The 111,545-nt window shown below is 74.1% G+C and carries 99 protein-coding genes, 2 tRNA genes and 4 pseudogenes; 51 read left to right on the top strand and 54 right to left on the bottom strand.

Annotated elements, in window-relative coordinates:
- Positions 1-197: 197 nt before the first annotated feature.
- Together ACIRBX_RS18150 and ACIRBX_RS18145 are read right to left on the bottom strand one after the other, a co-directional pair.
- Complete coding sequence (locus ACIRBX_RS18150; protein ID WP_402297799.1) at positions 198-3,017, bottom strand: BTAD domain-containing putative transcriptional regulator; 2,820 nt, start codon at positions 3,015-3,017, stop codon at positions 198-200.
- Positions 3,018-3,555: 538 nt separating this feature from the next.
- A complete protein-coding gene (locus tag ACIRBX_RS18145; protein ID WP_402297798.1) occupies positions 3,556-4,524 on the bottom strand; it encodes an AraC family transcriptional regulator in 969 nt (322 codons plus the stop codon).
- A gap of 126 nt (positions 4,525-4,650) precedes the next feature.
- Here ACIRBX_RS18145 and ACIRBX_RS18140 point away from each other — a divergent pair, with 126 nt between their 5' ends.
- Positions 4,651-5,151: a DUF1772 domain-containing protein gene (locus ACIRBX_RS18140; protein ID WP_402297796.1), complete on the top strand. Its 501-nt coding sequence runs from the start codon at positions 4,651-4,653 to the stop codon at positions 5,149-5,151.
- 21 nt (positions 5,152-5,172) lie between these two features.
- Here the strand turns inward: ACIRBX_RS18140 and ACIRBX_RS18135 are convergent, their stop codons facing one another.
- The 4 genes from ACIRBX_RS18135 to ACIRBX_RS18120 all read right to left on the bottom strand — a co-directional run bounded on the left by ACIRBX_RS18135 (position 5,173) and on the right by ACIRBX_RS18120 (position 8,804).
- A complete protein-coding gene (locus ACIRBX_RS18135; RefSeq protein WP_402297794.1) occupies positions 5,173-5,586 on the bottom strand; it encodes an SSI family serine proteinase inhibitor in 414 nt (137 codons plus the stop codon).
- Positions 5,587-5,706: 120 nt separating this feature from the next.
- Positions 5,707-6,153 (bottom strand): hypothetical protein, encoded by a 447-nt coding sequence (locus ACIRBX_RS18130; protein ID WP_402297792.1) that lies wholly within the window; start codon positions 6,151-6,153, stop codon positions 5,707-5,709.
- 96 nt (positions 6,154-6,249) lie between these two features.
- On the bottom strand, positions 6,250-7,044 hold the full coding sequence (locus ACIRBX_RS18125; protein WP_402297790.1) for a TIGR03084 family metal-binding protein: 795 nt from the start codon (positions 7,042-7,044) through the stop codon (positions 6,250-6,252).
- A gap of 143 nt (positions 7,045-7,187) precedes the next feature.
- Positions 7,188-8,804 (bottom strand): AMP-binding protein, encoded by a 1,617-nt coding sequence (locus ACIRBX_RS18120; RefSeq protein WP_402297789.1) that lies wholly within the window; start codon positions 8,802-8,804, stop codon positions 7,188-7,190.
- A gap of 281 nt (positions 8,805-9,085) precedes the next feature.
- On the opposite strand from ACIRBX_RS18120, the gene ACIRBX_RS18115 reads away from it, so the two are divergent.
- The 4 genes and pseudogenes from ACIRBX_RS18115 to ACIRBX_RS18100 all read left to right on the top strand — a co-directional run bounded on the left by ACIRBX_RS18115 (position 9,086) and on the right by ACIRBX_RS18100 (position 11,273).
- Positions 9,086-9,376, top strand: a complete 291-nt coding sequence (locus ACIRBX_RS18115) for a hypothetical protein (protein ID WP_402297787.1) — start codon at positions 9,086-9,088, stop codon at positions 9,374-9,376.
- A 15-nt stretch (positions 9,377-9,391) separates the two neighbouring features.
- Positions 9,392-9,493, top strand: a pseudogene (locus ACIRBX_RS18110) (hypothetical protein); the annotation flags it as partial.
- An 11-nt stretch (positions 9,494-9,504) separates the two neighbouring features.
- On the top strand, positions 9,505-10,671 hold the full coding sequence (locus ACIRBX_RS18105) for an ADP-ribosylglycohydrolase family protein (RefSeq protein WP_402297785.1): 1,167 nt from the start codon (positions 9,505-9,507) through the stop codon (positions 10,669-10,671).
- A gap of 215 nt (positions 10,672-10,886) precedes the next feature.
- A complete protein-coding gene (locus ACIRBX_RS18100) occupies positions 10,887-11,273 on the top strand; it encodes a hypothetical protein (protein WP_402297783.1) in 387 nt (128 codons plus the stop codon).
- Between the two features lie 107 nt (positions 11,274-11,380).
- Here the strand turns inward: ACIRBX_RS18100 and ACIRBX_RS18095 are convergent, their stop codons facing one another.
- Complete coding sequence (locus ACIRBX_RS18095) at positions 11,381-11,881, bottom strand: VOC family protein (RefSeq protein ID WP_402297782.1); 501 nt, start codon at positions 11,879-11,881, stop codon at positions 11,381-11,383.
- Between the two features lie 96 nt (positions 11,882-11,977).
- On the opposite strand from ACIRBX_RS18095, the gene ACIRBX_RS18090 reads away from it, so the two are divergent.
- Positions 11,978-12,442: a MarR family winged helix-turn-helix transcriptional regulator gene (locus ACIRBX_RS18090; RefSeq protein WP_402297780.1), complete on the top strand. Its 465-nt coding sequence runs from the start codon at positions 11,978-11,980 to the stop codon at positions 12,440-12,442.
- A 7-nt stretch (positions 12,443-12,449) separates the two neighbouring features.
- Here ACIRBX_RS18090 and ACIRBX_RS18085 read toward each other — a convergent pair whose 3' ends face one another.
- Together ACIRBX_RS18085 and ACIRBX_RS18080 are read right to left on the bottom strand one after the other, a co-directional pair.
- Entirely contained in the window at positions 12,450-12,980 is a 531-nt protein-coding gene (locus tag ACIRBX_RS18085) for a GNAT family N-acetyltransferase (RefSeq protein ID WP_402297778.1), read from the bottom strand.
- 110 nt (positions 12,981-13,090) lie between these two features.
- Positions 13,091-14,179, bottom strand: coding sequence for a WD40/YVTN/BNR-like repeat-containing protein (locus ACIRBX_RS18080; RefSeq protein ID WP_402297776.1), 1,089 nt, complete (start codon positions 14,177-14,179; stop codon positions 13,091-13,093).
- Positions 14,180-14,317: 138 nt separating this feature from the next.
- Here ACIRBX_RS18080 and ACIRBX_RS18075 point away from each other — a divergent pair, with 138 nt between their 5' ends.
- Positions 14,318-15,079, top strand: coding sequence for a pirin family protein (locus ACIRBX_RS18075; RefSeq protein ID WP_402297774.1), 762 nt, complete (start codon positions 14,318-14,320; stop codon positions 15,077-15,079).
- A 27-nt stretch (positions 15,080-15,106) separates the two neighbouring features.
- Here the strand turns inward: ACIRBX_RS18075 and ACIRBX_RS18070 are convergent, their stop codons facing one another.
- Both ACIRBX_RS18070 and ACIRBX_RS18065 read right to left on the bottom strand, forming a co-directional pair.
- Complete coding sequence (locus tag ACIRBX_RS18070) at positions 15,107-15,832, bottom strand: VanZ family protein (protein WP_402297772.1); 726 nt, start codon at positions 15,830-15,832, stop codon at positions 15,107-15,109.
- 255 nt (positions 15,833-16,087) lie between these two features.
- On the bottom strand, positions 16,088-17,521 hold the full coding sequence (locus tag ACIRBX_RS18065) for a dihydrolipoyl dehydrogenase family protein (RefSeq protein WP_402297771.1): 1,434 nt from the start codon (positions 17,519-17,521) through the stop codon (positions 16,088-16,090).
- A 371-nt stretch (positions 17,522-17,892) separates the two neighbouring features.
- Between ACIRBX_RS18065 and ACIRBX_RS18060 the strand changes: the two genes are divergently transcribed.
- Positions 17,893-19,785, top strand: coding sequence for an ABC transporter transmembrane domain-containing protein (locus tag ACIRBX_RS18060; protein WP_402297770.1), 1,893 nt, complete (start codon positions 17,893-17,895; stop codon positions 19,783-19,785).
- On the top strand, positions 19,782-21,524 hold the full coding sequence (locus tag ACIRBX_RS18055) for an ABC transporter ATP-binding protein (RefSeq protein WP_402297768.1): 1,743 nt from the start codon (positions 19,782-19,784) through the stop codon (positions 21,522-21,524). Before ACIRBX_RS18060 ends, ACIRBX_RS18055 begins: the two co-directional genes overlap by 4 nt.
- Before the next feature lie 122 nt (positions 21,525-21,646).
- Here ACIRBX_RS18055 and ACIRBX_RS18050 read toward each other — a convergent pair whose 3' ends face one another.
- Genes ACIRBX_RS18050 through ACIRBX_RS18040 form a run of 3 tightly spaced genes read right to left on the bottom strand, consistent with a single transcriptional unit; the run spans position 21,647 to position 24,111 of the window.
- Complete coding sequence (locus ACIRBX_RS18050) at positions 21,647-22,735, bottom strand: ABC transporter permease subunit (RefSeq protein ID WP_402297767.1); 1,089 nt, start codon at positions 22,733-22,735, stop codon at positions 21,647-21,649.
- Entirely contained in the window at positions 22,732-23,661 is a 930-nt protein-coding gene (locus ACIRBX_RS18045; protein ID WP_402297765.1) for an ATP-binding cassette domain-containing protein, read from the bottom strand. The genes ACIRBX_RS18050 and ACIRBX_RS18045 overlap by 4 nt, the downstream gene beginning before the upstream one ends.
- 57 nt (positions 23,662-23,718) lie before the next feature.
- The gene (locus ACIRBX_RS18040; protein WP_402297764.1) at positions 23,719-24,111 is read right to left on the bottom strand and encodes a GntR family transcriptional regulator; all 393 of its coding nucleotides are present in this window, start codon (positions 24,109-24,111) and stop codon (positions 23,719-23,721) included.
- Between the two features lie 136 nt (positions 24,112-24,247).
- Here ACIRBX_RS18040 and ACIRBX_RS18035 point away from each other — a divergent pair, with 136 nt between their 5' ends.
- Entirely contained in the window at positions 24,248-25,717 is a 1,470-nt protein-coding gene (locus ACIRBX_RS18035; protein WP_402297762.1) for a DUF2079 domain-containing protein, read from the top strand.
- On the opposite strand, the gene ACIRBX_RS18030 is transcribed toward ACIRBX_RS18035, so the two are convergent.
- The gene (locus tag ACIRBX_RS18030; RefSeq protein ID WP_402297761.1) at positions 25,695-27,197 is read right to left on the bottom strand and encodes an APC family permease; all 1,503 of its coding nucleotides are present in this window, start codon (positions 27,195-27,197) and stop codon (positions 25,695-25,697) included. The genes ACIRBX_RS18035 and ACIRBX_RS18030 overlap by 23 nt on opposite strands.
- Before the next feature lie 182 nt (positions 27,198-27,379).
- On the opposite strand from ACIRBX_RS18030, the gene ACIRBX_RS18025 reads away from it, so the two are divergent.
- Positions 27,380-27,997: a TetR/AcrR family transcriptional regulator C-terminal domain-containing protein gene (locus tag ACIRBX_RS18025; protein WP_402297759.1), complete on the top strand. Its 618-nt coding sequence runs from the start codon at positions 27,380-27,382 to the stop codon at positions 27,995-27,997.
- A 352-nt stretch (positions 27,998-28,349) separates the two neighbouring features.
- Here the strand turns inward: ACIRBX_RS18025 and trxA are convergent, their stop codons facing one another.
- Positions 28,350-28,760: a thioredoxin gene (gene trxA, locus ACIRBX_RS18020; protein WP_402297758.1), complete on the bottom strand. Its 411-nt coding sequence runs from the start codon at positions 28,758-28,760 to the stop codon at positions 28,350-28,352.
- 756 nt (positions 28,761-29,516) lie between these two features.
- Here trxA and ACIRBX_RS18015 point away from each other — a divergent pair.
- Both ACIRBX_RS18015 and ACIRBX_RS18010 read left to right on the top strand, forming a co-directional pair.
- Positions 29,517-30,797, top strand: coding sequence for a tetratricopeptide repeat protein (locus ACIRBX_RS18015; protein ID WP_402297756.1), 1,281 nt, complete (start codon positions 29,517-29,519; stop codon positions 30,795-30,797).
- A gap of 250 nt (positions 30,798-31,047) precedes the next feature.
- Positions 31,048-32,763 carry a nickel transporter gene (locus tag ACIRBX_RS18010; protein ID WP_402297755.1) on the top strand — a complete coding sequence of 572 codons (1,716 nt, stop codon included), beginning with the start codon at positions 31,048-31,050 and terminating at the stop codon, positions 32,761-32,763.
- A 94-nt stretch (positions 32,764-32,857) separates the two neighbouring features.
- Here ACIRBX_RS18010 and ACIRBX_RS18005 read toward each other — a convergent pair whose 3' ends face one another.
- From ACIRBX_RS18005 to ACIRBX_RS17995, 3 genes are all read right to left on the bottom strand, one after another.
- Complete coding sequence (locus ACIRBX_RS18005) at positions 32,858-33,916, bottom strand: DUF1990 family protein (protein ID WP_402297753.1); 1,059 nt, start codon at positions 33,914-33,916, stop codon at positions 32,858-32,860.
- A complete protein-coding gene (locus tag ACIRBX_RS18000; protein ID WP_402297751.1) occupies positions 33,913-34,854 on the bottom strand; it encodes a YndJ family protein in 942 nt (313 codons plus the stop codon). Before ACIRBX_RS18000 ends, ACIRBX_RS18005 begins: the two co-directional genes overlap by 4 nt.
- A 144-nt stretch (positions 34,855-34,998) precedes the next feature.
- On the bottom strand, positions 34,999-36,210 hold the full coding sequence (locus ACIRBX_RS17995) for an NAD(P)/FAD-dependent oxidoreductase (RefSeq protein ID WP_402297749.1): 1,212 nt from the start codon (positions 36,208-36,210) through the stop codon (positions 34,999-35,001).
- A 148-nt stretch (positions 36,211-36,358) separates the two neighbouring features.
- Here ACIRBX_RS17995 and ACIRBX_RS17990 point away from each other — a divergent pair, with 148 nt between their 5' ends.
- Complete coding sequence (locus tag ACIRBX_RS17990; RefSeq protein ID WP_402297746.1) at positions 36,359-37,135, top strand: VOC family protein; 777 nt, start codon at positions 36,359-36,361, stop codon at positions 37,133-37,135.
- Positions 37,136-37,199: 64 nt separating this feature from the next.
- On the opposite strand, the gene ACIRBX_RS17985 is transcribed toward ACIRBX_RS17990, so the two are convergent.
- On the bottom strand, positions 37,200-37,967 hold the full coding sequence (locus tag ACIRBX_RS17985; protein WP_402297745.1) for an alpha/beta fold hydrolase: 768 nt from the start codon (positions 37,965-37,967) through the stop codon (positions 37,200-37,202).
- Between the two features lie 116 nt (positions 37,968-38,083).
- Here ACIRBX_RS17985 and ACIRBX_RS17980 point away from each other — a divergent pair, with 116 nt between their 5' ends.
- Positions 38,084-38,626 (top strand): PadR family transcriptional regulator, encoded by a 543-nt coding sequence (locus ACIRBX_RS17980; RefSeq protein WP_402297743.1) that lies wholly within the window; start codon positions 38,084-38,086, stop codon positions 38,624-38,626.
- A gap of 184 nt (positions 38,627-38,810) precedes the next feature.
- Here ACIRBX_RS17980 and ACIRBX_RS17975 read toward each other — a convergent pair whose 3' ends face one another.
- The 3 genes from ACIRBX_RS17975 to ACIRBX_RS17965 form a co-directional block, all read right to left on the bottom strand.
- Positions 38,811-39,275: a PPOX class F420-dependent oxidoreductase gene (locus ACIRBX_RS17975; RefSeq protein ID WP_402297742.1), complete on the bottom strand. Its 465-nt coding sequence runs from the start codon at positions 39,273-39,275 to the stop codon at positions 38,811-38,813.
- Between the two features lie 65 nt (positions 39,276-39,340).
- On the bottom strand, positions 39,341-40,165 hold the full coding sequence (locus ACIRBX_RS17970) for a DUF2470 domain-containing protein (RefSeq protein ID WP_402297740.1): 825 nt from the start codon (positions 40,163-40,165) through the stop codon (positions 39,341-39,343).
- Positions 40,166-40,734: 569 nt separating this feature from the next.
- On the bottom strand, positions 40,735-41,358 hold the full coding sequence (locus ACIRBX_RS17965; RefSeq protein WP_402297739.1) for a TetR/AcrR family transcriptional regulator: 624 nt from the start codon (positions 41,356-41,358) through the stop codon (positions 40,735-40,737).
- Positions 41,359-41,497: 139 nt separating this feature from the next.
- Between ACIRBX_RS17965 and ACIRBX_RS17960 the strand changes: the two genes are divergently transcribed.
- The 3 genes from ACIRBX_RS17960 to ACIRBX_RS17950 are packed head-to-tail and all read left to right on the top strand — an operon-like array spanning position 41,498 to position 43,985.
- Positions 41,498-42,253 carry an SDR family oxidoreductase gene (locus ACIRBX_RS17960; protein ID WP_402297738.1) on the top strand — a complete coding sequence of 252 codons (756 nt, stop codon included), beginning with the start codon at positions 41,498-41,500 and terminating at the stop codon, positions 42,251-42,253.
- Positions 42,250-43,014, top strand: coding sequence for an SDR family oxidoreductase (locus tag ACIRBX_RS17955; protein ID WP_402297736.1), 765 nt, complete (start codon positions 42,250-42,252; stop codon positions 43,012-43,014). Before ACIRBX_RS17960 ends, ACIRBX_RS17955 begins: the two co-directional genes overlap by 4 nt.
- A gap of 5 nt (positions 43,015-43,019) precedes the next feature.
- Positions 43,020-43,985 carry an NADPH:quinone oxidoreductase family protein gene (locus ACIRBX_RS17950; RefSeq protein WP_402298418.1) on the top strand — a complete coding sequence of 322 codons (966 nt, stop codon included), beginning with the start codon at positions 43,020-43,022 and terminating at the stop codon, positions 43,983-43,985.
- Between the two features lie 63 nt (positions 43,986-44,048).
- Here the strand turns inward: ACIRBX_RS17950 and ACIRBX_RS17945 are convergent, their stop codons facing one another.
- Positions 44,049-44,633: an SMI1/KNR4 family protein gene (locus tag ACIRBX_RS17945; protein WP_402297735.1), complete on the bottom strand. Its 585-nt coding sequence runs from the start codon at positions 44,631-44,633 to the stop codon at positions 44,049-44,051.
- A gap of 119 nt (positions 44,634-44,752) precedes the next feature.
- Here ACIRBX_RS17945 and ACIRBX_RS17940 point away from each other — a divergent pair, with 119 nt between their 5' ends.
- Complete coding sequence (locus tag ACIRBX_RS17940; protein WP_402297733.1) at positions 44,753-46,042, top strand: phytase; 1,290 nt, start codon at positions 44,753-44,755, stop codon at positions 46,040-46,042.
- Positions 46,043-46,117: 75 nt separating this feature from the next.
- Here ACIRBX_RS17940 and ACIRBX_RS17935 read toward each other — a convergent pair whose 3' ends face one another.
- The 10 genes from ACIRBX_RS17935 to ACIRBX_RS17890 form a co-directional block, all read right to left on the bottom strand.
- Positions 46,118-47,188 carry an acyl-CoA dehydrogenase family protein gene (locus ACIRBX_RS17935; protein ID WP_402297731.1) on the bottom strand — a complete coding sequence of 357 codons (1,071 nt, stop codon included), beginning with the start codon at positions 47,186-47,188 and terminating at the stop codon, positions 46,118-46,120.
- Positions 47,185-48,366 (bottom strand): acyl-CoA dehydrogenase family protein, encoded by a 1,182-nt coding sequence (locus ACIRBX_RS17930; protein WP_402297729.1) that lies wholly within the window; start codon positions 48,364-48,366, stop codon positions 47,185-47,187. Before ACIRBX_RS17930 ends, ACIRBX_RS17935 begins: the two co-directional genes overlap by 4 nt.
- Before the next feature lie 4 nt (positions 48,367-48,370).
- Complete coding sequence (locus tag ACIRBX_RS17925; RefSeq protein WP_402297728.1) at positions 48,371-49,588, bottom strand: acyl-CoA dehydrogenase family protein; 1,218 nt, start codon at positions 49,586-49,588, stop codon at positions 48,371-48,373.
- Between the two features lie 2 nt (positions 49,589-49,590).
- A complete protein-coding gene (locus ACIRBX_RS17920) occupies positions 49,591-50,619 on the bottom strand; it encodes a phosphotransferase family protein (protein ID WP_402297726.1) in 1,029 nt (342 codons plus the stop codon).
- An 82-nt stretch (positions 50,620-50,701) separates the two neighbouring features.
- Positions 50,702-51,133, bottom strand: a complete 432-nt coding sequence (locus tag ACIRBX_RS17915) for an NUDIX domain-containing protein (protein WP_402297725.1) — start codon at positions 51,131-51,133, stop codon at positions 50,702-50,704.
- A 180-nt stretch (positions 51,134-51,313) separates the two neighbouring features.
- Positions 51,314-52,771, bottom strand: coding sequence for a catalase (locus ACIRBX_RS17910; protein ID WP_402297724.1), 1,458 nt, complete (start codon positions 52,769-52,771; stop codon positions 51,314-51,316).
- A gap of 105 nt (positions 52,772-52,876) precedes the next feature.
- Complete coding sequence (locus ACIRBX_RS17905; protein ID WP_402297723.1) at positions 52,877-53,104, bottom strand: hypothetical protein; 228 nt, start codon at positions 53,102-53,104, stop codon at positions 52,877-52,879.
- Between the two features lie 18 nt (positions 53,105-53,122).
- Complete coding sequence (locus ACIRBX_RS17900) at positions 53,123-53,647, bottom strand: DoxX family protein (RefSeq protein WP_402297722.1); 525 nt, start codon at positions 53,645-53,647, stop codon at positions 53,123-53,125.
- Positions 53,648-53,782: 135 nt separating this feature from the next.
- Positions 53,783-54,730, bottom strand: coding sequence for a non-homologous end-joining DNA ligase (gene ligD, locus ACIRBX_RS17895; RefSeq protein ID WP_402297721.1), 948 nt, complete (start codon positions 54,728-54,730; stop codon positions 53,783-53,785).
- 193 nt (positions 54,731-54,923) lie between these two features.
- A complete protein-coding gene (locus ACIRBX_RS17890) occupies positions 54,924-55,655 on the bottom strand; it encodes an SDR family oxidoreductase (protein ID WP_402297719.1) in 732 nt (243 codons plus the stop codon).
- A 104-nt stretch (positions 55,656-55,759) separates the two neighbouring features.
- Between ACIRBX_RS17890 and ACIRBX_RS17885 the strand changes: the two genes are divergently transcribed.
- Together ACIRBX_RS17885 and ACIRBX_RS17880 are read left to right on the top strand one after the other, a co-directional pair.
- The gene (locus ACIRBX_RS17885) at positions 55,760-56,668 is read left to right on the top strand and encodes a LysR substrate-binding domain-containing protein (RefSeq protein WP_402297717.1); all 909 of its coding nucleotides are present in this window, start codon (positions 55,760-55,762) and stop codon (positions 56,666-56,668) included.
- Between the two features lie 10 nt (positions 56,669-56,678).
- Positions 56,679-57,740 (top strand): Ku protein, encoded by a 1,062-nt coding sequence (locus ACIRBX_RS17880; protein ID WP_402297716.1) that lies wholly within the window; start codon positions 56,679-56,681, stop codon positions 57,738-57,740.
- Here ACIRBX_RS17880 and ACIRBX_RS17875 read toward each other — a convergent pair whose 3' ends face one another.
- Both ACIRBX_RS17875 and ACIRBX_RS17870 read right to left on the bottom strand, forming a co-directional pair.
- A complete protein-coding gene (locus ACIRBX_RS17875) occupies positions 57,741-59,135 on the bottom strand; it encodes an aldehyde dehydrogenase family protein (protein WP_402297714.1) in 1,395 nt (464 codons plus the stop codon).
- Between the two features lie 31 nt (positions 59,136-59,166).
- Entirely contained in the window at positions 59,167-59,454 is a 288-nt protein-coding gene (locus ACIRBX_RS17870) for a DUF6158 family protein (RefSeq protein WP_402297713.1), read from the bottom strand.
- A gap of 130 nt (positions 59,455-59,584) precedes the next feature.
- Here ACIRBX_RS17870 and ACIRBX_RS17865 point away from each other — a divergent pair, with 130 nt between their 5' ends.
- From ACIRBX_RS17865 to ACIRBX_RS17855, 3 genes are all read left to right on the top strand, one after another.
- The gene (locus tag ACIRBX_RS17865) at positions 59,585-60,604 is read left to right on the top strand and encodes a PHP domain-containing protein (RefSeq protein WP_402297712.1); all 1,020 of its coding nucleotides are present in this window, start codon (positions 59,585-59,587) and stop codon (positions 60,602-60,604) included.
- A complete protein-coding gene (gene ligD, locus ACIRBX_RS17860) occupies positions 60,597-61,490 on the top strand; it encodes a non-homologous end-joining DNA ligase (protein ID WP_402297710.1) in 894 nt (297 codons plus the stop codon). The genes ACIRBX_RS17865 and ligD (ACIRBX_RS17860) overlap by 8 nt, the downstream gene beginning before the upstream one ends.
- Positions 61,491-61,682: 192 nt before the next feature.
- Entirely contained in the window at positions 61,683-62,309 is a 627-nt protein-coding gene (locus ACIRBX_RS17855) for a YoaK family protein (protein ID WP_402297709.1), read from the top strand.
- 9 nt (positions 62,310-62,318) lie between these two features.
- Here the strand turns inward: ACIRBX_RS17855 and ACIRBX_RS17850 are convergent, their stop codons facing one another.
- From ACIRBX_RS17850 to ACIRBX_RS17835, 4 genes are all read right to left on the bottom strand, one after another.
- The gene (locus ACIRBX_RS17850; RefSeq protein WP_402297708.1) at positions 62,319-62,921 is read right to left on the bottom strand and encodes a hypothetical protein; all 603 of its coding nucleotides are present in this window, start codon (positions 62,919-62,921) and stop codon (positions 62,319-62,321) included.
- A 265-nt stretch (positions 62,922-63,186) separates the two neighbouring features.
- A complete protein-coding gene (locus tag ACIRBX_RS17845; RefSeq protein ID WP_402297706.1) occupies positions 63,187-63,795 on the bottom strand; it encodes a vitamin K epoxide reductase family protein in 609 nt (202 codons plus the stop codon).
- A complete protein-coding gene (locus ACIRBX_RS17840) occupies positions 63,792-64,583 on the bottom strand; it encodes a DsbA family protein (RefSeq protein ID WP_402297705.1) in 792 nt (263 codons plus the stop codon). The genes ACIRBX_RS17845 and ACIRBX_RS17840 overlap by 4 nt, the downstream gene beginning before the upstream one ends.
- A 103-nt stretch (positions 64,584-64,686) precedes the next feature.
- Positions 64,687-65,334: a hypothetical protein gene (locus ACIRBX_RS17835; protein WP_402297703.1), complete on the bottom strand. Its 648-nt coding sequence runs from the start codon at positions 65,332-65,334 to the stop codon at positions 64,687-64,689.
- 132 nt (positions 65,335-65,466) lie between these two features.
- Between ACIRBX_RS17835 and ACIRBX_RS17830 the strand changes: the two genes are divergently transcribed.
- Positions 65,467-66,501, top strand: coding sequence for an adenosine deaminase (locus tag ACIRBX_RS17830; protein WP_402297701.1), 1,035 nt, complete (start codon positions 65,467-65,469; stop codon positions 66,499-66,501).
- Between the two features lie 88 nt (positions 66,502-66,589).
- Positions 66,590-66,660 (top strand) — tRNA-Cys (locus ACIRBX_RS17825).
- Positions 66,661-66,715: 55 nt separating this feature from the next.
- Here ACIRBX_RS17825 and ACIRBX_RS17820 read toward each other — a convergent pair.
- Positions 66,716-66,952, bottom strand: a complete 237-nt coding sequence (locus ACIRBX_RS17820) for a hypothetical protein (RefSeq protein ID WP_402297699.1) — start codon at positions 66,950-66,952, stop codon at positions 66,716-66,718.
- Between the two features lie 553 nt (positions 66,953-67,505).
- On the opposite strand from ACIRBX_RS17820, the gene fusA reads away from it, so the two are divergent.
- Positions 67,506-69,566, top strand: coding sequence for an elongation factor G (gene fusA / locus ACIRBX_RS17815; RefSeq protein ID WP_402297697.1), 2,061 nt, complete (start codon positions 67,506-67,508; stop codon positions 69,564-69,566).
- Between the two features lie 47 nt (positions 69,567-69,613).
- Here fusA and ACIRBX_RS17810 read toward each other — a convergent pair whose 3' ends face one another.
- The gene (locus ACIRBX_RS17810) at positions 69,614-71,290 is read right to left on the bottom strand and encodes a carboxylesterase/lipase family protein (RefSeq protein WP_402297695.1); all 1,677 of its coding nucleotides are present in this window, start codon (positions 71,288-71,290) and stop codon (positions 69,614-69,616) included.
- Positions 71,291-71,594: 304 nt separating this feature from the next.
- On the opposite strand from ACIRBX_RS17810, the gene ACIRBX_RS17805 reads away from it, so the two are divergent.
- Positions 71,595-72,095: a DUF3995 domain-containing protein gene (locus tag ACIRBX_RS17805; RefSeq protein ID WP_402297693.1), complete on the top strand. Its 501-nt coding sequence runs from the start codon at positions 71,595-71,597 to the stop codon at positions 72,093-72,095.
- Here ACIRBX_RS17805 and ACIRBX_RS17800 read toward each other — a convergent pair.
- The 3 genes from ACIRBX_RS17800 to ACIRBX_RS17790 all read right to left on the bottom strand — a co-directional run bounded on the left by ACIRBX_RS17800 (position 72,073) and on the right by ACIRBX_RS17790 (position 74,208).
- Positions 72,073-72,882: a DUF4389 domain-containing protein gene (locus tag ACIRBX_RS17800; RefSeq protein WP_402297691.1), complete on the bottom strand. Its 810-nt coding sequence runs from the start codon at positions 72,880-72,882 to the stop codon at positions 72,073-72,075. The two genes, ACIRBX_RS17805 and ACIRBX_RS17800, sit on opposite strands and share 23 nt — an antisense overlap.
- A 124-nt stretch (positions 72,883-73,006) precedes the next feature.
- A complete protein-coding gene (locus ACIRBX_RS17795) occupies positions 73,007-73,525 on the bottom strand; it encodes a methylated-DNA--[protein]-cysteine S-methyltransferase (RefSeq protein ID WP_402297689.1) in 519 nt (172 codons plus the stop codon).
- Positions 73,526-73,626: 101 nt separating this feature from the next.
- Positions 73,627-74,208, bottom strand: a complete 582-nt coding sequence (locus tag ACIRBX_RS17790) for a histidine kinase (RefSeq protein WP_402297687.1) — start codon at positions 74,206-74,208, stop codon at positions 73,627-73,629.
- A 187-nt stretch (positions 74,209-74,395) separates the two neighbouring features.
- On the opposite strand from ACIRBX_RS17790, the gene ACIRBX_RS17785 reads away from it, so the two are divergent.
- Together ACIRBX_RS17785 and ACIRBX_RS17780 are read left to right on the top strand one after the other, a co-directional pair.
- Complete coding sequence (locus ACIRBX_RS17785) at positions 74,396-75,472, top strand: PP2C family protein-serine/threonine phosphatase (RefSeq protein WP_402297685.1); 1,077 nt, start codon at positions 74,396-74,398, stop codon at positions 75,470-75,472.
- 161 nt (positions 75,473-75,633) lie between these two features.
- A complete protein-coding gene (locus ACIRBX_RS17780; RefSeq protein ID WP_402297683.1) occupies positions 75,634-76,917 on the top strand; it encodes a glycosyltransferase family 39 protein in 1,284 nt (427 codons plus the stop codon).
- Between the two features lie 63 nt (positions 76,918-76,980).
- Here ACIRBX_RS17780 and ACIRBX_RS17775 read toward each other — a convergent pair whose 3' ends face one another.
- The gene (locus ACIRBX_RS17775; RefSeq protein WP_402297681.1) at positions 76,981-78,597 is read right to left on the bottom strand and encodes a CehA/McbA family metallohydrolase; all 1,617 of its coding nucleotides are present in this window, start codon (positions 78,595-78,597) and stop codon (positions 76,981-76,983) included.
- Between the two features lie 129 nt (positions 78,598-78,726).
- On the opposite strand from ACIRBX_RS17775, the gene ACIRBX_RS17770 reads away from it, so the two are divergent.
- Positions 78,727-80,028 (top strand): SLC13 family permease, encoded by a 1,302-nt coding sequence (locus tag ACIRBX_RS17770; RefSeq protein WP_402297680.1) that lies wholly within the window; start codon positions 78,727-78,729, stop codon positions 80,026-80,028.
- Positions 80,029-80,102: 74 nt separating this feature from the next.
- On the opposite strand, the gene ACIRBX_RS17765 is transcribed toward ACIRBX_RS17770, so the two are convergent.
- Entirely contained in the window at positions 80,103-80,771 is a 669-nt protein-coding gene (locus tag ACIRBX_RS17765) for a dienelactone hydrolase family protein (RefSeq protein WP_402297679.1), read from the bottom strand.
- Between the two features lie 329 nt (positions 80,772-81,100).
- On the opposite strand from ACIRBX_RS17765, the gene ACIRBX_RS17760 reads away from it, so the two are divergent.
- On the top strand, positions 81,101-82,885 hold the full coding sequence (locus tag ACIRBX_RS17760) for a serine/threonine-protein kinase (protein ID WP_402297677.1): 1,785 nt from the start codon (positions 81,101-81,103) through the stop codon (positions 82,883-82,885).
- Positions 82,886-82,913: 28 nt separating this feature from the next.
- Entirely contained in the window at positions 82,914-84,020 is a 1,107-nt protein-coding gene (locus tag ACIRBX_RS17755; protein WP_402297676.1) for a hypothetical protein, read from the top strand.
- Here ACIRBX_RS17755 and ACIRBX_RS17750 read toward each other — a convergent pair.
- From ACIRBX_RS17750 to ACIRBX_RS17725, 6 genes and pseudogenes are all read right to left on the bottom strand, one after another.
- Positions 84,005-84,292 carry a hypothetical protein gene (locus ACIRBX_RS17750; protein WP_402297675.1) on the bottom strand — a complete coding sequence of 96 codons (288 nt, stop codon included), beginning with the start codon at positions 84,290-84,292 and terminating at the stop codon, positions 84,005-84,007. The two genes, ACIRBX_RS17755 and ACIRBX_RS17750, sit on opposite strands and share 16 nt — an antisense overlap.
- A complete protein-coding gene (locus ACIRBX_RS17745; RefSeq protein ID WP_402297674.1) occupies positions 84,289-85,044 on the bottom strand; it encodes a hypothetical protein in 756 nt (251 codons plus the stop codon). Before ACIRBX_RS17745 ends, ACIRBX_RS17750 begins: the two co-directional genes overlap by 4 nt.
- A 25-nt stretch (positions 85,045-85,069) precedes the next feature.
- Complete coding sequence (locus tag ACIRBX_RS17740; protein WP_402297672.1) at positions 85,070-86,269, bottom strand: damage-control phosphatase ARMT1 family protein; 1,200 nt, start codon at positions 86,267-86,269, stop codon at positions 85,070-85,072.
- A 769-nt stretch (positions 86,270-87,038) separates the two neighbouring features.
- Positions 87,039-90,101 carry an AAA domain-containing protein gene (locus ACIRBX_RS17735; RefSeq protein ID WP_402297669.1) on the bottom strand — a complete coding sequence of 1,021 codons (3,063 nt, stop codon included), beginning with the start codon at positions 90,099-90,101 and terminating at the stop codon, positions 87,039-87,041.
- A 241-nt stretch (positions 90,102-90,342) separates the two neighbouring features.
- Positions 90,343-90,525: pseudogene (locus ACIRBX_RS17730) on the bottom strand (IS5/IS1182 family transposase); the annotation flags it as partial.
- 134 nt (positions 90,526-90,659) lie between these two features.
- Positions 90,660-90,747 (bottom strand) — tRNA-Leu (locus tag ACIRBX_RS17725).
- Between the two features lie 163 nt (positions 90,748-90,910).
- Here ACIRBX_RS17725 and ACIRBX_RS17720 point away from each other — a divergent pair.
- Both ACIRBX_RS17720 and ACIRBX_RS17715 read left to right on the top strand, forming a co-directional pair.
- The gene (locus tag ACIRBX_RS17720) at positions 90,911-91,627 is read left to right on the top strand and encodes an HdeD family acid-resistance protein (protein WP_402297668.1); all 717 of its coding nucleotides are present in this window, start codon (positions 90,911-90,913) and stop codon (positions 91,625-91,627) included.
- 268 nt (positions 91,628-91,895) lie between these two features.
- A pseudogene (locus ACIRBX_RS17715) lies at positions 91,896-92,351 on the top strand (ATP-binding protein); the annotation flags it as partial.
- Positions 92,352-92,700: 349 nt separating this feature from the next.
- On the opposite strand, the gene idi reads toward ACIRBX_RS17715, so the two are convergent.
- Entirely contained in the window at positions 92,701-93,294 is a 594-nt protein-coding gene (gene idi / locus ACIRBX_RS17710) for an isopentenyl-diphosphate Delta-isomerase (RefSeq protein WP_402297667.1), read from the bottom strand.
- Between the two features lie 475 nt (positions 93,295-93,769).
- Between idi and ACIRBX_RS17705 the strand changes: the two genes are divergently transcribed.
- The 16 genes and pseudogenes from ACIRBX_RS17705 to ACIRBX_RS17630 form a co-directional block, all read left to right on the top strand.
- Complete coding sequence (locus ACIRBX_RS17705) at positions 93,770-94,525, top strand: sugar phosphate nucleotidyltransferase (RefSeq protein ID WP_402297666.1); 756 nt, start codon at positions 93,770-93,772, stop codon at positions 94,523-94,525.
- A complete protein-coding gene (locus ACIRBX_RS17700) occupies positions 94,513-95,574 on the top strand; it encodes an iron-containing alcohol dehydrogenase family protein (protein WP_402297665.1) in 1,062 nt (353 codons plus the stop codon). Before ACIRBX_RS17705 ends, ACIRBX_RS17700 begins: the two co-directional genes overlap by 13 nt.
- Before the next feature lie 70 nt (positions 95,575-95,644).
- Positions 95,645-96,382 carry a CDP-alcohol phosphatidyltransferase family protein gene (locus ACIRBX_RS17695; protein WP_402298417.1) on the top strand — a complete coding sequence of 246 codons (738 nt, stop codon included), beginning with the start codon at positions 95,645-95,647 and terminating at the stop codon, positions 96,380-96,382.
- On the top strand, positions 96,379-97,278 hold the full coding sequence (locus ACIRBX_RS17690) for a glycosyltransferase family 2 protein (protein ID WP_402297664.1): 900 nt from the start codon (positions 96,379-96,381) through the stop codon (positions 97,276-97,278). The genes ACIRBX_RS17695 and ACIRBX_RS17690 overlap by 4 nt, the downstream gene beginning before the upstream one ends.
- Positions 97,279-97,411: 133 nt before the next feature.
- On the top strand, positions 97,412-98,329 hold the full coding sequence (locus tag ACIRBX_RS17685; protein ID WP_402297663.1) for an ABC transporter permease: 918 nt from the start codon (positions 97,412-97,414) through the stop codon (positions 98,327-98,329).
- A 31-nt stretch (positions 98,330-98,360) separates the two neighbouring features.
- Positions 98,361-99,131 (top strand): ABC transporter ATP-binding protein, encoded by a 771-nt coding sequence (locus ACIRBX_RS17680; protein WP_402298416.1) that lies wholly within the window; start codon positions 98,361-98,363, stop codon positions 99,129-99,131.
- 130 nt (positions 99,132-99,261) lie between these two features.
- Entirely contained in the window at positions 99,262-100,176 is a 915-nt protein-coding gene (hpnC, locus tag ACIRBX_RS17675; protein WP_402298415.1) for a squalene synthase HpnC, read from the top strand.
- 41 nt (positions 100,177-100,217) lie between these two features.
- Positions 100,218-101,075, top strand: coding sequence for a presqualene diphosphate synthase HpnD (hpnD, locus tag ACIRBX_RS17670; RefSeq protein ID WP_402298414.1), 858 nt, complete (start codon positions 100,218-100,220; stop codon positions 101,073-101,075).
- Between the two features lie 94 nt (positions 101,076-101,169).
- Positions 101,170-102,561 carry a hydroxysqualene dehydroxylase HpnE gene (gene hpnE / locus ACIRBX_RS17665; protein ID WP_402297661.1) on the top strand — a complete coding sequence of 464 codons (1,392 nt, stop codon included), beginning with the start codon at positions 101,170-101,172 and terminating at the stop codon, positions 102,559-102,561.
- A gap of 140 nt (positions 102,562-102,701) precedes the next feature.
- The gene (locus tag ACIRBX_RS17660) at positions 102,702-103,739 is read left to right on the top strand and encodes a polyprenyl synthetase family protein (protein ID WP_402298413.1); all 1,038 of its coding nucleotides are present in this window, start codon (positions 102,702-102,704) and stop codon (positions 103,737-103,739) included.
- 94 nt (positions 103,740-103,833) lie between these two features.
- Complete coding sequence (shc, locus tag ACIRBX_RS17655; protein WP_402298412.1) at positions 103,834-105,840, top strand: squalene--hopene cyclase; 2,007 nt, start codon at positions 103,834-103,836, stop codon at positions 105,838-105,840.
- A gap of 190 nt (positions 105,841-106,030) precedes the next feature.
- Positions 106,031-106,729 (top strand): 1-hydroxy-2-methyl-2-butenyl 4-diphosphate reductase, encoded by a 699-nt coding sequence (locus tag ACIRBX_RS17650; RefSeq protein ID WP_402297660.1) that lies wholly within the window; start codon positions 106,031-106,033, stop codon positions 106,727-106,729.
- A 2-nt stretch (positions 106,730-106,731) separates the two neighbouring features.
- Complete coding sequence (gene hpnH, locus ACIRBX_RS17645) at positions 106,732-107,748, top strand: adenosyl-hopene transferase HpnH (RefSeq protein ID WP_402297659.1); 1,017 nt, start codon at positions 106,732-106,734, stop codon at positions 107,746-107,748.
- Between the two features lie 128 nt (positions 107,749-107,876).
- Positions 107,877-109,826 (top strand): 1-deoxy-D-xylulose-5-phosphate synthase, encoded by a 1,950-nt coding sequence (dxs, locus tag ACIRBX_RS17640; RefSeq protein WP_402297658.1) that lies wholly within the window; start codon positions 107,877-107,879, stop codon positions 109,824-109,826.
- Positions 109,816-111,204 carry an aspartate aminotransferase family protein gene (locus ACIRBX_RS17635; RefSeq protein ID WP_402297656.1) on the top strand — a complete coding sequence of 463 codons (1,389 nt, stop codon included), beginning with the start codon at positions 109,816-109,818 and terminating at the stop codon, positions 111,202-111,204. Before dxs ends, ACIRBX_RS17635 begins: the two co-directional genes overlap by 11 nt.
- 129 nt (positions 111,205-111,333) lie before the next feature.
- Positions 111,334-111,545 (top strand): annotated as a pseudogene (locus ACIRBX_RS17630) (PE-PGRS family protein); the annotation flags it as partial.

Below are 111,545 nucleotides of genomic sequence, written 5' to 3'. Positions count from 1 at the left end.
GGCGGCGATCCCCGGATTCCGCCGCCCACCGTCCGGGGGCGTGGGGCCCCCGCCCACCGCGCCGTGGGGGAGGTCCACGGCGACGCCCTGCGTCACGCCCCCGGCACCCTCGGCCGGGTCGAGCCCGCCGCCGGACGGCTTGACGGAGGGTCAGGTACGGGGGAGGTCGGCCGGGGCCGTTGCCCCGCCCGCAGCCGTCAGTCGGACCGGGGCCCGGCCAGGGCGGCCAGTCCCTCCGTACTCATGCGGGCGTAGTTGTCGAGGCCGTGTCGCCGGGCGATGTCCAGGGTCTCCTCCCAGAGTCGTCGGGCCTCTTCCGTCTCCCCCCGTTCGAAGCTGGTGCGCGCCATCGTCTCCAGGCTGTCGGCGACGTCTCCGTGACTGTCCAGCTGCCGACGGATCGCCAAGGCCTCCGTCAGTGCCTCCAGGGCCTCGTCCGTGCGGCCCAGACCGCGCAGGGAGTCGCCGAGGTTGGACAGGGCGATGGCGAGGTGGAGCCGGGAGCCGACCACCCGCCACTTGGCCGCCGACGAGCGGAAGGCGGCTTCGGCCCCGGCCATGTCACCGGACTCGAAGAGCAGGCCGCCGATCACCAGCAGATCCGCCGGGGTGCGGTCGGGGCCGTCGATCTGCTCGGCCAGGGTGGCGGTCCGCTCGGCGTAGGCGTTGGCCTGCTCGAGGTCGCCGGCCTGCTGGTAGGCGTTGGTGAGGTTGGCCAGCACCGTCCGCTGTGCCGCGGTGTCGCCGAGTTCGGTGAAGGCGCTCAGTGCGCTCTGCAGGTGCCGCAGGCTGAGGTCGGTGCGCTCGGCCATGCCGTGGGCCACGCCCAGCCGGCTGTGGAGCCAGGCCTGGCCCAGCAGGTCACCGGCGGCGGTGGTGGTGGCGAGCGCTTCGGTCAGGCAATCGGTCCACTCGCCCGTCCACCAGTAGGTGAGGCCGTAGCCGAAGAGCGCGGCTGCCAGCCGCCAGGAGAGATCGGGGCGGGACATCCCGGCGGCGGTCCGGACCACGGCTCGGAGGGCGGGCAGCTCGTCGATGTACCAGTCGAGTGCGGCCTGCTCGTCGGGGTGGTCGGGGAGTTCGAAGTCGTCCGCGCCGACGACGGCCGGGATCGGCAGTGCTTGGGGCAGCACCGTGGCGTTCGCCCGGGCGGCAGCGGCGGTGTACCAGCTCAGCAGCCGCAGCAGCGCCTCCGAGCGGAGCTCGGCCGGCTCGTCGGCCGAGGCGCGCTCGGCCGCGAACTCGCCGAGCAGGTCGTGGAACCGGTACCGACCGGGGCTGCTGACGTCCAGGAGGTGGGTGTCGACCAGGGTGTCGAGCACGTCCAGGGCATGGTCGACCGAGGTGCCGAGCAGGGCGGCGACCGACTCGGCGGTGTGCTGGTGGGCCGGCCAGAGGCCCAGCAGGCGGAAGGCGCGGGCGGCCTCGGGCTCCACCGGCCGGTCACCGGCCCGGAGCGAGTCGTAGCTGAAGGAGAAGACGTCCCGCACCGCCAGGTGATCGACCGTCAGGGCGCCGAGCCGGTCGGTCCGGCTCAGGCGTCGAGCCAACTCGTCCAGCTGCCACGCGGGGCGGTGGGCCAGCCGGCTCCCGGCGATCCGCAGCGCCAGCGGCAGTCCGGAGCAGGCGGTCATGATCCGGCCGGCCGCAGCCGGGTCGGCGTCCACCCGGTCCGCCCCGCAGAGCTCCCGCAACAGGCTGCGCTGCTCGAAGGTGTTGAGCGGCCCCAGCGGGATCCGGGCGGAGGACTGCAGCGCGGGGAGCCGGTGACGGCTCGTCACCACCACGGCGGAGCGGCCGGTGCCGGGGATCAGCGGGGCGACCTGCCGGGTGTCGCGGGCGTTGTCGAGGACGATCAGCACGCGGCGCTCGGCCAGCAGCGTGCGGTACAGGGCCGCACGGTCGTCGGTGTGTCCGGGGAGGGAGGAGCCCGGCACCCCGAGGTCGGTGAGGAACCGGCCGAGCAGGTCGTGCGGTGTCCGTGCCTCGGCCGTGCCGAAGCCGTGCAGGTCGGCGTGGAGTTGGCCGTCGGGGTAGTCGCCCAGGACGGCGTGCGCGGCGCGCAGGACCAGGGAGGTCTTGCCGATGCCGCCCATGCCGGTGACCACCACGACCCGCCCGGGGGTGCCCGGCTCGCCGGGGCGGAGGTAGAGCGAGAGGGCGTCCAGCTCCTTCTGGCGGCCGGTGAAGTCGGCAGCGAAGGCGGGGAGTTGTGCCGGTACGGGAGACGGGGGCGCGGGTGGCGCCGGCGCGTCCGGGGAGGCCGGGGAGGCCGGCCCGTCGCAGGAGAGGATCTCCTGGTGGGTCCGCTGGACGGCCTCTCCCGGTTCGATGCCGAGCTCATCGACCAGGGTGCTGCGCAGCGACAGGTACGCGGCGAGGGCGTCGGCCCGGCGGCCGGTCCGGTGCAGGGCCAGCATCAGCTGGCGGTGGAAGGACTCCCGCAGCGGATGCTCGGCCACCAGGGGGGACAGCTCGGCGGCCAGTCCCTGGAGGCGGCCGAGTGCGAGCTCGGCGTCGAAGCGCCACTCGAGCCCGAGCAGTCGTAGCTCCGACAGGCAGGTGCTCTCGGGGGCCGAGGCCAGCTGGGGCAGATCGGCCAGGGGAGCACCGCGCCACAGGGCCAGGGCGGCCGTCACCTCGGCGGTGACCAGCGGCCAGTCACCGTCCGCGTGCGCCTTCCGGGCGATCCGGAGGTGCTCGGCGAAGACGGTGGAGTCGAGCTCACCGGCTCCGACGCGGAGCAGGTAGCCGGCCGGGGTGGACTCGAGCCTGTCCGCCAACCCCGGGCCGAGGGCCCGGCGGAGCCGGGTGACGTGGTTGTGGAGCGAGGCGGCGGCGGTGCGCGGTGGACGCCCGTCCCAGAGCGTGGCCAGCAGTGAGTCGGCGGGCACCGGACGGTCGGTGGCGAGGAGCAGGCGGGCGAGCAGAAGGCGGTGCTTCTGACTGTTGATCACACGCGGCTCGTGGTTGTCGTGCACGGTCAGGGGGCCGAGCACGCCGAACGGTATGGGCATGTACTTCCCAGTTCAGAGTGGCCTGTTGGTCGCATGTTAGTTCGTTGTGGCCGGTCGTCCGCAGGATGAGGCGTGCCGGGGCCGTTGCCGGCAGCCGCTCGCCGGCAACGGCCCCGGCCAAGATCCAGGTCCACTCATGGGAGCCGAGCCGTGTCGAACGACTTCGAAGGCGTTGATGCCGGATGTGCCGATACCAGTTGGTCCGGAGCCCGGCCCGCCGACGGTTCGTGAGCAGGGCAGCCGGGACCGAACGGTCGGGCCGCACGGCGACGGACGCCCCGGTCGGCAACGGAAGGGGCGTGGGGCGCCTGGCCCTCGACCTCGATGACGGGAGTCGGGTGGACGCTCGCGGCACTGCCGAGGAGACAGCCGATGCTGCGGATCAGGCGGAGGGCCGTGACTGACGGGGATGACCGGTGGCCGGCCGTGGCCGTCTGCGGCCGGCCACCCTGAGGGGCGCGTGTCCGTGCGCCGGGCCGGCCGAACCCAGCGGTGCCCGGGTGACGGTGCGTCAGGCAGCGTGCCAGGTGGTGGTGGGTCAGGTGGTGCGGTGAGCGGTGGGGCTGACGCCGTGGACCCGCTTGAAGGCCGCGCTGAGGGCGAACGGGGTGGAGTAGCCGACCTGGCGGGCGACGGTGGCGAGGGTGGTGGCCGGGTCGTGGAGCAGGTCGGCGGCCAGGGCGAGGCGGCGGGTGGTGAGGTAGGCCATCGGGGACTCGCCGACCAGGTCGGTGAAGCGGCGGGCCAGGGCGGCCCGGGAGACGCCGGTCGCGGAGGCCAGACCGGCCACCGTCCAGGGGCGGGCGAGGTCGGAGTGGAGCAGGCGGAGGGCCTGGCCCACGACCGGGTCGGTGTGCGCGCGGTACCAGGGTGGGGCGTCCGAGTCCGGGCGGTCGAACCAGGCCCGCAGGGTGCTGATCAGGAGGAGGTCCAGCAGCCGGTCCAGGACGGCGTCCTGGCCGGGACGGTCCCGGCCGACCTCCTCCCCGAGCAGGGTGGTCAGGGGTGAGTCGAGGGAGAGGGAGAGCAGCGGCGGCAGTGCGTCGAGCAGGCTCCGGCTGACCTCGCCGCGCAGTTGATAGGTGCCGCTCACCAGGACGGTGGGGCCGTCCGGGGTCTCTCCCCAGGTGCGGACGCCCTGGTCGCGCTCGGCGCAGAGCTCCTCCCCGTCGAGGGTGGTGGAGGTCTGGTCGGGGTGGATCACCACGCTGGGCGGGGTGTCGGGGGAATCGGCGACGGTGTACGGGGCCGGGCCGCGGGTCACGGCCACGTCGCCGGGGCGGAGCAGGACGGGAAGCCCGGGAGCGGGAGGCGGGACGGGGCCCGGGGCGGCGTCCGGGGAGGGGGATGGGTCGGGGACCACCCAGGCGGTGCCCGAGATCGGTATCAGCAGGGTGAGCGGGGCCCGGTCCTCGATCCGGATGGACCACGGCGGGGTGAGCACGGAGCGGAGGAGGAAGGCGCCCCGGGCACGGGGACCCGACAGCAGTCCGGCGAGTGCGTCCATGGACGCCGAGTGTAGACGCGCGCGTATGGCGGGGAGCGGTGCGGCCATGGTGCGGTCGGGGGGTCGAACGGTTGACTGGTCGCCAGAAGGACGTGGAAGACGGCGGACGACGTAGGGGGAGACGACATGGCTTGGTTCAGGTCTGCGGTACTGCTGGCAGCGACGCTGACGATGGGGTTGAGCGCGGGGCTGTTCTTCGGCTACGCCTGCTCGGTGATGCCGGGCCTGGCGAAGGCGGACGACCGGACCTTCGTGGAGACCATGCAGCGGATCAACGTGGCCATCCTGAACGGGTGGTTCCTGACGGTGTTCATGGGCGCGCTGGTGCTGGCGCTGCTGGCGGTCGGGCTGCATCTCGGGGCGGGGCAGCGGGGGCCGCTGCCGTGGTTGGTGGCGGCGGCTGTGCTCTACGTGGTGCTGGTGGTGGTCACCGCGGCGGTCAACGTGCCGCTCAACGACCAGCTGGCGGCGGCCGGTTCGCTCGACCGGATACCTGATCTGGGCGCGGTGCGGGAGCAGTTCGAGACGACCTGGGTGCGGTGGAACACCGTACGGGCGGTGGCCGGCACGGCCGGGTTCGGCTGCTTGGTGACGGCGTTGGTGCTGAGCGGACGCACCACGGGCTGAGGGGAGGGGAGGGGGAGCGGGCTAGAAGACGGGGGAGGTGGCGGCGCGGAGCTGGCAGCGATTGCCGAAGGTCCTGGACCACTTGACCGGGGACCCCTGCCAGACGCCCTCGGCGGTGGCGGCGACGGGGGAGTAGACGGCGGTGCAGAGCGTGCCGGCGGCTCCGCGCAGGCGGTCCGGGTCACCGTCGGCTGCGGCGAGGGCGGTGCAGGCGGCCTCGGGGGCCGCGTGGGTGCCGCTGGGGCGGCCCGAGCAGTTCAGCGTGGTGAGGTCGGGGGTGGGGGAGACGGTCTCACCCTCACTGACCGTCAGGACGAGGGTGGACTCGGCCGGTTGTGGAGCGAGCGGTCGAGCCTGGGCCGGGACGACGGCCGGTGCCGCGCAACAGGCGGCGGCCAGGCCCAGGACGACGGGGAGCAGACGGCGAAGGGTCATGGCGCCCAGCCTGACCACGGTCGCCCGCAGGCGCCAAACCGCTGTCCCCCACAGGGGTGAGGTCGGACTCGATCGGATGACGGTGCGGCGTGGGGCCCGGGCCGTGGGCGTGACGTGCCGTCAGGTGGCCCACCGGGGCGCGTCGTTGATGGCGGTGATCCGCAGGTCGGGCAGGCGGACGGTGAAGAGGACCTCGCGGGAGCCGCCCTCGTACCAGGTCTCGGTCACCGAGACCGTGTGCGCGCCGGGCGACGAGAGAGTGGCCGGCGCCTCGCGCAGGGACCAGCTGCGCGGGATGCTCCGCTCCCGGAAGACCGGATCGGCGCCGCCGTGGATGGCGGACCAGGCGTCCAACTCCGCGTTCAGCGGCGGGGAGAGCGTCCGGGCCCGGATCTCGGCCGGGTACTCCTCGATCTCGCCGAGTGCGGCGAGGCGGTACTCGGAGAAGAAGGAATCCACCTCGCCGAGCGGCGTCCGGGCTGCGGGCGCCGCCGCGGCGGGTGCACCGGCGGCGGTGATCGGGAGGAGGAGGGCTGCTGCGGTGACGAGCTTGACGTATTTCCTCATGGCAAAGACTTCACCATGAATTGGTAAAACATGAAATCGCTCGCCCGAGTGAATTCGGCCATCGGGGGAGGTGGGAGGGCAGGGGGTGACGGGGCGTCAGCCGGCCTGCGGGGAGGGCCGACCGGGGCCCGGGGTCCCGGCGAAGGCCTGGGCGATCGGCAGCCACGCCTCGGCCACCGGGCCCGAGACCCGCAGCGCCAGTTCGTCCCGGTGCCGCCGCTGGGTGACCAGCAGGCAGAAGTCGAGGGCGGGCCCGCGGACCGAGTCGGCCGCGTCCTCCGGTCCCCAGAGCCACGGCTCGCCCGAGGGCGCGGTCAGTTCCACCCGTACCGGCGCCTCGGGGGTCGGCAGCCCGTGCAGGGCGAACGCGAACCCCATGGTCCGCACCCCCAGGTGGGCCACGTGCCGCAGCCGGGCCGTCGGCTCCCGCAGCACACCGAGCGCGTCGGCGACGTCCTGGCCGTGCGCCCAGGTCTCCATCAGCCGGGCGGTGGCCATCGTGGGAGCCTTCATCGGCGGCCCGAACCACGGCAGTTGACGACCCGAGGCGGCGGCCTCGGCCAGTGCCTCGGCCAGCTCGGCGCGCCCGGTCCGCCAGCGGGCCAGCAGCTCGACGGGCGGCTCGCCGACGCCCTCGGCCGCGCCGGCCTCCACCGGGTCGTCGCCGACGGCCAGCAGTTCGGTGAAGCGGTCGCGGAACTCCTCGGGCTCCCGGCAGGCCAGCAGTGACCACCGGTCGGTCCAGGCGAGATGGGAGATCTGGTGCGCCACCGTCCACCCCTCGGCGGGGGTCGGGGCGGCGAACCCGGCGGCGTCCAGCGGGACGACGAGGGCGTCCAGCGACTCGGTCTCGGCGCGCAGGTCGTCCAGCAGGGCGGTGGCATCGGCCACGGGAAGCTCCTCGAGTCGGAGTCGGAGTCGGAGTCGGGGTCGGTGACGGAGGCGGGGAAGGTAGCGGTGACGGAGGAACGGGGGAGCGGGGCGGCCGACCGTGAGGGCGGACCGCCCCGCACCCGACCGCCCCGCGCCCCGGGTCAGTTGACCTGGCGGTCGCGGCCGGTCCAGTACGGCTCGCGCAGCTTGAACTTCTGCAGCTTGCCGGTGGTGGTCCGGGCCAGCTCGGTGCGGAACTCGACCGAGGTCGGCGCCTTGTAGCCGGCCAGCCGCTGCTTGCAGTGCGCGATCAGCTCGGCGGCCAGGGCCTCGTCCGCGCCCCCGGAACCACCTCCGGAACCCCCCTCGGAAGCGCCTCCGGCAGCATCAACGGGAACACCTCCGGCAGCGCCACCGGCGCCGTCCCGCAGGACCACCAGTGCCTTCACCGTCTCGCCCCACTTGGCGTCCGGCACTCCGATCACCGCCACCTCGGCCACCGCCGGGTGCCCGTAGAGGCAGTCCTCCACCTCGATCGAGGAGACGTTCTCGCCCCCGGTGATGATGACGTCCTTCTTCCGGTCCGAGACCGTCAGGTAACCATCCGTCAGGGTGCCGCCGTCACCGCTGTGGAACCAGCCGTCCCGGATCGCCTCCGCCGTCTCGACGGGCTGCTCCCAGTAGCCGGTCATCACGGTGTTGGAGCGGATCAGTACCTCGCCCTCCTCGTCCACCCGCAGCTCCGTGCCGATTGCGGGCGATCCCTGCCGCACCAGCCGCTCGGCGCGCTCCAGCGGCGGCAGGTCGTCCCACTCGGATCGGCCCCGGTTCACCGTGGCGATCGGCGAGGTCTCGGTCAGGCCGTAGATCTGCATGAACTCCCAGCCGAGCTCCTCCTCGACCCGCTGCACCACGGAGGTGGGCGGCGGCGCCCCGGCGACGATCATCCGCACCCGGTCCCGGCCGGGCACCGGCCCGTCCCACTCGGCTGCGGCCGCCAGCACCGAGGCCACCACGGCGGGGGCACCGCAGAGGAAGGTGACGCCGTGCCGCTCGATCCGCCGCAGGATCTCGGCGCCGTCCACCTTCCGCAGTACGACGTGCTGCGCGCCCAGGCCGGTGAGGGCGAACGGCATGCCCCAGCCGTTGGCGTGGAACATCGGCAGGGTGTGCAGGTAGACGTCCCGGTCGTTGGCGCCGAAGTGCAGGCCCATCAGCACCGCGTTCAGCCAGAGGTTGCGGTGGGTGAGCTGGACTCCCTTGGGGCGCGCGGTGGTTCCGCTGGTGAAGTTGATCGTCGCGGTGTCCGACTCGGCGATCTCGTACCGCACCGGCTCGTGGTCGTGGTCGTACAGCAGCGCGTCGCTCTCCGTGCCCAGCACGAAGCGGTGCTTGACCGCCACCCCGGCCAGTGCCTCGTCCAGCTCGGGGTCGACCAACAGGGCGGTGGCGCCGCTGTGTTCGACGATGTAGGCGACCTCCTCGGCGCGCAGCCGGAAGTTCACCGGCACCAGGATCCGGCCGTGGCCGCTCACCCCGTAGAGCGAGGTCATCAGCCGGGCCGAGTTGTGCGAGACGATCGCCACCCGCTCGCCGGGCCCGATGCCCAGCCGGTCCAGTCCGGCGGCCTGGGCCCTGGCCAGTGCGGCCATCCGCCGGTACGTCAGTTCGCCCCAGGACTCGGCGGGTTGGAGCGGCTCGTCGACGACTCCGACCCGGTCGCCGTAGACCGTCTCGGCCCGCCGTAGGAAGTCCATCACGGTCAGTGGAGTCTGCATGGGCACACTCTGCCGCGCCGACCGTCGGGCCGACAGGGGGCGTACCCCGTCCGGCTCACCTGCCCCGTGCGGCGCTCCCGTCGGGGCGGGCGTTCGGGGCCGACTCCGTCAGATCGCCGCACCGCGCCGACCGCGGCCCTGAGCCTCGCGCCCGGGGCAGGTCGGGGGGAGGGGGGAGGGGCGGACGCCACCAGGTCCCGGCCGACGGAGCAGTCGAGGCGCGCCGGACGGATGCCCGGCCGAACTCCCGGGTCAGCGCCCGGTGGTGACCGCTTCCCGAGGTGCTGCTCGGCGAACTGGACGCCGCCACCCAGTGGTTCGGGAGGGCCGTGCCCTCCGGCATCGTCACCCACACCGGGCCGTTGCTCTGGCCGATGGCCGACTCGGCCCGGCTGCTCCGCTTCCACCGGGACCGGAGTGCGGACGTACCGGACGAGCCGACCACCGCCGTGGTGCGCCGCGCCGCACCGCGCTGCGCCGCCGCCGCTGGGGCTCCCGGCGGAGCTGGTCGGGCAGCGAGTGGCGGTGGTGGTCTGCTGCTGAGTCGGCGACCCGGAGGGGGAGAGCGCTGAGTCCGGGAGGCGTACGGGGAGGCGAAGTACCGGCGACTGCGGGCGCTCAAGCGGGTCCGGGGCCCGGATAGCCTGTTCCGGCGCAATCAGAACATCAGACCGGATCCGCCAGACTGAGGAGCCATCAGGTGCAGCAAGCTTCCTGGGCCGAACTGACCGCCTACCGCTCCCGACTGCGGGGCTGCCTGCTCGGCGGTGCGATCGGGGACGCGCTGGGCAATCCGGTGGAGTTCCACTCGCTGGACCGGATCCGGGCCGAGCACGGCCCGGCCGGGGTCACCGGCCTGCTGCCCGACCACGAGGGGGTGGTCGGGCGGATCACCGACGACACCCAGATGACCCTGTTCAGCGCCGAGGGCCGGCTGAACGGCTACTGCCGCTCCCGGGACCGGGGCATCAGCGGAGCCGAGGGCGAGCTGGTGCTGGACGCCTACCTGCGCTGGCTGGACACCCAGGACTTCCCGGCCCCGCCGCCCGCCGAGGGCCTGCGGCACCGGGCCGGGGAGCTGCGGAACGAGCCCTGGCTCTACGCCCGCCGCGCCCCCGGCAACGCCTGCCTCTCCGGCCTGCGGGTCCGTCAGGTCCCGGCCCCGCACCCCTACGCGAAGATCACCGGTACTCCCGGCCCGATCAACCCGGACTCCAAGGGCTGCGGCACCGTGATGCGCTCGGCGCCGTTCGGCTTCACCCTGTCGGGGGCCGAGCACTCCTTCCAACTGGCGGCCAACTGCGCCCAGATGACCCACGGTCACCCCACCGGCTACTACGCGGCCGGGGCGTTCGCCGCGATCGTGAGCTTCCTGGTCGACGGCGAGTCGCTGCCCGGCTCGGTGCTGCGCACCCTGGAGCTGCTGGCTCGCTACCCGGGCCACCAGGAGACCTCCACCGCACTGCGCCGGGCGGTCGAGCTGGCGGAGGAGGGCGAGGGCAGCGCCGAGCAGGTGGAGCGCCTCGGCCAGGGCTGGGTGGCGGAGGAGGCACTGGCCATCGGGGTGTACGCGGTGCTGGCCCGGACCCGCCCGCAGGTCTACCGGTACGGACAGGGCCCCACGGTCTGCGAGCCCTCCCCGCCGCGCACCCCGATCGAGGCGGCCTTCCTGCTCTCGGTCAACCACTCCGGCGACAGCGACTCCACCGGCTCCATCGCGGGCAACCTGCTCGGCGCACTGCACGGCGACGTCCGCCTCCCGCAGCACTGGCTGTCGAAGGTCGAGGGCCGGGCGGTGATCGCCCGGGTCGCCGACGACTTCGCCGCCGAGGTGCTGCGGGGCGAGCCCCGGCCCTGGGAGCACTGACCGGCTGCTCAGCCGGCAGACCGGCAGACCGGCAGACCGGCAGACCGGGCCAGGCGGCCAGGCGGCCAGGGGGCCCGGCGGGGGCGCAGGCAGGTGCACTCCGAGGAGTGGACCTGGAGGCGATCACTCCGCCGGGCGGGTGACGGGGGCTCATGGGCCGTACCCGGACTGCCGATTCAGGTGGAGTCCCGTACCGACCTCGGAGGACTTCTCTCATGCGTACGACTCTTGCCAAGATCACCGCTGCCGCCGCCCTCTGCGGCTGTGCCCTCGTCATGGGCGCGGGTGTGGCCTCGGCCCATGACTGCCGTCACTCGCACGGCTCGCTGGCGGTCGGCGGCAACGCCGTGACCAAGGGCGACGGCTCCGCACTGGCGGTCGGCGGCGACGTCGACGCGGCCGGCAACGCGGGTGCGGTGGGCGGTGACGCCTCGGGCGGTGCCGGGGCCGGTGCGGTCGGCGGCGACGCCATGGGCGGCGAGTACGCCGGTGCCGTGGGCGGCGACGCCTGGGCCGAGGGCCCGGCGGCGGCCGTCGGCGGGGACGCCGAGTCGATCTGCGACGACGCCTTCGCCGTCGGCGGCGACGCGATGGGCTACTGAGCGACCGTCAGCTGAGCCAGTGACGCCCGAGGCCCGGCCGGTGATCCGGCCGGGCCTCGGTGCTGCGCCTCCCCCGCTCACGGGGGTGGAGCACGGGCGGGATTCCGTCAGGTCGCGGACCCGGCCGCCGCGCCGGTCCTGAGGTCGGCACCCCAGCGGGCCAGCTCCGCGTCCAGGTCGAGCGCGCGCATGCCCGCGCCGTCCTCCGGGGAGGGCCACTCCTCGCGCGGGACGCGCCACATCACCTCGAACTCGATGCCGTCCGGGTCCTTGGCGTAGAGCGACTTGGAGACCCCGTGGTCGGTGGCGCCGACGATCGAACCGGTGGCGCTCAGCTTGGTGGCCATCTCGGCCAGCTCGCCGAGGGTGCCGACCTCCCAGGCCAGGTGGTAGAGCCCGACGCTGCCCCGGGCGGGGGAGGGGGCCTGCTCGCCGACCGCGAAGAGGCCGAGGTCGTGGTCGTTCAGCGTCTCGGCGGCGCTCAGGAAGGCGGCCCGGCCGGGGATCTCGACGTCGACCTTGAAGCCGAAGGCGTCGGTGTAGAAGGCGACCGAGCGCGCCACGTCGCGGACGTAGAGCACGGCGTGGTTCAGGCGACGGACTGGCATGGGAGCTCCTCCTCCGGAAATCTGGTTCAAATTTGAACCTGACATACCCGAAGGTACACCTTGGTTCGAATTTGAACAACTGGGTAGGATGGCGGCATGGACGAGCCCCGGTGGTTGGACGATGAAGAGATGGCGGCCTGGCGGGGCTTCGTGGTCGCGAGCAATCTGATCGAGCGCCGCCTGGAGCAGCAGCTCAAGGAGAGCGCGGGCCTGTCCCACACCCAGTACGAGATCCTCGGCCAGCTCTCCGAGGCCCCCGGTCGCTCGCTGCGGATGACCGACCTGGCCGACCGCCTCGTCACCTCCAAGAGTGGCCTCACCTACCAGGTCACCCAGCTGGAGAAGGCCGGGCTGGTCAGCCGCCGCTCCTGCGCCAGCGACGTGCGCGGCGTCTTCGCCGAGCTCACCGAGTACGGCTGGCAGGTCCTGCGCGAGGTCGCTCCCGGCCACGTCGCCACCGTCCGCGAGGCCCTGATCGACGTCCTCACCCGCGAGCAGCTGGCCGTGCTGGCCGAGGGGCTGGGCGCCGTCAGCGAACGCCTCCGGGCGGCCGACCGCTGACGGCGGCTCAGCGGGTGGGCCGGATCATCACGGTCAGTTCGGGCGAGTGCGCGGTGGCCGCCTGGCGGTTGACGGCGCGGTAGCCCCAGTCCTCGTAGCGGCGCCGCACCCGCCCCTCACCGGCCAGCGGGTTCACCATCAGGACGGTGCGGCCCTCGGGGCGGGCGGCGAGCAGGGCGTCGTGGATCCGGCGGGCCGTCCCGGTGCCGCGCCAGGGGGTGCGGACGCCGATCTCCCGCAGGGCCAGGGCCGGCGCGGCGGTGAAGCCCTCGGGCAGCGGGTCGGCCAGCCGCTCCCAGAACGGGTCCCCCGGTCCCACCGAGGTGGCGTACGCGTACCCGACCGGCTCCCCGTCGTGCCGGCCGAGGACCAGGGTGAAGCCGGGCTCGGCGGCGTGTCGTTCGAGGCGTTCGGTGAAGGCGGTCACCGAGTAGTTCGGCAGGTGCAGCAGCGGGGAGCGGACGTCGGCGTACGCCGTCAGCAGGTCGCGACGGGCGGCGGGGGTCAGGGTGGAGTGCCGGTGCAGGGTGACGGTCATCCGCCGATTCTCCAACGGCCGTGCCGCTGCGGCGGGGTGACGGGTCGTGGTCTCCGCCGGCCAGGTGGTCGTGGCGGAGTGACGGGTCGTGGTCTCCGCCGGTCACGCGGTCAGGGCAGGGTGGCGGCCCGGACGCAGAGCACGTCGGGGAGGTGGGAGACGAGCTGCCGCCAGCTCTCGCCCTCGTCGGAGGAGCCGTACACCTCGCCGTTGCGGTTGCCGAAGTAGACGCCGGCCGGTGTGCCGTCGTCGGTGCACAGGGCGTCGCGCAGCACCACGCCGTAGTGGTCCTCGCCGGGCAGGCCGGTGGCCAGGGGCCGCCAGGTGGCGCCCGCGTCGGTGGTGCGGAAGACCCGGCAGCGGCGGTCGACCGGGAGGCGGGCGTAGTCGGCGTCCAGCGGGAAGAGGTAGGCGGTGCCGCCCCGGTGCGGGTGGGTGGCCAGGCCGAAACCGAAGGTGGCCGGGAGGTCGGCGCCGATGTCCTGCCAGCGGGCGCCCGCGTCGTCGCTGCGGTAGACGCCGCCGTGGTTCTGCAGGTAGAGCCGGTCCGGGTCGGCCGGGTCGGCGGCGATCTTGTGCACGCACTGGCCGAACTCCGGGTACTCGTCGGGCAGGAAGGAGGCCCGGATGCCGGTGTTGGCGGGCTGCCAGGTCTTGCCGCCGTCGGTGGTGCGGTAGACCCCGCCGGTGGAGACGGCGACGGTGAGCGCGTCCGGGCTCCGACGGTCCGTCAGGATGGTGTGCAGGCCCTGGCCCCCGAAGCCGGCCGCCCAGTCGGCCCGCTGCGGGTGGGACCAGAGGGCCTCGTCCAGGGTGAAGCTCTCGCCGCCGTCGGTGGAGCGGAAGAGGGCGGCGGGCTGGGTGCCCGCGTAGACCACCCCGGGGGCCTCTTCGCCCGCCGGGTGGAGCTGCCAGACGCGCTCCAGCGAGGTGCCGGTGTGCTCGGGGAAGCGGACGGCCGGCTGTGCGGGCTCCTGCCAGCTCGCGCCGAGGTCGTCCGACCACCAGACGGACGGGCCCCAGTGGCTGCTGTCCGCGCCGACCAGGATGCGCGGGCGCTCCGGGCGGTGGTCCACGGCCACCGAGTAGATCGCGTTCATGGCGAAGTGCGGTCCGGTGAAGCTCCAGCTCCGGCGATCCGGACTGCGACCCAGGAATAGGCCCTTCTGGGTCCCGACGGCGAGCAGCGTCTCGGTCATGGCGTACCACCCGGGGATGAGGTCGTTGGCGGCGCCAGTCTGCTCCGGGTGGGCGGCGGGTGCACGTCAGCGCGCCGGGAATGAGGGCGGGAGGGCAATGGTTTATGATTCAACAAGAACGCGAGAGGAGCAGTACCGATGGCCACCAAGACCGACGTCCGCCGTGCGGCCGACCGCTTCCACACCGAGGCGGGCTGGCTCGACTCCCGCCACTCCTTCTCCTTCTCCCGGCACTGGGACCCGGCCAACACCCACTTCGGGCTGCTGCTGGTCTCCAACGACGACGTGGTGGCCCCCGGAACCGGCTTCGACACCCACCCGCACCGGGACATGGAGATCGTCACCTGGGTGCTGGAGGGCGGTCTGGTGCACCAGGACTCCGAGGGGCACAACGGCGTCATCTACCCGGGCCTGGCCCAGCGGATGAGCGCCGGGGCCGGCATCCTGCACAGCGAGAAGAACGACTCCTGGACGCTCACCGGGCAGCCGGAGCACCGGGACCCGGTCCGCTTCATCCAGATGTGGGTCATCCCGGACACCGCCGGGATCGCCCCCGGTTACGAGCAGCTGGACATCAACGACCAGCTGGCCCAGGGCGGTTGGACCACCCTGGCGTCCGGGATGGGCAAGCACGCCAGTCAGCGGGCGATCGGCATCCGACAGAAGCACGCCGCGCTGCACGTGGCCCGGCTGCGGCCGGAGGAGACGGTCACGGCGGCCACCGCGCCGTTCGTCCACCTCTTCGTGGCCAAGGGCGAGGTCGCCCTGGAGGGCACCGGCCTGCTGCACGAGGGCGACGCCGCCCGGATCGGCGCCGCCGAGGGGCAGCGGATCACCGCCGGGGCGGCGGGGGCCGAGGTGCTGATGTGGGAGATGGACGCGGCGGTCAGCTTCTCCTGAGCCAGGGTCAGCCCGGGTCAGCCCGGGTCAGGCCGGTGCGTCGCCGGTCTCCGCCGGCCCGGGCCGGCTCCCGGGGCGACCCGGGAGCCGGCGGGGGCGGCGGCCGGACCGGACCACCCGGGTCAGCCGGCGGCCCAGCAGCAGGTAACCGAGGAGGGCGCCGGTGGTGTTGAGCAGCACGTCGTCCACGTCGAAGGCGCGGCCGGTGATCAGGGCGCCCTGGACCAGCTCGACCAGCAGCATCACCGCCGCCGTCCGCACCAGCACCCGGAACGCTCCGCGCGCCTTGGGCCAGAGCACCGGGAGCAGCAGGCCGAACGGCACGCCCAGCAGGACGTTCCCGCCCACCTGCCGGGCGGCGTCCAGCGTGGTCGCGCGGGTGAGGTAGTGGTGGAGCGAGTCACCGGGCCGCAGATTGCTGTGGACCTGGCCGACGGCACCGGGCACGGGCACCAGGGTGACCCGGGCCAGGGCCGCCGCGAAGGCGACCGAGGCGAGGAAGGCGGCGGTCAGCACCAGCCAGCGGGCGGCGACCGCCGTCCAGCTGCGCCGGTGCCCGGCCGGGTCGGCCGGGCCGGGCGGGCCGTCCAGGGGTGCAGTCGGGGGCATGATCGGGGTCGGTTCCGCAGTCGGGGGAGCGAGGTCGGGGGCGACCCGGGCCGGAGCGGTGGGCTGCTTCCCGGCACCTGTCCCCGGCCGGGAGCGGCGCAGCCCGCCCCACGCCCGCTGTGAGCTGCCGACCTGCTCCGTCATGGCCACCCCTCCGGTTCCTCCGTGCCGAGGGCAGCCGTCTACCCGGATCGCCGGGAATCACGCCGGCCGGCTCCGGTCCGCGCCGGTCGCCGGGGCCGCTCGGGGCCGGACGTCGTCAACGCCCCTGCCGGCGAAGGCCGGTGGTCCGACCCGGCGCGCGGGACCGCAGGGGGCCGGGGTGGAGGTCCGGCCCGGGCGCGCCCAACGCCCTTCCCGGAGAGGGATGGTGGCCCGGGGCGGACCTCCGACGCGTCGTCAGGCGGCGTCGCGGAGCGTCTCCAGCAGCCGCAGCCAGACCTCGCTGACCGTCGGGTACGCCGGGACGGCGTGCCAGAGGCGGGCGATCGGCACCTCGCCGACCACCGCGACGGTGGCCGAGTGCAGCAGCTCCGCCACCCCCGGGCCGACGAAGGTGGCGCCGACCAGGACGTTCCGGTCGAGGTCCAGCACCAGCCTCGCCCGGCCCCGGTAGTCGTCCACGTAGAGCGAGGCGCCCGCCACGTGGCCCAGCTCGTAGTCCACCGCGCGCACCCGCAGCCCGGCCCGCTCGGCCTCCGCCAGGCTCAGGCCGACGGCCGCCGCCTCCGGCTCGGTGAAGACCACCTGCGGCGCCCCGGCGGTGTCCGCGCTGGCGGCGTGCGCGCCCCAGCGCGCGGTGTCCAGCGGTGCGCCTGCGGCCCGGGCGGCGATCGCCGCGCCCGCGATCCGGGCCTGGTACTTGCCCTGATGGGTCAGCAGCGCCCGGTGGTTGACGTCCCCGGCCGCGTACAGCCAGCCGCCCGGCACCTCCGTGACCAGACACCTGTCGTCCACCGGCAGCCAACTCCCCGGCTCCAGACCGACGGTGGCCAGGCCGAGGTCGTCGGTGCGCGGCGCCCGGCCGGTGGCGTACAGCACCTCGTCGGCCGTCAGCTCCGTACCGTCGGCCAGGGCCAGCGTCACCTCCGCGCCCTGCCGGGACAGCCGCACCACGTCGGTCTCCAGCCGCACCTCCACCCCGGCCGCCCGCAGACCGTCCGCCACCAGCTCCCCGGCGAACGGCTCCATCCGGTCCAGCAGCCGGCCGCCGCGCACCAGCAGGGTGACCTGCGAGCCGAGCGCCCGCCAGGCGGTGGCCATCTCCACCGCCACCACCCCGCCGCCGACCACCGCGAGGCGGCCCGGCACCTTGGCCGCGCTGGTGGCGTCCCGGCTGGTCCAGGGACGGGCCTCGGCCAGCCCCGGCACCGGGGGCAGCGAGGCCTTGGAGCCGGTGCAGACCGCGACCGCGTGACGGGCCGTCAGGACGCGCGGTCCGTCCGGCGTCTCCACCTCCACCCGCCGCTCCCCGGCCAGCCGGCCGTGGCCCCGGACCAGGTCGATGCCGGTCTCGCGCAGCCAGGTCACCTGGCTGTCGTCGTGCCAGTGCCAGGTGAAGTCGTCCCGCCGGGCCAGCACCGCCGCCGCGTCCAGCTCCCCGGTGACCGCCTCCCGCGCACCCGGCAGGGCCCGGGCGTGGGCCAGTGCGTGGGCGGGGCGCAGCAGCGCCTTGCTCGGCATGCAGGCCCAGTACGAGCACTCACCCCCGATCAGCTGACTCTCCACCAGCACCACGCTCAGCCCGGCCGCCCGCACCCGGTCCGCGAGGTTCTCCCCGGTCGGGCCACCACCGAGGACCACCACGTCGTACTGCTCCGCCGCGCCGTCCATGCCTGCCCCGCTCTCCTCGGCCACTCGTACGGGGCCCATCCTGCGGGTGGCGGAGCAGGTGGGCCAGCGTGCCGGGCGGTGTGTCGTGGAGGTGGTGGGAGTACGGATGAGGAGCCGGCGGGCCGGGGCCGGGCGCGGTGCGCCGTGGAGGTGGCTGGATGCTCTACAACCCGGCGCGGGGCGCACGGAGCGGCGGCGGCGCGGTTCCGGCAGTTTCGGCAGGAGCCCGCGTCGGGCCGGTGGCGGATCGCCGCCGCGAGTGCCGGAGCCTCCTGCGGACCGGCGAGCCGGGAATGAGCGCAGGTCAGGCGTTGTGGTTTCGGTACGGAATTGGGAGGCGGGACGCGGCGGCGGGTCGCTAGGGTGCCGAGGTGAAGGACTCCAGATCTGGTCCGGGCGAGCCGGACATACGCAGTGCCGGGCGGTACCTGTGGTGGTTGGCAGCCAGTCAGCCGTGGCGGGTGGCGGCCGGTGCGCTCTACAGCTCGGTGTGGCTGGGGGCGTTGACGATGATGCCCTACATCCTGTCCCGGGCGGTGGACGACGGCCTCCGGCCGGGCGACACGGCGGCGCTGGTGTGGTGGGCGCTGGCCTTCCTGGTGGTCGGGGCGGTCAACGCGGTGCTCGGCGCCTACCGTCACCGCACCATGACCAAGGTCCGGATGGACGCCACCTTCCGCACCACCCGGGTGGTGGTCCGGCAGGCCGTCCGGCTCGGTGCCGAGCTGCCCCGGCAGACCGCCACCGGCGAGGTGGTCACCATCGGCGTCTCCGACGTGCAGCGGATGAGCCAGACCCTGACCTTCTCCGGCCCCGGCTTCGGGGCACTGGTGGCGTACCTGCTGGTGGCCGGTCAGCTGCTGCGGATCTCGCCGCTGCTGGCGGTGCTGGTGCTGCTCGGCGTGCCGGCCCTGGCCGGGCTGATCGGCCCGCTGCTCCAGCGGGTGCAGCGGGCCGAGGCCGGGTACCGGGAGCGGCAGGGCGAGGTGACGGCCCGGTTCGAGGACCTGAGCGGTGGTCTGCGGGTGCTGAACGGTCTCGGCGGCAAGGAGGAGTTCGCCGCCCGGTACCGCCGGGACTCCGCCCGCCTGATGGAGAGCGGCCTCCAGGTCGGCCGGTCGGCCAGCTGGATCGAGGCGCTCGGCAGCGGACTGCCGCTGCTCTTCCTGGGCGCGGTGACCTGGGTGGCGGCCCGGATGGCGGCCCAGGGGTCCATCACGGTCGGCGAGTTGGTGGCCGTCTACGGCTACACGGCGGCGCTCACGGTGCCGGTCTACTTCCTGATCGAGGGCGGCCGGGACCTCACCCGCGGCCTGGTCGCGGCCGGCCGGACGGTCGGCTTCCTCCGGCTGGAGCCCCGGCCAGCCGGCCCGGACACCCCGGCACCCGCGCCGGCCTCGCCCGCCCCGCTGCGTGACGAGGCGTCAGGCGTCGAGCTCACCCCCGGGCGGCTGACGGTGCTGGCCGCCGCCCGGCCCACCGAGGTGCTCGCGGTGGCCGACCGGCTGGCGCTGTTCGCCGCCCCGGACGAGCAGGGCGGCAGGTGGGACGGCCGGCCCCTGGAGGAGTACGCGCTGCGCGAGGTGCGCGGCCGGGTCCTGCTGGCGGAGAACGAGGCCGCGCTGTTCGCCGGCCCGCTGCGCGAGGTGCTGGCCGGGCGCCGCTCCGGGGCCGGGAGCGGCCCCGGAGCCGACCGCGGCACCGGCACGGCCGCCGGGCCTGCGGACGGTGAGCTGCTGGCCGCCTTGGAGGCGGCCTCCGCGCTGGACGTGCTGCGCGGGCTGCCCGGCGGCCTGGACGCCCCGATCCGCTCCGAGGGCCGCAATCTCTCCGGCGGCCAGCGCCAGCGGCTGCGGCTGGCCCGGGCCCTGCTGGCCGAGCCCGAGGTGCTGATCGCGGTCGAGCCCAGCTCGGCCGTGGACACCCACACCGAGGCCGCGATGGCGGCCGGCCTGCGGGCCTTCCGGGCCGGGCGCACCACGCTGGTGGTGAGCACCTCGCCGCTGCTGCTGGACCTGGCCGATACGGTTCTCCACCTGGTGGACGGTCAGGTGGCGGCCACCGGCACCCACCGCGAACTGCTGCGCACCGATCCGGGGTACCGGGCCCTGGTGGCCCGTGACGAGGAGGACGACACCCCGGCTTCGGCTCCGGCCCCGGCCCCGGTGCCCCATGCTCGTGAAGCCGAAGCCGAAGCCGAAGCCGAAGCCGAGCCCGAGGCCACCGCCCTGACCGCAGGCACCGCCGAGGAGGCCGCCCGATGAGCACCGAACACGCCCTCCCCGTCGCCACGCCCCGGCAGACCCGGCAGGCGGTCGGCGCGCTGCTGCGCCAGGACGGCCGGGCACTCGGCGGCGTGATCGCGCTGAACGGGCTGGCCGCCGTGGTCGGCCTGGCCGGGCCCTGGCTGCTCGGCCGGATCGTGGACGAGGTGGTCCACGGCCACGGCGTGGCCGCCGTCGACCGGCTGGCGCTGGCCGTGGTGGTCTGCGGCGTGGTCCAGCTGCTGTTGACCCGTCAGGCCGTCCACCGGGGCTACCAGGTGGCCGAGCGGGCCGCCGACCGGCTGCGGGTGCGGCTGGTGGACCGGGTGCTCGCGCTGCCGCCGACCGTGGTGGAGCGCGCCGGGACGGGCGATCTGACGACCCGTGGCACCACGGACACGGCCACCGTCGGCGCCACCCTGAAGGACAGCGTCCCGGAGATGTCGGTCGGGATCTTCCAGGGGCTGTTCATCCTGGTGGCGATCTTCGTGGTCGATCCGGTGCTCGGCGCGTGCAGCGTGGTCGCGCTCTCCGGCCTCTGGTTCACCGGCCGCTGGTACCTGGCCCGGGCCCGGGACGCCTACCTGGCCGAGGGCGCCGCCAACTCCGACGTCGCCGAGGTGCTCGGCACCACCGCCGCCGGTGCCCGCACCGTCGAGGCACTCGGCCTCCAGGAGCGCCGCCGCAGCACGATGGAGGGCGCGATCGCCACCTCCCGCACCGCCCGGCTGCGCACCCTGCGGCTGCGCAGCTTCCTCTTCCCGCTGGTCGACACCTTGTACGTGGCGCCGGTGACGGTGGTCCTGCTGGTCGGCGGCGCGATGCACGCCAACGGCTCGATCGGCCTCGGCGCGGTGGTCACCTGCACGCTCTACCTGCGCCGGCTGGTCGACCCACTGGACACCGTGATGCTGCGGCTGGAGCAACTCCAGTCCAGCGCCGCCTCGTTCGCCCGGGTGGAGGGCGTCGGCGCCGTGCCGACCGAGGAGGCCGGCACCGGGACGGACGCCCGCCCGGCCCACCGCCGGATCGAGGTGAGCGGAGTCCGGTACGCCTACGAGGGCGGCGCGGACGTGCTGCACGGGGTGGACCTGACGGTCCGTCCGGGGGAGCGGCTGGCCGTGGTCGGCCCGTCCGGCTCCGGCAAGACCACGCTCAGCCGGCTGCTGGCCGGGATGGACCGGCCGCGCACCGGCGTGGTCGAGGTCGGCGGCGTGCCGGTGGCGGAGCTGGACCCGGAGCTGCTGCGCCGGGAGGTGGTGCTGGTGACCCAGGAGCACCACGTCTTCCTCGGCACCCTGCGGGACAACCTGCGGATCGCCGCGCCCACCGCCGACGACGGCGAGCTGGCCGAGGCGCTGGCGGCGGTCGGCTGGACCCAGGACCTCCCCGACGGCCTGGACACCGAGCTGGGCCCGACCGGTCACTCGCTGGACGGGGCCCGGGCCCAGCAGCTGGCGCTGGCCCGGGTGGTGCTGGCCGACCCGCACACGGTGATCCTGGACGAGGCCACCGCCCTGCTCGACCCGACGGCGGCCCGGGCCACCGAACGGGCGCTGGCGGCGGTGCTCAAGGGCCGCACCGTGATCGCGGTGGCGCACCGGCTGCACACCGCGCACGACGCGGACCGGGTGGCGGTGATGGCCGACGGCCGGCTGACCGAGCTGGGCAGCCACCACGAGCTGGTCGCCCGGGACGGCGCGTACGCGGCGCTCTGGCGGTCCTGGCAGCAGGCGTGACGGCGGGAGGCCGGGGCCCGTCCGGGTCCCGGCCTCCTGACCTGCCGTCAGGGTCCCGGCCTCCCGACCTGCCGTCAGGTGCCCGGCCGGCCGGTCGGTGGCCGCCGCGCGCCGCCTGCGGCTCAGCGCATCCGGCGCACCCGGAGGAAGCAGAAGCCGATCAGCAGCGCGGCGAGGCCCAGGCAGAGCCCGGTCTGGGTCCACATCACGGCCCAGACGTCCGACGGCGGGTGGTAGAGCGCGTAGGCGTGGGTGATGTCCGGGTGGTCCAGGCAGCCCTGGGCCTGGCAGAGCAGCCGCCCGTCCGGCATGGTGCTGGGCGGCCAGGAGCCGAGCTCGGAGATGCGGTACCCGTCCGAGGAGCGGTAGCCGACCTCCAGCAGGTCGGACTCCAGCGGCGAGTGGGCGGGGAAGTCCGTCTGGAAGAGCCGGACGACCTGGTCGGACCTGGCGGGCAGGACGGTGACCTGGACCGGGGCCAGCGACTCCAGCGCCGGGGCGAAGAGGTAGCGCAGCTGGTCCACCGTCAGCCGCAGCAGTGCGGTGAGCACGGCGGTGACGGCGATCGCGGCCACCACCCGGCGCACCACCAGGCCGACGGTCAGTCCGAGGGTGAGGCCCAGCAGGCAGAAGCCGACCGAGGCGGTGCCGTGGGTGCTCCGGGCCATCCAGGTGAACCAGTGGTAGTACCCGGGCACGCCGAACCGCCCCTGCACCACCCCGGCGAACCAGGAGGAGACCACCGCGAGCAGCGAGGACCCGAGCAGGGTCAGCAGCAGTGGCGCGGCCAGTCGTCCGGCCAGCCAGCGGGTGCGGGAGACCGACTGGGTCCAGGCCAGGCGGTAGCTGCCGGACTCGAACTCCCGGGCCAGCAGGGGGGCTCCGACGAACAGCCCGAGCGCGACCGGGAGCAGGACCAGCACCCAGCCGGTGCCGACCACGGCCGGCGGCCACCACGGCGGGATGCTCACCTCCCGGTCGTAGCGGCCCGTGCACTCGGGCGGGAAGTAGACCTCGTTGCAGCCCTGGAGCCCGTTGGCGGTGATCCAGTGGTCGATCGCCAGCCCGAGGCCGAGCGCCCAGGCGCAGACCAGGAGCAGGACGCCGCCGCCGAGCAGCAGGGTGGTCCGCTCCTGACGCAGGCTCAGCCAGGCGGTGCCGCGCAGCGAGGGGCGGGGGAGATCGGCGGAGCGGAGCGCGGTGCTGCTCAACGGACCGTCACCTCCGCCGGGGTGGGCTGCGGGTCGGCGGTGCCGGGCGCGCGCAGGTAGCCGAGCAGGAGTTCCTCCAGGGTGGGTTCGCCCAGGTCCCAGTCCGGGTGCACCGGGCCGGTGGTGCGGATCAGCGCGGTGGCCTGACGACCCGTCCGGCGCAGCTCGACCACCTGGTGGGCGGCGAGGGCGGGCGGAGTGCCGACGCCCTCGTGGGCGCCGACCGCCTTGCGGTGCCCGGCGAGCAGGTCGTCGACTTCCCCGGCCAGCCGGATCCGGCCCTCGCGCAGCAGCAGCACGTGGTCGCAGACGCCGTCCAGCTCGGCCAGCACGTGGGAGGAGATCAGCACGGTGGTGCCGTGCTCCGCCGCCTGGGCCAGCAGCAGCCCGGTCAGCTCGTGCCGGGCCACCGGGTCGACGTCGGCCAGTGGCTCGTCCAGCAGCAGCAGGTCGGGCCGCTTGCCGAGGGCCAGCGCCAGCGCGACCCGGGTGCGCTGGCCGCCGGAGAGCCGGCCGACCCGGGTCCCCGGGTCGACGTCGGCTGCCGCCAGCACGCGTTCGGCGGCGGCCTGGTCCCAGGCCGGGTTCAGCTCCCGCCCCATCCGGAGGGTGTCGGTGATCGACAGTCGGGGGTAGAGCGGCCTGTCCTGGGCGAGCAGGGAGATCCGGCGGCGGCCCTCGGCGGAGGCGGGGGCGTGGCCGAGCACCTTGACGGTGCCCTCGGTCGGGGTCAGCAGCCCGGCGGCCAGTGCCATCAGGGTCGACTTGCCGGCGCCGTTCGGCCCGACCAGGGCGCAGATCCGGCCGACCGGCAGGCTCAGCTCGCAGTCCTTCAGGGCCCAGCGGTCGCGGTATCTGAGTCCGAGCCCGGTGGCCCTCAAAGCCGGTATGTCCTGCGGGAGTTGCTCTTCGGTGGGATGGTTCACCCGGGCTCCTCGGCCGTGCTGGTGCGTGGGGCGGCGCCCCGTGGCGCGCCGTGCTGCTCAGGTCCCGGGCGCGGCGAAGCCGCTGTCCAGCGCCGTGCTCACGATGGCCTCGACGTCCTCGCGGTCCAGCCCCGCCGCCCTGGCCTGCCGCACCCAGTCGGCCAACGACTCGTGCAGGGCGGAGTCCGCGACCGTCTCCGGCTTGGCGAGCGAACGCCGGACGAAGGTGCCGACCCCCCGGCGGCTGTCCACCAGACCCTCCCGCTCCAGCTCTCGGTACGCCTTGAGCACGGTGTTCGGGTTGATCGCGGTGGCCTCCACCACCTCACGGGCGGTGGGGAGTTGGTCTCCCGGGCGGAGTACGCCCAGTCTCAGGGCGCGCTTGGTCTGCTCCACGATCTGCAGATACGGGGAGAGTCCGCTGTGCCGGTCGATGAGGTACTCGACCAATCCCTGACCTTCATTCCACTAGTTACCTAGGGAAATCCTGCCCAGTCGCCGGGGTCGACGTCAAGTGCCGCCCTTGACAAGGCCGAACGCGCCGTGATCACCATTCCACTAGTTAACTAGTGGAATGGTGATCAGCATGAAGTCAGCCTTGCTCGACCGGCGGCCGGGCCGGACCGCCCCCGCGGGCTCCGCGCCGGCCGCCGGTCGCCGGTCGCCCGGGCCGGGCGGGACGGCGCTCGCCGTCACCGTGCTGTTCGCCGTGGTGTACGCGCTGCTCGCGGTCACCCGGCACCGCCGGATGCTGAGCGCCGCCTTCGACCTGGGGATCTTCGAGCAGGCCGTCCGCGCCTACGCCGAGGGCCGGGCCCCGGTGGTGGAGCTCAAGGGGCCCGGCTACAACCTGCTCGGCGACCACTTCCACCCCGTGCTGACCCTGCTCGCACCGCTCTACAGACTGGCCCCCGGCCCGGTCACCCTGCTGCTGGCCCAGTCCTGCCTGATGGCGCTGGCCTGTCTGCCGATCACCCGCTGGGCCTGTCGTGACCTCGGGGTGCGGGCCGGCCTGCTGATCGGCCTGGCCTTCGGCAGCTCCTGGGGGATGGTGGCGGCGGCCGGTTTCGACTTCCACGAGATCGCCTTCGCGGTGCCGCTGCTGGCGTTCTGCACGGAGGCGCTGGCGGCTCGCCGGTGGCGGGCGGCGGTGCTCTGGGCGCTGCCGCTGGTGCTGGTCAAGGAGGACCTCGGGCTGACCGTCGGCGCGGTCGGCGGCTACCTGCTCTGGCGGGGGGACCGTCGCGCCGTGCGCTGCTGCGGACTGGCGCTGCTGGTGCTCGGCCCGGTGGCCACTGCGGTGGAGACGCTGGTGCTCCTGCCGCTGGCCAACCCGCACGGGGTCTTCGACTACTGGAACCAGGTGCCGGGGGTGACCGGCGCCTCGGGCGCCTCGACGCTCTGCCCGCTCTGGCCGCCGATGAAGTGGCTCCTGCTGTTCATGCTGGCCGCTCCCGTCGCCTTCGTCGGGGTGCGCTCACCGCTGCTGCTGCTCTGCGTCCCCACGCTGGCCTGGCGCCTGCTCGGGGCCAACGAGAGCTACTGGCAGCCGTACTACCACTACAGCGCCGTGCTCATGCCGGTGCTGTTCGGCGCCCTGGTCGACCGCCTCGGGCGCCGGCAGCGGGAGGGCCGGGAGGGTTGGCGGCCGGGGGGCCGGTGGCGCCGCCTGGCGCTGGCCTGGGTGGCCGCCTTCGCGGCCGTCTGCGCGGTGGTCTACCCGCTGCGGGACCTGGCGCTGCCCGGCGGCTGGACGCCGAACGCGCACGTGCGGACCGCCCACCGGCTGCTGGCCCAGGTGCCCGACGGTGCCACCGTGGCGTCCAGCAACCGGCTCAGCCCGCTGCTGGTCTCCCGGACCACCGTCAGCCTGGTCTGCCAGGGCGGCCCGGGCAGCGGCCGGCTGCCGGAGTGGGTGGTGGCCGACCGGACCGACCCGACGGTGACGAGCCCCTGCCCCGAGGCCCGCACCCTGGAGCGGCTGGCCGCCTACCGGGCGGCCGGCTACCTGACGGTGGCCGAGGAGGACGGCATCATCGTGCTGCGGAGGCCGTGAACTCCGGCGCCGGAGCGGCGGGCTGAGCGGTCATCAGGCGCTGCGGCCGGCGCACCAGCAGGTAGCCGAGCCCGGCCAGGGTGACCAGGCCGACGCCCAGCAGGGCGGCCCAGACCTGGTACCAGGGGGCGCCCGGCGGGGCCAGCAGCGCGCGCGGCCAGCAGATGTTGGCCACCTCGAAGCCGGTCCACAGCACGGCGAGCAGATTGACCGGGGTGCCCCAGCGGCCCAGGGAGAACGCCCCGGCCGGCCGCCAGGTGCCGCGCAGCCGGGCGATCAGCGCGGTCAGGCAGAGCAGGAAGAACGGCAGGAAGGTGGCCGCGCTGCCGAAGGTGATCAGGCTGCCGATCGCGGTGGACTCCAGGCCGAGCGGCAGTGCGGCGGCACTCACCAGGGTGGCCGCGACCAGGCCGCCGATCGGCGCCTGACGCCGGTTCACCTTCCGGATCTGCCGGGAGAACGGGAACACCCCGTCCCGGGCCAGCGAGTACAGGCCGCGCGCCGCGCCGCCCTGGGAGGCCATCAGGCAGGCGGCGAAGCTGATCAGCACCACGACCACGAAGGGCTTGGCCGCCCAGCCGCCGAAGCCGGTCACCACCGCCGTGGTGACCGGGTCGAGGTCCTCGCCCGCCACCACCCGGGCCGGATCGGGGTGGGCCAGCGCCACCGCCACGGCGTTCAGGATCACCACCGCGCCCACGCTGAGCAGCGCCCAGCGCATCGCCCGCGGCACCTGGCGGGCCGCGTCCTTGGTCTCCTCGGCGGTGGAGACGCAGGCGTCGAAGCCGATGAAGGCCCAGCCGCCGACCGCCACCACGGCCAGCAGCCCGGCGAGCCCGCCGGTGCCGGTGACGGCGGAGGCACCCAGGTCGTCGGTGAGCAGGGCGAAGCCGTGCTCGCGGAAGAACAGCAGCAGGGCCAGCCCGACCAGCACCGAGGCCACCGTCTCAGCCGCGATCCCGGCACCGACGAACCAGCGCAGCAGGGTGATCCCGTAGGCGTTCACCAGCAGGCAGGCCACGGTGAACGCGGCGGCGGTGAGCACCAGTTGGGGCGGGGTGGGCACGGCGTCGAAGAGCGCGAAGAACCAGGGCGCGGCCAGGTAGGCGACGGTGGTGTTGGCGAACATCACCGCGAACTGCCAGAGCCACCCGCTCAGCCAGGCGAAGCCGGGCGGGGCCAGCCGCCGGGCCCACTGGTAGGCGCCCCCGGCCAACGGCCACTGCGAGGCCAGCTCCGAGTAGACGCCCACCACCAGCAACTGCCCGAGCAGACAGACCGGCAGCGCCCAGACCCAGGCCCCGCCGCGCACGCTCATGCCGACCTGGGCCACCGCGTACAGCCCCACCACGGGGGAGACCACCGCGAAGCCCATCGCGACGTTGCCCAGCACGCCGAGGCTGCGGCGCAGCTCCTGCCGGTAGCCGAGTGCGGCCAGCGTCCGGTCGTCCGCTCCGGTGTCCTGTGTGTTGTCGGTCATCCGCGAACCACCTCGCCGTCATAAAACTAACTTTGTTAGTCGGTGACCGTAGCGGGCTGCGGCGAGGGAGGGAAGGGGTGAGACCAGGCTGTAACGTGGCCGGTCGGAGGCGGTGGTGCCGGGCTTGGGCCGGTGGTGCCCGGCCTCGACCGGTGCAGGCGGGCGGAAGGGCGGGGTGGGGCGTGGGGCGACCGAGCAGGGCACTGCTGAGCCGGGAGGCGATCGCGGTTGCCGCGCTGGCGGTGGTGGACGAGGCCGGTCCGGACGGTCTCACCATGCGGGCGCTGGCCGAGCGGCTCGGGGTCAAGGCGGCCTCGCTGTACAACCACGTCGCCGGGAAGGATGAACTGGTCGACGCACTGGCCGAGTTGGTCAACGCCGAGATCGACCTCGGCCCGCTCGGCGGCGCCGACTGGCGGTACGGCGTGGCCGAGTACGCCCGGAGCTACCGGGCCGCCTTCCTGCGCCATCCGCACACCATCGCCCTGCTGGCCCGCCGCCGGGTCGGTGCGGAGCGCCAACTCCTCGGCTACGAGAGCCTGTTGGCCTGCCTGGGCCGGGCCGGGTTCCCGCCCGCGGATGCGGCCGAGGCCGCCGCCGCACTGGACTACCTGGTGCTCGGCTCCGCCCTGGAGACCTTCACGGCCGGCTTCGCCCGCCCGGCGGAGGACTACCGGCCCCGCTACCCCGCACTCGCCGGGGCGCTCACCGCCTCGGCGGCCCGGGGCGGCGGCCTGGACGAGCGCGGCTTCGAGCTGGCTCTGCGGCTCCTGCTGGACGGACTGGCCGCCCGGCTCTGAGCGGGATCCGGCTCACCCGGCCTACCCGGCTCACCCGGTTCTGAGCGGCGGTCCGGCTCTGCGGGGTGCCGGGCTCCGGGGGCGGCCTGGACTCGGGTGCGGAGCGGGTGCGGAGGGGTCTGTGGCGGTGGCTCCCGAGTGGTGGCCGAGCCGGTGCGGGGCCGAGCGTCGGTGGCGCGACGCGTCCGCGGCGCCTGCCGGTGAGGGCGGTGTGCCGCCTGCCACGCGCCGGACATGGAGGTGGGCGGGCCCGGTCTCGTCCCCGGGCCCGCCCATGCTCCCGCCCACCGGTCGGGACCGGTGCGCCCTCCGGCACTCGGGATCGAGGCCGGAAGCCGGTGTGGGTGGCCGGTCAGCCCTGCGGGGCGCCCTGCCCGGCCGACTGCGCCGCAGCCTGCTCGGCCGCCACCTTCGCGCGGACCTCGTCCATGTCCAGCTCGCGGGCCTTGCCGATCAGCTCCTCCAGGGCCGCCTCCGGCAGCGCCCCGGCCTGGGAGAAGATCATCACGCCCTCGCGGATGATCGCCAGGGTCGGGATCGACCGGATCTCGAAGGCCGCCGCCAGCTCCTGCTGGGCCTCGGTGTCGACCTTGGCGAAGACCAGGTCCGAGTGGCGCTCGGCGGCCTTCTCGAAGACCGGCGCGAAGCGGAGACACGGGCCGCACCAACCCGCCCAGAAGTCGATGAAGACGAACGCCTTCCCGTCCGGACCCTGCACCACCTCGTCGAAGTTCTCGGTGGTGAGTTCGACGGTGTTGCTCATGTCGGCTCCTGTCTGTCTCGTTGGTGGCCCCGCACCCGCCTCAACCAGGAGGCGTCCCGAGCTATTCCGACCGGCCCGCGCCGATCCGGTCGCGTGGCTCCGGTGGTGCGGCCGGTCTGGTCGCCCTGGTGGCGCGGTCCGGCTCGCTACCGTCCTCCGGGGCGGGGAGGTCGAGCCCGGCGTCCCGGTAGGCGGGCGGGCCGCATCACCGGTGGCCGGCGGCTGACGTACTGTCATACCGGATTCGGCAGTCCGGGCCGGTGCGGGGAATGCCCCAAGTCGCTTGTGGTGATCCGTGGATGACGGGCCCGGCAGCGCTGCGGCGGACCCGGGGGCGGCCCGACCCCGGAGGCGGTCCGGGTGTCCGGCCGATCCGTGTGCGGATGACCCTCCCGGGTTCCGGCCGGGGTGGAGATTGATCCGGCCGGGGGAATCCCGTGACCCTTTCGAGGGGTGACGGCTGCATGAAGATCCACCGGCCGCCTAGGTTGGCCGGGGCCGCCCGCCGGACCCGTCCGGCCGGGCCGTCCGCCGTGCCCAACGGAAGCCCAGCGTCGGGTGGTTGGGTCGGACCTCCTGTCCCCGGATCCCTGGAGCCCCCGTGCCCGAGCCCTCCGGCACCCGCTCACCGAGTCGTCCGCCGAACGGCCGCGCGAACGGCCGTGCGAACGGTCATGCGTGCTCCGGCGGCGCTGCCCGGCCGGGGCGGCCTCGACCGGCAGGGCGTGGGTAGTGAGGGCGGGGTCGAAGCGGTACGTGGCGGCCCGTCAGTGGCTCGGCGGCCTGCTGGTCGTGGTGGCCTGCGCGGTCGGGCTGGCGGCGCAGGGCGAGCCGGGGCGACCGGCCCACCCCGGGCGCCCCGTCGCCACCGTCGTGCAGGCCGTCCCGCCGCCCGACCGGCTGGCCATCGCCCGGGGAGCCGCCCGGCAGCGCCCGGACGACCCGGTGGCCTGGGCCGAGGTCGGCCGGGCCGCCGTCGAATCGGCCCGGATCACCCTCGATCCAGCCGAACTCGCCCTGGCCGAGCAGGCGTTGGCCCACTCATCGACGCTCCGACCGGTGGCCAACTACGAGGAGGCGGTCGGTGCCGGGATGCTCGCCAACGCCCGCCACGAGTACGCCGCCGCCCGGGACCACGGCCTGCGGGCCGTGGCGATGGCCCCGGACCGGGCGGCGGCCTACGCAGTCCTGGCCGAGGCCCGGACCGAGCTCGGCGACTACCCGGCCGCCACCGAGGCCGTCCGCCGCCTGCTGGACCTGGCGCCGAATGCCGCCGCTCTGGTACTCGCCGCCCGTGACCTGGAGACGCACGGACGCCGGGCCGAGGCGGTGTCGGCCCTGGAGCGCGCCCTGGAGGCGGCCGGCCCGGCCGGTGAACGCGCCAACTGCGCTCGGCGGCTGGGTGATCTGGCCTGGGAGGACGGCGAGTTCACCCGGGCCGAGGCGTCCTACCGGCAGGCGCTGGCCGCCCGGCCGGACGACCCGTACGCCGCCTTCGGCCTGGCCCGGACCGCCGCCGCCCAGGGCCGGCCGGACGAGGCCCTGCGCCGGTTGGCCGAGCTGACCGCCCGGACGCCGCAGCCGGAGTTCCTGCTGGAGCAGGCCGAGCTCCTGCTCGCCACCGGCCACCGGACCGAGGCCGGGACCCCGCTGGCCGCGCTGGCCGCCGAGGCCCGGCTCTCCGTCGGCCCGGTCGATCTGCACCTGGCCCGCTACCTCGCCGACCACGGCGACCCGGCCGAGGCCGTTCGGCTGCTCACCGAGGAGTGGGAGCGACGGCGCTCCGCCCCGGTGGCGGCGGGGCTGGCCTGGGCCCTCCACCGCGTCGGCGACGACCGGCAGGCCCTCCAACTCGCCGTCGCAGCAGCCGAACCGGGGGGAGAACCGGTGATGGCCGCCTACCACCGGGGCGTGATCGAGCACGCGCTCGGTCTGCCCGAGGCGGCTGCGACGTTGCGTGCGGTGTTGGGCCGCGATGCGGGGTTCTCGGTCTTTCATGCGGATGTGGCCCGTCGTCTGCTGGGTGAGGGGGAGTGATGGCCGGAGTGCACGGCCCTGCAGGTGGTGGGCCGGTTGGCTGCGGGGGTGTGGTCGGGTGCGTTCTCGGTCTGCCTGAGGCGGCTGCGACGTTGCGTGCGGTGTTGGGCCGCAATGGGGGGTTCTCGGTCTTTCATGTGGATGCGGCTCGCCGTCTGCTCGGTGAGGGGGAGTGATGGCCGGAGTGCACGGCCCCCCATCCGAAGCTCCCGCCGACCATCGGGGCCGTTCACGTGTCCTGCGGGGCGCGGTGGCCGGGATCGGCCTCGCGGCGCTGCTGCTGCCGGCCGCGGCCGAGGCCCACCCGCTGGGGAACTTCAGCGTCAACCGCTACGACGGCCTGCGCCTCAAGCCCGACCGGATCCACGACAGCCTGGTGCTCGACAGCGCGGAGATCCCCACCGCCCAGGACCGGGCCGCCGCCGACCGCGACCACGACGGCACCGTCGATCCGTCCGAGGCCGACGACCGGGCGGGGCAGCGCTGCGCCGAACTCGCGGGCGCCGTAAGGGCGAACGTCGGTGGCCGGGAGTCCGCCTGGCAGGTGGACGCCAGCAGCCTGGCCTACCTGCCGGGCGTGGCCGGGCTGCCCACCGCGCGGCTGAGCTGCGAACTCTCGGCCGCCGCCGACCTCACCCAGCCGGTCCGGGTCTCCTTCCGCTCCGGGGAGGATCACGCCCTCCCGGGCTGGAAGGAGATCACCGCCGTCGGCGAGGGGGTCGCCCTGCGCGAGGGCACGGTGCCCCGGAAGAGCAGCAGCGACGGCCTGCGCAGCTACCCGGCCGACTCGATCGAACGTCCGCTCGCCGTGGTCGCCGCCGAACTCGCGGCCGACGGTGCGTCAGGAGCCGCCGCACCGCCGTCAGGGGAGCCCGGCGGACGGCGCCAACTCCCGTCCGGCCGCCGCTCGGTGGAACGCCGGGCGGTCCCGGCCGGGGCGGTCGGCCTACCCCCGATGGGCCGGGTCGAACGTCACCTGGCCGCCCTCGCCACCGCCCGTGACCTGACCGTCCCGGTCGGCCTGGCGGCGATCGGCCTGGCCCTGCTGTTGGGAGCGGGGCACGCCGCCCTGCCCGGTCACGCCACCCTCGCCCTCGCGGCCTGCCTGGCCCGCGACGGGGGCCGGCGCCGCGGCGGCGGTGTCCGGTCCGCGCTGGCGGCCGGCGCCCGGGTGACGGCGGCCCGTACGGCGGGGGTGCTGGTGGTCGGCCTGCTGCTGACCACCTCGACGGCCCTGGCGGGCGAGCGGCTGCTGAGCGGGCTCGGACTGGCGGGCGGCGCCCTGGTCGCCCTGACCGGTGTCGTCCTGCTGGTGTCAGGGGTCCGCGCACTGCCCGGGTACCGAGTCCTGACGCGTGGTCAGCGGGCGCTCGCCGCGCAGGCCGGCCGGTGCGCGGCCCCGGCCGGGGACCACGACGACCTCCTGGGAGCCGAGGACGGTCAGGGGCACGGGCCCGCCCCTCGGCCCGGCCTCCCGGGCCGAGGCCGACCGGAACAGGAGGCCTCGGGAGCGCGGTGGACCGGCACGGGCCGATACCCGGAGGTGGACCACCGACGGGAGGAGCCGACGCCTCCCGCCGATGCCGATGCCGACGGCCTGGCTCCCGCTCGCGCACGCGTCCGGGCCCGCCGGCTCGGCCGGTTCCGGCCCACCGTGGTGCTCGGCTTCGGAACGGCGGGCGGCCCGGTGCCCGCCTCCTCCGTCCTGGTGGTGCTGCTCGCGGCGGTCGCGCTCGGCGGGACGGCCTTCGGCGTCCTGCTGGTGCTCGGCTACGGCTTCGGCATGGCACTGGCACTCACGGTGGCCGGGCTGCTGCTCCCGGGTGGTTCGACCCGACCGGCCGTACTCGCCGCCCGCTACGCCCCGGCGCTCGGACGCTGCCTACGGTTGGGCGGCCTGTTGACCGGACTGGTGGTGCTGGCGGTCGGCCTCGGCCTGGTGCTGCGTGGCGCCTCCGGCCTCTGACGGCCGCTCAAGGACGCCGGCGCACCCCCGAGCACCGGCGTCCTTGAGCGGCCGTCAGCCTGACGGTCCACCGGCTCGTCCGTCCACCGGCCCGTCAGGCCGTCGGGTCCACGCTGCGCCGGACCGCCTGCGCGTACCGCCGCGCCGCCACCCGCTGGAGCAGCGGCACCACCGGCCCGGCCAGCCGGGTGTACCAGCGGCCCGGGCGGCTGAACGCGGTGATGGTCAGCCAGACCGCGCCGTCCGGCCCGAGGGTCAGCACGAAGGACTCCTCGCCCGCCTCCGGATGACCCGTCAGCGTGCCGTAGGCGAAGCCGATCCGGTCCGGCTCGCGGACCGCCCAGAGCACCTCGGCCGGCGCGGTCACCCTCAGCGGACCGGCGCCGATCCGGCAGACCACCCGCACCCCGGCCTCGGCCGGGGGTGTCCCGGGATCGACCCGGATGCCCGCACCCCGGTGCATCCGCCAGCCGAGCACGGTCTCCCCGGCGGCCTCCAGCACGCTGCGCCCGTGGCCGATCAGGGCCCGGTGGCGGAGGTGGTGGTACCCGGCCGGGAGCCGGTCCGGTCTGGCGACGGCACCGACCTCGGGGTGGTTGAAGCCGGAGCCCGCCACCCGGCTCCCGTCGCCGTCCGGCCCGCCCGCCGCCCGCCGTACCACCCGCCCGCAGCCGCGTACGTAGAGTGCCTGGCAGATCCCGAGCAGCGGCCCGCCGAGCCGGCACCACCAGCGGTCCGGGCGGCTGAAGGAGGTGACGGTGAGCCAGACCGCCCGGTCGGCGCGCATCTCCACCACGAAGGACTCCTCCCCGGCGGCCGGATGGCCCGTCAGGGTGCCGTAGGCGAAGCCGATCCGGTCCGGCTCGCGGACCGACCAGATGACCTCGGCCGGAGCGGAGACGGTGAGCGGGCCGAGGCCCAGGCCGAGCGAGGCCCGGACTCCGGGGTCGGCCCGTTCGGCCTCGGCCCGGACCACGGTGCCCATGCCCCGGTGCATCCGCCAGGTGGTGACGGTCTCCCCGGCGGCCTCCAGCACCTCCCGGCCGTAGCCGATCAGCGTGCGGTGGCGCAGGTGCCGGTACCCGGCGGGCAGGTGCTCCGGGTGCCGGGTGGCGCCGACCTCGGGGTAGCTGAAGCGGGCGGGGCGGTTCATCGCACGGTCTCCTTCCAGGGTGCGGGTGCGGGTGCGGGTGCGGGCCCGGCGACCAGCACGGGCCCGGCGACCGGCACGGGCCCGGGGGCTGACGAGGGCACCGGTGCGGGAGCGGCCCAGGGCTCGCGGGTCAGCCGGCGCCAGGCCAGCAGGGCGCAGAGCGCGAAGCCCAGGGCGTTGCCCAGACCGTGGGTGGCGGCCATCCAGGTCAGGGTGGGGTGGACCAGCCCGGTCGCCTCGCCGAGGGCCCACCAGAGGGCGAGCAGCATGGTGACCACCAGGACGGCGGCCGAGCAGCGCAGCAACCGTCCGGTGAGCCGGTCGGGGGCGCGGCGGCTGACGTCCTGCCAGGTGAGCAGGCCGGTCAGCCACATGCCGAGGGTCAGCACCACGGCGCCGACCAGTTCGGCCCAGTCACCGACGAAGTAGCCGCCGAGCACCAGCAGGGTGCCGAGCGGCACGCTGAGCGCGGCGGCCGAGGCCGCCCCGGGGCGGGTGGTGACGGTCCGTCCGACCAGCCCGGCCACCAAGGCGGCGGTGAAGCCGGCGAAGTGGAAGTGCGGCACGGTGAGCGCCAGGATGTCCAGGTCGAAGCCGAACAGCTCGGTGCCCGACCGCTCCGCGACCAGCGCCAGCCCGGCCACCGAGGGGGCGGCCAGCGCGGTGAGCGCGGCCAGCTCGGCGGGGGCGAGCGAGCGCCGCCGGGCCAGCCGGACGGGCGCCAGCAGCGCCAGCGCCACCGTGGCGGCGGCGTAGACGGCGGCCAGCGCGGTCGCGGTGGTGCCGCGCGGCATCCAGAGTGCGACGGCGCCGGGCAGGGCGGCGAACGGCCAGAGCCGGGCCAGCCCGGCGGCGCCCGGGCCGCCGAGCAGACCGAGGCCCAGCGGTACGACGGCCAGCATGCCGAGCATCACGATCAGATCGACCAGGACGGTCACGGCAGCTCCCCCTCTCGTTGAACACGTTCAAAGCTGCTGTGGGAGTGACTCTACGGCAGCTCTGAACGCGTTCAACACCGCCCCCCCTCGGTCGGCGGGCGCGGCGGGCGCGGCGGGGGTGGCAGGAGCGCGGCGGCGCCCGGCTCAGCGGCCGACCTGGTCCAACGGGAGGCGCGGGTCGGCCAGCTGCTCCGGATCGACGGTGCGGCCGGAGCGGACCAGGTCGCGGATCGGGTCGGTGACGTCCCAGACGTTGACGTTCATGCCGGCCAGGACCCGGCCGCCGGAGAGCCAGAAGGCGATGAACTCCCGGGAGCGGCGGTCGCCCCGGAAGACCACCCGGTCGAAGCCGCCCGGCTCCACGTGGCCGGTGTACTCCATGCCCAGGTCGTACTGGTCGGTGAAGAAGTACGGCACCCGGTCGTGCACCGCCTCCTGGCCGAGCATCGACCGCGCCGCCACCCTCGGCTGGTGCAGCGCGTTGGCCCAGTGCTCGACCCGGACCGGCCGGTCGAAGAGCGGGTGGTAGGCGTTGGCCACGTCGCCCGCCGCGAAGATCTCCGGGGCGGAGGTGGTCAGGTGCTGGTCGGTGCGGATGCCGTTGTCCACGTGCAGGCCGGCCTGCTCGGCCAGCCGGGTGTTCGGCACGATGCCGATGCCGACCACCACCGCGTCGGCCGGGACGACCTCGCCGCCCTCCAGTCGCACCCCCTCGTCGGTGACCTCGGCCACCCGCGCGCCGAACCGCAGGTCCACCCCGTGCTCCCGGTGCAGGTCGGCGAAGACCTCGGCGGCCTCCGGGCCGAGCACCCGCAGCAGCGGCAGCTCGGCTGCCTCCAGCACCGTCACCTCGGCCCCCGCCTCCCGTGCGGCGGCGGCCGTCTCCAGCCCGATCCAACCCGCGCCGATCACCACGATGCGGGCCTTCGGCCGGATCGCCGCCTTGATCCGCTCGCTGTCCCCGACGGTGCGCAGGTAGTGCACCTGCTCGCCCTCGGCGCCCGGCACGGTCAGCCGCCGGGGCGAGGAGCCGGTGGTGAGCAGCAGCCGGGTGTACGGGACGAGGCCGCCGTCGTCCAGGCTGACGGTCCGTCCGCCCGGGTCGATCGCGGTGGCCGTCACCCCGAGCCGCAGGTCCACTCCCTGGTCGGCGTACCACTCCGCCGGATGGACGTAGATCTTCTCCCGGGAGGTCTTGCCCATCAGGTAGCCCTTGGAGAGCGGCGGCCGTTCGTACGGCCGCTCCGCCTCGCTGCCGATCAGCGTGACCGGCCCGTCGTAGCCCTCCGCCCGCAACGTCTCGACCGCCTTCGCCCCGGCCAGACTCGCACCCACCACGACGTAGCCCATCCGCATGACCCGCTCCTCTCCTCGGCTGCGCCCACCCCGCCATCACACCCCGGAGGACTGCCCGCCGCGCGCCGAACCACACCCGTCGCGCACGGCGCCGCCGCCCCGCTCGTCCTAGGCTGTGGAGCGCCACGACCGGAAGGAAGGGATCCGCATGAGCGGGCAGACCACCACCGTGCGCTGCGTCCCGGCCGCCCCGTGCCGGGTCGGCCTGATGGCGCGTGACCTGACGGCGGCCCAGGAGTTCTACGGGACGCTGCTCGGCTGGGCGTTCGAGGACGGGCGGCACGACCTGGGCCCCTACCTCCGGGCGGTGGTCGACGGCGTCGAGGTGGCCTGGCTCGGCAGCGCCGAGGGGGAGTGGCGGCCCCCGGTCGCCTGGACCACCTTCTTCGGCACCGAGAGCGCCGACGAGACCGCCTCTCGGATCCGCGAACGCGGCGGCACCGTCGCCGTCGGCCCGCTCCCCTTCGACGCCGGTCGGATGGTGCTCGCCGCCGACCTGGCCGGTGCCTCCTTCGGTCTCTGGGAGGGCGGCCTCGGCAGCTCCGAGGGCTTCAGTGCCCCCGGCGCACCGGTCTGGGTGGAGCTGCGCACCGGCGACCCCTTCCAGGAGGCGCTGTTCTACGGCGAGGTGTTCCGCTGGGACGAGCGCGACCCGGCCCGGTTGGAGGTCCGCTACGAGCACGAGCGGGTGGTGCTGCGCGCGGACGGCCACACCGTCGCGGCCCTGCGCCGGGGTGATCCGGCCGGCGCCCACTGGGAGGTCTACTTCGCGGTGCGCGGCACCGACGAGGCCACCGCCCGCGCCACCGCGCTCGGCGGTGCCGTGGTCGAGCCGCCCGCCGACACCCCGTACGGCCGGACCGCCCGGCTGCGGGACCCGGAGGGCGGGCTGTTCTCGGTGATCACCCCGGCCCCGGTGGGGTGAGCCGCCGTGTCCCGAGCGTTCGCCCTTCTCGGGCGGGAGGTCGGTGACCCCGGCGGACCTTCCGTCAACTCCCTTGCAGGGCTTCGGAGACGGCGAGCGCGAAGCCCTCGGGGTTGTCGAACATGACGTTGTGACCGCAGCCCGGGACGGCCCGGACGGCGGTGCCCGCGGCGGTCAGTCCGGCGGCATCGTCCGGGGTGCCGTCGGCCTCGGGATGCAGGTAGGTGCGGGGCACGGTGAGGGCGGCGAGCTGGTCGCGCAGCGGCGGGGTGGTGCCCCGGGCCCGGTGGACGGCGGTGCGGTACAGGGCCTCACGGCCGGCCAGCCGCATGGTGGCCCACCAGAGCGGGCCGACCCGCTCGGCGGTCCGCTCCCAGCCCACGGTGAGGAACTCCTCCTCGGTGTACTCGGTGATGCCGCTGGACCCCGGAGCCGGGCCGGACGGAGCCGGGTCGAGGACCGCGTCCACCAGGACCAGCCGGGAGACCAGCCGCGGGTGACGGGCCGCCAGCAGGACGGCGACCGCACCGCCCAGGCTGTGCGCGACCACCTCGGCGCCGCTCACCCCGGCGGCGGTGAGCGCCTCCGCCACGGCGTCGGCGTGCGACTCCAGGGTGTACGGGAAGTCGGCGGGCCGGTCGCTGATGCCGAATCCCAGCAGGTCGAGCAGCAGCGACCGACGGCCCGTCAGCAGGGGGTGCGCGGCGGCTGCGGCGAAGTAGACGGGCGAACTGGAACCCTGGCCGTGCAGGTAGAGCCGGGCCGGTTCGGCGCCGGGCAGTTCGATCCAGCGGATCAGGTCACCGTTCGGGGTCACGGGGGCGTGGCGCATCGCGGGCTCTCCTCGCGGGTGGCGGGTCGTGGGTGCGGATACGGCGAGGACCATACCTCGATGCCGAGGTACCACGGTAGCGATATAGCTGTGCCGTGGCATGGCAGCATGGGCGCATGCTGAAGCTCGCCATCCTCGGGTTCCTCCGCGACCGGCCGCTGCACGGTTACGAACTGCGCCGCCACCTGGCCGCGCTGACCGGGCACGTCCGGCCGATCAGCGACGGCACCCTCTACCCGGCGATCAAGCGCCTGGAGGCGGACGGCCTGCTGCGCCGCGAGACCGAGCCCGGGGTGGCGGCGGCGCCGCGCCACACCCTGCACCTCACCCCGGCCGGGCAGCGTGCCCTGGGCGAACTGCTGCGCGAGCCGGATGAGTTGGACATCAGCGACGAGAACCGCTGGTTCACCGTGCTGGCCTTCCTGCGCCATCTGGAGAGCCCGGCCGAGCAGGCGGCAGTGCTCCGCCGGCGGCTCGCCTTCCTCGGCGAGCCGGCCAGCTTCTTCTACGACGGCGCCCGCCCACTCCGGGCGGAGGAACTGACGGATCCGTTCCGGGCCGGCATCCTGCGGATCGCCCGCGCCACCTCCGAAGCCGAACTCGCCTGGTTGGAGGCGACCTTGGCGGACCTGGAGGCGGTGGGCGGGAGCACCACCTAGGGTTCGTCCGGCCCGCACCCCCGCCGTGCCGGACGCCTTCAGGGCCCGACTCCTCGGCCGGCGCGGGCAGTTGCCGCCGAGGAGTCCACCCGGTCTGCCCGTCAGCGGGCGGGCGGGGTTCTCCGGCGACGCCCGCCCGTGCGGCGGAGCCGTGCCGGCGTTACGGCCGACCCCGCCGAGGCGGTCACTGCCGGACGTCGAGCGCGGTCCCGTAGAGCCGGGTCACGTGCAGGCGGATGACCACCCGGCGCTCGGCGACCAGCTCGGCCAGGAAGGCTTCCTCCTCCTCCGGGCCGGGACGGGCGGCCTCCGGCACCAGGGCGAGCAGTTCGCGGCCGACCGCGTCACCCGGCACGGTGGTGGCCTCGGAGACCTCGGCCTCGCCCTCGGCCACCGCGAAGGACCAGACGTCGCCGTCCGGTACGTGCACGGCGGCCCGGGGGTCGCGCCGCAGGTGGGCGACCTTGGCCCGGTCGGCCGTGCTGGAGAACCGGGCGATCCGGGCCCGTGGGTCCCATCCGTAGACCATGGTGGTCAGGTGCGGGTGCCCACTGCGCTTCACGGTGGAGAGGGTGCCGAACTGCCGGCGGGAGAGCAGCTCGGAGAGCGCGTCGTCGGACAGCGGGCGGGGTTTCGGCTTCTCGGTCATGCCGTGGCCAACCGAGCTGACGGACCGGCAATTTCCGGTCCGGGCAGCGAAGTCGGACGCGGCGGTCAGGCGTCCGCGCGGCGCGAGTCGGCCGGGCGGAACAGGCGGTGCATGGCCTCGGGCAGCTGGTCGGCGCTGGTGACCGGGCGGTGGAACTCGAAGCGGGCGTCCAGGATCCGCTCGCCGTCGATCATCCGCACCCGCAGGCCGAAGCGGTCCAGCGCGACCGGCCGGACCTCCAGCCCGTGCGGGTGGTCCTGCCAGCCGGCCGGTCCCGTCGGCTGGTCCAGGGCGAGGCTGCCGAGGCGGGCGAGGTGGTCGGGGTGGGCGGCGGCCAGGTGCTGGAGCATGGCGGCCTCGTCCGCGGCCAGTGGGTCCGGCGCGGCCGGGCCGAGGTCGGTGAGCGGCACGCAGCACTCGGAGCCCCAGAGGTCCTCGACCGAGAGGTGGTCGGGGGTGAGGCGGAGCAGCGCGTACCCGACGCCGGTGGGGCGCTGCGGGAAGAGCCCGTCCAGCACCTCGGGCGCCGCGGCGGTGAGCACGTCCAGCTGCCCGTGCACGGTGGCCCGGCCCCGGATCCGGTGCGGCATGGCGACCGGTGCCACGTCCACCGCTTCCAGGACGGCGGCCAGGCCCTCGGTGCGGGAGCCCCGGGAGACCGAGACGATCCGGCAGAGCGGGGTGTCCTGCTCGACCAGGACGGCCAGTGAGCCGTCGGCCAGCACCGCACAGCGGGCCAGCGGGGGGATGCCGGGCCGGTGGGCCAGGTCCATCCCGGGCACGTCGACGACCACCGAGGAGGCGAACTCCAGCAGGGTGCGGGCCCGTTCGGCCGGGGTCGGCGCGAGGCTGTCGGGGCCGTGACTGGGCTGGGCAGGGCTGGCGGGCATCCGTCCTCCTGGGTAGGTAAGGTGAGCCTAACCTAAGTCATGGATGGGCGGAAGGATCGCGTCCGAGGGGATGTCAGATCGCCGACGCGGCGGCGGGGGACCGCCCGGATGGTGGTTCGAGTGGTGGGTGATGACCGCACGTCCTCCGCATCGCTTCACGGGGGCGGATGACGACGGGGCCGACGACTGCGCGGCACTCGCCCGGCTCCTGCCGACGGCCGGGTCCGGGGTGGGCAAGGGCGCCGAGCGGCGGGACGGGGTCGCCGCGCATCGCCTCGCGGGCGTGCTGAGCACCGGACGGGTCGGCACCGTCGACCAGGAGACCTGCCGGACCCCGCGTGTCATGGGCGGCGGGCGGATGACCTGCGCCCCGTGCGCCGGTGCCGGGGTCGGGTCGTCCGCTTCGAGCAGGGCTTCACCGTCGCCCCTCGGCGAAGCAGGGGCGGAACGTCGCGGTTCCGCAGGACGTCGGGGCCGACGTGCCGGTCCGTGTGCCGACGTGACCGCGGCGGCGGGCCCCGTCCGCCGTCCGCCGGGCGGGTGCTGACGGGAGGCCGGCCGACGGATCGTCAGACCGTCGCGCCGAGCATCCGCAGGACCAGGACGCCGTAGCGGCGGCCCAGCTCCTCCGGGCTCTCGCTGCTCCGCTCGCTGTACCAGCGCGAGACGTCGATGCCGAGCGAGGTCACCGCGCGGGCGGCGGTCCGGACGTCCGGGACCTGGAAGGAGCCCTCCGCCACCCCGGCCTCGATGATCCGCCGCACCGTCTCCTCAATCCGCCGCCGCAGCTCGGCGACCACCGCGAACTCGTCCTCCGGCAGCGCGTGCAGCTCGTGGTTGACGATCCGTCCGACCGTGTGGCCCCGGGCGTGCCAGCGGGTGAAGTCCTCGACCAGCTGCCGCATCTGCTCCACCGGCCCGGCGCCCTCGGCGGCTGCGCGTTCCACCAGGTCCAGGGTGGCCTGGTGGCCGGTGCGGCTGATCTCGGAGAGCAGGGCCGACTTGGACGGGTAGTGGATGTAGAGCGCGGCCGGGCTCATCCCGGCGGCGGTGGCGATGTCCCGGGTGGTGGTGGCGTGGTAGCCGCGCCGGGCGAAGGACTCGACCGCCGCGAGCAGCAGCCGGCGGGCGGCCTCGGTCCGCTCGCCCGGGGCGCCGGTGGGCCAGAGTTCGGCGGTCGCGTGGTCGTTCATGGTCGTCATCCTCGCAGACGGGTGCGGTCCGCCCCGGGGTCGGAGTGGTTGACAGTGTGACCGGTCGCCAACATGCTAAGCAAGCGCTTAGTCACGTGCCCGCGCCCTTGTCATCTGGAGCACTGGAGAGGAATCGGCCATGGCGTCGTCGTTCAAGGACCGGGTGGCCGTGGTCACCGGAGCCAGTCGGGGCATCGGCCTCGGCATCGCCCGCGAGCTGGTCGAGCGCGGGGCCAGGGTCTGCCTCACTGCCCGCAATCCCGAGCCGCTGGCCGAGGCGGTCCGCGAGCTGGGCGGCCCCGACCACGCGATCGCGGTCGCGGGCAAGGCCGACGACCCGGACCACCAGGCGGAGACGGTGGCGCGGACCGTCGAGCAGTTCGGCCGTCTCGACCACCTGGTCAACAACACCGGCATCAACCCGGTCTTCGGCTCCCTGCTGGACGTCGACCAGGCCGCCGCCGCCAAGATCCTCGGGGTCAACGTGCTCGCCCCGCTGGCCTGGACCCGGCTGGCCCGGGACGCCTGGATGGGCGAGCACGGCGGCTCGATCGTCAACGTCGCCTCGATCGCCGGCATCCGGGCCTCGCTCGGCATCGGGATGTACGGCGTCTCCAAGGCCGCCCTGATCCGGCTCACCACCGAACTGGCCGCCGAGCTCGGCCCGTCGATCCGGGTGAACGCCGTCGCCCCCGCGGTGGTCAAGACCCGCTTCGCCGAGGCGCTCTACGAGGGCCGCGAGGAGGAGGTGGCCGCCGCCTACCCGCTGAAGCGGCTCGGTGTGCCGCAGGACGTGGCCGGCGCGGTCGCCTTCCTGCTCTCCGAGGACGCCGGCTGGGTCACCGGGCAGACCCTGGTGGTGGACGGCGGCATCACCCTCGGCGGCGGCCTGTGACCCGCCGGCTCGGCGTGGTGGTCACCGGTGCCGGGCACGGCATCGGGGCCGCGCTGGCCGAGGCGTTCGCGGCGGCGGGCGGTGCCCGGGTGGTGGTCAACGACCTTGACGCACAGGCTGCTTCGGCGGTCGCGGAGCGGATCGGCGGGGTCGCCGTGGTGGGCGACGCGGCCCGTCCCGAGGAGCTGATCGCGGCTGCCCGCAAGGAGCTCGGCCACATCGACGTCTACTGCGCCAACGCGGGCGTCGCCCCGGCCGGTGGCGCCGACGCCGGCCCGGCGGCCTGGGAGAGCGCCTGGCAGGTCAACGTGCTGGCGCACGTCCGGGCCGCTGAACTCCTGCTCCCCGACTGGCTGGAGCGCGGCGCCGGCCGCTTCGTCGCCACCGTCTCGGCGGCCGGGCTGCTCACCAGCCTCGGCTCGGCCCCGTACGCCGTCAGCAAGCACGGAGCCCTGGCCTTCGCCGAGTGGCTGTCCGCGACCTACCGGCACCGGGGCGTGCGGGTGCACGCGGTCTGCCCGCAGGGGGTGCGGACCAGGATGCTGGCGGAGACCGGGCGGGCCGGTGAACTGCTGCTGGCCGAGGGCGCGTTGGAGCCGGAGGCGGTGGCGGCCGAGGTGATGCGGGGGATCGCCGAGGAGCGCTTCCTGATCCTGCCGCACCCCGAGGTGGCCCGCTACTACGCGGCCCGGGCCGGTGACCCGGACCGCTGGCTGAGCACGATGAACCGGATGCAGCAGCGGCTGGAGGAGGACACGTGAGCACGATGCGGGCGTGGCAGGTCGACGGGCTCGGCGAGCCCGCTGCGGTGATGCGGCTCGCCGAGGTGGAGCAACCGGAGCCCGGCGAGGGACAGTTGCTCGTCCGGACGCGGGCGGCGGTGGTCAACTTCCCGGACGCGCTGATGGTCCGGGGCCACTACCAGGTGCGCCCGCCGCTGCCGTTCACCCCGGGCGTGGAGCTGTGCGGCGAGGTGGTCGGCGGTGAGCGGGCCGGTGAGCGGGTGATCGGCACCCCGCTGCTGCCCGCCGGGGCGTTCGCCGAGTACGCCCTGATGGACGCCCGGGGCGCGTTCGCCGCCCCGCCGGCCCTGGACGACGCCGAGGCCGCCGGGCTGCACATCGCCTACCAGACCGCGTGGTTCGCGCTGCACCGCCGGGCCGCGCTGCGGGCCGGGGAGACGCTGCTGGTGCACGCCGCCGCCGGGGGTGTCGGCAGCGCCGCCGTCCAGCTCGGCAAGGCGGCCGGGGCGACCGTCATCGCGGTGGTCGGTGGGCCGGAGAAGGCAGTGGTGGCACGGAAGTTGGGCGCCGACCTGGTGATCGACCGCCAGGCGGAGGACTTCGTCGGGGCGGTCAAGGAGGCGACCGGCGGCCGGGGCGCGGACGTGGTCTTCGACCCGGTCGGCGGTGACGCCTACACCGGCTCCACCCGCTGCATCGCCTTCGAGGGCCGGATCGTGGTGGTCGGCTTCGCGAGCGGCACCATCCCGAGCGCCGCCCTCAACCACGCACTGGTGAAGAACTACTCGGTGCTCGGCCTGCACTGGGGCCTCTACGCGACCAAGGACCCCGCGGCCGTGCACGCGGCCCACACCGAACTCACCGAGCTGGCCGCCAAGTCCGTGGTCCGCCCGCTGATCAGCGAACGCCTCCCGCTGGCCGGGGCCGCCGACGCCGTCCAGCGGGTGGCCGACGGCACCACCACCGGCCGGATCGCGATCCTGCCGTAGACGCCGTAGACGCCGTAGACGCCCTGCACACCGACGACGCTGTGGACACCGACGACCGAGCGGCTACTGATCGGTGAACCACTCCCCGCCCCCGGCCCAGTGGGCCGCCCAGCCCGCGAAGCCGGGGGCGCCGGGGAGCGGGTGGTCGGCCGTGGCGTCACCGAACGGCAGGGCGCCGCTCTCGGTGACCAGCCAGACGTGGCCGCGCTGCGGGCCGGTGACGACCAGGTGCCAGTACATGCCGCAGCCGTCGGTGCCGAGCAGCAGCGAGCCGTGGTTGAAGACGGGCCCCACCCGGGCCTCGTACGCCTCCTCGGACGCCACCTCCTCGTCGTCCTCCCAGATCCACGTCGTGGTGAGCGGGAAGGGCTCGGCGAGCAGCCGCTCCGGGCGGCCCGCACCCCAGTCCGACGGGGTCTGCGTGAGCGGCAGCAGGCCGTAGTGCGGCGGCCCGTCCGGCAGGCCGTCGCAGACCTCGGCCACGAAGGTGCGGTACGGCTCCGGGAGCACGATGCCCTGCTCCGCCTCGAAGACCCGGACCGCTGCCCAGCCGATCGGCGGGACCGCGCCCGGGCGGTCGGCGAAGAGCTCGCGCAGCGCGGTCAGGTCGGCGGGGTCGTGGGTCTCTGTGTCCATGCGGGGCATCATGCCGCAGCCGGGTGACACCGGGCGATCCTCCGGGGCGTGCCGGAAGGGCGCCGAGGCTTCACCGCCGCGTCGGCTGCTGCTCGCCCGCCGGCCGCACCGGGCCGTCAGGGTGGCGGCCCATGACCAACCGTCAGGCCGTGCGGGCCGCTTCCCTCGTGCTGGGCTCCCTCCTCGCCGTCTCCGTCCCGTTCCCCGCCGGGGCCGCCTCGCGGCTCCCCGAGGTGCACCCGAAGGCGGAGACCGCTCCGCTGTACGACGACGAGGCCGGTGGGAACGCCAACGCCGACGACCCGGCGATCTGGCGCAACGACGCCGACCCGGGGCGCAGCCTGGTGATCGCCACCGCGAAGGAGGGCGGGCTGCGGGTCTACGACCTGGAGGCCCGCCAGGTGCAGGCGCTGGCCGCCCCGGCCGGTCCGGGCTCCGAGGACGCGCCCGGCCGGTTCAACAACGTGGACCTGCTCAAGGGCGTCCGGCTCGGCGGCGCCAAGGCCGACCTCGCGGTGGTCACCGACCGGGGCAACGACCGGCTGCGGGTCTACCGGATCGACCCGAGCCGGCCCGGCGGTCCGCTCACCGACGTGACCGACCCCGGGGTGCGCCCGGTGTTCTCGGCCGACCAGGCGGAGATCAACGACCAGGCCACCGCCTACGGCCTGGCCACCTGGACCGACCGGCGCACCGGCCGCAGCTACGCCCTGGCCAGCCAGCGCCACCGCACCCGGATCGCCCTGCTGGAGCTGACCGCCACCCCGGCCGGCACCGTGACCTACCGTCAGGTCCGCACCGTCGACCTGCCGTCCGCCTTCCGGCTGCCGAACGGCGCCACCTGGTCCCCGTGCGCCGAGCCGGGCGAGCTCCCGCAGGTCGAGGGCATGGTGGTGGACCCGGAGAACGGCACCCTCTACGCGGGCCAGGAGGACGTCGGCATCTGGCGCATCCCGGCCGACCTCACCGGCACTCCGAAGCTGCTGGACAAGGTCCGCGAGTACGGCGTGCCGGCCACGTACGACGAGGAGACCGAGGAGTGCACCCCGGGCGCCGACCCGGGCTACGGCGGCAAGCACCTGACCGCCGACGTGGAGGGCCTGACCATCCTCGACCAGGGCCACGGCGAGGGCTACCTGCTGGCCTCCAGCCAGGGCGACGACACCTTCGTCGCCTACGACCGCGAGCGCTCCGAGGGCAACGGGTACGAGGGCGGCTTCCGGATCACCGGTGCCTCCGCCACCCTGGACGGCTCCGAGGTCTGCGACGGCGCGGCGGTGCTGAACGCCCCGCTCGGCCGCCGCTACCCGAAGGGCCTGATGGTCGTCCAGGACGGCCGGGAGACCCCGGGTGACGGCGACCGGGAGGCCACCGGCTTCAAGTACGTCGACCTGCGCGACGTGCTGCACGCGATCGACTGACACCCGGCTCCGGGACCCTCCTCGACCGCAGCCGTGGGGGTGGGCGTCCTCCGACGACGCCCACCCCACAGGGGCCTACGGTGCGGCCAGGTCGACCAGCTCTGCCAGCGTGCTCCGATGGAACCCCGGGGTGCCGAGGGCGAGTTGGTCGGCCTTCGCCCGCTTGAGGTAGAGGTGGGCCGGGTGCTCCCAGGTCATCCCGATGCCGCCGTGCAGCTGCACGCACTCCTCGGCGGCCCGGACCGCCAGCGTCCCGCAGTGCGCCTGGGCGACGGCCACCGCCACCGGTGCGTCCGGGCTGCCGGCGGCCAGCGCGTCGGCCGCGTACCGGGCGGCGGCCCGGCCGCCGACCACCTCCAGCCAGAGGTCGGCCAGCCGGTGCTTGAGCGCCTGGAAGGAGCCGACCGGGCGGCCGAACTGGTGACGCTCCTTCAGGTAGGCCACCGTCGTGGCCAGGCACCACTCGGCGATGCCCAGCTGCTCGGAGGCCAGCAGCCCGGCACCGGTCAGCAGCGCCTGCCGGAGCGGCTCCTGACCGTCCGCCACCTTGCGGGCCGCCGCGCCGTCCAGCTCCACGTCGGCCAGCGGCCGGGTCAGGTCGAGCGAGGTCCGGGGACGTACGGCGGCCTCGCCGCGCTCGACCGCCCAGAGCGCGCCGCCCGCCGGGACCAGCAGGACGTCGGCGGTCCGGGCGTCCGCCACCGAGGTGATCCGGCCGGACAGCCGGGCCCCGGCCGCGAGCTCCGGCAGCGGTGCGGCGGGCGCGGTGGAGAACGGCACGGCCAGTGCCACCGTCCGCTCCCCGGCGGCCAGCTGCGGCAGCAGCTCGCGCTCCCCGGCGGCCAGCAGCGCCGTCGCCGCCAGCACCGAGCTGCCGAAGTACGGCGCCGGAGCCACCGAGCGGCCCAACTCCTCCAGTACCACCGCCACTTCGCGCAGTGAGGCACCGGCCCCGCCCAGCTCCTCCGGCACCTGGAGCCCGGCCACCCCGAGCCCGCCGGCCAGCCCGCGCCAGAGCTGCGGATCGTACGGCTCGGGGCCCTCGCAGCGCTCCAGCACCGCCGAGGGCGGGCAGTGGTCGGTCAGGAAGTCCCGGACGGTGGAGCGGAGTTCCTCCTCCAGCTCCGAGTACAGCAGGTCGCTCACCGGCGCAGCTCCTTCCACGGCAGGTCCTTGTCGGTGCGCGGCTCGGCCGGCAGGCCGAGCACCCGCTCGGCGATCACGTTGCGCAGGATCTCGGAGGAGCCGCCCTCGATCGAGTTCCCCTTGGCGCGCAGGTAGCGGTATCCGGCGTCGCGGCCGGTGAAGTCGACCACCTCGGGGCGCGTCATCGTCCAGTCCTGGTAGCCGAGGCCCTCCTCGCCGCGCAACTCCACGTCCAGGCCGCTGAGTTCCTGGGCCAGCCGGGCGAAGGCCAGCTTCATCGCCGCCCCCTCCGGGCCGGGCTGGCCGACCGCCAGCTGCTGGCGCAGCCGCTCACCGGTCAGCCGCAGCACCTCGGCGTCCACCCAGCCCTTCAGCAGCCGCTGGTGCAGCTCGTGGGTGCGCAGCTCGGGCCGCTCGCGCCAGGCCTCGGCGAGCACCCCGATCATGCCGCCCTCGCGTGGCGTGGCCTGGCCGCCGATCGCCACCCGCTCGTTGTTGAGCGTGGTCTGCGCGATCCGCCAGCCCTCGCCGACCGCGCCGATCCGGTGCGCGTCGGGGATGCGCACGCCGGTCAGGAAGACCTCGTTGAACTCGGCCTCCCCGGTGATCTGGCGCAGCGGCCGGACCTCCACCCCGGGGTCGGTCATGTCGCAGACGAAGTAGCTGATGCCCTGGTGCTTGGGCAGGCCGGGGTCGGTGCGGGCGAGCAGGATGGCCCAGCGCGCGGCGTGCGCGATCGAGGTCCACACCTTCTGGCCGTCCACCACCCAGTCGTCGCCGTCGCGGACCGCCCGGGTGGCGAGCGCGGCGAGGTCGGAGCCGGCGCCGGGCTCGCTGAACAGCTGGCACCAGACCTCCTCCCCGGTCCACAGCGGCCGGAGGAAGCGGCGGCGCTGCTCGTCGGTGCCGTGCCGCAGGATGGTCGGGGCGGCCATCCCGAGCCCGATGCCGATCCGCCGGGGGTCGTTGTCCGGCGCTCCGGCGGCGGCCAACTCCTCGTCCACCACGGTTTGTTCGGAGCGGGCCGCGCCGAGGCCGCCGAGGCCGGGCGGGAAGTGCACCCAGGCCAGCCCGGCGTCGAAGCGGGCCCGCAGGAAGTCGGCCGGGTCGGTGCCGGCCGGGTCGTGCGCGGCCAGGAAGGCCCTGGTCAGCGCTCGGAGGTCGGTGGTCCCTGCCATCCGGTCAGCCCTCCTGGTGGCGGCGCAGCTCGCGGCGGGCCAGCGACCGCCGGTGCACCTCGTCCGGGCCGTCGGCCAGCCGCAGGGTCCGGTTCCCCGCCCAGAGTTGGGCCAGCGGGGTGTCCTGGCTGACCCCGGCCGCGCCGTGCGCCTGGACGGCCTTGTCGAGCACCCACTCGGTCATCGCCGGCACCGCGATCTTGATCGCCTGGATCTCGGTGTGCGCGCCCCGGTTCCCGACCGTGTCCATCAGCCAGGCGGTCTTCAGGACCAGCAGCCGGGCCTGCTCGATCCGCACCCGGGACTCGGCGATCCACTCCTGGACCACGCCCTGCGCGGCCAGCGGCTTGCCGAAGGCGACCCGCTCGGTCACCCGACGGCACATCAGCTCCAGCGCCCGTTCGGCGATCCCGACCGCCCGCATGCAGTGGTGGATCCGTCCCGGCCCGAGCCGGGCCTGCGCGATGGCGAAGCCGGCCCCCTCCTCGCCGATCAGGTTCGCCGCCGGGACGCGGACGTCCTCGAAGGTGATCTCGGCGTGCCCGCCGTGGTCCTCGTCCCGGTAGCCGAAGACCGTCATGCCCCGGCGGACGGTCACCCCGGGGGTGTCCCGGGGCACCAGGATCATGCTCTGCTGGCGGTGCGGGTCGGCCCCCGGGGCGGTCTTGCCCATCACGATGAAGACCTTGCAGTCCGGGTTCATCGCCCCGGTGATGTACCACTTGCGGCCGTTGACCACGTACTGGTCCCCGCTGCGCTCGATCCGGGTGGTGATGTTGGTGGCGTCCGAGGAGGCCACCTCGGGCTCGGTCATCGCGAAGGCGGAGCGGATCTCGGCGTTCAGCAGCGGCTCCAGCCACTGCTTGCGCTGGGCCTCGTCGCCGAACTGGGCGAGCAGCTCCATGTTCCCGGTGTCCGGTGCGGCGCAGTTGAGCGCTGCGGGGGCCAGCAGGATCGAACGGCCCGTCAGCTCGGCCAGCGGGGCGTACTGGAGGTTGGTCAGCCCGGCGCCGTGCTCCCCGGGCAGGAAGAGGTTCCACAGCCCGCGCGCCCGCGCCTCGCCCTGGAGCTCGCGGATCACCGCCGGTACGGTCCACTCCGGCCGTGCCGGGTCGGCGAGTTGGGCGGCCAGCACCGGCTCGGCCGGGTACACCGCCTCGGCCAGGAAGGCGGTCAGCCGCTCGCGCAGCTCCTCGGTGCGGTCGTCGTAGGAGAAGTCCACGGTCAGCGCTCCTTGAGTGCGGTGAGGCCGAACTGCACGAACAGCGGCACGAGTTCGCCGACCCGGTCGAAGCCGGCGCCGACCGTGCGGCCCTGCGAGTGTCGGAAGTGGATGCCCTCCAGCACGACGGCGAGCTTGAACGAGGCGAAGCCCACGTACCAGCCCAGCGTCGAGACGTCCCGGCCCGAGCCGGCCGCGTACCGGGCGACCAGCTCGGCGGCGGTGGGGAAGCCGGGGGCGATCGAGGCGCCGGGCAGGATGCCGTCCCACTGGCGGGCCAACTCGGTGTACATCACCAGCAGCCCGAGGTCGGTGAGCGGATCGCCGAGGGTGGACATCTCCCAGTCCAGCACGGCGGTGATCCGGTCGTCCGGGCCGACCAGCACGTTGTCCAGCCGGTAGTCGCCGTGCACCAGGGCGGGGGCGGGGGAGACGGGCAGGGTCTCGGCCAGTCCGCCGCGCAGCTCGGCGACGCCCGGCACCTCGCGGCTCCGGGACGCCTCCAACTGTCGCTCCCAGCGCCGGAGCTGACGCTCCAGGAAGCCGTCCGGCCGCCCGAAGTCCGCCAGGCCCACGGCCGCCGGATCCACCGCGTGCAGCGCCACCAGGGTGTCGGCCAGGTGCAGCCCGAGGGCGTGCACCCGGCCCTCCCCGAAGGCGGCCAGCACGGCGGCGTCCCGGTGCGGCACCCCGGCCACGTGCTCCATCAGGTACCAGGGCGCCCCCAGCACCTCCGGGTCCTCGACCAGCAGCAGCGTCCCGGGCACCGGCACGGCGGTCGGCGCCAGTGCCGTCATCACCCGGTACTCCCGGCCCATGTCGTGGGCCGTCGCCAGCACGTGCCCGAGCGGTGGCCGTCGCAGCACCCAGGTCGAACTGCCGTCCCCCACCCGGTAGGTGAGGTTCGACCGACCCCCCTCGATCAGCTCGGCCCGCAGCGGCCCGCGCACCAGCCCGGGGCGCTCGGCGTCGAGGTGGGCCCGCAGCCGGGCGAGGTCGAGACCGGGCGGATCGGGGAAGTCATCGCTCATGGGGCAGTCCTCACGGGTGGGTGACTAAGCGCTTGCTTAGCATTGCCCCGAGGTCTGCCGCTGTCAACGCCCCGCGTGTCGGCTACCGCCCGGCCGGCAGCGTGCCGCGTTCGACGGCCTCGCGCAGGACGGCGGCGAACTCCGGGGGGAGCAGGTTGACGGCGTCGAGTGCGGCGGTGGTCAGCGGGATCTCCTCCAGGAGGTACTCGCCCCGGCCCTCCTCGCCGAACTCGGGGCCGGTGCGGGCGGCGAGGTCCCACCGCTCGATGTCGGCCAGGTAGAAGGTCTCGTGGTCGGTCTCGGTCCGGTGGGTGTGCAGCACCCGGACGATCCGGGCCTCGCCGCCGACCTCCTCGCGGACCTCCCGCCGCAGCGCGGCCTCCGGGTCGGTGTCGGTCGGCTCGATCTTGCCCCCGACCACCACCCAGTACACGGGCCGGTCGGGGCGCACCCGCTTCATCAGCAGCAGGGTGTCGTTCGGGGTGACCAGGACGGCGCGGACGCGCTTCGGCACGGTGAACTCCGGTTCGGGGTCAGGGTCGGGTGCGGTCGGGCCGGCGGTGCTTGCCCGGCCTCATCATCCCCGGCCTGCCGGGTGGCCCCGGCCGCCCGGCACGACCCCGCCGTGCGGCGGACGGGCGGACGGCCGCCCCGGGAGGGTGTCCCGGGGCGGCCGTCCGTGCGGGGGCGGCTGCTATCCGCCGTTGACCTTGGTGGCGATCCGGTCGCCGAGGGCCTTGTCGACGTTGCGCCAGTAGTCCAGGGCGCGGGCCAGCACGGGGGCGGAGACGCCGTTCAGCAGGTGGCCGCTGACGTTGGAGACCAGGCGGTCCCGGGCGGCGTCGTCGAGCACCTGGCGGACCAGGGTGCCGGCCTGGCCCCAGTCGTCGTCCTCGCGGTGCAGCGGGTAGGCCTCGCGGACCATCCGGCCGGCCACGTCCCAGCCCAGCGGGGAGCCCCAGAGCTCGGGCTGGGCGGCGGGCCCGCCGTAGGAGTTCGGGGCGTAGGGCACCTCGGCCCGGGACGCCTCGAAGCGCATCGGCCCGTCCTTGGCGTAGGAGTGCACCGGGACGTGCGGCCGGTTCGGCGGCAGCTGGGCGTAGTTGGGGCCGATCCGGTACCGGTGGGCGTCGGCGTAGGAGAAGATCCGGCCGAGCAGCATCTTGTCCGGCGAGACGCCGATGCCGGGCACCAGGTTGGACGGCTCGAAGCCGGCCTGCTCGATGTGGACGTGGTAGTTGTCGGGGTTCCGGTTGAGGGTCATCCGGCCGACCTCGATCAGCGGGTAGTCGGCGTGCGGCCAGACCTTGGTGAGGTCGAAGGGGTTGAACCGGTAGTCCCAGGCGTCGTCGAACGGCATCACCTGGACCGAGAGCGTCCAGGTCGGGTGGTCGCCCGCCTTCACCGAGTCGTACAGGTCGCGCAGGTGGGCGTCCGGGTCCTGCCCGGCCAGCTGGTCCGCGTCCGCCTGGGTGAGGAACTCGATGCCCTGGTCGGTCTTGAAGTGGTACTTCACCCAGAACCGCTCGCCGCCCGCGTTGACCCACTGGTAGGTGTGCGAGCCGAAGCCGTCCATGTGGCGCCAGTTCTTCGGGATGCCCCGGTCGCCCATCAGCCAGGTGACCTGGTGGGCGGACTCCGGGGAGAGCGTCCAGAAGTCCCACTGCATGTCGTTGTCGCGCAGGTGGGTGTCGGGACGGCGCTTCTGCGAGCGGATGAAGTCCTGGAACTTGATCGGGTCCCGGACGAAGAAGACCGGCGTGTTGTTGCCGACCAGGTCGTAGTTGCCCTGCTCGGTGTAGAACTTCACCGCGAAGCCGCGCGGGTCGCGCCAGCTGTCCGGGGTGCCGAGTTCGCCGGCCACCGTGGAGAAGCGGATCAGTAGCTCGGTCTTCTTGCCGGGCTGGAACAGATCGGCCTTGGTGAACTGGCTGACGTCGTTGGTGACCTGGAAGAATCCGTACGCCCCGCCGCCCTTGGCGTGCACCACCCGCTCCGGCACCCGTTCGCGGTTGAACTGGGCCATCTTCTCGATCAGGTAGTGGTCGTGCAGCAGGATCGGGCCGACCGGCCCGGCGGTCAGCGAATCCGAGTCGCTCTCGACCGGGACACCGGCGTTGTTGGTGGTGTACGGGACGTGTGCTTCGGACATGGGGTGGGGCCTCCTAGCGGTACGCGCGTACCTCTCGGCCGGCGGTCGGCCCGCGACGGCCGATACCCACTCGAACACCGACCGCGCCGTCCCACAACCGCAGGGCTACGCCTCGGGTGACCACACCTCGCGTCCGCCGCCCAGCCACTCCACCAACTCGGGGTCGTCCAGGTCCGGGTCCTCGACCCCGGCGCGGCGGATGAACTCGGCCACGTCGGCCTCGCTCTCGGCCCGGCCCACCGGGCGCCCGTAGATCTCCACCCGCCGGTAGTGGCGGGCTCCCTTGGCGGGGGCCCGGACCACGACCGGCGGGTGGAAGATGTCACGGCTCATGCTTCCAGTGTCGCGCGGTCAGTCCCGGACCAGCAGGACGACACCGGCCGTGACCAGCGCGAGGGCCAGCGCGGCGAGGCCGTAGACCAGCCGGTGGCGGTTCAGGACGGGCACGAAGGAGTCCGCCGAGTAGCGGCCGGGGCCGGTCAGGGTGAGGGCGGTGAAGGCCGCGATCAGCATGATCACGTACTCCGGGCCGTCGGGGGAGAAGAACGAGCCCGTCCAGGTGACGGCGAGCGCGTTGAGCATGGTGCCGACCACGGCGGCGCCGGCCAGCGGGGTGAGCAGGCCCAGGGCCACGCCGAGGCCGCCGAAGGTCTCGGTCAGGGCGGCCACCACGGCCATCGCGTCCGGGGCGGGGTACCCGACGGAGGCGAAGAACTGCGAGGTGGCGTCGAGGCCGCTGCCGCCGAACCAGCCGAACAGCTTCTGCAGGCCGTGGCCGGCCATGGTCAGGCCGAGGACCAGGCGCAGCACCAGCAGGCCGAGGTCGTAGGCGGGGAGCGGGGCGGTACGCGGAGGCGTGGGGGAGGTGGTCGTCATGAGCGGCGGATCTCCGGTCTCGGGCGGCCAGGACGGGGGACGGGCAGGGAGGTGCGGTTCGAATTTGAACCACTCGGGTGACCGTACCTGACATTTCCAATTTGAACAACGAGCCCGGACTTGCCTGATGCTCTGTCAAGTCCCGTCGTCCTCACGGAAGACCTGGTGTGCCGCCTTGTCGTCCCGCAGTCCCAGGAAGCGCGGATGGCGCAGCCGGCCCTCCCTGGTCCAGCCGGCGAAGGCGCACTGGGCGACCAGGACCGGCGCCACCCAGTGCGGCGCGCGCTCCGGCACCGGATCGGCGAACGGGGTGTCCGGCCGGGCCAGTGCGTCCAGCCGGGTGCGCAGGGCGAGCAGCACGGCGGTGGAGAAGCCGGTGCCGACCTTGCCCGCGTAGCGCAGCCGGTCGCCCTCGTAGTGGCCGAGCAGGAGGGCACCGAAGCCGGCCCGGGAGCCGCCCGGGTCGGTGAAGCCGCCGATCACCAACTCCTGGGCGGTGACGCACTTGAGCTTCAGCCAGTCGGAGGAGCGCCGCTGCTGGTAGCCGCCGTCCGCACGCTTGGCGATCAGGCCCTCCCAGCCCTTCGCGCAGGCCTCCGCCAGCGGGGCGGGGCCGCCGGCCTGCCGGTGCTCGGTGTAGCGGAGCGGGTCCTCGTAGCGGAGGGCTTGGCGCAGGACCTGCTTGCGTTCGCTGAGGGGGACGCGGGTGGTGTCGTACTCCTCCAGTTGGAGGAGGTCGAAGACGTAGTAGGTGACCGGTACGCCGCTGGCCAGGGCGCGCTGCGGGTCGCGCAGCTGCATCCGGTGCTGGAGCAGTTCGAAGCTGGTGACGCCCCGGTCGAGGGCGACGATCTCGCCGTCCAGGACAAAGCGCTGCACTGGCTGGGCGGTCAGGGCTGCCGTCAACTCGGGGAATCCCTGCGTCAGTTGCTTGCCCGTGCGGGATTCGATGCGGACGGTCGGGCCGTCCCGGTAGGCGAGCGCGCGGATGCCGTCGAGCTTGCGCTCCAGCAGCCAGCCGGGGCCGAACTCACGGCGCTCGCTGGAGACGGCCAGCATCGGCGAGAAGTGGAGCAGCGTCACCCTTCCAGGGTGCACGGCCCCTGCGGGGCGGCGAGGTGGGACGCGGGGGCTCCGACGGCGCGACGGCCGGGGCGGTGCTGCCGCTGCGGGGTTCGGTGCGCGGTCGAGGTGGTCGGGGTGGTCGGGGTGGCGCTGTCCGTGGCGGGGTCCGGGCGTGCTGGGTGCCCGGACCCCGCCGGGGGTGGCGTGCGGGTCAGGCCAGGCGTCCGCCGCCGTCGACGTGGAGGACGGTGCCGGTGACGTACGGGTTGGTGATCGCGTACAGCACCGCCTGGACCAGGTCGGCGGGGGTGCCGACCCGGCGGGCCGGGTTCTTCGCGGCCACGCCCGCCAGGAAGGCGGCCTTGCGGTCGGCCAGGCCGTCCCAGGCGCCGGAGTCGACGATGCCCGGGGAGACTGCGTTGACCCGGACGGGTGCCAGCTCGACCGCGAGGGCCTCGGTGAGGAAGGCCAGGGCGCCGTTGCTGGTGGCCATCACCACCCGCTCGGGGGCGGGGCGCCAGGCGGCCACGCCGGAGAAGAAGGTGAACGAGCCGCCGGGCCCGAGCTGCCCCGCCAGGTGCTTGGCGAGCAGCAGCGGGCCGAACACCTTCGCCGAGAACGCCCGCTGCACGTCCGCCAGTCGGAGGTCCTTCAGCGGTCCGTTCGCGGGCATCGCGGCGGTCGAGACCAGGTGGTCGAAGCGGCCGACCCGCTCGGCCAGGGCGGCGATCGAGGCCTCGTCGGCCAGGTCGACCGGCTGGATCAGGGTCGGGCCGGGCAGTCCGGCGGCGGTCTCGGCGAGGCGGGCCGGGTCCGGCCCGGCCAGCACCAGCTCGGCTCCGGCGGCCGAGGCCGTCCGGGCCAGCTCGCGGCCGATGCCCGAGCCCGCGCCGACCACGATCAGGCGGCGGCCGTCCAGGGCGTCCGGGGTGTCCTTGCTCATCGGGGTGGCTCCTCAGGGGGAAGTGGATCTCTCGCTCCGAGCCTCCGTCGGCACCGCACCATCTGTCCAAGACATGGTTCCTCCCACTGCCATAGACTCCGTGCATGGCTACGCTCCGTCAGTACGAGTACCTGGTCACCGTGGTGGAGACCGGCTCCTTCACCCGGGCGGCCGAGCTGCTGCACGTCTCCCAACCCGCGCTCTCGCACCAGGTCCGGGCGCTGGAGCGGGAGTGCGGCGGGCCGCTGCTGGAGCGGCTGCCCCGCGCGGTGCGGCTGACCCCGATGGGCCGGGAGGTAGAGCCGCACGCGCGGGCCGCGCTGGCCGGGGCGGAGCGGGCCCGGGCCGCCGCCCGGCGGGCCGCCGGACTGGACGGCGGGGAGCTCCAGCTCGCGGTGGTGCACTCGATCGCGCTCGGCGTGCTGCCGCCGGTGCTGCAAGCCTGGCGGGCCCGGCACCCGCAGGTGCGGCTGCGGCTGCGCGAGTACCCGCACACCGAGGCGCTGACCGCGGCCATGACGGAGGGTCGGGCGGATCTGGCGATCGGGCCGCTGCCCGGTGAATGGGCCGGTCCGGTGCGGGAGTTGGGGCAGGAGGAGTTCGTCGTGGTGCTGGCCGCCGACGATCCGGTGGAGGCGCCCGGCGGCCGGATCGCGCTGGCCGCGCTGGCCGCTCGGGAGTGGGTGCACTACGTCCCCGGCAACGGGCTCGCCGAGGTGCTGGAGGCAGCCTGCGCGGCGGCCGGATTCCGCCCGGAGGCGGCGGTGCGCACCGAGCAGACCGCCGCCGCCCCGCTGCTCGCCGCCGCCGGCCTCGGTCCGGCGCTGGTGCCGGGGAACGTGCTGCCGCCCGGCTTCGCGGGCCGGGTGCTGCGCCCCGATCCGCCGGTCCGCCGCACCGTGGCGGGCTACGTCCGCCCCGGGCCGGACCGGATCGTCACGGCCTTCCTCGACGTGCTGGCCGCGCACGCCCGGGTGGGCGACGCTGGAGGGGCGGGGGACGGCACCGTGTGAGGAGGCCCGGATGGCCAGGGCGATGTGGTCGGGGACGTTGAGCTTCGGGCTGGTGACCGTGCCGGTGGCGCTGTACTCCGCCACCGAGGACCACAGCGTGCGGTTCCGCCAGCTTCAGCGCGGCACCTCCGACCGGGTGCGCAACCAGCGGGTGAACGAGCGCACCGGCGAGGAGGTGCCCTACGCCGACGTGGTGAAGGGCTTCGAGCTGGCCGAGGGGGAGTACGTGGTGGTGGAGCCGCAGGAGCTGGAGGAGATCTCCCCCGGACGGTCCAAGACGATCGAGATCCTCGGCTTCGTGGAGCTGGACCAGGTCGAGCCGATCCTCTTCGACAAGACCTACTACCTGGGCCCCAAGGGCAAGGAGTACGCCAAGGTCTACGCCCTGCTCCGGGAGGCGCTCGGCCGCACCGGCAAGGCGGGCATCGCGAAGTTCGCCATGCGCGGCCGGGAGTACCTGACGGCGGTGCACGCCGAGGGGGACACCCTGACCCTGCACACCATGCACTTCGCCGACGAGGTGCGGGATCCGCACGGCGAGGTCGACAACCTGCCGGAGGCCGATCTCGCCCTCCAGGAGCGGGAGTTGAAGGCGGCGGAGCAGTTGATCGGGATGCTCGCGATGGAGTGGAGGCCGGACGACTACCACGACGACTACGAGGCCCGGGTGCGGGAGCTGGTGGAGGCCAAGCTGGAGGGTCGCGAGGTGGTCCGCTCCGAGGAGCCGGTGGTGGCCACCAACGTGGTGGACCTGATGGAGGTGCTCAACCGCTCGATGGCGGCGGTCGGCCGGGCCCCGGCGCCGACGGCCGAGTCCGAGCCTGAGTCCGAGCGTCCGGTGGTGGCTGCGAAGGAGAAGGCGAAGAGTGCCGCGAGGAAGGCGGCCGGCACGGCGGCCGCCAAGGCCGCGAAGCCGACCGGGAGCCGCCTCGGTGAGCTGACCAAGGCTCAACTCTACGAGAAGGCTTCGGAGTTGGACGTCAAGGGTCGGTCCTCGATGACCCGGGACGAGCTGCAGGAGGCGGTCGAGAAGGCCGCCGGCCCCAAGCGCCGCCTGAAGGCGGTCTCCTGATCAGGGACGGCCCAGCCAGACGGTGGTGATGTTGCAGAACTCCCGCATCCCGTGGGCCGCCAACTCCCGCCCGTAGCCGGAGTTCCGGATGCCGCCGAACGGCAGCGCGGGGTGCGAGGCGGTCATCCCGTTGAAGAAGATCCCGCCCGCCGCGAGCTCCCGCACGCAGTACTCCCGATCGTCCGGATCGCCGGTCCAGACGTTCGAACTCAGGCCGTAGGGCGTCGCGTTGGCCAGCTCGACGGCCTCGGTCAGATCGCGCACCCGGTAGAGGGTGGCGACCGGTCCGAAGGTCTCGGCGGTGTGGATCTGCATTTCCGGAGTGATCCCGGTGAGCACGGTCGGCGGGTGGTACCAGCCCTGCTCGGGGACCCCGGCGGCCGTGCCGCCGGTCTCGGCGACGGCGCCGTGCCGGAGCGCGTCGGCGACCAACTCGGCCAGCTCGTCCCGGCCTTGACGGGTGGCCAGCGGTCCGAGGTCGGTCTCCGGGTCCATCGGGTCGCCGACCCGCAGCGCCCGCATGCCCTGGGTGAAGGCGGCGGCGAAGCGCGGGTAGACCTGCTCGTGCACGATGAAGCGCTTGGCGGCGATGCAGGACTGGCCGTTGTTCTGCACCCGGGCCTTGACGGCGACGGCCGCCGCCTTCTCCACGTCGGCGCTCGGCAGTACCAGGAACGGATCGCTCCCGCCCAGCTCCAGCACGCTCTTCTTCAGCGCCTTCCCGGCCGCCGCACCGACCGAGCGGCCGGCCCCCTCACTGCCCGTCAGGGTCACCGCCGCCACCCGGGGATCGCCGATCACCCGCTCGACCCGGTCCGAGCCGATCAGCAGGGTCTGGAAGACCCCGGGGCCGGCCCCGGCCCGGTGGAACAGGTCGGCCAGGGCGAGGGCGGTGCGCGGTACGTTCGAGGCGTGCTTGAGCAGGGCGACGTTGCCCGCCATCAGCCCTGGGGCCAGGAAGCGGACCACCTGCCAGAGCGGGAAGTTCCAGGGCATCACCGCGAGCACCACCCCGAGCGGGCGGTAGCGGACCAGGGCGGAGGCGGCGCCGGAGTCGGCCACGTCCTCGTCCGAGGGGTGCTCGTCGGCGATCAGGGCGGCGCCGTGGTCGGCGTACCAGCGCAGCGCCTTGGCGCATTTGGCCGCCTCGGCGCGGGCCTGGGCCAGCGGCTTGCCCATCTCGGTGGTGACGGTGACCGCGAGCCGGTCGTGTTCGGCGTCCAGCAGGTCGGCGGCCCGCCGGAGCAGGCCGGCCCGCTCCTCGAAGGTGGTGGCCCGGTGGCGGACGGCCGCCTCGGCCGCCCGGGCCAGCGCCAGTTCGAGCGCGTCCCGGCCGAGCGGTTCGAAGGTCTCCAGCGTCTCGCCGGTGGCCGGGTTCACGGTCGCGATCGCCATAGGGTGCCTCCTGGTGGGTGCGGGCGGGCCGTCAGGCCGGGTGGTCGGCGATCCGCTCGGCCGCCTCGCGGGCGCGGGCGCCGCTGCGGGTGCGGCCCGGGGCGACGTGCCGGTGGGGGAAGCGCCGGACGTACTCGGCCTCCAGCTGGCCGGAGCGCAGGGTGTGGCGGTTGAGTGCCTCCTCGGAGCCGTAGAGGAAGGTCTCGTGCCGGGTGCGGTGCAGCTGCTGGAGCTCGCGCAGCAGGACGCCGGTCTCCAGGTCGGACGCCGGGACGCCGAGCGGGTGCTGCTCGGCCGGTCGGGTGTCGGGGTGCAGCATGGAACGGCCTCCTCGGCATCGGTCCCCCTGGGTACCGACTGCCCCCGCCCCGTCCGGGGAAACCGGGCAAGTGGGTGCAGAAGGTGCAGAACCAGTTTCCCCGCAGGTCCCGCAGGGCACCAGCAGCCACATGGATCCCGTGCAGGCACTGGAGCGGATCGCCTACCTGCTGGAGGTCGAGCAGGGCGAGGCCTACCGGGTGCGCGCCTTCCGGCAGGCGGCCGAGGCGGCCCGGGCCTTCCTCGCGGAGCACCCGGACCCGGCCGCGCTGACCGCCCGGGGCACCGGGCTGCCCGGCATCGGGACCACCTCCGCCCGGGTGATCGCCGAGGCGGCGGCCGGGCGCACGCCGGTCTACCTGGCCGAGCTGGAGCGCAGGGTGGTCCTCCCGGAGGCGGCACGGGGGGCGGCGGCCGAGCTGGCCGGGGCGCTGCGCGGGGACTGCCACCTGCACTCCGACTGGTCCGACGGCACGGTGCCGATCGAGAGCATGGCCCGGGCCGCGATCGAGTTGGGCCACGAGTGGGCGGTGCTCACCGACCACTCGCCGCGGCTCACCGTCGCGCACGGCCTCAGTGCCGAGCGGCTCCGCCGACAGCTGGACGTGGTGGCCGAGTTGAACGAGCGGCTGGCGCCGTTCCGGCTACTCACCGGGATCGAGTGCGACATCCTGGACGACGGCTCGCTGGACCAGGAGGACGAACTCCTGGACCGACTGGACGTGGTGGTCGGCTCGGTGCACTCCAAGCTGCGGATGGACCCGCTGCCGATGACCCGCCGGCTGCTGGCCGCCGTCCGCAACCCCCGGCTGGACGTGCTGGGCCACTGCACCGGGCGGCTGATCGGGGCCAAGCCCCGGCCGGAGTCGCGCTTCGACGCCGAGCGGGTCTTCGCCGCCTGCGCCGAGAGCGGCACCGCCGTCGAGATCAACTGCCGCCCCGAACGCCGCGATCCGCCGTCCCGGCTGATCGCGCTGGCGGTCGAGGCGGGCTGCCTGTTCTCGATCGACACCGACGCGCACGCCCCCGGGCAGCTGGCCTGGCAGCCCTACGGCTGCGACCGGGCCGCCGCCGCCGGGATCACCGCCGACCGGGTGGTCACCACCTGGACGGAGCGCCGGCTGCTCGACTGGACGGGCCGGGATGGCTGAGCAGCCGGAGGTGGTGCACGCCGAAGTCGGCGGGCGGCGGCTGCGGTTGACCCATCTGGAGAAGGTGCTCTACCCGGAGACCGGGTGGACCAAGGCCGAGGCGGTGCACTACTACGCCTCCGTGGCACCGAAGTTGCTGCCGCACCTGGCCGGGCGGCCGGCCTCCTTCCTGCGCTTCCCGGAGGGTGTCCAGGGACAGCGGTTCTGGGCCAAGCGGGTGCCCGGCGGCTCGCCGGGCTGGCTCTCCACACTCGAAGTCCCGCACCGGGAGGGCGCGTTCGGCCAGGTGGTGGTGGCCGACCTGCCGACCCTGGTGTGGGCGGCCAACCTCGGTGCGCTGGAACTCCACGTGCCGCAGTGGCAGGGCGATCCGGACCACCACGACCGGCTGGTGATCGACCTCGACCCCGGGCCCGGGATGACGGTGGTGGAGTGCTGCGCCGTCGCGCTGGCGGCCGGGCGGCTGCTCGCCGCCGACGGGCTGACGGCCTTCGCGAAGACCTCCGGCTCCAAGGGGCTCCACCTGCTGGTGCCGCTGCACCCGGCCCCGGAGCGGGCGGCCGTCGAGTACGCCCGGCAGCTGGCCGGGCAGCTGCGCGCGGCGGCGCCCGGGCTGGTGGTGGACCGGATGGAGAAGTCGCTGCGCCGGGGCCGGATCTTCGTCGACTGGTCGCAGAACACCAGCGCCAAGACCACCGTCGCCCCGTACTCCCTCCGGGCGGGCGAGCGCCCCACGGTCTCCACTCCGGTGCCCTGGAGCGCCGTCGAGTCCTGTCGCCGCCCCGCCGACCTGGAGTTCACTCCCGAGCAGGTGCTCGCCCGCCCCGAGGACCCGATGGCGGAGCTCACCGCTCCCCGGCTCCGGGGCCGGTTGCCCGGCGCGTAGGTTCGGCCACCCCCCGGCGGATGGTGGGGCCCGACGGCGCCGCGCCCGTACCGGCTGACTGAGGAGCACGAGCCCGCGCTCGACGCGGAGCTGCCGCCGCTGACGGTGTGACCGGGGCCGCGCGCGTCGGTCGGACGGCGGAGCCCGGTCGGCTGGTGGACTGAGGGGATGTCAGGGCAGCAGGGGACGTGGATGTTTCCGGAGGGGCACCCGAGGGCGCGGCTGGGGCCGGTGCTCCTGGTGCTGACCTTCGCGGGCGGTTTGGTCGACGCGGTCAGCTTCCTGGACCTGGGGAAGGTCTTCGTGGCCAACATGACCGGGAACGTGGCGTTCCTCGGGCTGGCGCTGGCCGGAGTGCGGGAGCTGTCGGCGACCGCGTCCGGTACGGCGCTGGCCGGCTTCCTGGCCGGGGCGGCGGTGGCCGGGCGGTGGGGCGGGCAGCGGCTGGCGCTGGTGCTGTGGGGGCAGACGGCCCTGGTCGCGGTGGCGCTGGCGGGGCTGGCCCTGGACGGCGGGCGGTACGCGGTGCTGGTGCCGCTGGCGCTCGGCATGGGGCTGCAGAACGGCGTGGCGCACCGGCTCGCGGTGCCGGACCTGGCGACCACGGTGGTGACCCGGACGCTGGCCGGGCTGGCGGCCGATCCGCCCGGTGCGGCGGCCCGGCGGCGGGTGCTGAGCGTGCTGGCGCTCTTCCTGGGCGCGCTGACCGGCGGGCTGCTCCACCTCTGGGTCGACCCGCGGGCGGCGCTGGCCGGGGTGCTGGTGCTGCTGCTGGCCGTGGCCTGCTGGCAGACGGCCGCACCCCGGCACGCCGGGTGAGCGGTCCGGTCAGGCCTTGACGAGCACCCAGGCGCCCAGGCCGCTGCACCCGCCGGCGTTGTAGGTCGAGGCGCGGAACCCGGCCGGGATGGGCGAGTAGGGGCAGGTCCACAGGCCGACCCGGGCGAGGTTGTGGCGCCAGGAACCGGCGCCGCCACAGCCGTTGGTGAGGCGGTCGGTCAGGACGTAGCCGTTGACCACCGGCGAGCCGCTACAGGTCCAGATGCCGTCCTTCGGCAGGTTGTGGCGCCACGAGCCGATGCCCGAACAGCCGGTGGTGAGGTGGTCGGTGATGACGTACCCGGAGACGACGGGCGATCCGGAGCAGGTCCAGATGCCGTCCTTGACCGGCTCCTGGTACCAGGAGCCCCGGCCGCTGCATCCGTTGCGGTCGTAGAGGGTGAGGACCCAGCCGGACTGGATCGGCGCACCGCCGCAGGCCCAGGTGCCCGGACCGCCCCAACCGAAGCTCGCGGCCGAGGCGGTGGAGGTCCCCGCCGCCGTGCCGCCCACCACGAGGGCGGCGAGCAGCGCGAGCGCGCCGAGGGTGGCGGCGAGCCCCCTGCGGGCGGCGGCGGATATCAGGTGCCTGCACAACTGACGGACGGCCATGGGCGTTTCGCTCCGATGCTGGTGGGAGTGGAGGCGGTGCGGCCCGCTCGGGACGTGCCCGGAGGCGGACGGTGATCACCCTACGCAGAGATCGTGTGCGTGTCCGGTGTGGAAGGCGTGAAGCGGCAAGCTTGGCCGGAACCCGATCACCGACGGCGGGCCGCCGCCCGAGGACGGCCCGAGGACGGCCCGGAGCACGAACGCCGACGGCCCCGGCTGCGCGAGCGCAGCGGGGGCCGTCGTGTCCGGCAGGTCACCGGCCGGGTCAGAGCAGGGTCGACCAGTAGTACCAGAAGCGGTTCAGGATCAGCAGGGCGATCACCGCGTACCAGAGGGCCGGGACGGCCCAGTGGTAGCGGGCCACCTCGCGGACCGCCGGCTTCATGGAGCGCGGCACCGGGATGGTGCCGCTGCGCAGGTTGTGCAGGGTGGTGTACCAGAACAGCGGGATCATCGCGGCCCAGACCGCCATGCAGTACGGGCAGAGCGCGCCGATCGAGTACAGCGTCTGGGTCATCAGCCAGGTGACGAAGCCGATCCCGAACAGCACCCCGAGCTGGAGGCCGAGCCAGAACCAGCGCCGGTACGCGGCGCCGGCCAGCAGGCCCGCGCCGATGGCGACCACCACCGCGAAGGCGGCCAGGCCGATCAGCGAGTTGGGGAAGCCGAAGACCGAGGCCTGGTCGGTGCGCATCACCGAGCCGCAGCTGATGATCGGGTTGATGTTGCAGCTGGGGACGTAGGACGGGTCCTCGAGGAGCTTGATCTTGTCGAGGGTGAGCACCGCCGAGGCGGCCAGCCCGATCAGGCCGGTGACCACGAACAGCCAGGCCAGCCGGCGGCTCGGGGCCGCCGGGGCCTGGGCGGCCGTCACTGCCCCGCCGGGGTCTGCTCGATCAGGGCCTTGAAGGCGTCACCCGTGATCACCTGGTTGTTCGGGAAGACGTTCAGCTGCTTGCCGTCCAGCAGCACGGCGGGGGTGCCGGAGACGCCGCTGTCGTCGAAGGCCTTGGAGACCTTGGCGACCCAGGGGAGGTAGGTGCCCTCGTTGACCGCCTTCACGAAGGCGTCGGTCTTCAGGCCGGGCACCTGCTCGGCGAGGTTGAGCATCGCCTCGGCGGAGCCGAAGCCGTCCTTGCTCTCGTCCGGCTGGTTGGCGTAGAGCACGTCGTGGAAGGCCTTGAACTTGTCGACGCCCTCGTTCAGCGCCGCGGCCGTGGCGTTCAGCGCGGTCTTGGAGCCCTTGCCGCCGAGGTTGCGGTCCAGGAACGTGGCGAAGTGGTACTCGATCTTGTAGGTGCCCTGGTCGGCCAGCTCCTGCATGGTCTTGCCGGCACTGCTCTCGAGCTTCTCGCAGATCGGGCAGCGGAAGTCCTCGTAGACCTTGAGGGTGCGCGGGGCGTCGGCCTTGCCGTAGGTCACCACGGTGCCGTCGCCGGTGGCGTTCGCCGGGACCACCACCGGGCCGCTCGCGGCGTCGTCGGAGGAGGAGCCGAAGGAGACGGCGGCGGCGATGCCGCCGACCAGGGCGAGCACCAGGGCGGTGGAGACGCCGACCACGACCCGGCGGCGGGCCTTGGCGGTCTTCTGCTCGCGGGCGTGCTGCTCGCGCATCCGCTCGGTGGCGGTGCGGTGCTGCTTCTTCTGCTGGTTGTTGCTCATGACGGTGCGTCGAATCCTGTCGGTGCGGAGGTCCTGGTGGGCACGCCGGGCACGCGCGCCAAGGCGTGCGGGGCGGGGGAGGGCCTGCGGGGGTGACGGGTGGTCAGCAGGCCGGTGCGCACACCGGGGGACCGCGACGCAGCGCGGGCCGGAGCAGGACGTCCTCGGCGGGGATCCGCTCGCGGGAGGAGGACGGGATGGGCAGCCGGAGCACCGGGCGGGCCGGCTGCGGGGCGGTCAGGCGGAGGAACCGCCAGACGCCGGAGAGCAGTTCGCCGAGGGTGCGGCCGGCCACGGCCTGGCCGCGCAGCGCGGACTCGCCGAGCCGCAGGGCCCAGGCGGCGAGCACGGCGACCAGCAGGTGGCCCGCCAGCACCGGCAGCCCGGCCAGCGGGGCCGGGGTGGAGCCGGGGTTGAGCAGGAACTCGCCGATCGACCCGCCGGAGCAGACCAGCGGCTTGAGCCCGCCGACCGGTGGGACGCCGTGGCCCGCGCAGGTGCGCTGGCCGAGGTCGAAGACGGCACCGACGGCGAGCTGGGTCGGCAGCAGCACCGCGAGGATGCGCGGGAGGCCGTGGTCCGAGCCGACGAAGGCGTAGCCGACCGCGAAGACGGCGGCGGCGGCCACCGCGACGGTGGTCAGCGGCAGGGCCAGGCCGGTGAGCAGCACCTGGCCGAGGGCAGCGAGGGGCACCACGAGTGCGGTGAACACCGCAGCCCGCGTCGCCCTGGTCGTCTGACTGCCCTTCATCTCATCGAGTCTGCCATGCGCGGGCGGCCGGGCGGCCCGGCTGTGAGCGGCTTCACGGTTGTTCGCTGCGGATAAGGAGACCGGCGCTGACCTGCACGGACGGCGGTCCGTCCGTCCACGTAGGATGGCGCGATGCCGATACCCAAAGCCGAACTGCACCTGCACGTCGAGGGCACCCTGGAGCCCGAGCTGGCCTTCCGGCTGGCCGAGCGGAACGGGGTGGAGCTGCCCTTCGACGGGGTCGAGGAGCTGCGGGCCGCGTACCGCTTCGACGACCTCCAGTCCTTCCTGGACCTCTACTACCGGCTGATGGACGTGCTCCGCACCGAGCGGGACTTCACCGAGCTGGCCGAGGCGTACCTGGAGCGGGCGGCCGGGCAGGGCGTGCGGCACGCGGAGATCTTCTTCGACCCGCAGGCGCACACCGCCCGGGGCGTGGACATCGGCACCGTGATCAACGGACTCGGCGCGGCGCTGGACCGCAGCGAGGCCGCGTACGGGATCACCACCCGGCTGATCCTCTGCTTCCTGCGCGACGAGTCCGCCGAATCGGCGCTGGCCACGCTGGCCGCCGCCGAGCCGTACCTGGACCGGATCACCGCGGTCGGGCTGGACTCGGCGGAGGTCGGGCACCCGCCGGTGAAGTTCGTGGAGGTGTACCGGCGGGCCCGGGAGCTGGGCCTGCGGGCGGTCGCCCACGCGGGGGAGGAGGGCCCGGCCTCGTACGTCTGGGAGGCGCTGGACCTGCTGGAGGTCGAGCGGATCGACCACGGGCTGCGCTGCCTGGAGGACGAGGAGCTGGTCGCGCGGCTGGTGCGGGAGCGGATCCCGCTGACGGTCTGTCCGTTCTCCAACGTCCGGCTGCGCTGCGTCGACACGCTGGCCGACCACCCGCTGCGGCGGATGCTGGACGCCGGGCTGGTGGCCACCGTGAACTCGGACGACCCGGCCTACTTCGGCGGCTACGTGGACCAGAACCTGACCGCCACGGCGGCGGCGCTCGGCCTGACGGAGGACCAGCAGTACACGCTGGCACGGAACTCCTTCGAGGCGAGCTTCCTGGACGAGCCCACCCGGGCCCGGTACCTGGCGGAGCTGGCGGCCCACCGGGAGGCCTCGGAGTCGGACTCGGCCTCGGTGTCCGTCCCGGTGTCGGTCCCGGCCTGAGGCTCGGCCGACCGGGTGATGCCCGCGCGCGGCGCGCGCGTCGCGCCGTCGGCGGGGTGGTCCGCGTCCTACTGTTTCCCCATCGCCCGGTGGAGTGGCCGAGTGGCGAGGCAGCGGTCCGCAAGGCCGTTTACAGGGGTTCGAATCCTTTCTCCACCTCGATGGACGATGGTGGGCCGCCGGCCGTGCGGCCCACCATCGGCGTGTTCCGGGCTCAGTACAGGATCGCGCTGAGCCGGGCCGGGCCGGTCTCGGTGGTGGTGTCACAGAAGTAGTTGACGGCCTGGTGGTTGTTCACCAGCTTCTGGCCCGCCGCGTGGCAGGAGGCGGCGGTCGGGTAGATGCCGATGTAGGTCCAGGTGGCGGCCTGGGCGGCCGGGGCGGCGATCAGGGCGCCGGTGGCCAGGGCGGCGGCCACACCCACTGCGGAGAACGCCTTGCGAAGCGACATGAGTTGTCTTCCTCCCACTCGGTGAGCGCCGGGGTGCTCTCCCGGCGCTTCGCCGAGGAGCCTCCTCCGAATGTGAAGGCGCTGCAATGGTAGAGACCAATTCCGACCGGAAGCAGTGCGGTGGTTCCGTGAAGGTGCAGGTCAGAAGCTCGACTGACGGGCTGACGATCAACTTCCGGACAGTTCTTGCACTGAACCGGACCTGACAGCCCGTCAGTGAAGCGCCTCGGTAAATCCCGGTGCGCCGGCCGGGGCGGCGCCGCTACGCTCGGGGAGCTGACCGGGTGTCAGCCCGTCGGGCACGGGCCCGGCGCCAGACCACACGAGGGGAGCCACGGCCATGCGCGTCCACGCCGCCGTCCACGCTCCCCGGGTCCGGTCCACGGTGATCCTGGTGTCTCGCGCCGTCCGGTGCCGGCTGCGCGCCCCGCACCGCAGGCCCGGGACGACCCCGGCCCGCCCGTCCGCCCACTGAGGCGACGAGGCCGTCGGCCGGCTCCGTCCGGGTGAATCGCGCCGTCCTGTCCGGGTACTCCCCGAAAGGCCAACGGCCGTGCGAACCGAACGACTTCACTCCACCCAGCCCGACCTGACCACCGTCCGCAACCTGGGCATCCTGGCCCACGTGGACGCCGGCAAGACCACGGTCACCGAGCGCGTCCTGTACGCCACCGGCACCATCCACCGGCGCGGCGAGGTCCACCAGGGCACCACCGTCACCGACTTCGACCCGCAGGAACGGGACCGGGGCATCACCATCTTCGCCGCCGCCGTCAGCTGCGCCTGGGCCGGTCACCGGATCAACCTGATCGACACCCCCGGCCACGTCGACTTCGCCGACGAGGTGGAGCGCTCGCTGCGCGTGCTGGACGGTGCCGTCGCGGTCTTCGACGCGGTGGCCGGCGTCGAGCCGCAGAGCGAGGCGGTCTGGCGGCAGGCCGACCGGCACGGCGTGCCCAGGATCGCCTTCGTCAACAAACTCGACCGCACCGGCGCCGACTTCGACGCCGCCGTGGCCTCCATCCGGGACCGGCTGCCCACCGTGCCGCTGGCCGTGCAGCTGCCGATCGGCCGGGAGGGCGGCTTCACCGGCGTGGTCGACCTGGTCCGGATGACGGCGCTGCTCTGGGCCGACGGCGCCGAGGCCCCGGTGCGGGCCGAGGTACCGGCGGAGCTGCGGGCGGAGGCTGCCCTGCGCCGTCGTCAACTGGAGGAGACCGTGACCGAGTTGCACCCAGCGGCCTTCGACGAGTACTGCACGGCGGGCGAGTTGGCCGAGCCGACGCTCGCCGCCGCGCTGCGCGACCTCACCCGCGAGGGGAAGGCCGTGGTGGTGCTCGGCGGCTCCGCCTACCGGAACCGGGGCGTGGAGCCGCTGTTGGACGCGGTGGTGGCCTACCTGCCCTCGCCGCTGGACGTCCCGCCGGTCCGGGGGACCACCGGCGACGGTGACGCCGTCCGACCGCCCGATCCGGCGGCGCCGTTCGCCGGGCTGGTCTTCAAGGTGCAGGCCGCGCCGACCGGCCGGCTCAGCTACCTGCGGATCTACTCCGGCACCCTCAGGAAGGGGGACACCGTGCTCGACACCACCACCGGCCGTACCGAGCGGGCGGCCCGCATCCTGCGGGTTCGCGCGGACCGGCACACCGACCTGCCCGAGGCGGTGGCCGGCGACATCGTCGCGCTGATCGGTCCGAAGGCGGCCCGCCCGGGTGCCACCCTGGCCGCGCCCGCCGCACCGCTGGTGCTCGAACCCCCGCGCACCGCCGACCCGGTGGTCTCCGTCGCGGTCGAGGCGAAGCTCGGCGCCGACACCGACCGGCTGGCCGCCGCGCTGGCCCGGCTCACCGAGGAGGACCCGTCCCTGACGGTGCGCAGTGATCGGGAGACCGGGCAGACGGTGCTCTCCGGCATGGGCGAACTCCACCTGGAGGTCGCGGTGGAGACGCTGCGCCGGGCACACGGACTGGAGGTCACCGCCGGACGGCCGCAGGTCGCGTACCGGGAGACGGTCGGCCGGGGCGTCACCGGCCGGGTGCACCGGCACGTCAAACAGGACGGCGGCGCAGGGCAGTTCGCGCAGCTGGTGCTGGACGTCGAACCGCTGCCGGTGGGGGACGGGCCGGGCTTCGAGTTCCGCTCCACCGTCACCGGCGGGCGGGTGCCGGCCGAGTACGTCCGGGCGGTGGAGGCCGGCTGCCGGGACGCCCTGGTGGACGGCCCGCTCGGCGGCCACCCCGTCACCGGCCTGCGGGTCACCCTCACCGACGGGGCGACCCACGTCAAGGACTCCTCGGAGCTCGCCTTCCGCACCGCCGGGCGGAACGGGCTGCGGGAGGCCCTGCGGGCCTGCGCGATGGTGCTGCTGGAGCCGGTCGCCGAGGTCACCGTCACGGTGCCGGAGGAGGCCGTCGGAGCGGTGATCGGCGACCTGTCGGCCCGGCGCGGCCGGGTCACCGGTTCGGCGGTGCGGGCGGGTACTTCGGTGGTCACGGCCACCGTCCCGCTGGTCGAACTCTTCGGCTACGCCACGCGCCTGCGCAGCCGGACGCAGGGCCGTGGCACCTTCACGGCCCGCCCCGACGGCTATGCCCCGGCCCCGTCGTCGGTCTGAGCGGACGGGCCCCACCCCCTCGTCCGGGGGTGGGGCCCGGTGCGGTGCTACGCCGGGCGGGGCACCCAGCCGGCCTCGTCCCAGGCGCGCAGTTGGGCGGCCTTGGACGTCCCGCCGAGGGCGGCCACGCCCGGTCCGCCGAGCAGCAGGGTGCTCGGGGTGTCCGGCGAGAAGACCGGCCAGGCAAGGGAGCCGGGACGGCCCGGGTGGCCGTGGTGGGCGAAGGAGGCGATCAGGTCGATGAAGGTGTCGGACACCTGCCGCTCCATCGGGCCGTCGCCGAACTCCGGTGCGTTGGACGGGATCGCGTGGGTGCCGAACAGGAAGGGCGAGGTGGCCTCGTGCGGCGTGCCGAACCACGGAGCCCGGACCGGATGGGTGAACTCCATGCGGTAGTGCGGGCGTTGGCAGTGCGCGGCGCGGCGCTCGGCCAGCCGGACGATCAGGTAGCGGAACAGGCCGTCGCCGTGGATCTCGGTGAACAGCGAGCGCGGGTCGGCGGGCCGGCCCTCGGCGGTGGCAGCCGCGCGGTAGGCGGTCACCAGGCGCTCGGCCAGGCCGGCCGGGGGGACGGCCGCCCCCCGGAGCAGGTAGCTCCGGGTCAGTGCGAGCAGCTCGGCGTCGTCGGCGGGCGTCGGCATCGGGGTCGGGGAGCCCGGGCCGGTGAAGAAGGAGCCCTCGGTGGCGGTGTTGACGGAGAGCACCGGCAGCCCCGGGTCGGGCAGCCGGTGGTCGTAGCCGCGCATCCACCGGCCGTCCGCGACCGGCCCCCGGTACTCCCGTCCGCTGGCCAGCGGGCGCTGCTCGGCCGGGCCGGTGAACAGCCCGTCCCAGGCGTCGCGGAGCGCGGTCGCCGGGACCTCGCGCAGGCCGGGCACGGTGGTGGAGAGCCGGGCTGCCACGGTCTCGAAGGCCGTCCGGGAGTCCGCCGGGGTCAGGGCCAGGGCCGGAGCCCAGACGTGTGCGGCGCTGATCGGCACGATCCGGCGCAGCAGTGGCCTGACCTCCGGGAGGAGGGCCAACTGCCAGGCGCTGGAGCCGCCGGCCGAGGTGCCGACCAGGGTGACGTTGTCCGGATCGCCGCCGAACGCCCGGGCGTTGGCCGCCACCCAGTGCAGCAGCGCCGCCTGGTCCTGGAGCCCCCAGTTGGCGGCCGACCCGGTCCGGGGGTCGGCCAACTGCTCGTGCAGACCGAAACCGAACACCCCCAGGCGGTAGTTGAAGGTCACCACCACCAGATCGCCCCGCTCGGCCAGCCGGGCCCCGTCGTAGACCGGCAGGCCGGCGGACCCCAACTTCCAGCCGCCGCCGTGGATGTAGACCAGCACGGGACGGCGGCCGGCGGTGTCCGGCGTCCACACGTTGGCGTAGAGCGAGTCCTCGCTGCTGCCCGGCAGCACGGTCTGCAGGGAGGGCGCCGAGAAGGCGGTCGCGTCCCGGACTCCGCTCCAGGGGAGGGGCGGCCGGGGCGAGGCGAATCGCAGTGCCCCGACGGGCGGCCGGGCGTACGGGACGCCCCGGAAGACCGCCACCGGACCGGCCATGCTGCCGCGCACCCAGCCGGCGGCGGTGCGGGCCTGTGGCGGAGCGGCGCCTGACGGGGCGTTGGCCCCGGCCACCGCTGCTGCCGCAGCGGCCGGGTGGGAGGTCACGGTCGCGACGGCCGCCGTGGCGGCGGCGGTGGCGGCCAGGACGGTACGGCGGGACGGGCCGGGCGATCGCATCACGGGCTCCTCGGGCGACACGGGGACCCGGCCGAGTCTGCGACGGCGCCGACGATCGCTCCACGGCCGTCCCGGCACTCCGTCAGATCCCGTGCGGCGTACGAAGGGTGGGCCGCCGCCCCGCCGCCCCGCCGCCCCGCCGCCCCCTCGGCCTCGCGGCCCCCTCGGCCTCGCGGCCCCCTCGGCCTCGCGCCTCCACCGCCCTCCGCCCGTCGGCCCGGTACGGTCTCCCCCCCCCGGCGGGGGAGCGCAGCGGGCTCGCGGGACGATGTGGACGGGGACGGCCGGGCGGCAGAGTCGGGGCATGACCACCGAGACCGTTCCGCCGGGGAAGTCCACGCCGTCCGCCCTGATCGCCGTCGGGGCCGCCGCGCTCTGGGGGGTGCTGTTCGCCGTCGTCCACGTCCACTGGCTGGTCGGCGGCCGGGCCCTCCTGCCCGACGGGCTCGCCGTCACCGAGAACATCCCGTTGCTGGTGATCGACGTGCTGGCGATCCCGTTCTCGCTCGCCGCCTCCGCCCTCGCGCTCGCACTCATCCGTCCGCCGGCCCGGCGCTTCGCCGGCCTGCTCAGGCCCGGCACCTGGGCGCTGGCCGCCGTCCTGGCGGTGCACGCCGCGCCGAGCGTCCCGGACTGGCTGATGCTGCTGCTCGGGCGGCGCGAGGCGGCGGACCTGCCGCTACTGGAGCGCTTCGCCGCCACGACCTACGAGCCGTGGTTCCTGCTCGGCGGGGTCCTGTTCGCGCCGGCCGCCCACACCACCCGCCGGGTCGGCGGGGGCGTCACGGCGCGGCGGGGGCGGTGACCGCGGGGCGCTGGGCGTAGCCGGTGTCGTCGTCGTTTCCGGCGTTCACGCTGGCGGTGATCGAGGAGGTGCCGTAGGCGAGGATGCCCAGCACGATGAAGACCACCAGCAGGATCCGGCCCGAACTGCCCATCACCAGCGGCCGGGTGGCCGAGACCGGCCCGGTGCCGGCCACCGAGTCGAGCGAGTCCTCGCCGAACAGGCCCTTCGGGTAGGCCGAGCTGAGCATCAGGAAGTACGCCTGGTAGCGGAAGCGGTACCGGGTGATCGCGGCGGTGGCCTCGAAGAGCGGGCGCGGCATCCGGCCGAGGAAGAGCACCACCAGCCAGCTGATGAAGCTGACGGCCCACCAGCCGCTCAGCAGCACGCCCTGGATGATCGCGGCCGGGATGACCAGGATCAGCCGGAAGAACACCGCCAGCCGGTTCAGCTCACCGGGCCGGACCTCGGTGCGGACGGGGTGCTCGGGTGCCTCGAAGCGGAACGGCGGGTAGGAGTCCACCAGCAGCATCAGATACGCCTCCACCCGGACGCCGTACTCGACGTACCCAGTGAGGAAGTTCGCCGCGAACTCGGGCAGCCGACCGGTGATCAGGGCACCGAACCAGCCGAGCACCGCGACCACGAAGGCCACGATCGACAGCAGCCAGTACACGATGTACTGCGGGATCAGCAGCAGCATGCGGAAGAAGACGGTGAGCCGGCTCTGCCGCCCGGGCTCCGGCACGTCCAGCGCGGGCAGCCACTCCCGGCCGCCTGCGGGCAGTGTCGCGGATGCGTCCCACATGCTGTCTCCCTGAGGACTCGTCAGTTCCCTGTCTTCCTGAACATCGCAGGCGCGGAGGGGCGGCGCCCGCCGGAGTGGCCCGAACGGGATGGGGGACGGCGGCCCGGGAGCGGCCCGGCGCGGATCAGGCGGTGGTGTGGGCCGCCTCCAGGGCCAGCAGCAGGCGCTTGCGCTCCAGCCCGCCCGCGTAGCCGGTGAGCGAGCCGTCCGCGCCGAGCACCCGGTGGCAGGGGCGGACCACCAGCAGCGGGTTGGCGCCGATCGCCGCGCCGAGCGCCCGGACGGCCGCGCGGGGGATGCCGGCCCGCTCCGCCAGGGCGCCGTAGGAGGTGGTGGAGCCGTAGGGCAGCTGCTCCAGGGCGGCCCACACCCGGCGCTGGAAGTCGGTGCCGCCCGGGGTGAACTCCAGGTCGAAGCCGGTGGCGGTGCCCGCGAGGTAGGCCCGCAGCTGGGCGGTCACCTCGGCGAAGGCGGCCTCGTCCTCGACCCAGCCGGGCCGGATCACGGCCGCGTTCTTCTGGCCGGTCATCGAGACTGAGGCGAGTGCCAGACCGCCGCGGGCGGTGGTCGAGTCCTCGCCGACCAGCAGCAGCGGGCCGACGGCGGGGTCGAGGGTGTCGAGGGTGGTGTAACGGGTGGTCACGGGTGCTCCCGGGGACGGATCATCGCTTGCCTACCCGTCCCACTCTGCCGCCCGCCGGGCCGCCCGACCGGCGGAAATGCGACATCGCACCGCAGGCCCGGTCAGCCCTCCTGACCGGTGCGGAAGAGGTGCCGCAGCCGCTCCGCGAAGTCCTCGTACTCGTGCCGGCGCTGCTCCTCGTGGTCGGCCTTCACCGCCTCCTCGGCCTTCCGCTGGGCCATCCGGACCTCGGCCTCCACCTCCTCGGAGGGGATCCGGGCCAGCTCGCCGCCGAGCCGGGCGGCGATCTCGTCGGCGGCTGCCGGGTCGGTCTCCCTGACCGAGGCGACCAGCAGGTTGCCGCCGTCGTCCACCAGCGCGCTGATCACCGTCAGACCCTCCAGCGCGTCCTGGGCGTCCTTGGTCTCGCCCGCCGAGCCCAGCACCGCACCCGCGCCCAGCCCGAGCGCCAGCCCGACCGGGCCGCCGAGCAGGCCGAGCAGCGCGCCCACCGCACTGAACGCCAGGGTCCGGCGGCCGGTGTCCGGGGCGAAGCTGTCGGCGATGTCCAGGTAGCCCTCGGCCGAGCGCTGGAGGATCGCGGCCCCCGCGACCCCCGGCAGCCGGGTCACGTCGTGGAAGGCCTCGAAGGTGTGGGTCGGGTCCTGGAAGGTGTAGAAGAGGACGTTGTCGTCACCGGACATGTTCTGACTGCCCCTCACGGCTGGACGCGGGTCACCCCGTTACCGCTCCGACGCTAGCCGCTCCGTCCCCGGGCCGCCCCTCCGCCCGGCGCCGCCGGCCCGCCGTCACACGACTGCCGCCCGCCGGTGTGCGGATCGGTCGCCGGCTCGGGAGAGTGGGGAGGGCACGGAGGAGAGGAGCGGCGCGGTGGTGACCCGTCACGGCCTGTCCAACCGGGCGCTGGCGCTCTGGCTGCTCGGGGTGACCGCCGTGGTGCTCTACCTCGGCGAGGTCACCGACAACCTGGTCCGGACGGTCGGCCTGCTCGCCTTCCTGCCGGCCCTGGCAGCGGCCATCTGCACTGTCCGGCAGACCGCGTTCACGGCGGTCTGGACCCTCGCGGTGGTGGCCGGCGCGCTGTTCGCGCACAGTCCGCGCGAGCTCGACGACACCGTGCTGACCCTCGTGCTCACCGCCGCCATCGGTGGCCTGGCGGTGGCCGGCTGCCGGGCCAGGATCGGCCGCGAGGAGGAGCTGCTGCGGCTGCGCTCCACCGCCTCGGCCATGCAGCAGCGCATCCTGCGCCCGCTTCCGCAGCGCACCGACCGGCTGCTGGCGGAGGGGGTCTACGAGCCGGTCCAGGAGGACAAGCTGGTCGGCGGCGACATCTACGACGTGGCCGACTCGGCCTACGGCACCCGGGTGCTGATCGGCGACGTGCAGGGCAAGGGCCTGGCGGCCATCGGGGTGGCCTTCGCGGTGATCGGCGCGTTCCGCGAGGCGGCGCACCGGGAGCCGACGCTGGGCGGTGTGGTGGCGGCGCTGGAGGCGGCGGTGGTGCGGCACAACGCCTACGCGGCCGAGGAGGGCGAGAGCGAGCGCTTCGCCACCGCCCTGGTGCTCGGCTTCGACGGCGGCGACACCGCCGAGCTGGTGAGCTGCGGACACGAGGCGCCCTACCTGCTGCGTCCCGAGCACCGACCGGTGGCCGTGCCACCGGCCGAGGCGGGCCTGCCGCTGGGGCTCGGCGGGCTCGGGCCGCCCGGGCCGCCGGCGGTGGGCCGGTTCGCCTTCCCGGCCGACGCGACCCTGGTGCTCTGCACCGACGGCCTGACCGAGGCCCGGGCCGCCGACGGCACCTTCTTCCCGTTGGCCGACCGGCTGGCCGCCGCCCGGGGCCTGCAACCCGGCCGACTCGCCGAGCACCTGCTGCGCCAGGCCCAGGAGTACACCGCCGGACACCAGCACGACGACATCGCGATCCTGACGCTCCGTCGTCCCTGACCCGCGGCGGCGCCCGCCCCCGGCACCCGCCCCGGCACCCGCCCCGGCACCCGGCCGACGTCCCGTCCGGCCCTCGACCCGCGTGGCCTGGACCACACTCCGATGGCGTACGCTCACGCTTCGACCGTGGGCATCCGTACGACCAGTCAGGAGAATGCACCGTGAGCGCGACCCCGGGCACGGATCTCGACGAGCACGCCGAGCGGGCCGGGGCCCCGCCCGAGAGCGCACCGGAACCGGACCGGCCGGGGGAGTCCCTGCGGGCCTGGGGTCGGCGCACGGCGCACGAGTACGGGCCGGCCCTGGCCGTGTACGGCGTGGTGAAGCTGGCCGGCTTCACCACCTTCATGTGGCTGCTCAGCTGGTCCGGCAGCTACCGCGCCCTGAACCCGCGCTTCGGCGGCGGCGCGCAGCCCTGGGACGTGCTCGGCGGCTGGGACGGCTGGTGGTACCAGCAGATCGCCGTGAACGGCTACAACCCCGGCCCGCTCAAGGTGATCGGCCCGCCGCCGTTCGAGTTCGAGCAGAACTCGGTGGCCTTCTTCCCGCTCTACCCCGGTGCCATCCGGCTGGTCTCCACCGTCACCGGCCTCGGCTCCTACGGGGCCGGCATGGTGGTCTCGGTGCTGGCCTCGTTCTTCGCCGCCGCCGGGATCTACGCCCTGACGAAGCGTCTGTTCGACCGGAAGACCGGGGTGATCGCGGCAGCGATCTGGGGTTTCTTCCCGGGCTCCGGCGTGGAGTGGGCGGTCTACTCCGACTCGCTCTTCGTCGCGCTGGCGGTCTGGGCCTGCTTCTTCATCCTGGAGCGCCGCTGGCTGGCCGCCGGTGTCACGGTCTTCGTCGCCGGGCTCAACCGGCCGACCGCCGCCGCCCTGGTCGCCGCCCTCGGGGTGGCCGCGCTGATCGCCCTCTACCGGCGCAAGGACGGCTGGATCGGTCCGCTCTCCGCACTGCTCGTCGCACCGCTCGGATTCGTCGGCTACCTGGCCTGGGTGAACTGGCAGATGGGCGACTGGGGCGGCTACTTCAAGCTCCAGAAGGGCGCCTGGCTGCACTTCTTCGACTACGGCAAGCACACCGGTGCGGTGCTGAAGACGATCCTCCAGGGCAAGGGCGCGTACGCCTTCACCTACCCGACCGAGGACATGATCGCGCTGTTCCTGGTGGTGCTGCTGCCGCCGCTGATCTGGCTGCTGATCAGGCTGAAGGTCCCGGTCTTCCTGCTCGTCTACACCGCCGTCACCATCGTGCTGGTGCTCGGCAGTTCGCAGATCTTCGGCAACACCTCCCGCTACCTGCTCCCGGCGTTCCCGCTCTTCCTCCCGATCGCGGTGGCGCTCCGCCGCCTCTCCCTTCCGGCCCTGGCGGGACTGGTGGGCTGGGCGGCGGTCGCCTCCGGCTGGTACGCGGGCTACGTCCTGTTCGAGCTCGGCATCCCGTAGAGCGCGGCCTCGGGCGCTCGGCGGCTGTTCGGCGGTAGGCGGTCGCCGCTCAGTGGTCGGTGCTCAGTGGTCGGTGCGGCCGAGGAAGACCGGGTTGGTGAGGGCGGCCATCGGGCCCCAGGGCAGGTCCGGGCCCATGGAGTTGCCCTTGCCGGGGGAGCCGTCCGGCTTGGGGAGCCGGACCTCGGCGCGGACGTAGGCGGCCAGCGAGGCGGTGGTCCGCCAGACCAGCACCGCCTCGCCGCCCGCCGGGAGCGGCTCCTGACGGAGCTGGCCCTCGTCGGTGATCAGGCGCAGGGTGCCGTTCGGCACGCCGGAGACGGCGAGCCGGACGTCCACCGGGGCGTCCGGGGCGACCGCCAGCCGCTCACCGATGCCGGCCGCCAGGCCTGCGCCGACGGCAGTGAGCTCGAGGTGGACCGCGGTCGAGCCGGCGATCCAGCTGCGGCCCGCCCGCAGCCCGGCCAGCACCTGATCCCGGGTCAGGTCCTCGGCGAGCACCACGGTGTGCGGGGCACCGATCGCCTGCGGGGCGCTGTGCGCGTCGCTGTTGCCGAGGGCCGGCAGCCAGCGTCCGCCGTGCCGGGCGGCCTGCACCAGCTGGGCGTCCCAGGTGTCGAGGGCGGATTCGTCGTCGTAGGTCCACGGCCCGTTCCAGACCTCGACGGCGTCCGCCTCCTCGTAGCCGAACTTCCAGGCGCAGGCCACGTACGGGCAGTACGGATGGGCCGGCACCACCAGGCCGCCGCTTCGCCGCACCTCGCGGGCGAAGCGCGGGTGCACCCCGTCCCGGGCACGGTAGCGCCAGTCGACCCACTGCCCCGGCCGGGTGCCGAGCGCCAGCCAGTGGCCGTTCCGGGTGGTCACCTCCTCGCCCGGGATCACCAGCAGGTCCGGGCCGGCCAGCGGGCCCCAACTGCCGTGGGCCGAGGACGTGTTGTGCTCGGTGGAGACGATGAAGTCCAGCCCCGCCGCCCGGGCCCCGGCCGCCACCTCCTCCGGTGTGCGGCGCCCGTCCGAGTGCACGGTGTGCAGGTGGCAGTCGCCCCGGTACCAGGCCCGGCCGCGCCCGGTGGCCCGCTCCGCCGGGTAGGCGGGCAGGTACGCCGGCCCCGGGGCGCCGAACCGGAAGGTCACCTCCACCCGGTACACCAGCCCCTGCGGCGCCACCTGGTACGGGCCGAGCACCACGTGCCAGCGGCCCGGGCGGACCGGCCCCGGCAGGTAGCCCGGGGTGGCCTGGCCCCGGCTGATCGCGAACTCGGTGCGGAAGCCACCGGACCAGCCCCGGAAGCCGGGCCCGCCCAGCTCGGTGCCGCGCTCGTCGAAGATCCCGATGTCGCAGGAGTTGCCCGGGGTGCCGGGCGGTACGACGGGCCGGTCGTAGGAGTAGCGCACCGCCAGCTCCCGAACGCCGGGCGGGACGTCCACCGGCAGGTACACGAAGTCGGGCGCGCCGGTCTCCAGACGGCCCGTCAGGACCACCGTGCGCTCGCCCTCCGCCCGGTCGCCCGCCTGCTGCTCGGCCGCCGCCGGTGCGGCCGAGGCGGCGGCCACGGTGAAGCCGGCAGCCGCCGCACCGGCCAGCAGGCCGCGCCGTCCGATGCCGTACCCGTGCTCGTTCCCGTACCCGTCCCAGCTCCGGTGCCCGCCTGCGGCCCGCTCCTGGCGCTCGTCCATCGGCCCGTCCTCCCCTTGGCTGCTCCGATTCTGCGGGGTCTCCTCCCCCTGCCCGGTGAACCCGCGGTGAGCCGGGGCCCTCGGTCGGCGGGCGGGTCGGTGGCGGGCCGGTACGGCGGGCGTGGTTCGATGGGCGGCTGCTGTCCGAACGAACGAACTGGTGGGACGTCCGCCGTGAACCACACCGCTGCGACGGCGCTCTCCGTCGTGCTGCTGCTGCTCGTCCTGGTCTGTGCCGTGGTCCGGCCGCGCGGATGGCCGGAGGCGGTGGCAGCGGTGCCCGCCGCCGGTCTGCTGGTGGTCACCGGAGTGGTGCCCTGGCCCACCGCCTCGGCCGAGCTGGCCAGGCTCGGGCCGGTCACCGCCTTCCTGGCCGCCGTCCTGGTGCTGGCCCAACTCTGCGACGGGGAGGGCCTGTTCCGCGCCTGCGGGGCCTGGATGGCCAGGACCGCCGGGACGCCCCGGCGGCTGCTCGCCCAGGTCTTCCTGCTCTGCTCGGTGGTCACCGCCGTGCTCAGCCTGGACGCCACCGTGGTGCTGCTGACCCCGGTGGTCTTCGCCACCGCCACCCGCCTCGGAGTGAGCGCCAAGCCGCACTCCTACGCCGCCGCCCACCTCTCCAACACCGCCTCGCTGCTGCTCCCCGTCTCCAACCTCACCAACCTGCTGGTCTTCACGGCCAGCGGCCTGGCCTTCACCCGCTTCGCCGCCCTGATGGCGCTGCCCTGGGTGGTGGCGATCGCGGTCGAGTACGTGGTGCTGCGGTGGTTCTTCGCCGCCGATCTGGCCGCCCCGGCCACCCCGCAGCCGGAGGGCGGCGGGTCCGAGCGGCCGGTCTTCGCCCTGGTGGTGCTGGCGGCCACCCTGGGCGGCTTCGTGCTGGCCTCCGCGCTCGGTGCCGAACCGGTCTGGGCCGCCGCTGCCGGGGCGGCGGTGCTGGCGGTCCGGGCCCTGCGCCGACGCACTGTCACGCCGGGCGGGCTGGTGCGGGCGGCCAACCTGCCCTTCCTGGCCTTCGTCCTGGCCCTGGGTGTGGTGGTGAAGGCGGTGGTGGACCACGGCCTGGCCGAGGCGCTCGGTCACCTCACCCCCGCCGGGGACTCGCTCGCCGCGCTGTTCGCCCTGGCCGGGCTGGCCGCGGTGCTGGCCAACCTGATCAACAACCTGCCCGCCGTCCTGGTGCTGCTCCCGCTCGCCCTGCCGTCCGGGCCCGGGGCGGTGCTGGCCGTGCTGCTCGGGGTGAACATCGGGCCGAACCTCAGCTACGCCGGCTCGCTGGCCACCCTGCTGTGGCGGCGGATCGTCCAGGAGCAGGGCGGTGAGCCGGTGCGGCTGGGGGAGTTCAGCCGGCTCGCGGTGTTCACGGTGCCGCTGGCGCTCGGGCTGGCGGTGCCGGCGCTCTGGCTCTCGCTGCGGGTGATCGGGGTCTGACGGGGCGTCGGCCGTGGCCTCGGCCGAGGGCGGCTCGCGGACCGACGGCAACGGTGGTCGCTGCGGACCGGCCCTCAGCCCGGGGCGTTGCCCGCACCCGTGCCGTTCAGCTCCCGGAACCACGCCGCGGTCAGCTCCGCCACCTCCTCCAGCGCCCCCAGCTCTTCGAAGAGGTGCCCGGCGCCCGCCACCACCGCGATCCGGTGCGGTGCGGCGAGCCGGGCAGCGGCCTGCCGGTTGAGCTCCAGGACGGTCCCGTCCAGGCCGCCGACGATCATCAGCACCGGCGCCCGGACCTGTCCGAGCGATGCCCCGGCCAGATCGGGCCGCCCGCCCCGGCTGACCACCGCCCGGACCCGTTCCGGTCGCCGCGCCGCCGCCCGGAGCGCCGCCGCCGCACCGGTGCTCGCGCCGAACAGGCCGACCGTCAGCCGGGCGGTCGCGGGCTGCGATCCCAGCCAGTCCACGGCGGTGACCAGGCGGCGGCCGAGCATCGGGACGTCGAAGCGGTAGGCGGCGGAGAGCGCGTCGGCCCGTTCCTCCTGACGGGTCAGCAGGTCCAGCAGCAGGGTGCCGAGGCCGGACCGCTGGAGGTGACCGGCGATCGCGCGGTTGCGCGGGCTGTGCCGCGAACTGCCGCTGCCGTGCGCGAACAGCACCACCGTCCCGGCCGCCCCGGGCACCACCAGGTCCCCGGACAGGGTGTCCTCGCCGATCGGCAGTTCGACCTGCTCGGAGAGCATCGCCTCGCCTCGCCTCCTGTACTCGGTCCTCGGCCGCCGTGCCCGGTCCCCTCCGGGCCGGACCGCCCCTGCCCTCCCGTCGTCCCGCCCCGTCCCGCTCCACCGGGGGCGTACGCGAGTGCGACGGAGCGTGACTACGAAGCATCCGCCCCGTAGGCGGCCGAGAGCCCCCTCCCGGCGACAATCGGTACACGGAGCAGTGCAGTTGTGTCCTATCATCCTCCCGGCCCGGAACCGGGTCGCGTCGAACCGCGTCACTCTCGGTGGTCACGGATCGACACCACCCCGGCGGGCACGGGCCGGGCGGACGAGCACTCCAGGGGGACGAGATGGGCGAGACGCGCTGGGAACTGCCGGACTACGAGCACCTGCGCGAGCTCGGCGCGGGCGCGGCCGGCCGGGTGGTGCTGGCCACCCACCGGGCCACGGGCACGCCCGTCGCGGTCAAGTACCTGACCGGGAGGACCGCCGACCACGAGGGCTTCCGCGCCGAGGCCGAACTGCTCGGTGGGCTGCGGTCCCCGCACGTCGCGCAGCTCTACGAGTACGTCGAGGGCCCGCAGGGCGCCGCCATCGTGATGGAGCTGGTGGACGGCATCTCGCTGCGCGACCTGCTCAAGGCCGAGGGCGCGACCGGCCCGGAGGCCGCCCTCACCGTGCTCAAGGGGTCCCTGCTCGGCCTGGCCGCCGCCCACGCGGCCGGCGTGGTGCACCGCGACTACAAGCCGGCCAACGTCCTGGTCGCGGCTGACGGATCGTCGAAGCTGGTCGACTTCGGCATCGCCCTCAAGGACGGCACCACCGGCTCGGTGGCGGGCACCCCCGCCTACATGGCCCCCGAGCAGTGGGCCGGCAAGCCCGCCGCCCCCACCACCGACGTCTACGCCGCCACCGCGACCTTCTTCGAGTGCCTCACCGGGGTCAAGCCCTACGCCGGTACCACCCTGATGGAGCTGGCAGTCCAGCACACCGAGGCCGACATCCCGGCCGAGCAGGCCCCCGAGGCGCTCCGCCCGCTGATCCTGGCCGGCCTGGCCAAGACCCCGGAGGACCGTCCGGACGGGGCCGCGCTGCTGGTCGAGCAGCTGGAGACGGTGGCCGGGGCCGCGTACGGACCCGACTGGGAGCAGCGCGGCCGGCACCGGTTGGCGGCGCTGGTCGCCCTGCTGCCGTTCCTGCTGCCCACGACGGGCGGCGCGGTCGGCGGCACCTCGTTCGCCGACACCACGGTCGGTCCGCCCGGCGGGGGTGGGGGAGCCGGTGGGGGTGCAGGCGCAGGTGCGGGTGCCGGAGCGGGGCTGCCGCTCCGGGCCGTCCGGCGGGTCCGGGTGGTCGGTGCGGCGGCGGGCGCGCTGCTGGTCGCCACCGCCGTCGCCGGGGTCGCGGTCGCGGGCGCGCCGGGCTCGGCGAACGCCGGGACCGTCGCCGAGCCGAAGGTCACCACCATCCTCGGCCTCCCCGGCGTACCGTCCGCAGACCCGAGCACCCCCGGGCCGGGCGCCTCGGACCTCCCGGTCGAGCCCTCGCCGTCCCCGTCGGGGTCCGAATCCCCCTCGGCCTCACCGTCCCCCTCGGCGGCCACGTCCTCCTCCGGACCCACGACGCCCCACCCGAGCGGCTCCGCCACCCTCGCCGCGCCGCCCACCAAGGCTCCGCCCACCACCAAGGCGCCGGGCGCCCCGACGGCCACCGCGACGGTCGCGCCGCCCTCCGTCCCGCCGTCCGTGCCGCCCTCCACCCCGCCGGCCCCCAGCACGGCCCCGCCCAGCCCGTCCCCGGTCCTCACCACGGCCCCGCCGGCTCCGCTGCGGGTGCTCGCGATCAGCGGCTCGCCAAACTGCAACTCCAGCCAGATGACGGTCTCCGGCACCGTGACCACCGACGGTGCGGCGGACGGCGTGCTCACCCTGACCTGGACCAGCAGCGCGTCCCCCCGCGTCCCGGTCACCCACACGGTCCGGCTGCCGAAGGGGGAGAAGGCCGTGAAGTTCAGCGACTCCATGCCCTTCGGCACCGCCTTCTCCCGCACCGTCCGGCTGAGCACCACCCCCGCCGCCACCCGCGGTGCGGGCCCGTTCACCCTCGACACCGCCACCTGCAACCCGCCCCGCTGAGACCGTTCTCGAGAGCAGGACACCCGGCATGACCACCCCGCCCACCCCCGAGGCCGACCCCACCGTCCGTCTCGGCAAGCAGGACACACCCCTGCCCCTCGGCCCCGTCCGCTCCCCGGCCACCCCGGCGGAGGGCGAGACGGTCCAACTCCGGCCGCCCGTGGACGAGTCCACGATGAAGCTCGCCCCGGGCCAGGTGCCGCCGGATGCCACCGTGCGGCTGAGCGCGGACGCCGCCGCACCGGAACTGACGGTACGTCTCACCCCAGCCGCTGCCGCTGCCCCTGCGCCGCACTCGTCCGCAGTCGACTCGACCGTGAAGCTCGGGGCCGGGGCGGTGGCCGAGGATTCGACGGTGAAGCTCGGGGCGGGGGTGGTCGCGGCCGAGGCGACGGTGAAGCTGACCGCCGGGGCCGGCTCGGACCCCGACTCCACCGTGAAGCTGCCCCCGTCCGTGCCGGGCCCCGAGGCGGTCACGGTGAAGCTGCCGCCGGGCGGCCTTCCGCTCGATGCGACCGCCGAACTGACCGCCACCGCGCTCACCGAACGCCTCGACCGGACCCAGCCGCAGCCCCTGCCGACCGCCCCGCCGACCACGCCACAGCCCGCTCCCCAGCCCGTCGCCGCCGAGGCACCCGCCCCCGACGCCGGGCTGCGCCGCTTCGGCCCCGGTGTCCCGCCGCAGGCCGCCGCCGTCTGGCACGGCACCGCCGGTCAGGAGCCCCCGCCCCGGCCGCGCCGTCGTGGCCGGTGGGCGCTGTTCCTGCTGATCCTGCTGCTGGTCCTCGCGGTGCTCGGCTGGTTCGCCTGGCAGCGCTACGGCCGACCGGTGGCGGTCGACTCGGTCTCCGTGCGGACCGGTTCGACCGACGTGGCGTGCGACGGCACCCAGACCGTCACGGCCACCCTGGAGACCAACGGTGGTGCCGGTGACGTCTCCTACCGCTGGCTGCGCAGCGACGGCACCGACTCCGGCGCGCTCACCCAGGCCGTCCCGTCCGGCCGCCACAGCACCCAGCTGACCCTCCGCTGGTCCTTCCACGGTCAGGGCACCCTGGACGCCACCGCCACCCTCCAGGTCGACTCGCCGAGCGCCCACAGCTCGGCGGTCTCCTTCCGCTACGCCTGCCCCTGAGTCGACTCCCGCCGCGACTCCCGCTCCGGCTCCCGCCGCATCGGAGGCAACTCCGGTGCGGCGCAGGCCGGGTGGCCGCCGAGCCGTTCCGCGACAGCGGCGATCTCCCGGCCGTGGGCCCGGTCGGCGTCCTCGACGTGCCGGACCACCTCCCGGGTGCCGTCCCCGGCCCACCGGTAGAGCCCGGCGACGGCCGGCCCGGCCTGCTCGCCCAGCTGCCGCCCGATCCTCCGGGCGGCTTCCTCCAGGGCCTGTGCGACCGCCCGGCTCACTCGAACGACACCCCCTCGACTGCGGTTGTGAACTCCCTTGCCAGAAAAGCCACTTGCTCGGCGTGCCGGTGGAGCAGATCGGCATGGAGGAGCAGTTCCCCGGGCGCGATCCGGAAATCGCCGCACCCGGAGCTCGTACGCCCCTCGGCCGCAGGTGCCGCCGTGATCACCCCCGGGTCGGGCGTCGCCCTCGGGCCCGGCAGTGCCAGCCCCGCCAACAGCCCCTCCACCACTCGTTCCAGAGGCTCGAACGCCCGGGACGCCAGCTCGGCGGCGATCCGCTCGGCCAGCTCCCGGAGGATGCCGTCGACCACCTGCCGGGTCGCCGCGACCAGGGCCGCCTCCGCAGCGGCGGCTGCGCCGAAGGTGGCCGCCGTGGCGGCCGTGGCGGCAGCGAACTCCGCTGCTGCGATGGTGAGTTCGGCGATCACCGCGAGCTTCGCGGCCACCACCGCATCGGCGGCCAGATCGATCGCCAGTGCCACCACTCCGCAGACCTCGACCAGCCCGTCCAGGTGCTCGGCGGACATCGCGTCCCAGCGCCCGGCCAGCACCCGGTAGGAGTCCGCCTCGTAGTGCTCGGCCATCTGCCGCACGGTGGCCGTCGCGGCCTGGTGCGTCCCGTCCACGTCGGCCGCGAACCGCCGCACCCGCTCGGCGAATTCGCGCACCCTGTCCTCGTCCACCGCCGGCCAGCGGAACCCCAGGACGTCCATCACCCAGGCCAGCTCACCGGGCGGCTCGATGGCCAAGGCGCTCCCCAGGTATGACGTACGGTCAGATCATGCTCACGCTCCGTGTATCATAGTCGCTCGGTGAGGTGCCGCAGACCTGGACCACGGCGTGACGCCCACTGGTCCGCCACCCGGGCTCCTCGGCGTCGAGTCGGGCGGTGGTGGCGGCCCCGATCCCGGTGACCACCTCCGACTTGACGGTCCGCAGGGCGGCCACGGGGGTCGGGAAGCGGGCGGCCACCCCGGCGAACGGCGTGTCCGCCGGCCAGTACCGGTCCTCCACCAGCCGACGGTAGTTGAGGTCGCCCTTGAGGATCGTCACCGTCGCACCACCGAGGTCGGCCCGCAGGTCAGCGGGCATCTCCCGGTACGGCAGCGGCGCGCAGAAGAACGGATGCGTCCGGACGTCGAGCCGCCCGTCGGCCATCGCCCCGTACAGCCGCCCGCCGGCCTCCCGGGCGGCCCCCGAGGAGGCCGCGCGCAGCCGTTCGACCGCTGCCAGGACATCGGTCATGGTCGCGTCGGAGACGAAGTACGGATGCGGCTTCACGTACAGCGAGACCCGGCCCGCCGCCCCGCTCCCGAGCAGCTCGTCGATCAGCACCAGATCGGGCAGCAACTCCGGCCCGGCGTTGTCGGCCACCAGGCAGACCCGCCCGCCCCTCCCGCGCTCCAGCCCGGCCCAGAACGCCGGTCCGTCATCCACCAGCAGGCCGGCCGACCCGCGCCCGCCGTCCCCGCCGCCACTGCGGAACGCGAGATCGGCCTGGTTCCCCCAGAGGGCCGACGCCAACAGCGCCTCCCCGCGCCGCCGTCCCGCCTCCCGCAGCCCCTCCAGTGCGGCCAGTTCGCCGTCCACCCCGGCCCCCGCCAGCTCGGCCTCCTTGAACGGGGCGAACGGATCGATCCCCCGCCAGGCCCCCTCCCCGAAGTACCCGGTGGCCTCCAGCAGCCGCCGGTAGAAGTAGCTCTCCGCCCACAGGAACGGCACCTCCCCCCACGGCCGCCCCCACAGCCCGCGCCCCCACTCCGCCCACCGGTCCCCGTCCTCGGCCCCCGCCGGCAGCGGCTCCACCACCCCGGACGTGCTCTCCGTCAGCAACCGCCCCACCGCCGCCCGCTCCCGCGCCCCGTACGGCCGGGCGTCCAGCACCCGCCGCACCAGGGCGGGGTGCCGCTCGTGGAACACGCTCCAGGAGAACGACCCCGGCACGTCACTGCGAATCACCGGCGCGATCGACATCCGAGCGGAACCGTCCTTCGTCTCCCCGGTGCCGCTGACGGGTCGTCACCCGGCTCCCTGGCCCGAGCCTACGAGAGGCCTGAGCGGAAGGGAGCATCCGATGTGAGCCGGCACGTGGTGCCGGCAGCACGGAGCCGTTCCGCGAACCTGCCGGCCGCCGATGACCCGAAGCCGCTCTGCTGCGTCGGTGGGCTGTTCTCGCCGACGCTGCCGAGGTGGAGGCGCAGGGGGTCGGCGGTCTCGGTATCGGCCGTCGCGAGGGCGCGCGGTCGGGCATGGCGGCACTCGACGGGTGCTGGCATCGCTTCGCTGCTGGTGGAGTTCCAGAGCCGGACGGTCCCGTCCGGACCACCGGACACGACCAGGGTGGTGGCGGTCGCCGCCAGGGTCGAGCGGGTGACGCCTGTGATGCCGGTGCTGTGCAGTCCGCCGTCGCGGGACGGCCGTCACGCCCGTTGATCGACCGGAGGAGAGTGGACCGGCGGCGTGGTGAGGCATCGTCAGATGGGCCGCGCCGGCAGGGATCAGCGCAGTGGACGCGGCCGTCGACGACGTCCAGCGCCACGTTGTCGTACCCGGTACCACCGAGCGTCAGCCACATCGACGTGTCGGCCGTCAGCGTGGGGTACTCGGTTGCCAGTACGGCTGCTCCGTCGCCGACGACCGTGACCTCGGTGCACTTCGGACGTGCGACAGGGGCACTGCGGATATCCCGTCGGCCATGAGGAATGTCCATCGTGTCCGTTCGGCCGGACGGGCGGACTCGACCTCATGGTGCGGGTGGGAGCCACCGTGCTGCGTCGGTCCGGTGATCGGGTGTGGTCCACCACAGACGTGCAGCCTTGTCCCAGCGGGCACTGACCTCACGTTTGGCATCGTCCTTCTCCGCGAAGGGGACAGCGAGATAGAGCCGGCCGTCGACCTCGATACCGGGAGCGGGGAGACCGGCAGGCGGAGCGCTGACGGAGGCGGCGCCGAGTTGTGCACTGGCCGGTGGTGGCACTGGCCGAGTGCCGGTGCTCGGGCTCTGCGACGGGCGACCGGGGCGGGCCCGGTCGATGATCCGGCGGACGCGTTGGCAGGCGAGGCCGTCGGTGATCCGCATCATGAGGTCGGTGGGGCCGGTATTGGTCAGGAGGTTCAATGAGCCGTGCCAGAGGACGGTTTCGTCAACGATGAGCACCTTCTCGTGCATCCGCTCGCGCTGCTCCACCCGGCATCCCGCATGCCGCAGCTCGTGGACCAGGGGTGCCTTGCGTGGGTCGGCGGTGTGATCGCGGGTCACCACGGTGACCTGCACCCCACGGTCCGTCAGTTCCCGGAAGGGGCGGGCCCAGTAACGCACCGGTTGGGGGTCGAGGAATGCGCAGTACACCTCGACGGACTTGGTCGCCTGCTGAAGGTCCCAGGCGATGGCGCGCTGCACTTCGTCGGCAGGGAAGAACGCCGGGTGGGCGAGTTCGTCCTGCGACAGGACGCCGAGGTCAGCGGCGCTACGGATGGGGACCAGCTGGTCGACGGGAAGCCGGAGGGCGTGTCGTTCCAGGTGGTCGAGCATCCGTACGGCCTCGCTGTGCGGGGCCAGTCCGGCTCGCAGGTGCTCCAGGTCGGCGACGACGATCAGGTGGTCCTGGGCCCGGCTGAGCGCGACGTTGAGCAGTCGGCAGGTTTGGGAGGAGAGACCGGTCCCGGAGTAGAACTGGCCGAGCTGGCGACCTGCCCCGGCGACGGTGTCGATCACCACCAGCGGGCGCTGGCTGCCCTGGAAGCGGTGGACGGTGTCGACCACACCCTCGTACTCCGCGCCGAAGCGGTAGGACAGGCTGGCGTTGAGGGCCCTGACCTGGTCCCGATAGGGCGCGATGACGGCCATGCGACGGCCCGGGCGCTCGTCTTCGGGCGCTTCCGCCCAGTTGCGCCCGGGAAGCACCCCGTCGTACTGCAGGCCGCGAACCAGCTGGTGGATCACTGCCTCGTGCACGGCATTCGACTTGTGGTCACGTCCGGGGATGCGTCGCGCCGACGTGTCGACGAGCACCAGCGGGGACGCCAACAGGGGTGAGGTGGGCAGGCGCGAGCCGTCGGAGCGGCCGGTCCGCAAGGGTGCGTCGGGATAGGCGACCGTGTTGACGACGGCGCAGATCCGCGAGTGCATCCGGTACTGGGTGTCCAGGCCGATCAGTCGAGGATCGTCCTGACGGGCGGTGCCGCCGTCGGTGACCAGGCCTGCGGCGTGGAAGGCGTCCCGCTCGGCCCAGTGGCGGGAGTGCTGTCGCTGCGGCTCGGTCGCCTCACGGTCCTGCCCTCCCTTGGTGATCGCGGGGAGCTGGCGGAAGTCCCCGGCGATGACCAGACGCTTGCCCGCCAACCCGGCCGCGTACCAGGCGGAAGGGAGGTTGACCATGCCGGCCTCGTCGATGATGACCACGTCCACCCGGTCCAGCAGCTTGCGGGACTGGACGGCTTTGGTGACGGTGGCACCCTTGATCCGGCACCGGGACCGGACCGTGTCCTCCAGTGCGCGACGCTGTTGGTCGAGCTGCTCGAGTTGCCGTTGCAGGGAGTCGGCCTGCTCGGCCAGCTGCGGCCGGGGAGGAACTCCCGACAGCCGTGGCCTCAGCGCGGCGAGCCGGCCACTGAGATCACTGATCGACGACGCGGCCGCGTCCCGCTGCACCCGGGCCGAGTTCTGCTGCGCCCTGGCACCGGTCAAGGAGTGCTCAGTGCCTGCCAGTCGGCCGTGCAGCTCGTGGAGCTTCGCGGTCTTCCGTGCGGCGAGCGGGCCGGTCGGGACGCCGATCTCGGCGATCTTCACCCGCAGAGTGGCCGCCTCGGCCTCCAGGTTCAGGAGGGCCGCTGATGCCTGCTGGGCAGTTGCCGTGGCGGTGGCGTGCTGGGCACGGGTGTCGGTGAGCTCCCGGTCCAGCCCGTTCGCCTCGTCGTGCAGGGCGAGCGAGGATCGAAGGGAATCCAACAGCCCCGTCAGCTGGGTGATCTGACTGTTCAGCGCGGTGCCGACCCGGCTGGCGATCCGAACCGGGTCGACCCGGTCGCCGTAGCGCTGCTCCAGACTGGCGACGGAGATGTCACCCGCGCGCTGCACCAGCCCGTCGCCGAATCCGGGTTCCTGCTGGAGGAGATCACACATCCGCTCCAGCGCCTGGTCGACGGCGACGTTGGTGGGAGCGAGGAAGAGCAGGTTGAGGCCCTGTCGATAGCAGCCCTCGGCGATGTGGGAGACGACGTCCGTCTTGCCCGTGCCGGGTGGTCCCCACAGGAACATCACCTGGCTGCCCAACGCAAGCTCCACCGCTGCGCGCTGCTTCGGGTTCAGCTGCAGCCCGTGCCAGCCCGCGACCCACCGTGCCGGATCGGGTATTCGCGCCATGGCCGGACTGCCCTGCCCGAGGACCAGGCCGGCCATGCCGAGGTCGATCGGGCTGTCCTTGGAGCCGACTGCCTCCAGTCGCTGTCCGAGCGCGACCCAGGTCGAGGCGTCGTCCTCGCGCAGCAGCGCCGAGGCGAGAGACGGGCCGAGATCCGTCGAGGTGACGACTCGTACGGTCCCGTCCGGCAGGCGGGAGACCTCGGCCGCTGCCCACGGCACCTTCGACTGTGCCGGCCGGACGACCAGTGCCTTGGCATCCATGGACTCCGGCCAGGACCGGCAGGTGAAGAGGTACTCGAAGCGGTCCTCAGCAGCGGCGATCCGCCGACCATGGTGGAGGAAGACCTTCTCGGCGCGTTCGGCCGCATCCCGGCGGCAGGCGACGATCTCCGCTCGTACCGCGGTCAACAGGTCCTCGACCGGTGCCGGCCGCTGCTCCACCATCAGTCCCCCAGGTATCGCCAACTGCGCTGTAAACGCTCCATCTTATCGTTCGTACATGTCCCGCGAAGGAGACAGGACGATGAGGTGCCCCCTGGAGGCGGCATGCGCTGTGGGCGAGCCACTCCACAGGTGCGGGCTGCTCCGACCGGGCGTTTCCTCCCTGATCCTGAGGTCCTGCCAGCGGGCGGGGGTGGGCGTAGACGGTCCGGTGGGGTGGGTGGTCGCGCGGGAGGTGGCGTCACGGGATGCCGGTGGGGTCGACGTAGAGGATCGCGTCCAGCAGATCGCGCAGGCCGTGCTCGGGTGGGCGGCCGAACGCCAGGGCGCGTTCGCTGCGAGCCTGGCGCCGGGCGGTCAGGGTGGGCTCGACGAGTGCCCGGCGGGCGTCGGACAGGTCACTCGGACACGGCCGACGATCCGTCATGATGACGGCATGCTGCGGAACTTGGCCCCTACCCGGAGGCCGTGGCCACCGGCAGGCAATTCCGGCGTAGCCGGATGGCTGGTCACGTCACGGCCCGGGAACGCAGAAGACCCCAGGTGAACTGGGGTCTCAGCTGGTGTCCGAGGGGGGACTTGAACCCCCACGCCCGATAAAGGGCACTAGCACCTCAAGCTAGCGCGTCTGCCATTCCGCCACCCGGACAAGGTGTCTGTCTTCGCGGTGTGTTGCCCGTTCCGACACCGAGAACATTACCAGGCTCCGGGGGTGGTTCTCGACCACGTTTGCGCCGGTCACGGGGTGCGCGGGTGGATATCGGGGCAGAAGATCTCAGAACGGACAGGTCGGATGGGTGGAGGTGGGTTCGGTGGGTGCGGTCAGCGGGCGTGGTGGGGACGGGGAGGCGGCGGAGCGGGGGTTGGCCCGGGGGTTCGGGGCCTTGGTGGTGTTGGGGGTGGTGCTGGTCGGGGCAGCGGTGTTCGGCCTGCTGTACACCGGGTTCGCGACCCTCACCAGCGTGCTGCTGTTCGGGTGGCTGCTGCTGATCGGCGGGGTGGCGGGCCTGGCGCACGCGGTGCTGGCCCGGGCGGCGAACTTCTTCTGGCTGGGGGCCTCGGTCGGGGCGCTGAACATCGCGGCCGGTGCGGTGATGATCGTCCGGCCGGACGCGGCGGCGGAGGGGCTGACGCTGTTCGCGGCGCTGCTGTTCCTGAGTGCGGGTGCGTTCCGCCTGGTCGGCGGGCTGGCGGTGCGCGGGCCGCAGTTCGGGTGGACGCTGCTGCTCGGAGTGCTGGACCTGATCATCGGTCTGCTCGCGCTGGCGGGGTGGCCGAGCGATTCGCTCTACACCTTGGGTCTGCTGTTCTCGCTCTCGCTGCTCTTCGACGGACTGGCGCTGGTGAGCATCGGGGTGGGAGCCCGCCGGGTGATCGGGATGCTGGGGGAGGCGCGGCGCGAGGCGGCACCCGCCCCGGCGCCCGAGCCGGCGCCCGAGCCGGAGCCGGAGCGGGCGGGCGTCGAGGAGGTGCCCGGGGAGCCGCCGGCGGGGGTGCCGGTGGATGTGGAGAAGCCGTCGAGTCCGTGAATGTTCCGTCGGGGTCCGAGCGGATTCCGATCGGAAGGCGTCGAGAGGAGGAGGGAATCGGTCGGGACACGCCACGGCGTGTCAAGTTGCAGTCGCTGGGCCGCTGCTGACTGCCGTTCTCCTACCCTCGGTGGTCCAGTGCGAAGGGCGGCTAGACGTGGAGCAGACCAGAAGACCGGCCGAGCCCGCGGCGAGGACGAGACCGGTGGCGCCGGTCGGCCGTGGAGAAACGGCGCACGGACGGAGCGCGAGGAGCGCCGGAAGCCCGGTGGACGCAACGGGTGCGACGGGTGCGGCGGTCGGGAGGAGCGGTCCGCGCGAGGGCGTCTGGCGGTTCTCGGCGGTGGCGCACGAGGCATCCGTGCCGCAGACCCGGCACGCCGTCCGCGACCGGCTGCTGGCCCAGGGGATGGCGGGCGAGGCGTACCAGGAACTGATCGACGACGTACTGCTGATCGTCTCGGAGCTGGTGGGCAACGCGGTCACGCACGCGGCGGTGCTCTCGCCCCACCTGACGACCGAGCTGGTGATCGAGGGCGGCTGGGTGCGGGTCTCGGTCGAGGACGGGCACCCGTACCGGCCGAAGGCGCTGGAGAGCGACATCGGGCAGCTCGGCGGGCGCGGGCTGCTGTTGGTGAAGAGCGTGACCCTGCAGGCCGGCGGCGTCTGTGATGTGGAGCGGACGGGGGAGGGCGGCAAGGTGATCTGGGCCTCGCTCCCGCTGCCGGAGCTGTTCGCGGAGTCGGACGGCGGTTCGGACGGTCTGCCGGAGGCGGTGCTCCCCGGGGTGCTCCGGCCGGGAGTCGGCCACCAGGCGCTGCGGCCGGCCTCGGCCGTGCCGGCTGCTCCGGCCGCACCGGGGCCGTTGCATCCGGCCGCCTACCCCGAGGCCGCCCACCCCGAGCTGCGCCCGGAGGCGTGAGGCCCGGAGGGGGCACGGTCGGGGAGGTGGGCACGGCCGAGGCCCGGAGGCCGGTGGTCTGACGTGGTGTCAGGAAGCTCCGGGCCCCGGCCCGAGGGCGGCCCGGGAGGGCGCTCCGGCCGGGGCCCCGGTGGTCGTCGGGGGGAGCCGGCTACCAGCTCGGCCCGGCGATCTCCCGGATCCCCGGGAGCGCGGCCTCGAAGACCGTCCGGAACCACACCGAGGTCGGCTTCTCCGCCTCCAGCGCCTTGAGCTCCTCGGCGGTGACGAAGCGGTAGTCGTCCACCTCCTCCGGGTCCGGCTGCGGCTCGGCGGTGACCAGGCCGACGAAGAGGTGGTTCCACTCCCGCTCGATCAGGCCGGAGGCTTCGTCGGGGAGGTCGTAGCGGACGGTGCCGGCCTCGCAGAGCAGGGCCGGGGCCAGGCCCAGCTCCTCGGCGGTGCGGCGGGCGGCGGCCACGAAGGGCTGCTCGCCGGGGTAGGGGTGGCCGCAGCAGGTGTTCGACCAGACGCCGGGGGAGTGGTACTTGCCGAGCGCGCGGCGCTGGAGCAGCATCCGGCCCTGGCGGTCGAAGAGGAAGACCGAGAACGCCCGGTGCAGCCGGCCGGGCTGCTGGTGGGCCCAGAGCTTCTCGGCGGTGCCGATGGTCACACCCTCGTCGTCGACGAGCTCCAGCAGGATCTCGGCGGGAGCGCCGGGGGCGGCGCCGTCCTCGGTGAGCAGGGACGGTCGGGACTCGGGCATGGGGCCTCTTTCGCGACGGGGGCGGTGGTGGTGACGGGAGCACGGCAGCCGCGCCGGACGCCGGAAGCGTCCGGTGCCAGTCTGCCGTATGGCGGACCACCCGAACGGGCGTGACGCACACGGGGGCGTGGAAGGGCCGGATGATCAGGCAACCCGTTCGAATCATGATCGACCGGGCCCGTTCCGTGATCCTTTCCGATCATCCGCCCGGCCGTTCGATCATCGTTCGTCCACTGTTCGTCCTGGCCCCGGGCCGGCGCCGGCCGCCGTCCGGAAGGTGCCCGGGGTGGGTGGTTTCGGGGGTGTACGCCCGGTCCGGTAGCCTCGCGGTGCCTCGCCCGCACCGGTGGCGGCGGGCGGGCGACGGGGGAGGCGGGAGTGGCACCGGCCGCGTTCGGGCTGGTCGTGGCGGTCGCCTACCATCACAGCGGAAGCTGACGTCACAGCAAGAAGACGACGAGTCAGGAGACACCGCATGATCGGCCTCGTTCTGGCGGCCGGCGCCGGCCGCCGGTTGCGCCCGTACACCGACACCCTGCCGAAGGCGCTGGTGCCGGTCGACGGCGAGCGGACCGTGCTGGACCTCACCCTCGGCAACTTCGCCGAGGTCGGCCTGACCGAGGCCGCCGTCGTGGTGGGGTACCGCAAGGAGGCGGTGTACGACCGGAAGGCGGAGCTGGAGCGCAAGTACGGCGTCAAGCTCACCCTGGTCGAGAACGACAAGGCCGAGGAGTGGAACAACGCCTACTCGCTCTGGTGCGCCCGCGAGCTCTTCGCCGAGGGCCTGCTGCTGGCCAACGGCGACACCGTGCACCCCGTCTCGGTCCAGCGCACCATGCTGGACGGCCACCGTGACCGCGCGGCGCGCGGCGAGACCCCGGGCATCCTGCTGGCCCTGGACACCGTGAAGAAGCTGGCCGACGAGGAGATGAAGGTCGTCGTCGACCCGGCCGCCGGGATGCGTCGGATCACCAAGCTGATGGACCCGTCCGAGGCCACCGGCGAGTACATCGGCGTCACCGTGATCGACCCCTCGGCCGCCGCCGACCTGAGCTCCGCGCTGCGGGCCACCTTCGAGCGCGACCCGCAGCTCTACTACGAGGACGGCTACCAGGAGATGGTGGACCGCGGCCTGCGGATCGACGTCCAGCCGATCGGCGAGGTCTCCTGGGTCGAGGTCGACAACCACGAGGACCTGGCCAAGGCGCGGGAGATCGCGTGCCGGTACTGACCAGGCTGGTGCCCTCGCCGGTCTTCATGGAGATCCGCCCGGGCGCCCTGGACGCGCTCGGCGGCATCCTCCAGGACCGGCGGCTCTCCGCCTCCGGCCGGGTCGCCGTGGCGGTCAGCAGCGGCTCCGGCGCCCGGCTGCGCCAGCGCCTGGAGCCCGGCCTGCCGGGGGCCGACTGGTACCCGCTGGACGGCGGCTCGCTGGACGACGCGGTGGCGCTGGCCGACCGGATGCGCGGCGGCCACTACGACGCGATGGTGGCGCTCGGCGGCGGCAAGATCATCGACGCCGCCAAGTACGCCGCCGCCCGGGTCGGCCTGCCGCTGGTCGCGGTCGCCACCAACCTGGCGCACGACGGCATCTGCTCGCCGGTGGCGACCCTGGACAACGACGCCGGCCGGGGCTCCTACGGGGTGCCCGGACCGATCGGCATCGTGGTCGACCTGGACGTGGTCCGGCAGGCGCCGGCCCGCTTCGTGGCGGCCGGGATCGGCGACGCGGTCTCCAACATCTCGGCCTGCGCGGACTGGGAGCTCTCGCACGCCGAGACCGGCGAGCCGGTCGACGGACTGGCCGTGGCGATGGCCCGGACGGCCGGCGAGACCCTGCTGCGGCACCCCGGGAAGCTGACCGACGGGGACCTCCTCACGACGCTCGCGGAAGCCCTGGTACTGTCCGGCATCGCGATGAGCATCGCGGGCAGCACCCGGCCCTCCTCGGGGGCCTGCCACGAGATCTCGCACGCCCTGGACGTGCTCCACCCCAAGCGCTCCGCCCAGCACGGTGAACAGGTCGGCCTCGGCGCGGCCTTCGCCAGCTTCCTGCGGGGCGAGCGCGAGCTGTCGGGTCTGATGGTGGACCGGTTCCGGTTCCACGGACTGCCGGTGACGGCGGATCAGATCGGATTCACCGAGGCGGAGTTCACCGAAGCGGTGCACTACGCTCCGAACACCCGTCCGGGACGTTTCACCATCCTGGAACACCTCGACCTCTCGCCCTCAGACATCAGGGACTCGTACGCCGACTATGTCCAAGCCGTCAACAGCTGACCGCCCCCCGGTCGACCTGACCCGCCGCCCCTCGATCGAGGAGCTGCGCGCGGTGATCCACCCCGAGGGCATGCTCCAGCGCCGCAGTGCCGAGCACTGGGCCGGGCGCCTCTACATGCGGAAGATCTCACTGCGGATCACCCGGGTGCTCTCCACCGTCACGGCGATCACGCCCAACGGCCTGACCTACCTGATGATGTTCACCGGCGTACTGGCCGGTGCCGCGCTGGTCGTCCCCGGCATCGCCGGGGCCGTGCTGGGCGCCTTCCTGATCCAGGTCTACCTGCTGCTGGACTGCGTGGACGGCGAGGTGGCCCGCTGGCGCCGGCAGACCTCGCTGACCGGCGTCTACCTGGACCGGGTCGGCCACTACATGTCCGAGGCCGCGCTGCTCACCGGCCTCGGCCTGCGGGCCACCGACCTGTTCCACCGTCAGGGGAGCGCCTCGCACTGGGAGTGGGCCTTCCTCGGCACGCTGGCCGCGCTCGGCGCCATCCTGATCAAGTCGGAGACCGACCTGGTGGACGTGGCCCGGGCCCGCAGCGGGATGACCGCCGTCGAGGACAGCGCCTCGGTGCCGCGCTCGTCCGGCGTCGCCAAGGCCCGGAAGGCCGCCGCCTTCCTGAAGTTCCACCGCCTGGTCGGCGCCGTCGAGGCCTCGCTGCTGATCCTGGCGGCCGGGATCGCCGACGCGGTGACCGGCGACCTCTTCTACACCCGCCTCGCGGTGGTCGTGCTGGCCGCGATCGCGATGCTGCAGACCGTGCTGCACCTGCTCTCCATCGTGCTGTCGAGCAGGCTGCGATGAGTACCGTGACGAAGGGCGAGGACTTCCGCCTCGGCGCGGTCATCATCACCATGGGCAACCGCCCGGCCGAGCTGAACGCGCTGATCGAGTCGGTCCGGGCCCAGGAGGGCCCGGCCGTCGAGCTGGCCGTGGTCGGCAACGGCGCCCCGCTCCCCGAGCTGCCCGAGGGCGTCCGCTCGGTGGAGCTGCCGGAGAACCTCGGCATCCCCGGCGGGCGGAACGTCGGCATCGAGCTGTTCGGCCCCGACGGCCGGGACGTGGACGCGGTGCTGTTCCTGGACGACGACGGCCTGCTGCCGCGCACCGACTCGGCCCGGCTGCTGCGCGAGGCGTTCACCGCCGACCCGGAGCTCGGCATCGTGTCGTTCCGGATCGCCGACCCGGACACCGGCGAGACCCAGCGCCGCCACGTCCCCCGGCTGCGGGCCAGCGACCCGATGCACTCCTCCCGGGTGACCACCTTCCTGGGCGGCGCCAGCGCGGTCCGCAGCGCGGTCTTCCCGCAGGCCGGGCAGCTGCCCGGCGAGTTCTTCTACGCGCACGAGGAGACCGACCTCGCCTGGCGCGCGCTGGACGCCGGCTGGGCCATCGACTACCGGGCCGACGTGGTGCTCTTCCACCCCACCACCTCCCCGGCCCGGCACGCCGCGTACTTCCACAACGTGGCCCGGAACAGAGTGTGGCTCGCGCGACGGAACCTTCCGGCCCCTCTGGTGCCTCTCTACCTGGGAGTCTGGTTCCTGCTCACCGTGGCCCGCCGTCCCTCCGGGGACGCGCTCAAGGCCTGGCTGGGCGGATTCCGGGCCGGTTGGCGCGAACAGTGCGGTCCGCGTCGGCCGATGCGTTGGCGTACGGTGTGGCGACTGACCCGCTTGGGCCGGCCGCCGATCATCTGATCGCAGCAAGACTTCCGACGACCCCCGTCGTCGGACCGGTACCGCAACTTCCCCCCGTGATCCCGGTGGGTCAGCCCGGGCCCCGTCGTTCCCCCGTCGGAGGCCCGGAGATCCGATCCCGTGAAGGACGAATGTGTCGACAGTGAGTGACCCGGTCAACTTCTCCGCACCCAGCGGTGTTGACGCGGGTCTGACCCCGAAGCAGCTGGTGGCCAAGTACGGCCTGAGCGTCAGCGGCAAGCGGCCCGGCCTGGTCAGGTACGTGCGCGAGCTCTGGTCCCGGCGCCAGTTCATCATGGCCTTCGCCACCGCCCGCCTGGTGGCGCAGTACACCACCGCCAAGCTGGGCCAGGTCTGGCAGGTGCTCACCCCGCTGCTCAACTGCGCGGTGTTCTACCTGGTCTTCGGCGTGATGATGGGCGGCAGCAAGGACATCCCCGATTACATCGGGTGGCTCTGCATCGGCGTCTTCATCTTCCAGTTCAGCCAGAGCGCGGTGCTCTCCGGCACCCGGGCGATCTCCGACAACCTCGGGCTGATCCGGGCGCTGCACTTCCCCCGGGCCGCGCTGCCGATCGCCTTCACGATCATCCAGCTCCAGCAGCTGCTGATCTCGATGGTCGTGCTCTTCGGCATCGTGATGTTCTTCCAGCTGCCGACCATGAGCTGGCTGCTGGTGATCCCGGCGCTCATCCTGCAGTGCACCTTCAACACCGGCCTCGCGCTGATCTTCGCCCGGGTCGGCGCGAAGACCAGCGACATGGCCCAGCTGATGCCGTTCCTGCTGCGCGCCTGGATGTACACCTCCGGCGTGATGTACTCGGTCAAGAGCGCCGTCGAGCAGTGGCCGGCCTTCTGGCAGGCGATCTTCCGGCTCAACCCGGCCTCGGTCTACATGGACCTGATGCGCTACATCCTGATGCCGAACGACTACAACAAGGCGGCGCTGCCCGACCACATCTGGGCCATCGCGCTCGCCTGGGCGGTCGTGGTCGGTCTGGCCGGCTTCGTGTTCTTCTGGAAGGCAGAGGAGGAGTACGGCCGTGGCTGACACCGTGACCAGCGAGACCCGAGGGACCGTCATGACCAAGCCCCAGGACGCCCGCGTCCCCACCGTGGTGGTGGACGACGTGCACATCGTCTACCGGGTGCACGGGGCCGGCTCCGGCCGGGGCAGCGCCACCTCGGCGCTCAGCCGGATCATCTCCCGCAAGCGCTCGCCCGCGATCCGCGAGGTGCACGCCGTCCGGGGCGTCAGCTTCACCGCCTACAAGGGCGAGGCGGTCGGCCTGATCGGCTCCAACGGCTCCGGCAAGTCGACCATGCTGTCGGCCATCGCCGGCCTGCTGCCGACCGAGAAGGGCGCCATCTACACCAACGGCCAGCCCTCGCTGCTCGGCGTGAACGCGGCCCTGATGGACGATCTGACGGGCGACCGGAACATCGTGCTCGGCTGCCTCGCGATGGGCATGTCGATGGCCGAGGTGAAGCAGCGCTACCAGGGCATCGTCGACTTCTCCGGGATCAACGACAAGGGCGACTTCATCTCGCTGCCGATGCGCGCCTACTCCTCCGGCATGTCGGCCCGCCTGCGGTTCTCCATCGCGGCGGCCAAGACCCACGACGTGCTGCTGATCGACGAGGCACTGGCCACCGGCGACCAGAAGTTCCAGCGCCGCTCCGAGGACCGGATCCGCGAGCTGCGCAAGGAGGCGGGCACCGTCTTCCTGGTCAGCCACAACAACAACTCGATCCGCGACACCTGCGAGCGCACCATCTGGATCGAGAAGGGCGAGCTCGTCATGGACGGCGCGACCGAGGACGTGATGAAGGAGTACGAGAAGGAGCACTGAGCCCGCGGGCGAGGGGTCCTTCGCGGCGGAGGGGCCGGTGCCGAGCAGTCGGCACCGGCCCCTCCGCCGTGTCCGGGTGGGCCGCCGGGCGTCGGCGGTGTAGAACGGGGGAGTGACGGAAGTGGCTTCAATGCAATCGGACAGTACGACCGACGGCGGGACCCTCGGCAAGGCGGGGGCGGAGAACTTCCCGGTCGCACCGGGCTTCCTGCCGGCCGCCTGGCGGGCGGACCTGATGGCGGTGTACGGCTTCGCCCGGTTGGTGGACGACGCCGGTGACGGCGACCTGGCCGAGCCCGAGCGGGTGGCGGCACTGCTCGGGGTCGAGGGGGCGCCGGCCGACGAGGGCTTCCGGCTCGCCCTGCTGGACGGGCTGGAGCGCGACCTCGACCGGGCCTTCGGGGCCGCGCTGGACCGCCGGGCCGAGCAGCCCCGGCACCCGCTGATGCGCGCCCTGGTGCCGCTGATCGACCGTCACCCGGTGACCCCGGAGCCGTTCCGCCGTCTGATCGAGGCCAACCGGGTGGACCAGACCACCTTCCGGTACCCGACCCAGCAGGACCTGATCGGCTACTGCACGCTCTCCGCCGACCCGGTCGGCCGACTGGTGCTGGCGCTGGCCGGCAAGGCCACCCCGGAGCGGATCGCCCACTCGGACGCCATCTGCACCGGCCTCCAGCTGGCCGAACACCTCCAGGACGTGGCCGAGGACCTGGCCCGCGGCCGGATCTACCTCCCGCAGCGGGACATGGAGCGCTTCGGCGTGACCGAGCGGGACCTCGCCGCACCCACCGCGAACGCCCGGGTGCGCGAGCTGATCGCCCATCAGGCGGAGCGCACCAGGACCCTGCTCGACCACGGTGCGCCGCTGGTGGGTACGGTGCCCGGGAGGCTCCGACTGCTGCTGGCGGGATTCACCGCAGGTGGGTACGCGGCCCTGTCGGCGATCGAGGCCGCCGGGTACGACGTGCTCGCGGTGCAGGCGAAGCCGGACAAGCGCCGCCTCGCGGTCAAGGCGGCGGCAATCTTCGCGAAGGGAAGGTGAACGCCCGCGTGGCGGCATCACCACTGGCCCCGGCCCCGGTCATGGCGGCCTACCGGTACTGCGAGGCGGTCACCGCCCTCCAGGCCCGGAACTTCAGCTACGGCATCCGGCTGCTGCCCGAGCCCAAGCGGCTCGGCATGTCGGCGCTCTACGCGCTGGCCCGCCGGGTGGACGACATCGGCGACGGCGAGCTCCCGCCGGAGCAGAAGACCGAGCAGCTGCGGCAGACCCGCGCCCTGCTGGACGAGGTCCGGTTCGGCACGGTGAGTGACGAGGACACCGACCCGATCAAGGTCGCGCTGGCCGACACGGTCCGCCGCTTCCCGGTCGACGTCGGCGGTTTCGACGAGCTGATCGACGGCGTCGAGATGGACCTGCGGGGCGCCGAGTACAAGACCTTCGAGGACCTCAAGGTCTACTGCCGGTGCGTGGCCGGCTCGATCGGCCGGCTCTCGCTCGGGGTCTACGGCTGCGAGCAGCCGAAGCTCGGTGCCGAGTACGCCGACACCCTGGGCCTGGCCCTGCAGCTCACCAACATCCTGCGCGACCTGCGGGAGGACGCGGCCAACGGCCGCACCTACCTCCCCACCGAGGACCTGCTGCGATTCGGCTGCGAACAGGGATTCGACTTCGACCGGCCGCCGGTCGGCGCCGACTTCACCGGCCTGATCGCCTTCGAGGTCGAGCGGGCCCAGCAGGCGTTCGCGGACGGCCTGCGGCTGCTGCCGCTGCTGGACCGGCGGAGCCGGGCCTGCACCGCCGCGATGGCCGGCATCTACCACCGGCTGCTCGGCCGGATCGCCGCCGACCCGGAGTCGGTGCTGCGCGGCCGGGTCTCGCTGCCGGGCTGGGAGAAGGCGTACGTGGCACTCTCCGGGCTCGCCGGAGGGCGTTCTTGATTCTCTCCGGGTTTATGTCACGCTGTGTCAGCAGCCGGTCGCCGCACGGCGATCGGCCACGGGCCGACCACGACCACCGCAGGGGAGGGGCGAGATGACGGCACGACAGGACCCGAAGCGCACCGCCGTGGTGGTCGGCGGCGGCCTGGCCGGGATCACCGCCGCGCTCCGGCTGGCCGAGGCCGGGCAGCGGGTCACCCTGCTGGAGGCCAGGCCCCGGCTCGGCGGGCTGGCCTTCTCGTTCCGCCGGGGCGAGCTGACGGTCGACAACGGCCAGCACGTCTTCCTGCGCTGCTGCACCGCCTACCGGGGCCTGATCGCCCGGCTCGGCGCGGGCCGGCTGGTGGAGATCCAGCCCCGGCTCGACGTGCCGGTGCTGGCGGTCTCGCCGGACGGCCGCCGCACCCTGGGCCGGCTGCGCCGGGCGGGCCTGCCCGTCCCGCTGCACCTGGCCGGCAGCCTGGCCTCCTACCCGCACCTGAAGCCGGCCGACCGGCTGCGGGTGGTGCGGGCCGCGATCGCCCTCAAGGGCCTGGACCTGGAGGACCCGGCACTCGACCGGATCTCCTTCGCCGAGTGGCTGCGCTCGCACGGCCAGACCCCGGCCACCACGGCCGCGCTCTGGGACCTGGTCGGGGTGGCCACCCTGAACGCCACCGCCGAGCAGACCTCGCTGGCGCTGGCCGCGATGGTCTTCAAGACCGGCCTGCTCTCCGACCCGGGCGCCTCCGACATCGGCACCGCCAAGGTGCCGCTCGGCGACGTCCACCACGACCTGGCGCTGGCCGAGCTGGAGCGGGCCGGGGTGACGGTGCGGCTGCGCACCCGGGTGGCCGAGCTGAAGGCCGCCGGGCAGCACGCCGTCCGGCTGGAGGGCGGCGAGCTGCTCACCGCCGACACCGTGGTGCTGGCGGGTGCCCAGGAGGCCGCCGCCGCGCTGCTGCCGGCCGGGGCACTGGAGCACCCCGAGCACCTGGACCGGCTCGGCCATGCGCCGATCCTCAACGTGCACGTGGTCTACGACCGCAGGCTGCTCCGGCAGCCGTTCTTCGCCGCGCTCGGCTCGCCGGTGCAGTGGGTCTTCGACCGCACCGCGCACTCCGGCCTCGCGGTGCCCGGCGCGCAGTACCTGGCGCTCTCGCAGTCCGCCGTGCAGGACGAGATCGACCTGCCGGTCGCCGAGCTGAGGGAGCGTTACTTGCCCGAGCTGGAGCGGCTGCTGCCGGCCGCCCGGGAGGCCGAGGTGCTGGACTTCTTCGTCACCCGGGAGCGCACCGCGACCTTCGCCCCGGCCCCGGGCACGGCGGCCCTGCGCCCCGGCCCGGTCACCCGGGTGCCCGGGCTGCTGCTGGCCGGCGCGTGGACCGCCACCGGCTGGCCCGCGACCATGGAGGGGGCGGTGCGCAGCGGTCACGCCGCCGCCGACGCGGCGCTGACCGGAGGCCGCCGCCCGGTGGACCACACCGACGCGAGGTGGCCCCGATGAGCCCGGGCCCCGGCAGAACCGACATCACGACCGGCCGGCCGCGCAGCGCGGCACGGCCCCAGGCAGGACAGGGAGAGGGAACGTACGTGGAGCCTCGCAGCGGGACCGGTTCGGTCCAGGACGCGCCCGCGCCGGCCGGTATGCCGGTGCCGGAGCTGCTGGCCCGGGGCCGCTCGCTCTGCACCCCGCCGCTGCGCGCCGCCGTCGCCCGGTTGGCCGCACCGATGGACACCGTGGCCGCGTACCACTTCGGCTGGATCGACCGGGACGGCACGCCGGTGGCGGGGGACGGCGGCAAGGCCGTGCGCCCGGCGCTCGCGCTGCTCTCGGCGGAGGCCGTCGGCGCTCCGGCGCAGACGGGTGTCCCCGGCGGGGTCTCGGTCGAGCTGGTGCACAACTTCTCGCTCCTCCATGATGACTTGATGGACGGTGACGAGACGCGCCGGCACCGGGCCACGGCCTGGACGGTCTTCGGCCCGGCCCAGGCGATCCTGGTCGGCGACGGCCTGGCCGCGCTGGGCACCGAGGTCCTGCTGGACGCCGCCGTCACCGGTGGCGCCTCGGCCGCCGACGCGGCCCGCGCGGTCCGGCTGATCACCACCACCACCCGGCAGCTGATCGACGGTCAGGCCAAGGACCTGTCCTTCGAGCACCGCGACGTGGTCACCGTCGAGGAGTGCCTCGACATGGAGGCGGGCAAGACCGGTGCCCTGCTGGCCGCCGCCTCCGCCATCGGCGCCGTGCTGGCCGGGGCCGACGACCGGATCTCGGACGCGCTCCAGCGCTACGGCATGCACGTCGGCCTGGCCTTCCAGGCGGTGGACGACCTGCTCGGCATCTGGGGCGCCACCGAGGTCACCGGCAAGCCGCACTGGGGGGACCTGCGCCAGCGCAAGAAGTCCCTCCCGGTGGCCGCCGCACTGGCCGAGGGCGGCGCCGCCTCCCGTCGGCTGGCGGCCGAGCTGGCCGACCCGAGCGGCCGGGGCGAGGAGAGCGAGCAGCAGCTCGCCGCCCGCGCCGCGCTGATCGAGCAGGCCGGCGGCCGGGAGTGGACCCGGCAGGAGGCCCGCCGCCAGCACCAGACCGCCCTCGCCGCACTGGACGAGGTGCCCATGACCGACGAGGTGCGCCAGCGCTTCGTCGCACTCGCCGAATTCGTGGTGGTACGAGAGAGGTGACGTTGACGTGACGGCAACCGCGGACGGCCGGCTCGACCCAGAGTACGATCCCGAGCCGGCCGCGGTGGGCGACCGCCCGCCGGTCCCCGACCTGGTGACCGGCCGTCAGACGGCGGCCCCGGTGGCGCCCGCCCTGACGGCGGCGCCGCTCGGGGCGAGACGGTGGGAGCCCGACGGACCGGCCGGGCCCGACGGCCCGTACGATCCGGCGGCGGCCCTGGCCCGGGCCACCGGTGAGCTGCTGTCACGCCAGAGCCCCGACGGCTGGTGGAAGGGTGACCTGGAGACCAACGTCACCATGGACGCCGAGGACCTGCTGCTCCGTCAGTTCCTCGGCATCCGCGAGCCGGAGCAGACCGCCGCCAGCGCCGCCTGGATCCGCTCCCAGCAGCGCGAGGACGGCACCTGGTCCACCTTCTACGGCGGCCCGCCCGAGCTCTCCACCACCGTCGAGGCGTACGTCGCCCTCAAGCTGGCCGGGGACGACCCGCAGGCCCCGCACATGGCCGCTGCCGCCCGGTACGTCCGGGACGGCGGCGGGATCGCGGCCAGCCGGGTGTTCACCCGGATCTGGCTGGCGCTGTTCGGCTGGTGGCCCTGGGAGCGGCTGCCGGAGATGCCGCCCGAGATCATCTTCCTGCCCCGCTGGCTGCCGCTGAACATCTACGCCTTCGGCTGCTGGGCCCGGCAGACCATCGTCCCGCTCACCGTGGTCTCGGCCCACCGGCCCGTCCGGCCCGCCCCGTTCGACCTCACCGAGCTGCACACCGACCCGGCCGACCCGTACCCGCTGCGCCCGCTCCCCCCGATGACCGGCTGGGACGGCGTCTTCGAGCGCCTCGACCTGGTGCTGCACGCCTACCACAAGCACGCGCTGCGCCCGCTGCGCCGGGTCGCCCTGGCCCAGGCCGGCCGCTGGATCGTCGAGCGCCAGGAGGCGGACGGCTGCTGGGGCGGCATCCAGCCGCCCGCCGTCTACTCGCTGATCGCCCTGCACCTGCTCGGCTACGACCTCGAACACCCCGTCATGCGGGCCGGGCTGACCGCCTTCGACCGCTTCACCGTGCACACCGAGGACGGCCGCCGCTGGATGGAGGCCTGCCAGTCCCCGGTCTGGGACACCTGCCTGGCCACCATCGCGCTGCGGGACGCGGGCCTGCCCGCCGACCACCCGGCGCTGGTCACGGCCGCCGACTGGATGCTGGCCGAGGAGATCCGCCGCCCCGGGGACTGGTCGGTGCGGCGCCCCCGGCTGGCGCCCGGCGGCTGGGCCTTCGAGTTCGAGAACGACAACTACCCCGACATCGACGACACCGCCGAGGTGGTGCTCGCCCTCAAGCGGGTGGCCCACCCGGACCCGGCCCGGATCGACGCCGCGGTGCGGCGCGGGGTCGAGTGGAACCTCGGCATGCAGTCCCGCAACGGCGCCTGGGGCGCCTTCGACGTGGACAACACCAGCACCCTGCCGAACAAGCTGCCGTTCTGCGACTTCGGCGAGGTGGTCGACCCGCCGTCCGCCGACGTCACCGCGCACGTGGTGGAGATGCTCGCCGAGACCGGCCTCGCGGACGACCGCCGCACCCGGCGCGGCATCGACTGGCTGCTGCGCAACCAGGAGGCGGACGGCTCGTGGTTCGGCCGCTGGGGCACCAACTACATCTACGGCACCGGCTCGGTGCTGCCCGCCCTGGTGGCGGCCGGGGTGCCGACCGCCCACCCGGCGGTCCGGCGGGCGGTGGACTGGCTGGCGGACCGTCAGAACGCCGACGGCGGCTGGGGCGAGGACATGCGCTCCTACGAGGACCCGGCCCGCTGGTCCGGGCGCGGCGACTCCACCGCCTCGCAGACCGCCTGGGCCCTGATGGCCCTGCTGGCGGCGGGGGAGGGGCCGGACGGGGCGGGCAGCGAGGTGGTCGAGCGGGGCGTCCAGTGGCTCTGCCGGACCCAGCTGCCGGGCGGGAGCTGGGACGAGCCGCAGTTCACCGGGACGGGCTTCCCGTGGGACTTCTCGATCAACTACCACCTGTACCGCCTGGTCTTCCCGGTCACGGCGCTGGGGCGGTACCTGCACGGGAGCCCGCTGGCGGGAGGTCGGTCATGAGGGGTGCGCTGCGCGCGGCTTCGGGTGGGCCTTCCGGTCTCCGGCCGGGGGTGGTGCCCGTACGGGTGGTCCCGAGGGGTGCGCTCCGCGCGGTGGGGGAGTGCCGAGAGGACGCGTCGGTGCCGGACGGTTCGGTGGTCATCCGCCGTCAGGCGAGCTCCGGCCCCGCCCCGCTGACGGGAGGTCACCGGTGAAGCACGTCGCACCCCTGCCGCCCGACGGGCCGCCTCCCGGGGCCCCGCTGCTGGTGGTCTGCGCGCTCGGGCCCGAGGTCTGGGCACTGCGCGGCGGCGACTGGAGCGGCACCCCGGCGGTGCTGGTGCGGACCGGGATGGGTCGGGTCCGGGCCCGGCGGGCGGTCGGCGGGCTGCTCACCCGGCCGGGCTACGGGGCGCTGGCGGTGGCCGGCTTCGGGGCGGCGCTCGGGCCTGGCGTGCAGCCGGGGGACGTGATCGTGGCGGACTCCGTGCGCAGCGCCGACGGTGACGAGTGGTCACTCGACTCGGCCGCCGCACTAGCCGCCGGGCTGCGGGCCCGGGGCCTGACCGTGCACATCGGCCCGCACCACACCGCCGACCACGTGGTCCGGGGCGCCGAGCGCCGCGCGCTGCACGCCACCGGCGCCCGGGCCGTCGACATGGAGGCCGCCGCCGTGCTGGCCGCCCGGGCCGAGGCCGGCACCGGGTTGCCGGCGGCGGTGCTCCGGGTGGTGGTGGACACCCCCAGCCGGGAGCTGCTGCGCCCCGGCACCCTGCCCGCCGGGCTGCGCGCCTGGCAGGCCCTGCGCGCCACGGTGCCCGCCCTCGCGGCCTGGCGGCGTTCGGTGACGCAGGATGAGCTGAAGAACCATGCACCACAGTCCTCGACGCTCCCTCAGGAGGCGAGCTAGTCATGGCAATGCCGCTGCGTCAGTCCGTGCGCGTCAGCACGTACCTGCTCCAGCAGAAGCTCATGCGGCGGGAGAAGTTCCCGCTGATCGTGGAGCTGGAGCCGCTCTACGCCTGCAACCTGGCCTGCGAGGGCTGCGGGAAGATCCAGCACCCGGCCGGGGTGCTGAAGCAGCGGATGCCGGTCGCCCAGGCGGTCGGCGCGGTGCTGGAGTCGGGCGCCCCGATGGTCTCGATCGCGGGCGGCGAGCCGCTGATGCACCCGCAGATCGACGAGATCGTCCGCCAGTTGGTGGCCAAGCGCAAGTACGTCTTCCTCTGCACCAACGCGCTGCTGCTGCGCAAGAAGCTGGACAAGTTCACCCCGTCGCCGTACTTCACCTTCACCGTGCACATCGACGGCTTGCGGGAGCGGCACGACGCCTCGGTGGCCAAGGAGGGCACCTTCGACGAGGCGGTGGAGGCGATCAAGGAGGCCAAGCGGCGCGGCTTCCGGGTGACCACCAACTCGACCTTCTTCAACACGGACACCCCGCAGACCATCATCGAGGTGCTGGACTACCTCAACGACGACCTGAAGGTCGACGAGATGATGATCTCCCCGGCCTACGCCTACGAGAAGGCGCCCGACCAGGACCACTTCCTGGGCGTCGAGCAGACCAGGGAGCTGTTCCGGAAGACCTTCGCGGGCGGCAACCGGCGCCGCTGGCGGCTCAACCACAGCCCACTCTTCCTGGACTTCCTGGAGGGCAAGGTGGACTTCGCCTGCACCGCCTGGGGCATCCCGAACTACTCGCTGTTCGGCTGGCAGCGCCCCTGCTACCTGATGTCCGACGGCTACGTGCCCACCTACCGTGAGCTGATCGAGAAGACCGACTGGGACAAGTACGGCCGGGGCAAGGACCCGCGCTGCGACAACTGCATGGCGCACTGCGGGTACGAACCGACCGCCGTGCTGGCCACCATGGGCTCCCTGAAGGAGTCCCTGCGGGCCGCCCGGGAGACCCTCGGCGCGCACTGAGCCGCACGGTCGGGAGCCTGCCCCGGCGGGCTCCCGACAGGCGCACCGGCAGCGATGACCGCAGGCTGGACACAGACAGTCATCAGCGCGGACCGTCATCGCCCAGTACCGAGCCACGAGGTGAAGCCATGTCAGTCCTGTCCACCGTCCGGGGCCCCGCCGACCTGCGCCGGCTCTCGGGGCCGGAGCTCGCCCGGCTCGCCGAGGAGATCCGCGAGTTCCTGGTCACCGCCGTCACCAGGACGGGTGGACACCTCGGCCCCAACCTCGGGGTGGTGGAGCTGACCATCGCGCTGCACCGGGTCTTCGACTCGCCCTACGACCGCATCCTCTGGGACACCGGGCACCAGGCGTACGTGCACAAGCTGCTCACGGGCCGTCAGGACTTCGCCCGGCTGCGGATGCAGGGCGGCCTCTCCGGCTACCCGTCCCGGAGCGAGTCCGAGCACGACCTGATCGAGAACTCGCACGCCTCCACCGCGCTCGGCTACGCCGACGGCCTGGCCAAGGCGCACCAACTGCTCGGCACCCCGGGCCGGCACACCGTGGCGGTGATCGGCGACGGCGCGCTGACCGGGGGGATGGCCTGGGAGGCGCTGAACAACATCGCCGAGGCGGACCGCCCGCTGGTCATCGTGGTCAACGACAACGAGCGCTCGTACGCCAGGACCATCGGCGGCCTGGCCCACCACCTGGCCGCGCTGCGCACCGCCCAGGGCTACGAGCGCTTCCTGGCGCTGGGCAAGGGCGCGCTCCAGCGCACCCCGCTGGTCGGCAAGCCGGTCTTCGACGCGCTGCACGGAGCGAAGAAGGGCTTCAAGGACGCCTTCACCCCGCAGGGCATGTTCGAGGACCTGGGCCTGAAGTACCTCGGCCCGATCGACGGCCACGACCTGCTCGCGGTCGAGCAGGCGCTCCGTCAGGCCCGGGGCTACGGCGGCCCGGTGATCGTGCACTGCCTGACCGTCAAGGGCCGCGGCTACCGGCCGGCCGAGCAGGACGAGGCCGACCGCTTCCACGCCGTGGGCGCCATGGACCCGTACACCTGCCTGCCGGTCTCTCCCTCGGCCGGCACCTCCTGGACCTCGGTCTTCGGCAGCGAGCTGACCGCGCTCGGCGCCGAGCGCCCGGACGTGGTCGCCATCACCGCCGCGATGCTCCAACCGGTCGGCCTGGCCGGGTTCGCCGCCGCGTACCCCGAGCGGACCTACGACGTCGGGATCGCCGAGCAGCACGCGGTGGCCAGCGCGGCCGGCCTGGCCACCGGCGGGCTGCACCCGGTGGTCGCGGTCTACGCGACCTTCCTCAACCGGGCCTTCGACCAGGTGCTGATGGACGTCGCCCTGCACCGCCTGGGCGTCACCTTCGTCCTGGACCGGGCGGGGGTGACCGGGAACGACGGGGCCTCGCACAACGGCATGTGGGACATGTCGATCCTCCAGGTCGTCCCCGGCCTGCGGCTGGCCGCGCCGCGCGACGGGGAGCAGCTGCGGGCCCAGCTGCGGGAGGCCGTGGACGTGGCGGACGGCCCCACGGTGGTGCGCTTCCCCAAGGGCGACCTCGGCCCCGAGGTCCCGGCGGTCGAGCGGCTCGGCGGCGTGGACGTGCTGCAACGCACCGGCCCCGCCCCGGAGATCCTGTTGGTCGCGGTCGGCGCGATGGCCGCCACCTGCCTGGACGCCGCCGCTCTGCTGCTCGCCGAGGGCTTCACCTGCACGGTGGTCGACCCGCGCTGGGTGAAGCCGGTCGACCCGGTGCTGCCGCTGCTGGCCGCCGAGCACCGGCTGGTGGTCACGGTGGAGGACAACGGCCGCGCGGGCGGCGTCGGTTCGGCGATCGCCCAGGCGCTGCGGGACGCCGGGGTGGACGTGCCGCTGCGCGACCTGGGCATCCCGCAGGAGTTCCTGGCCCACGCCGGGCGGGGAGAGATCCTCGAGGAGATCGGCCTGACCGGCACCGGTGTCGCCGCCCAGACCGCCGTCTTCGCCAAGCAACTCCTGCGCGCGCAGCGTCCGGTGCGCGGGGAGGACCAGAACCGCGAACCCGACCAAGGAGCGAACCAGCACCATGCCGGCTGACCGTCTCGACCTCTCCGCGCTGCTCGCCGAACGAGGCGCCGAACGCTACGAGTTGCAGGCCAAGTACCTCAACCCGCAACTGGCCCGGATGCTGCACACGATCGGCTTCGACAAGTTCTACGAGCGCGCGGAGGGGGCCCACTTCTACGATGCCGAGGGCCACGACTACCTGGACATGCTGGCCGGCTTCGGCATCTTCGCCCTCGGCCGCCACCACCCGGTGGTGCGGGCCGCCGTGCAGGACGTGATGGACCTCGGCCTGCCGGACCTCACCCGCTTCGACTGCTCCCCGCTCCAGGGCCTGCTGGCCGAGCAACTGCTCTCGTACACACCGGGGTTGGACCGGGTGTTCTTCGGCAACAGCGGGACGGAGGCGGTGGAGACGGCGCTGAAGTTCGCCCGCTACGCCACCGGGAGGCGGCGGGTGCTCTACTGCGACCACGCCTTCCACGGCCTGACGGCGGGCTCGCTGTCGGTGAACGGCGAGGGCGGCTTCCGCAAGGGCTTCGACCCGCTGCTCCCGGACACCGCGATCCCGCTGGGCGACCTGGGGGCGCTGCGGCGCGAGCTGCGCAAGGGCGACGTGGCCGCGCTGATCGTCGAGCCGATCCAGGGCAAGGGCGTGCTCGCCCCGCCGCCCGGCTGGCTGCTCGCGGCGCAGGAACTCCTGCACGAGCACAAGGCCTTGCTGATCTGCGACGAGGTGCAGACCGGCATCGGGCGGACCGGTTCGTTCTTCGCCTACCAGGCGGAGGCGGGGGTGCAGCCCGATCTGGTCTGCGCGGCGAAGGCGCTCTCGGGCGGGTACGTGCCGGTCGGCGCCACGTTGGGCAAGGGCTGGATCTTCGAGAAGGTGTACTCCTCGATGGACCGGGTGCTGGTGCACTCGGCCAGCTTCGGCTCCAACGCCCAGGCGATGGCGGCGGGCCTGGCCACCCTGCACGTGATGCGGGAGGAGCGGGTGGTGGAGAACGCCGCCCGGGTGGGCGAGCTGTTCCGGGGGCGGCTGGCGGCGCTGGTGGACAAGTACGAGCTGATGGCGGAGGTGCGGGGGCGCGGCCTGATGATCGGCATCGAGTTCGGCCGGCCCAAGTCGCTGAAGCTGCGCACCGGTTGGACCGCCCTGCAGGCGGCCCGGAAGGGCCTGTTCGCGCAGATGGTGGTGGTGCCGCTGCTGCAACGGCACCGCATCCTCACCCAGGTCTCCGGTGACCACCTGGAGGTCATCAAGCTGATCCCGCCGCTGATCATCACGGAGCGGGACGTCGACCGCTTCGTGGCCGCTTTCGAGGACGTGATGGACGACGCCCACCGGGGGAGCGGCCTGATGTGGGACTTCGGGCGCACGCTGGTCAAGCAGGCGGTGGGGAGCAGGTAGGGAAGTTCCGGTTCGTTCGCGGGCGCTTCTGTTGCAGGACCGGGACAGGGGCGCCCGTTCCGTGTGATCCCTCGAACACTATGATCGCCGAACGGTTGGGGGATCGTCAGTAGCGGGGGGTTTGGCGAAGTGTCGCTGATGTTGCCGGACAGCGTCGAGTGGGTCCTGGAGATGCTGGGCTTCGATTGGCCGACGGCCGACGAGGACAAGCTGCGGGAGTCGGCGCAGGTGTGGCGGGACTTCGCTGATCAGGTGGAGGAGTTGCACTACCGGGCGGCGGGTGCGGCGAGCAATGTGCTGGCGTCGAACGCGGGTGATTCGATCGATGCGTTCGGGAAGTC

This window comes from Kitasatospora sp. NPDC096147 (assembly GCF_044763225.1).
GTDB lineage: Bacteria > Actinomycetota > Actinomycetes > Streptomycetales > Streptomycetaceae > Kitasatospora.
Note: the sequence above shows the minus strand (reverse complement) of the source record. Positions and strands in the feature narration are given on the sequence as shown.

Coding starts and splice junctions, on each gene's coding strand:
- ACIRBX_RS17775 (WP_402297681.1), bottom strand. CDS start 78,597: ATGGACGAGCGCCAGGAGCGGGCCGCAGGCGGGCACCGGAGCTGGGAC.
- ACIRBX_RS17760 (WP_402297677.1), top strand. CDS start 81,101: ATGGGCGAGACGCGCTGGGAACTGCCGGACTACGAGCACCTGCGCGAG.
- ACIRBX_RS17840 (WP_402297705.1), bottom strand. CDS start 64,583: ATGAGCAACAACCAGCAGAAGAAGCAGCACCGCACCGCCACCGAGCGG.
- ACIRBX_RS17805 (WP_402297693.1), top strand. CDS start 71,595: ATGACCACCGAGACCGTTCCGCCGGGGAAGTCCACGCCGTCCGCCCTG.
- ACIRBX_RS18100 (WP_402297783.1), top strand. CDS start 10,887: ATGCGTACGACTCTTGCCAAGATCACCGCTGCCGCCGCCCTCTGCGGC.
- ACIRBX_RS17800 (WP_402297691.1), bottom strand. CDS start 72,882: ATGTGGGACGCATCCGCGACACTGCCCGCAGGCGGCCGGGAGTGGCTG.
- ACIRBX_RS17850 (WP_402297708.1), bottom strand. CDS start 62,921: ATGGCCGTCCGTCAGTTGTGCAGGCACCTGATATCCGCCGCCGCCCGC.
- ACIRBX_RS17880 (WP_402297716.1), top strand. CDS start 56,679: ATGGCCAGGGCGATGTGGTCGGGGACGTTGAGCTTCGGGCTGGTGACC.
- ACIRBX_RS17740 (WP_402297672.1), bottom strand. CDS start 86,269: ATGTCGATCGCGCCGGTGATTCGCAGTGACGTGCCGGGGTCGTTCTCC.
- ACIRBX_RS17920 (WP_402297726.1), bottom strand. CDS start 50,619: ATGAGCGATGACTTCCCCGATCCGCCCGGTCTCGACCTCGCCCGGCTG.
- hpnH (WP_402297659.1), top strand. CDS start 106,732: ATGGCAATGCCGCTGCGTCAGTCCGTGCGCGTCAGCACGTACCTGCTC.
- ligD (WP_402297710.1), top strand. CDS start 60,597: ATGGCTGAGCAGCCGGAGGTGGTGCACGCCGAAGTCGGCGGGCGGCGG.
- ACIRBX_RS17930 (WP_402297729.1), bottom strand. CDS start 48,366: ATGGCAGGGACCACCGACCTCCGAGCGCTGACCAGGGCCTTCCTGGCC.
- ACIRBX_RS17960 (WP_402297738.1), top strand. CDS start 41,498: ATGGCGTCGTCGTTCAAGGACCGGGTGGCCGTGGTCACCGGAGCCAGT.
- ACIRBX_RS17950 (WP_402298418.1), top strand. CDS start 43,020: ATGCGGGCGTGGCAGGTCGACGGGCTCGGCGAGCCCGCTGCGGTGATG.
- ACIRBX_RS18055 (WP_402297768.1), top strand. CDS start 19,782: ATGAGCACCGAACACGCCCTCCCCGTCGCCACGCCCCGGCAGACCCGG.
- ACIRBX_RS17830 (WP_402297701.1), top strand. CDS start 65,467: ATGCCGATACCCAAAGCCGAACTGCACCTGCACGTCGAGGGCACCCTG.
- ACIRBX_RS17985 (WP_402297745.1), bottom strand. CDS start 37,967: ATGCGCCACGCCCCCGTGACCCCGAACGGTGACCTGATCCGCTGGATC.
- ACIRBX_RS17770 (WP_402297680.1), top strand. CDS start 78,727: ATGGGCGGCTGCTGTCCGAACGAACGAACTGGTGGGACGTCCGCCGTG.
- ACIRBX_RS17835 (WP_402297703.1), bottom strand. CDS start 65,334: ATGAAGGGCAGTCAGACGACCAGGGCGACGCGGGCTGCGGTGTTCACC.
- ACIRBX_RS17995 (WP_402297749.1), bottom strand. CDS start 36,210: ATGCGGATGGGCTACGTCGTGGTGGGTGCGAGTCTGGCCGGGGCGAAG.
- ACIRBX_RS17820 (WP_402297699.1), bottom strand. CDS start 66,952: ATGTCGCTTCGCAAGGCGTTCTCCGCAGTGGGTGTGGCCGCCGCCCTG.
- hpnE (WP_402297661.1), top strand. CDS start 101,170: ATGACGGCACGACAGGACCCGAAGCGCACCGCCGTGGTGGTCGGCGGC.
- ACIRBX_RS17765 (WP_402297679.1), bottom strand. CDS start 80,771: ATGCTCTCCGAGCAGGTCGAACTGCCGATCGGCGAGGACACCCTGTCC.
- ACIRBX_RS18095 (WP_402297782.1), bottom strand. CDS start 11,881: ATGCCAGTCCGTCGCCTGAACCACGCCGTGCTCTACGTCCGCGACGTG.
- ACIRBX_RS18140 (WP_402297796.1), top strand. CDS start 4,651: ATGGCTTGGTTCAGGTCTGCGGTACTGCTGGCAGCGACGCTGACGATG.
- ACIRBX_RS18035 (WP_402297762.1), top strand. CDS start 24,248: ATGAAGTCAGCCTTGCTCGACCGGCGGCCGGGCCGGACCGCCCCCGCG.
- ACIRBX_RS18145 (WP_402297798.1), bottom strand. CDS start 4,524: ATGGACGCACTCGCCGGACTGCTGTCGGGTCCCCGTGCCCGGGGCGCC.
- ACIRBX_RS17970 (WP_402297740.1), bottom strand. CDS start 40,165: ATGCCCGCCAGCCCTGCCCAGCCCAGTCACGGCCCCGACAGCCTCGCG.
- ACIRBX_RS17680 (WP_402298416.1), top strand. CDS start 98,361: ATGACCAAGCCCCAGGACGCCCGCGTCCCCACCGTGGTGGTGGACGAC.
- idi (WP_402297667.1), bottom strand. CDS start 93,294: ATGCCCGAGTCCCGACCGTCCCTGCTCACCGAGGACGGCGCCGCCCCC.
- ACIRBX_RS18080 (WP_402297776.1), bottom strand. CDS start 14,179: ATGACCGAGACGCTGCTCGCCGTCGGGACCCAGAAGGGCCTATTCCTG.
- ACIRBX_RS17900 (WP_402297722.1), bottom strand. CDS start 53,647: ATGACGACCACCTCCCCCACGCCTCCGCGTACCGCCCCGCTCCCCGCC.
- ACIRBX_RS17855 (WP_402297709.1), top strand. CDS start 61,683: ATGTTTCCGGAGGGGCACCCGAGGGCGCGGCTGGGGCCGGTGCTCCTG.
- ACIRBX_RS18005 (WP_402297753.1), bottom strand. CDS start 33,916: ATGAACCGCCCCGCCCGCTTCAGCTACCCCGAGGTCGGCGCCACCCGG.
- ACIRBX_RS17695 (WP_402298417.1), top strand. CDS start 95,645: ATGCTCCAGCGCCGCAGTGCCGAGCACTGGGCCGGGCGCCTCTACATG.
- ACIRBX_RS17890 (WP_402297719.1), bottom strand. CDS start 55,655: ATGAGCAAGGACACCCCGGACGCCCTGGACGGCCGCCGCCTGATCGTG.
- ACIRBX_RS17635 (WP_402297656.1), top strand. CDS start 109,816: ATGCCGGCTGACCGTCTCGACCTCTCCGCGCTGCTCGCCGAACGAGGC.
- ACIRBX_RS18120 (WP_402297789.1), bottom strand. CDS start 8,804: ATGCAGACTCCACTGACCGTGATGGACTTCCTACGGCGGGCCGAGACG.
- ACIRBX_RS17690 (WP_402297664.1), top strand. CDS start 96,379: ATGAGTACCGTGACGAAGGGCGAGGACTTCCGCCTCGGCGCGGTCATC.
- ACIRBX_RS17885 (WP_402297717.1), top strand. CDS start 55,760: ATGGCTACGCTCCGTCAGTACGAGTACCTGGTCACCGTGGTGGAGACC.
- ACIRBX_RS18150 (WP_402297799.1), bottom strand. CDS start 3,017: ATGCCCATACCGTTCGGCGTGCTCGGCCCCCTGACCGTGCACGACAAC.
- ACIRBX_RS17660 (WP_402298413.1), top strand. CDS start 102,702: ATGCCGGTGCCGGAGCTGCTGGCCCGGGGCCGCTCGCTCTGCACCCCG.
- ACIRBX_RS17790 (WP_402297687.1), bottom strand. CDS start 74,208: ATGTCCGGTGACGACAACGTCCTCTTCTACACCTTCCAGGACCCGACC.
- ACIRBX_RS17705 (WP_402297666.1), top strand. CDS start 93,770: ATGATCGGCCTCGTTCTGGCGGCCGGCGCCGGCCGCCGGTTGCGCCCG.
- ACIRBX_RS17945 (WP_402297735.1), bottom strand. CDS start 44,633: ATGATGCCCCGCATGGACACAGAGACCCACGACCCCGCCGACCTGACC.
- ACIRBX_RS17940 (WP_402297733.1), top strand. CDS start 44,753: ATGACCAACCGTCAGGCCGTGCGGGCCGCTTCCCTCGTGCTGGGCTCC.
- ACIRBX_RS17735 (WP_402297669.1), bottom strand. CDS start 90,101: ATGGTGGAGCAGCGGCCGGCACCGGTCGAGGACCTGTTGACCGCGGTA.
- ACIRBX_RS17910 (WP_402297724.1), bottom strand. CDS start 52,771: ATGTCCGAAGCACACGTCCCGTACACCACCAACAACGCCGGTGTCCCG.
- ACIRBX_RS17905 (WP_402297723.1), bottom strand. CDS start 53,104: ATGAGCCGTGACATCTTCCACCCGCCGGTCGTGGTCCGGGCCCCCGCC.
- ACIRBX_RS18135 (WP_402297794.1), bottom strand. CDS start 5,586: ATGACCCTTCGCCGTCTGCTCCCCGTCGTCCTGGGCCTGGCCGCCGCC.
- ACIRBX_RS17990 (WP_402297746.1), top strand. CDS start 36,359: ATGAGCGGGCAGACCACCACCGTGCGCTGCGTCCCGGCCGCCCCGTGC.
- trxA (WP_402297758.1), bottom strand. CDS start 28,760: ATGAGCAACACCGTCGAACTCACCACCGAGAACTTCGACGAGGTGGTG.
- ACIRBX_RS17975 (WP_402297742.1), bottom strand. CDS start 39,275: ATGACCGAGAAGCCGAAACCCCGCCCGCTGTCCGACGACGCGCTCTCC.
- hpnD (WP_402298414.1), top strand. CDS start 100,218: ATGGCGGCCTACCGGTACTGCGAGGCGGTCACCGCCCTCCAGGCCCGG.
- ACIRBX_RS18030 (WP_402297761.1), bottom strand. CDS start 27,197: ATGACCGACAACACACAGGACACCGGAGCGGACGACCGGACGCTGGCC.
- ACIRBX_RS18075 (WP_402297774.1), top strand. CDS start 14,318: ATGGCCACCAAGACCGACGTCCGCCGTGCGGCCGACCGCTTCCACACC.
- dxs (WP_402297658.1), top strand. CDS start 107,877: ATGTCAGTCCTGTCCACCGTCCGGGGCCCCGCCGACCTGCGCCGGCTC.
- ACIRBX_RS17965 (WP_402297739.1), bottom strand. CDS start 41,358: ATGAACGACCACGCGACCGCCGAACTCTGGCCCACCGGCGCCCCGGGC.
- ACIRBX_RS17980 (WP_402297743.1), top strand. CDS start 38,084: ATGCTGAAGCTCGCCATCCTCGGGTTCCTCCGCGACCGGCCGCTGCAC.
- ACIRBX_RS18070 (WP_402297772.1), bottom strand. CDS start 15,832: ATGACGGAGCAGGTCGGCAGCTCACAGCGGGCGTGGGGCGGGCTGCGC.
- ACIRBX_RS17870 (WP_402297713.1), bottom strand. CDS start 59,454: ATGCTGCACCCCGACACCCGACCGGCCGAGCAGCACCCGCTCGGCGTC.
- ACIRBX_RS18085 (WP_402297778.1), bottom strand. CDS start 12,980: ATGACCGTCACCCTGCACCGGCACTCCACCCTGACCCCCGCCGCCCGT.
- ACIRBX_RS17810 (WP_402297695.1), bottom strand. CDS start 71,290: ATGCGATCGCCCGGCCCGTCCCGCCGTACCGTCCTGGCCGCCACCGCC.
- hpnC (WP_402298415.1), top strand. CDS start 99,262: ATGCAATCGGACAGTACGACCGACGGCGGGACCCTCGGCAAGGCGGGG.
- ACIRBX_RS17875 (WP_402297714.1), bottom strand. CDS start 59,135: ATGGCGATCGCGACCGTGAACCCGGCCACCGGCGAGACGCTGGAGACC.
- ACIRBX_RS18065 (WP_402297771.1), bottom strand. CDS start 17,521: ATGGACGGCGCGGCGGAGCAGTACGACGTGGTGGTCCTCGGTGGTGGC.
- ACIRBX_RS17865 (WP_402297712.1), top strand. CDS start 59,585: ATGGATCCCGTGCAGGCACTGGAGCGGATCGCCTACCTGCTGGAGGTC.
- ACIRBX_RS17755 (WP_402297676.1), top strand. CDS start 82,914: ATGACCACCCCGCCCACCCCCGAGGCCGACCCCACCGTCCGTCTCGGC.
- ACIRBX_RS18090 (WP_402297780.1), top strand. CDS start 11,978: ATGGACGAGCCCCGGTGGTTGGACGATGAAGAGATGGCGGCCTGGCGG.
- ACIRBX_RS18130 (WP_402297792.1), bottom strand. CDS start 6,153: ATGAGGAAATACGTCAAGCTCGTCACCGCAGCAGCCCTCCTCCTCCCG.